113 protein-coding genes (2 of these 113 running past the window's edge) are annotated in these 115,343 nt (G+C 39.2%); 63 read left to right on the forward strand and 50 right to left on the reverse strand.

Going from position 1 to position 115,343, the window contains the following annotated elements; genetic code table 11:
* The 3 genes from HDE70_RS01360 to HDE70_RS01370 form a co-directional block, all read right to left on the reverse strand.
* Positions 1–515: the 5' portion of a hypothetical protein gene (locus HDE70_RS01360; RefSeq protein ID WP_183887575.1), read on the reverse strand. The gene continues 334 nt to the left of window position 1, outside the view; the window shows 515 of its 849 coding nt (coding positions 1–515); its start codon is at positions 513–515; the stop codon falls past the left edge of the window.
* A gap of 139 nt (positions 516–654) precedes the next feature.
* Positions 655–1,827: a M12 family metallopeptidase gene (locus tag HDE70_RS01365; protein WP_183887576.1), complete on the reverse strand. Its 1,173-nt coding sequence runs from the start codon at positions 1,825–1,827 to the stop codon at positions 655–657.
* Between the two features lie 30 nt (positions 1,828–1,857).
* Complete coding sequence (locus HDE70_RS01370) at positions 1,858–2,229, reverse strand: DUF4377 domain-containing protein (RefSeq protein WP_183887578.1); 372 nt, start codon at positions 2,227–2,229, stop codon at positions 1,858–1,860.
* 181 nt (positions 2,230–2,410) lie between these two features.
* On the opposite strand from HDE70_RS01370, the gene HDE70_RS01375 reads away from it, so the two are divergent.
* The gene (locus HDE70_RS01375; protein WP_183887580.1) at positions 2,411–2,722 is read left to right on the forward strand and encodes a hypothetical protein; all 312 of its coding nucleotides are present in this window, start codon (positions 2,411–2,413) and stop codon (positions 2,720–2,722) included.
* Between the two features lie 223 nt (positions 2,723–2,945).
* Here HDE70_RS01375 and HDE70_RS01380 read toward each other — a convergent pair whose 3' ends face one another.
* Both HDE70_RS01380 and HDE70_RS01385 read right to left on the reverse strand, forming a co-directional pair.
* Entirely contained in the window at positions 2,946–3,095 is a 150-nt protein-coding gene (locus HDE70_RS01380) for a hypothetical protein (protein ID WP_183887582.1), read from the reverse strand.
* 55 nt (positions 3,096–3,150) lie between these two features.
* Positions 3,151–4,044, reverse strand: a complete 894-nt coding sequence (locus HDE70_RS01385) for a helix-turn-helix domain-containing protein (protein WP_183867837.1) — start codon at positions 4,042–4,044, stop codon at positions 3,151–3,153.
* A gap of 162 nt (positions 4,045–4,206) precedes the next feature.
* Between HDE70_RS01385 and HDE70_RS01390 the strand changes: the two genes are divergently transcribed.
* From HDE70_RS01390 to HDE70_RS01400, 3 genes are read left to right on the forward strand one after another with little or no spacing between them, the layout of a single operon-like run.
* Positions 4,207–5,559, forward strand: coding sequence for a TolC family protein (locus HDE70_RS01390; protein WP_183887584.1), 1,353 nt, complete (start codon positions 4,207–4,209; stop codon positions 5,557–5,559).
* A gap of 41 nt (positions 5,560–5,600) precedes the next feature.
* Entirely contained in the window at positions 5,601–6,644 is a 1,044-nt protein-coding gene (locus HDE70_RS01395; protein WP_221301991.1) for an HlyD family secretion protein, read from the forward strand.
* Entirely contained in the window at positions 6,641–8,245 is a 1,605-nt protein-coding gene (locus HDE70_RS01400; RefSeq protein ID WP_183887586.1) for an MFS transporter, read from the forward strand. The genes HDE70_RS01395 and HDE70_RS01400 overlap by 4 nt, the downstream gene beginning before the upstream one ends.
* Before the next feature lie 687 nt (positions 8,246–8,932).
* Here HDE70_RS01400 and HDE70_RS01405 read toward each other — a convergent pair.
* Positions 8,933–9,310 (reverse strand): winged helix-turn-helix transcriptional regulator, encoded by a 378-nt coding sequence (locus HDE70_RS01405; protein WP_183867833.1) that lies wholly within the window; start codon positions 9,308–9,310, stop codon positions 8,933–8,935.
* Between the two features lie 111 nt (positions 9,311–9,421).
* On the opposite strand from HDE70_RS01405, the gene HDE70_RS01410 reads away from it, so the two are divergent.
* Positions 9,422–10,399: an NmrA/HSCARG family protein gene (locus HDE70_RS01410; RefSeq protein ID WP_221301992.1), complete on the forward strand. Its 978-nt coding sequence runs from the start codon at positions 9,422–9,424 to the stop codon at positions 10,397–10,399.
* Between the two features lie 30 nt (positions 10,400–10,429).
* Here the strand turns inward: HDE70_RS01410 and HDE70_RS01415 are convergent, their stop codons facing one another.
* The 9 genes from HDE70_RS01415 to HDE70_RS01455 all read right to left on the reverse strand — a co-directional run bounded on the left by HDE70_RS01415 (position 10,430) and on the right by HDE70_RS01455 (position 20,197).
* Positions 10,430–11,272 carry a hypothetical protein gene (locus HDE70_RS01415; protein ID WP_183887588.1) on the reverse strand — a complete coding sequence of 281 codons (843 nt, stop codon included), beginning with the start codon at positions 11,270–11,272 and terminating at the stop codon, positions 10,430–10,432.
* Positions 11,273–11,415: 143 nt separating this feature from the next.
* A complete protein-coding gene (locus tag HDE70_RS01420) occupies positions 11,416–12,189 on the reverse strand; it encodes a LytR/AlgR family response regulator transcription factor (RefSeq protein ID WP_183887590.1) in 774 nt (257 codons plus the stop codon).
* A 1-nt stretch (position 12,190) separates the two neighbouring features.
* The gene (locus HDE70_RS01425; protein ID WP_183887592.1) at positions 12,191–13,924 is read right to left on the reverse strand and encodes a tetratricopeptide repeat protein; all 1,734 of its coding nucleotides are present in this window, start codon (positions 13,922–13,924) and stop codon (positions 12,191–12,193) included.
* A 121-nt stretch (positions 13,925–14,045) separates the two neighbouring features.
* Complete coding sequence (locus tag HDE70_RS01430; RefSeq protein WP_183887594.1) at positions 14,046–14,444, reverse strand: hypothetical protein; 399 nt, start codon at positions 14,442–14,444, stop codon at positions 14,046–14,048.
* A gap of 202 nt (positions 14,445–14,646) precedes the next feature.
* The gene (locus HDE70_RS01435; RefSeq protein WP_183887596.1) at positions 14,647–15,591 is read right to left on the reverse strand and encodes a RagB/SusD family nutrient uptake outer membrane protein; all 945 of its coding nucleotides are present in this window, start codon (positions 15,589–15,591) and stop codon (positions 14,647–14,649) included.
* Positions 15,592–15,758: 167 nt separating this feature from the next.
* A complete protein-coding gene (locus HDE70_RS01440; protein ID WP_183887598.1) occupies positions 15,759–16,634 on the reverse strand; it encodes a sugar phosphate isomerase/epimerase family protein in 876 nt (291 codons plus the stop codon).
* 9 nt (positions 16,635–16,643) lie between these two features.
* Positions 16,644–18,344, reverse strand: a complete 1,701-nt coding sequence (locus HDE70_RS01445; protein ID WP_183887600.1) for a GMC oxidoreductase — start codon at positions 18,342–18,344, stop codon at positions 16,644–16,646.
* 22 nt (positions 18,345–18,366) lie between these two features.
* Positions 18,367–18,951 carry a gluconate 2-dehydrogenase subunit 3 family protein gene (locus tag HDE70_RS01450; protein WP_183867802.1) on the reverse strand — a complete coding sequence of 195 codons (585 nt, stop codon included), beginning with the start codon at positions 18,949–18,951 and terminating at the stop codon, positions 18,367–18,369.
* 70 nt (positions 18,952–19,021) lie between these two features.
* Positions 19,022–20,197, reverse strand: a complete 1,176-nt coding sequence (locus HDE70_RS01455; protein WP_183867801.1) for an MFS transporter — start codon at positions 20,195–20,197, stop codon at positions 19,022–19,024.
* A gap of 122 nt (positions 20,198–20,319) precedes the next feature.
* Between HDE70_RS01455 and HDE70_RS01460 the strand changes: the two genes are divergently transcribed.
* Positions 20,320–21,069 (forward strand): DeoR/GlpR family DNA-binding transcription regulator, encoded by a 750-nt coding sequence (locus HDE70_RS01460; protein ID WP_183867800.1) that lies wholly within the window; start codon positions 20,320–20,322, stop codon positions 21,067–21,069.
* Between the two features lie 14 nt (positions 21,070–21,083).
* Here the strand turns inward: HDE70_RS01460 and HDE70_RS01465 are convergent, their stop codons facing one another.
* The 3 genes from HDE70_RS01465 to HDE70_RS01475 all read right to left on the reverse strand — a co-directional run bounded on the left by HDE70_RS01465 (position 21,084) and on the right by HDE70_RS01475 (position 23,132).
* On the reverse strand, positions 21,084–21,812 hold the full coding sequence (locus HDE70_RS01465) for a DUF1080 domain-containing protein (protein WP_183887602.1): 729 nt from the start codon (positions 21,810–21,812) through the stop codon (positions 21,084–21,086).
* Between the two features lie 228 nt (positions 21,813–22,040).
* The gene (locus HDE70_RS01470) at positions 22,041–22,391 is read right to left on the reverse strand and encodes a nuclear transport factor 2 family protein (RefSeq protein WP_183867798.1); all 351 of its coding nucleotides are present in this window, start codon (positions 22,389–22,391) and stop codon (positions 22,041–22,043) included.
* 18 nt (positions 22,392–22,409) lie between these two features.
* A complete protein-coding gene (locus tag HDE70_RS01475; protein WP_183867797.1) occupies positions 22,410–23,132 on the reverse strand; it encodes an SDR family oxidoreductase in 723 nt (240 codons plus the stop codon).
* Positions 23,133–23,368: 236 nt separating this feature from the next.
* Between HDE70_RS01475 and HDE70_RS01480 the strand changes: the two genes are divergently transcribed.
* Positions 23,369–23,707: a gamma-glutamylcyclotransferase family protein gene (locus HDE70_RS01480; RefSeq protein ID WP_183867796.1), complete on the forward strand. Its 339-nt coding sequence runs from the start codon at positions 23,369–23,371 to the stop codon at positions 23,705–23,707.
* Positions 23,708–23,793: 86 nt separating this feature from the next.
* A complete protein-coding gene (locus HDE70_RS01485; RefSeq protein ID WP_183887604.1) occupies positions 23,794–25,935 on the forward strand; it encodes a glycoside hydrolase family 97 protein in 2,142 nt (713 codons plus the stop codon).
* A 15-nt stretch (positions 25,936–25,950) separates the two neighbouring features.
* Here the strand turns inward: HDE70_RS01485 and HDE70_RS01490 are convergent, their stop codons facing one another.
* A complete protein-coding gene (locus HDE70_RS01490; protein WP_183887606.1) occupies positions 25,951–27,234 on the reverse strand; it encodes a serine hydrolase domain-containing protein in 1,284 nt (427 codons plus the stop codon).
* Between the two features lie 58 nt (positions 27,235–27,292).
* Here HDE70_RS01490 and HDE70_RS01495 point away from each other — a divergent pair, with 58 nt between their 5' ends.
* Entirely contained in the window at positions 27,293–27,754 is a 462-nt protein-coding gene (locus HDE70_RS01495) for a DinB family protein (RefSeq protein WP_183867793.1), read from the forward strand.
* Between the two features lie 31 nt (positions 27,755–27,785).
* Here the strand turns inward: HDE70_RS01495 and HDE70_RS01500 are convergent, their stop codons facing one another.
* From HDE70_RS01500 to HDE70_RS01515, 4 genes are all read right to left on the reverse strand, one after another.
* Positions 27,786–28,871, reverse strand: a complete 1,086-nt coding sequence (locus HDE70_RS01500) for an NADH:flavin oxidoreductase (RefSeq protein WP_183887608.1) — start codon at positions 28,869–28,871, stop codon at positions 27,786–27,788.
* Entirely contained in the window at positions 28,861–30,114 is a 1,254-nt protein-coding gene (locus HDE70_RS01505) for an RNA polymerase sigma factor (protein ID WP_183887610.1), read from the reverse strand. Before HDE70_RS01505 ends, HDE70_RS01500 begins: the two co-directional genes overlap by 11 nt.
* Positions 30,115–30,119: 5 nt before the next feature.
* On the reverse strand, positions 30,120–30,446 hold the full coding sequence (locus tag HDE70_RS01510) for a YciI family protein (RefSeq protein WP_183867790.1): 327 nt from the start codon (positions 30,444–30,446) through the stop codon (positions 30,120–30,122).
* 92 nt (positions 30,447–30,538) lie between these two features.
* Positions 30,539–31,342 carry an alpha/beta hydrolase gene (locus tag HDE70_RS01515; protein WP_183887613.1) on the reverse strand — a complete coding sequence of 268 codons (804 nt, stop codon included), beginning with the start codon at positions 31,340–31,342 and terminating at the stop codon, positions 30,539–30,541.
* Positions 31,343–31,430: 88 nt separating this feature from the next.
* Between HDE70_RS01515 and HDE70_RS01520 the strand changes: the two genes are divergently transcribed.
* The gene (locus tag HDE70_RS01520) at positions 31,431–31,781 is read left to right on the forward strand and encodes a winged helix-turn-helix transcriptional regulator (protein ID WP_183887615.1); all 351 of its coding nucleotides are present in this window, start codon (positions 31,431–31,433) and stop codon (positions 31,779–31,781) included.
* 10 nt (positions 31,782–31,791) lie between these two features.
* Here the strand turns inward: HDE70_RS01520 and HDE70_RS01525 are convergent, their stop codons facing one another.
* Positions 31,792–32,760: an AraC family transcriptional regulator gene (locus HDE70_RS01525; RefSeq protein WP_183887617.1), complete on the reverse strand. Its 969-nt coding sequence runs from the start codon at positions 32,758–32,760 to the stop codon at positions 31,792–31,794.
* Between the two features lie 91 nt (positions 32,761–32,851).
* Between HDE70_RS01525 and HDE70_RS01530 the strand changes: the two genes are divergently transcribed.
* The 5 genes from HDE70_RS01530 to HDE70_RS01550 all read left to right on the forward strand — a co-directional run bounded on the left by HDE70_RS01530 (position 32,852) and on the right by HDE70_RS01550 (position 37,783).
* Positions 32,852–34,423 carry an FAD-dependent oxidoreductase gene (locus HDE70_RS01530; RefSeq protein ID WP_183887620.1) on the forward strand — a complete coding sequence of 524 codons (1,572 nt, stop codon included), beginning with the start codon at positions 32,852–32,854 and terminating at the stop codon, positions 34,421–34,423.
* A gap of 98 nt (positions 34,424–34,521) precedes the next feature.
* Entirely contained in the window at positions 34,522–35,028 is a 507-nt protein-coding gene (locus HDE70_RS01535; protein WP_183887622.1) for a GNAT family N-acetyltransferase, read from the forward strand.
* A gap of 19 nt (positions 35,029–35,047) precedes the next feature.
* Positions 35,048–36,103 (forward strand): sensor histidine kinase, encoded by a 1,056-nt coding sequence (locus HDE70_RS01540; RefSeq protein WP_183887624.1) that lies wholly within the window; start codon positions 35,048–35,050, stop codon positions 36,101–36,103.
* Positions 36,100–36,864: a LytR/AlgR family response regulator transcription factor gene (locus HDE70_RS01545; RefSeq protein ID WP_183887626.1), complete on the forward strand. Its 765-nt coding sequence runs from the start codon at positions 36,100–36,102 to the stop codon at positions 36,862–36,864. Before HDE70_RS01540 ends, HDE70_RS01545 begins: the two co-directional genes overlap by 4 nt.
* A gap of 133 nt (positions 36,865–36,997) precedes the next feature.
* Complete coding sequence (locus tag HDE70_RS01550; protein WP_183887628.1) at positions 36,998–37,783, forward strand: hypothetical protein; 786 nt, start codon at positions 36,998–37,000, stop codon at positions 37,781–37,783.
* Positions 37,784–37,866: 83 nt separating this feature from the next.
* Here the strand turns inward: HDE70_RS01550 and HDE70_RS01555 are convergent, their stop codons facing one another.
* Positions 37,867–38,205 carry a winged helix-turn-helix transcriptional regulator gene (locus tag HDE70_RS01555; protein WP_183887630.1) on the reverse strand — a complete coding sequence of 113 codons (339 nt, stop codon included), beginning with the start codon at positions 38,203–38,205 and terminating at the stop codon, positions 37,867–37,869.
* 91 nt (positions 38,206–38,296) lie between these two features.
* Here HDE70_RS01555 and HDE70_RS01560 point away from each other — a divergent pair, with 91 nt between their 5' ends.
* Together HDE70_RS01560 and HDE70_RS01565 are read left to right on the forward strand one after the other, a co-directional pair.
* Positions 38,297–39,823, forward strand: coding sequence for an MFS transporter (locus HDE70_RS01560; RefSeq protein WP_221301993.1), 1,527 nt, complete (start codon positions 38,297–38,299; stop codon positions 39,821–39,823).
* 41 nt (positions 39,824–39,864) lie between these two features.
* Positions 39,865–40,743, forward strand: coding sequence for a class I SAM-dependent methyltransferase (locus HDE70_RS01565; RefSeq protein ID WP_260159856.1), 879 nt, complete (start codon positions 39,865–39,867; stop codon positions 40,741–40,743).
* A gap of 15 nt (positions 40,744–40,758) precedes the next feature.
* Here HDE70_RS01565 and HDE70_RS01570 read toward each other — a convergent pair whose 3' ends face one another.
* Complete coding sequence (locus HDE70_RS01570) at positions 40,759–41,160, reverse strand: VOC family protein (protein WP_183867779.1); 402 nt, start codon at positions 41,158–41,160, stop codon at positions 40,759–40,761.
* Between the two features lie 74 nt (positions 41,161–41,234).
* Positions 41,235–41,432, reverse strand: coding sequence for a hypothetical protein (locus tag HDE70_RS01575; RefSeq protein WP_183867778.1), 198 nt, complete (start codon positions 41,430–41,432; stop codon positions 41,235–41,237).
* 340 nt (positions 41,433–41,772) lie between these two features.
* On the opposite strand from HDE70_RS01575, the gene HDE70_RS27460 reads away from it, so the two are divergent.
* A complete protein-coding gene (locus HDE70_RS27460; RefSeq protein WP_411268044.1) occupies positions 41,773–42,024 on the forward strand; it encodes a YcxB family protein in 252 nt (83 codons plus the stop codon).
* Between the two features lie 19 nt (positions 42,025–42,043).
* On the opposite strand, the gene HDE70_RS01585 is transcribed toward HDE70_RS27460, so the two are convergent.
* Complete coding sequence (locus tag HDE70_RS01585; RefSeq protein WP_183887634.1) at positions 42,044–42,742, reverse strand: energy transducer TonB; 699 nt, start codon at positions 42,740–42,742, stop codon at positions 42,044–42,046.
* A 124-nt stretch (positions 42,743–42,866) separates the two neighbouring features.
* Between HDE70_RS01585 and HDE70_RS01590 the strand changes: the two genes are divergently transcribed.
* Entirely contained in the window at positions 42,867–43,730 is an 864-nt protein-coding gene (locus HDE70_RS01590; protein ID WP_183887636.1) for a DUF808 domain-containing protein, read from the forward strand.
* A gap of 83 nt (positions 43,731–43,813) precedes the next feature.
* Entirely contained in the window at positions 43,814–44,743 is a 930-nt protein-coding gene (locus tag HDE70_RS01595; protein WP_183887638.1) for an NAD-dependent epimerase/dehydratase family protein, read from the forward strand.
* A gap of 14 nt (positions 44,744–44,757) precedes the next feature.
* On the opposite strand, the gene HDE70_RS01600 is transcribed toward HDE70_RS01595, so the two are convergent.
* Positions 44,758–45,705 (reverse strand): Dyp-type peroxidase, encoded by a 948-nt coding sequence (locus tag HDE70_RS01600; RefSeq protein ID WP_221301994.1) that lies wholly within the window; start codon positions 45,703–45,705, stop codon positions 44,758–44,760.
* Positions 45,706–45,851: 146 nt separating this feature from the next.
* Here HDE70_RS01600 and HDE70_RS01605 point away from each other — a divergent pair, with 146 nt between their 5' ends.
* Positions 45,852–46,436 carry a YdeI/OmpD-associated family protein gene (locus HDE70_RS01605; RefSeq protein WP_183867773.1) on the forward strand — a complete coding sequence of 195 codons (585 nt, stop codon included), beginning with the start codon at positions 45,852–45,854 and terminating at the stop codon, positions 46,434–46,436.
* A gap of 43 nt (positions 46,437–46,479) precedes the next feature.
* Here HDE70_RS01605 and HDE70_RS01610 read toward each other — a convergent pair whose 3' ends face one another.
* The 3 genes from HDE70_RS01610 to HDE70_RS01620 all read right to left on the reverse strand — a co-directional run bounded on the left by HDE70_RS01610 (position 46,480) and on the right by HDE70_RS01620 (position 48,910).
* Positions 46,480–47,712: a PQQ-dependent sugar dehydrogenase gene (locus HDE70_RS01610; protein WP_260159857.1), complete on the reverse strand. Its 1,233-nt coding sequence runs from the start codon at positions 47,710–47,712 to the stop codon at positions 46,480–46,482.
* A 47-nt stretch (positions 47,713–47,759) separates the two neighbouring features.
* Entirely contained in the window at positions 47,760–48,305 is a 546-nt protein-coding gene (locus HDE70_RS01615) for a hypothetical protein (protein ID WP_183867772.1), read from the reverse strand.
* Between the two features lie 74 nt (positions 48,306–48,379).
* Positions 48,380–48,910, reverse strand: a complete 531-nt coding sequence (locus HDE70_RS01620; RefSeq protein ID WP_183887640.1) for an NAD(P)H-dependent oxidoreductase — start codon at positions 48,908–48,910, stop codon at positions 48,380–48,382.
* 163 nt (positions 48,911–49,073) lie between these two features.
* Here HDE70_RS01620 and HDE70_RS01625 point away from each other — a divergent pair, with 163 nt between their 5' ends.
* Both HDE70_RS01625 and HDE70_RS01630 read left to right on the forward strand, forming a co-directional pair.
* Positions 49,074–49,436 carry a winged helix-turn-helix transcriptional regulator gene (locus HDE70_RS01625; protein ID WP_183867770.1) on the forward strand — a complete coding sequence of 121 codons (363 nt, stop codon included), beginning with the start codon at positions 49,074–49,076 and terminating at the stop codon, positions 49,434–49,436.
* 94 nt (positions 49,437–49,530) lie between these two features.
* On the forward strand, positions 49,531–49,926 hold the full coding sequence (locus HDE70_RS01630; RefSeq protein ID WP_183867769.1) for a cupin domain-containing protein: 396 nt from the start codon (positions 49,531–49,533) through the stop codon (positions 49,924–49,926).
* 85 nt (positions 49,927–50,011) lie between these two features.
* Here the strand turns inward: HDE70_RS01630 and HDE70_RS01635 are convergent, their stop codons facing one another.
* The 5 genes from HDE70_RS01635 to HDE70_RS01655 form a co-directional block, all read right to left on the reverse strand.
* Complete coding sequence (locus HDE70_RS01635; RefSeq protein ID WP_183887642.1) at positions 50,012–50,476, reverse strand: ferritin-like domain-containing protein; 465 nt, start codon at positions 50,474–50,476, stop codon at positions 50,012–50,014.
* Between the two features lie 103 nt (positions 50,477–50,579).
* Positions 50,580–50,741 (reverse strand): lmo0937 family membrane protein, encoded by a 162-nt coding sequence (locus tag HDE70_RS01640; RefSeq protein ID WP_183867767.1) that lies wholly within the window; start codon positions 50,739–50,741, stop codon positions 50,580–50,582.
* A 367-nt stretch (positions 50,742–51,108) separates the two neighbouring features.
* Complete coding sequence (locus tag HDE70_RS01645) at positions 51,109–52,632, reverse strand: ATP-binding protein (RefSeq protein WP_183867766.1); 1,524 nt, start codon at positions 52,630–52,632, stop codon at positions 51,109–51,111.
* 48 nt (positions 52,633–52,680) lie between these two features.
* The gene (locus tag HDE70_RS01650) at positions 52,681–53,121 is read right to left on the reverse strand and encodes a response regulator (RefSeq protein WP_183867765.1); all 441 of its coding nucleotides are present in this window, start codon (positions 53,119–53,121) and stop codon (positions 52,681–52,683) included.
* Positions 53,122–53,139: 18 nt separating this feature from the next.
* Entirely contained in the window at positions 53,140–54,255 is a 1,116-nt protein-coding gene (locus HDE70_RS01655; protein ID WP_183867764.1) for a sensor histidine kinase, read from the reverse strand.
* 248 nt (positions 54,256–54,503) lie between these two features.
* Between HDE70_RS01655 and HDE70_RS01660 the strand changes: the two genes are divergently transcribed.
* Entirely contained in the window at positions 54,504–54,869 is a 366-nt protein-coding gene (locus HDE70_RS01660) for a winged helix-turn-helix transcriptional regulator (RefSeq protein ID WP_183887644.1), read from the forward strand.
* Between the two features lie 3 nt (positions 54,870–54,872).
* On the opposite strand, the gene HDE70_RS01665 is transcribed toward HDE70_RS01660, so the two are convergent.
* Positions 54,873–55,634, reverse strand: a complete 762-nt coding sequence (locus HDE70_RS01665) for a LytR/AlgR family response regulator transcription factor (protein ID WP_183887646.1) — start codon at positions 55,632–55,634, stop codon at positions 54,873–54,875.
* Positions 55,615–56,634 (reverse strand): sensor histidine kinase, encoded by a 1,020-nt coding sequence (locus HDE70_RS01670; RefSeq protein ID WP_183887648.1) that lies wholly within the window; start codon positions 56,632–56,634, stop codon positions 55,615–55,617. Before HDE70_RS01670 ends, HDE70_RS01665 begins: the two co-directional genes overlap by 20 nt.
* A gap of 267 nt (positions 56,635–56,901) precedes the next feature.
* On the opposite strand from HDE70_RS01670, the gene HDE70_RS01675 reads away from it, so the two are divergent.
* The 14 genes from HDE70_RS01675 (at position 56,902) to HDE70_RS01740 (ending at position 69,987) form a co-directional block, all read left to right on the forward strand.
* Positions 56,902–57,852 (forward strand): heme-binding domain-containing protein, encoded by a 951-nt coding sequence (locus HDE70_RS01675; RefSeq protein WP_183887650.1) that lies wholly within the window; start codon positions 56,902–56,904, stop codon positions 57,850–57,852.
* Positions 57,853–57,887: 35 nt separating this feature from the next.
* Positions 57,888–58,343: a hypothetical protein gene (locus HDE70_RS01680; protein WP_183887652.1), complete on the forward strand. Its 456-nt coding sequence runs from the start codon at positions 57,888–57,890 to the stop codon at positions 58,341–58,343.
* Positions 58,344–58,549: 206 nt separating this feature from the next.
* A complete protein-coding gene (locus HDE70_RS01685) occupies positions 58,550–58,717 on the forward strand; it encodes a class I lanthipeptide (RefSeq protein ID WP_183867758.1) in 168 nt (55 codons plus the stop codon).
* Between the two features lie 73 nt (positions 58,718–58,790).
* The gene (locus HDE70_RS01690; RefSeq protein ID WP_183867757.1) at positions 58,791–58,961 is read left to right on the forward strand and encodes a class I lanthipeptide; all 171 of its coding nucleotides are present in this window, start codon (positions 58,791–58,793) and stop codon (positions 58,959–58,961) included.
* Positions 58,962–59,035: 74 nt separating this feature from the next.
* Positions 59,036–59,203 carry a class I lanthipeptide gene (locus tag HDE70_RS01695; protein ID WP_157287913.1) on the forward strand — a complete coding sequence of 56 codons (168 nt, stop codon included), beginning with the start codon at positions 59,036–59,038 and terminating at the stop codon, positions 59,201–59,203.
* 72 nt (positions 59,204–59,275) lie between these two features.
* Positions 59,276–59,446, forward strand: a complete 171-nt coding sequence (locus HDE70_RS01700) for a class I lanthipeptide (RefSeq protein ID WP_183867756.1) — start codon at positions 59,276–59,278, stop codon at positions 59,444–59,446.
* Between the two features lie 75 nt (positions 59,447–59,521).
* Positions 59,522–59,707 (forward strand): class I lanthipeptide, encoded by a 186-nt coding sequence (locus tag HDE70_RS01705; RefSeq protein ID WP_183867755.1) that lies wholly within the window; start codon positions 59,522–59,524, stop codon positions 59,705–59,707.
* Between the two features lie 83 nt (positions 59,708–59,790).
* Positions 59,791–60,987 carry a lanthionine synthetase LanC family protein gene (locus tag HDE70_RS01710; RefSeq protein ID WP_183887654.1) on the forward strand — a complete coding sequence of 399 codons (1,197 nt, stop codon included), beginning with the start codon at positions 59,791–59,793 and terminating at the stop codon, positions 60,985–60,987.
* 4 nt (positions 60,988–60,991) lie between these two features.
* On the forward strand, positions 60,992–64,120 hold the full coding sequence (locus tag HDE70_RS01715; RefSeq protein ID WP_183887656.1) for a lantibiotic dehydratase: 3,129 nt from the start codon (positions 60,992–60,994) through the stop codon (positions 64,118–64,120).
* 17 nt (positions 64,121–64,137) lie between these two features.
* Positions 64,138–66,312 (forward strand): peptidase domain-containing ABC transporter, encoded by a 2,175-nt coding sequence (locus HDE70_RS01720; protein ID WP_183867752.1) that lies wholly within the window; start codon positions 64,138–64,140, stop codon positions 66,310–66,312.
* Positions 66,313–66,324: 12 nt separating this feature from the next.
* Entirely contained in the window at positions 66,325–66,843 is a 519-nt protein-coding gene (locus HDE70_RS01725; protein WP_183887658.1) for an HlyD family efflux transporter periplasmic adaptor subunit, read from the forward strand.
* 24 nt (positions 66,844–66,867) lie between these two features.
* Complete coding sequence (locus tag HDE70_RS01730) at positions 66,868–67,497, forward strand: DNA-3-methyladenine glycosylase family protein (protein ID WP_183887660.1); 630 nt, start codon at positions 66,868–66,870, stop codon at positions 67,495–67,497.
* A 30-nt stretch (positions 67,498–67,527) separates the two neighbouring features.
* Positions 67,528–67,902, forward strand: a complete 375-nt coding sequence (locus HDE70_RS01735; protein WP_183887662.1) for a hypothetical protein — start codon at positions 67,528–67,530, stop codon at positions 67,900–67,902.
* A 129-nt stretch (positions 67,903–68,031) separates the two neighbouring features.
* The gene (locus tag HDE70_RS01740; RefSeq protein ID WP_183887664.1) at positions 68,032–69,987 is read left to right on the forward strand and encodes an ATP-binding protein; all 1,956 of its coding nucleotides are present in this window, start codon (positions 68,032–68,034) and stop codon (positions 69,985–69,987) included.
* Positions 69,988–70,050: 63 nt separating this feature from the next.
* Here HDE70_RS01740 and HDE70_RS01745 read toward each other — a convergent pair whose 3' ends face one another.
* Together HDE70_RS01745 and HDE70_RS01750 are read right to left on the reverse strand one after the other, a co-directional pair.
* Entirely contained in the window at positions 70,051–70,308 is a 258-nt protein-coding gene (locus tag HDE70_RS01745) for a hypothetical protein (protein ID WP_183867747.1), read from the reverse strand.
* Between the two features lie 4 nt (positions 70,309–70,312).
* Positions 70,313–71,056 (reverse strand): ParA family protein, encoded by a 744-nt coding sequence (locus HDE70_RS01750; protein WP_183867746.1) that lies wholly within the window; start codon positions 71,054–71,056, stop codon positions 70,313–70,315.
* A 287-nt stretch (positions 71,057–71,343) separates the two neighbouring features.
* On the opposite strand from HDE70_RS01750, the gene HDE70_RS01755 reads away from it, so the two are divergent.
* The 4 genes from HDE70_RS01755 (at position 71,344) to HDE70_RS01770 (ending at position 78,222) form a co-directional block, all read left to right on the forward strand.
* Positions 71,344–74,067 (forward strand): TonB-dependent receptor domain-containing protein, encoded by a 2,724-nt coding sequence (locus tag HDE70_RS01755; protein ID WP_183887666.1) that lies wholly within the window; start codon positions 71,344–71,346, stop codon positions 74,065–74,067.
* 108 nt (positions 74,068–74,175) lie between these two features.
* Positions 74,176–75,531 (forward strand): DUF4876 domain-containing protein, encoded by a 1,356-nt coding sequence (locus HDE70_RS01760; RefSeq protein ID WP_183887668.1) that lies wholly within the window; start codon positions 74,176–74,178, stop codon positions 75,529–75,531.
* 3 nt (positions 75,532–75,534) lie between these two features.
* On the forward strand, positions 75,535–77,079 hold the full coding sequence (locus tag HDE70_RS01765; protein ID WP_183887670.1) for a DUF6850 family outer membrane beta-barrel protein: 1,545 nt from the start codon (positions 75,535–75,537) through the stop codon (positions 77,077–77,079).
* 6 nt (positions 77,080–77,085) lie between these two features.
* Positions 77,086–78,222, forward strand: coding sequence for a cytochrome-c peroxidase (locus HDE70_RS01770; RefSeq protein ID WP_183887672.1), 1,137 nt, complete (start codon positions 77,086–77,088; stop codon positions 78,220–78,222).
* A gap of 3 nt (positions 78,223–78,225) precedes the next feature.
* Here HDE70_RS01770 and HDE70_RS01775 read toward each other — a convergent pair whose 3' ends face one another.
* Positions 78,226–79,128, reverse strand: a complete 903-nt coding sequence (locus tag HDE70_RS01775) for a DMT family transporter (RefSeq protein ID WP_183867741.1) — start codon at positions 79,126–79,128, stop codon at positions 78,226–78,228.
* Between the two features lie 161 nt (positions 79,129–79,289).
* Between HDE70_RS01775 and HDE70_RS01780 the strand changes: the two genes are divergently transcribed.
* From HDE70_RS01780 to HDE70_RS01790, 3 genes are all read left to right on the forward strand, one after another.
* Positions 79,290–79,865, forward strand: a complete 576-nt coding sequence (locus HDE70_RS01780) for a TetR/AcrR family transcriptional regulator (RefSeq protein ID WP_183887674.1) — start codon at positions 79,290–79,292, stop codon at positions 79,863–79,865.
* Between the two features lie 67 nt (positions 79,866–79,932).
* A complete protein-coding gene (locus tag HDE70_RS01785) occupies positions 79,933–80,988 on the forward strand; it encodes an LLM class flavin-dependent oxidoreductase (protein WP_183887676.1) in 1,056 nt (351 codons plus the stop codon).
* 138 nt (positions 80,989–81,126) lie between these two features.
* Positions 81,127–82,563 (forward strand): amino acid permease, encoded by a 1,437-nt coding sequence (locus tag HDE70_RS01790; protein WP_183887678.1) that lies wholly within the window; start codon positions 81,127–81,129, stop codon positions 82,561–82,563.
* A 66-nt stretch (positions 82,564–82,629) separates the two neighbouring features.
* Here the strand turns inward: HDE70_RS01790 and HDE70_RS01795 are convergent, their stop codons facing one another.
* Positions 82,630–83,025, reverse strand: coding sequence for a hypothetical protein (locus HDE70_RS01795; RefSeq protein WP_183887680.1), 396 nt, complete (start codon positions 83,023–83,025; stop codon positions 82,630–82,632).
* Between the two features lie 154 nt (positions 83,026–83,179).
* Here HDE70_RS01795 and HDE70_RS01800 point away from each other — a divergent pair, with 154 nt between their 5' ends.
* The 3 genes from HDE70_RS01800 to HDE70_RS01810 are packed head-to-tail and all read left to right on the forward strand — an operon-like array spanning position 83,180 to position 86,138.
* Positions 83,180–83,782: a TetR/AcrR family transcriptional regulator gene (locus HDE70_RS01800; protein WP_183887682.1), complete on the forward strand. Its 603-nt coding sequence runs from the start codon at positions 83,180–83,182 to the stop codon at positions 83,780–83,782.
* 35 nt (positions 83,783–83,817) lie between these two features.
* On the forward strand, positions 83,818–85,368 hold the full coding sequence (locus HDE70_RS01805; protein ID WP_183887684.1) for a DHA2 family efflux MFS transporter permease subunit: 1,551 nt from the start codon (positions 83,818–83,820) through the stop codon (positions 85,366–85,368).
* Positions 85,369–85,391: 23 nt separating this feature from the next.
* The gene (locus tag HDE70_RS01810; RefSeq protein WP_183887686.1) at positions 85,392–86,138 is read left to right on the forward strand and encodes an SDR family oxidoreductase; all 747 of its coding nucleotides are present in this window, start codon (positions 85,392–85,394) and stop codon (positions 86,136–86,138) included.
* 70 nt (positions 86,139–86,208) lie between these two features.
* Here the strand turns inward: HDE70_RS01810 and HDE70_RS01815 are convergent, their stop codons facing one another.
* Positions 86,209–87,144, reverse strand: a complete 936-nt coding sequence (locus tag HDE70_RS01815) for a DUF6268 family outer membrane beta-barrel protein (protein WP_183867733.1) — start codon at positions 87,142–87,144, stop codon at positions 86,209–86,211.
* A gap of 300 nt (positions 87,145–87,444) precedes the next feature.
* Here HDE70_RS01815 and HDE70_RS01820 point away from each other — a divergent pair, with 300 nt between their 5' ends.
* The 3 genes from HDE70_RS01820 to HDE70_RS01830 all read left to right on the forward strand — a co-directional run bounded on the left by HDE70_RS01820 (position 87,445) and on the right by HDE70_RS01830 (position 92,664).
* Complete coding sequence (locus tag HDE70_RS01820; RefSeq protein ID WP_183887688.1) at positions 87,445–90,804, forward strand: SusC/RagA family TonB-linked outer membrane protein; 3,360 nt, start codon at positions 87,445–87,447, stop codon at positions 90,802–90,804.
* A 21-nt stretch (positions 90,805–90,825) separates the two neighbouring features.
* Positions 90,826–92,196: a RagB/SusD family nutrient uptake outer membrane protein gene (locus HDE70_RS01825; RefSeq protein ID WP_183887690.1), complete on the forward strand. Its 1,371-nt coding sequence runs from the start codon at positions 90,826–90,828 to the stop codon at positions 92,194–92,196.
* 201 nt (positions 92,197–92,397) lie between these two features.
* Positions 92,398–92,664 (forward strand): hypothetical protein, encoded by a 267-nt coding sequence (locus HDE70_RS01830; protein ID WP_111631991.1) that lies wholly within the window; start codon positions 92,398–92,400, stop codon positions 92,662–92,664.
* Here HDE70_RS01830 and HDE70_RS27215 read toward each other — a convergent pair.
* Entirely contained in the window at positions 92,661–92,783 is a 123-nt protein-coding gene (locus tag HDE70_RS27215) for a hypothetical protein (RefSeq protein WP_260159859.1), read from the reverse strand. The two genes, HDE70_RS01830 and HDE70_RS27215, sit on opposite strands and share 4 nt — an antisense overlap.
* Before the next feature lie 714 nt (positions 92,784–93,497).
* Positions 93,498–94,274, reverse strand: a complete 777-nt coding sequence (locus tag HDE70_RS01835) for an SDR family oxidoreductase (RefSeq protein ID WP_317617396.1) — start codon at positions 94,272–94,274, stop codon at positions 93,498–93,500.
* 134 nt (positions 94,275–94,408) lie between these two features.
* Between HDE70_RS01835 and HDE70_RS01840 the strand changes: the two genes are divergently transcribed.
* Positions 94,409–94,759 (forward strand): winged helix-turn-helix transcriptional regulator, encoded by a 351-nt coding sequence (locus HDE70_RS01840; RefSeq protein WP_183887694.1) that lies wholly within the window; start codon positions 94,409–94,411, stop codon positions 94,757–94,759.
* 72 nt (positions 94,760–94,831) lie between these two features.
* Here the strand turns inward: HDE70_RS01840 and HDE70_RS01845 are convergent, their stop codons facing one another.
* Positions 94,832–96,067 (reverse strand): glycosyltransferase, encoded by a 1,236-nt coding sequence (locus HDE70_RS01845; RefSeq protein WP_183887696.1) that lies wholly within the window; start codon positions 96,065–96,067, stop codon positions 94,832–94,834.
* 112 nt (positions 96,068–96,179) lie between these two features.
* Here HDE70_RS01845 and HDE70_RS01850 point away from each other — a divergent pair, with 112 nt between their 5' ends.
* Positions 96,180–96,761 (forward strand): tRNA-(ms[2]io[6]A)-hydroxylase, encoded by a 582-nt coding sequence (locus tag HDE70_RS01850; protein ID WP_111631988.1) that lies wholly within the window; start codon positions 96,180–96,182, stop codon positions 96,759–96,761.
* A gap of 165 nt (positions 96,762–96,926) precedes the next feature.
* Positions 96,927–98,252 carry a glycosyltransferase gene (locus tag HDE70_RS01855; RefSeq protein ID WP_183887698.1) on the forward strand — a complete coding sequence of 442 codons (1,326 nt, stop codon included), beginning with the start codon at positions 96,927–96,929 and terminating at the stop codon, positions 98,250–98,252.
* Positions 98,253–98,306: 54 nt separating this feature from the next.
* Here the strand turns inward: HDE70_RS01855 and HDE70_RS01860 are convergent, their stop codons facing one another.
* Positions 98,307–98,729, reverse strand: coding sequence for a hypothetical protein (locus tag HDE70_RS01860; protein WP_183867723.1), 423 nt, complete (start codon positions 98,727–98,729; stop codon positions 98,307–98,309).
* Between the two features lie 129 nt (positions 98,730–98,858).
* Between HDE70_RS01860 and HDE70_RS01865 the strand changes: the two genes are divergently transcribed.
* Positions 98,859–99,305, forward strand: coding sequence for a nuclear transport factor 2 family protein (locus tag HDE70_RS01865; RefSeq protein ID WP_183887700.1), 447 nt, complete (start codon positions 98,859–98,861; stop codon positions 99,303–99,305).
* Here the strand turns inward: HDE70_RS01865 and HDE70_RS01870 are convergent, their stop codons facing one another.
* Entirely contained in the window at positions 99,306–100,322 is a 1,017-nt protein-coding gene (locus HDE70_RS01870; RefSeq protein WP_183887702.1) for a LacI family DNA-binding transcriptional regulator, read from the reverse strand.
* A gap of 157 nt (positions 100,323–100,479) precedes the next feature.
* Here HDE70_RS01870 and HDE70_RS01875 point away from each other — a divergent pair, with 157 nt between their 5' ends.
* The 6 genes from HDE70_RS01875 (at position 100,480) to HDE70_RS01900 (ending at position 106,098) form a co-directional block, all read left to right on the forward strand.
* On the forward strand, positions 100,480–101,283 hold the full coding sequence (locus HDE70_RS01875; RefSeq protein WP_183887704.1) for a DUF4350 domain-containing protein: 804 nt from the start codon (positions 100,480–100,482) through the stop codon (positions 101,281–101,283).
* A 42-nt stretch (positions 101,284–101,325) separates the two neighbouring features.
* Positions 101,326–102,165 carry a 5-dehydro-4-deoxy-D-glucuronate isomerase gene (gene kduI / locus HDE70_RS01880; protein WP_317617397.1) on the forward strand — a complete coding sequence of 280 codons (840 nt, stop codon included), beginning with the start codon at positions 101,326–101,328 and terminating at the stop codon, positions 102,163–102,165.
* Positions 102,165–102,980, forward strand: a complete 816-nt coding sequence (locus HDE70_RS01885; RefSeq protein WP_183887705.1) for an SDR family oxidoreductase — start codon at positions 102,165–102,167, stop codon at positions 102,978–102,980. The genes kduI and HDE70_RS01885 overlap by 1 nt, the downstream gene beginning before the upstream one ends.
* A gap of 3 nt (positions 102,981–102,983) precedes the next feature.
* Positions 102,984–104,003 (forward strand): sugar kinase, encoded by a 1,020-nt coding sequence (locus tag HDE70_RS01890; protein WP_183887707.1) that lies wholly within the window; start codon positions 102,984–102,986, stop codon positions 104,001–104,003.
* Positions 103,993–104,652 carry a bifunctional 4-hydroxy-2-oxoglutarate aldolase/2-dehydro-3-deoxy-phosphogluconate aldolase gene (locus HDE70_RS01895; protein ID WP_183887708.1) on the forward strand — a complete coding sequence of 220 codons (660 nt, stop codon included), beginning with the start codon at positions 103,993–103,995 and terminating at the stop codon, positions 104,650–104,652. The genes HDE70_RS01890 and HDE70_RS01895 overlap by 11 nt, the downstream gene beginning before the upstream one ends.
* Before the next feature lie 72 nt (positions 104,653–104,724).
* Positions 104,725–106,098, forward strand: a complete 1,374-nt coding sequence (locus HDE70_RS01900; protein WP_183867716.1) for an MFS transporter — start codon at positions 104,725–104,727, stop codon at positions 106,096–106,098.
* 4 nt (positions 106,099–106,102) lie between these two features.
* Here HDE70_RS01900 and HDE70_RS01905 read toward each other — a convergent pair whose 3' ends face one another.
* Positions 106,103–110,218 (reverse strand): hybrid sensor histidine kinase/response regulator transcription factor, encoded by a 4,116-nt coding sequence (locus tag HDE70_RS01905; protein ID WP_183887709.1) that lies wholly within the window; start codon positions 110,216–110,218, stop codon positions 106,103–106,105.
* 196 nt (positions 110,219–110,414) lie between these two features.
* On the opposite strand from HDE70_RS01905, the gene HDE70_RS01910 reads away from it, so the two are divergent.
* Positions 110,415–113,732, forward strand: coding sequence for a SusC/RagA family TonB-linked outer membrane protein (locus tag HDE70_RS01910; RefSeq protein ID WP_260159868.1), 3,318 nt, complete (start codon positions 110,415–110,417; stop codon positions 113,730–113,732).
* A gap of 11 nt (positions 113,733–113,743) precedes the next feature.
* Positions 113,744–115,343, forward strand: partial view of a RagB/SusD family nutrient uptake outer membrane protein gene (locus HDE70_RS01915; protein WP_183887712.1) — the 5' portion only. The gene runs 161 nt beyond the window's last position; the window shows 1,600 of its 1,761 coding nt (coding positions 1–1,600); its start codon is at positions 113,744–113,746; its stop codon lies beyond the right edge, outside the window.

The following is a 115,343-nucleotide window of genomic DNA, read 5'->3' on the forward strand; positions in this document are numbered from 1 at the left end:
TAAGAACCGCTTACGCCGATATCAGCACTTTTCCAATTCGCTCTATAAGTACTGTTCAAATCCTGGTAATTTAAGTCAAGGATGTTAAAATTTTGTAGTGAGCTGGCAAAAAACAGTTCGGTGTTCAATTTAAACCTTGCCCTTGCTATGATATTATAAGCGCAACCGATCCGAAAATTATCCATAACACCTTTATTGCTATTAAACGATACTTGATATGTAGCGTCCATCCGGTTGTTTTCTTTATAATCGGCATCAGTGCCGTTTCCGCTGATAACAGTGTTTTTTTGGAAGCTGACAGTTAATGTCAAATGTTCTGCAAGATTATAGCTGGCAGTCAAATAACCGCCTGTAGCTATTATTTTTTCAAAAGTAAGTTCTGATAATATGTTAGGCGATTGTCCTTGTAAATTTCCTGCGATAGACCACTGGAAATTTGTAATATCTAAACTCCCGCCCACTTCAATGCTAAACGGTTTGTTTTGCCCTTTCATTATCATCACATTACAAAACATGATCAGCAAAATAAATAATACTCTTCTGATAATAATATCCGATGCTCTTATTATTCTCACTGATCTCATTTAAATTTCTGTATAAAAGAAAAGTAGCGAGAATTTCCGCTACTTTTCTTTGTTATGTGGTTTATTAAAATTAAAAATTATTAGGGATCTGTCCACCTGGTGGCGGGTTGGGATTTCCGTTATTTAATGATGCTTGAAATTGTAATCTTTCTTGAGGTGTTGCAATGGTATTATCAGTTTTATAAACTGTAGCATCTAATTCTCTATATACATCTGAACGAGCGATATATGGGATATGATATTGGTTTAACCAAAGTCTATCCAAATCAGAAAGGGTAGTTCCTTGATTAATATTAGTACCGTCTTTTTTGGTGTACATTGGTTGATTTACATCATAAACTATAGATGAAGAGCTCGTCAGAGACGAGTAACCCATAACAGAATTAAAATCGTAACTACCAAAATAAGAATAATTGCTAGTGATTGGCTGGAATTGACTGGTACCTGCAGGATTTTTTAAGTTAGAAGTGTTGATATTAACATAATTATCTCTATCAGGCCTTTTCTGCTCATGCATCATGCCAACAGCGTGACAAAGTTCATGAATTATTGTTGCATAATCGCTTCGTTCATATGTTTCGCGGGGATCAAAACTATAAAATACAGCGAAATCAGCCAGATTGATTGTTTGTTTCCCGCCAGCTGGATTACGACCTATTATAGACGACTCACTTACATCAGAACTTGTGCCTACATAGTTAATCTCTATATACGGGTATGCAAATCCGTACGTTGGATCTACGGTTGGTTGACCGGTAGCATTATAAAATCTAACGTTGGATTTAGATTGAATTTCTAACAATGCTTGTTTTATGTGTGCTCTAATGATTGCAGACTTAGGATTGTTTGTAACACTACTACCATAAGTAAACCGAACCATTGCCCAAAGTCTATAGGGGTCACCGTTAATGCCTAAATTTCTTGGTACTGTACCATCAGCCAGATTAATCGGAAGATTTGTTATCGGATTAAGTGACATTTCGGGACCGGTAATCTTCTTACCACCTTCCGTTTCAAAACTGCCTTTTTCATCCAAATATTTTAGCTGCGCTGGCGTGAGTTGAATGTCTCCATCCAGAAAATAATCATTCCCGCGCTTTTCAACAATAATTCCAGACTTTAAAGTCACGAAATTAGAATTACTTTTTGCATTATCTGAGGCACCCTCACTGCTACGGTTCTTTTTACAAGAGATTGCTGCAATGCAAAAAATAGTTAATAAAATAAAAATGTACTTTTTCATGAGAGAGAATTTAAGAGTATGGATGAAAAATTAATTGCTTTTTTCTTTAGACAGAATTTCTATTAGTTGATAATTTTCGGAATGACCATCTGCTGGTGGAGATACTAAATGTGTGACTTGAACCTTTAAAGAATATTTATAACCCTCTTCATAAGTAAATCCCGCTATCCTTTCCTTATAAATTAGAACGGTATCCGCAGTACCTTTTTCAGTCACCTTCAACATAGGCAACGCTCCTTCAGTTGGGGAAGCCGGAGGAGGGGGGCCGGAGTATGCTAATGTCGGCGCAACATTAAAAATCGCAATTCTTGTTGTATCAGTATCTTTTTTGCAGCTAATTAAACCTGTGAAGAAGATTGAAATTAGAAACATCAGATAGTATTTCTGTAAATTTTTTTTCATTTTGGGAGTTTTTAGTAAATGATATAATAAAGTTATTAATATTCCCAATAATTGTAATACTATAATTGTAACTATTATGTTACATTATAGCGGCAATTGCCAACTTACTCATTGCAATTTGCATATTTCTCACAATTTCGTGAAAAATGTATAACTTTAAGGTAACTTAATCCAGGTACCTATGCCGATCGAGCATAATATTGATTTTTCAAAAGCCAGCTTTAAAGATTTTGAAGTAATATCAAATTTAAATGCTTTTGAAAGAGCCGGGGTTTTTCGTGATTTTACGGACTACATGAAAGAACATGGTCAGATGAATTACCGATTTGTAACCTCGGGAGGTTGTGGCCCTGAAATATGGGTACAATCACCATTTAATGAAAAACCCCAACGTTGTGTGAGTCTGGTGAGTAATGATTATGACATCAATGGTCAGATTCGCGAAATAGGCGATTTAGGTGATAACCTTTTACTCCTTTACAAAACAATTTAAAGTTTTAACAATAAGAATGCTCATTAGTTTTAATATTTGAGCAACTTGTTTTCTTCTTTTGTTGCGCAGCTTAAGGCCATTCTACTGGTTTATAGGTTTAGAGACACGACTGTTCTCTATGGAATCGGGTTACGTTGAAGCAAGTATTGATGTTATGCTACAATTCGGTGATGAGACAATCCGGAGTGAGCGTTGCAAGGATCGCATTCGTGTCGTGCATGCGCTATCCGGCGATATACTGCTCTAGTAATGTAATCGGTATAGGAGCCTTCCTGTTGATCTCGTCGCCGGCTATTCCTTTCGAATTGAATATTGGCGCCGGCTGTTCAATAATAATCTGTTTAGTTCTTTCCGCTTTTCCTTTAATATTCATTGCTGATTCAAATATAGATCTTATTTATACAATGGATTGTAATTTAAGCGCCCTGCTATAAATCGTTTAGTATTTGTTTTTTATAATCTGATGGTGAAATACCTGTTACTTTTTTAAATATTCTGGTAAAGTATGCCGGATCGTCAAAATTAAGTTCATTTGCAATTTCAGCAACATGCTTTCCCATATCCTGAAGTAAAATCCTGCTTTGTAAAACTGTGACTTCAATGATGAATTTTTTTGCTGATTTGTTTAAAATCTGGTTAGAACATCTATTCAGGTAGTTTTCAGTAATGGCCATTTCCCTGGCGTAGTAGGAAACACTTTTTTCCTGTACAAAATTTCTATAGACCAGCTCCTTAAAACGAAGGGCAATTAAATGGCTCTGTGAAAGAACAAAATGCCGGTCAGATAAGCTTAACAGCTTTTGGAACATCGCTTGCAGTAAAGGGGTAATGACCTGCATGTCCATTTTATTTTCCTGATATTCATGTAATAGAAGATCACTTAATGCTCCAATATATAAACTTGTCTTTTCATTCAGTTTGATAATAGGATTGATATCGAACAATTTAAGCAGATCTTGTCTGGAAAGGATTTCATTTAATATATCGTTCTCAAAGACTACAATTGTTCCCTCCGGATCAGCAGATACTTCATTCATTCCAACTACATGGCCCGCACCAACAAAAACAACTGCCGGAGCTTCAATACATTGCATCTCTGTACCCAGTTGTTTTTTAATGAAACCACTTTTAAGATAAATAACATAGTTATAATCCGGCCGGAAGAGTGTGGTTGGTGTTTTTAAGAATTTAGAATGGTTTTGATAATCGTATACCTGTACCATTGCGTTCTTAAACTGCACAGTAGAATAGGTATTTACAAAACGGCTGATATATTCAGAGGATGATATGTGTTTAATTCCTTTAGTCTTTGGGGCATCCATTGGCAACAGCTCTAGAAGTATAAGACAAAAGTAGACAATTGGAAACTACAAACCGGTTTGGATGGGTATTGAATGCACGAAAAGTACCAGTATTTTTCGGGTTTGCTCATCAGGCGCGATTGTAATGAGGGTAGTTTTGCACGGACGAAAAATTAATCCGCAATGAAATTTAAAACCCAGCTTATTCTAATACCAATTTTATGTATATCAACTTTATTGTTTGGCGTTTTTACCAGTAACGGACAAAGTTACACCCAGAATGAAAACGTAAAACAACTTTCTTTAGAAGAAGCACTTACACTTGCCGGAGCAAAGAATAAATGGATAGACATTGATAAAACGGAAGAATTAGCTGCCCAAGCCGATAAAAAAGATGCCAGACTAATGGCGCTCCCGCAGTTTGAAGCAAAAGCATCCTATCTTCGCTATTCAAATCTATCTGTATATGAAGATGGTTTAAGTGAACGCAATTCTGCTCCAAGGTATCCAACACCAAACGAGGCCAGCTTAGGATTGGAAGGCATTTTTAATGTATATAGTGGGGGGAGAATCAAAGCCATACAAGAGCAGCAATCTGTTAAAACTAATATAGCTTCTTTGAATATAAAAGAACGATCTGGCAGTATTAAATTACAGGCAACTTCTTATTATCTGGGACTAATCAGGTTATATGACCTTAAAAGGTTTACTACCGATCAGCTTAAGCGGGCAGAGCTTCGCCTGAAGAATATTAAAACACTTTACAAAAATCAAAAAGTAACGAAAAGTGATGTATTAAGAGCAGAGGTGATGCTGTCAAATGTTCAGCTTGATTTAGCTTCAACGGAAAATGATATCAGGATCTCGGGTCAAAAGCTGGCCGTTCTGCTGAATCTGCCGCAATCTACCCTTATCCTTCCCAAAGATTCTGCCGCCATGATTAAACCGTCTGCCGATGAATTAGAAGCTTTAGTAAAAACCAAAGGTGAGGGGGCATTTAATATATTAAGATCGGATCAATCGATAGCGTTAAATCAATCTATCCTCAAACTAACCAGGAGCTATAATATGCCAACTTTAAACCTTGTGACGGCCTATGGTTTCAACTATCCGAATTTTCTTTTTAAACCGGCAGTGGATCAAATGTATGCTATCGGTTTCGTTGGAATAAAAGCGCAGTACAGTATTTCTTCTTTGTACCAGAATAAGCACAAAGTTGCAGCAGTAAAATGGCGTTTAAATAGGGCCGAAAAAGAAAAAGAAGCTCAGCTGGACGATAAACTTCAGGAAATTGAAAGTTATTATATTAAATATAGCGAAGCTCTAAACCGGATCGGGGTGAATCAAAAGTCTATTCAGCAGGCTAAATCCAACTATGAAATCATGAGCACCAAATACTTTAACCAGCTGGCACTGCTGACTGACTTGCTGGATGCTGATAACCTGTTTCAGGGTTCAAGGTTCAATTTGGTCAATTCACAGGTAGAAGCGATGATGATCTATTACCGGATGCTTTATTCCACAGGAAGACTTTAAAACAGAAGGACAAAATTTAAGAACTATTAGTGATTATAAAAATGGAAAGAAAAAGACCTCATGCAGGTAATATCGCACTCTCAATTGTGGCAGTACTGGTCGTTGTGATGGGTATATTTTACGCAGCCAGTTATTTATTGCGAATGCAAAAATATGAAGAAACCAATGATGCACAGGTGGAAGCAAATATCAATCCGGTTTCCGCAAGGGCGGGAGGGTATATTAAAAAAGTTTGGTTTAATGAACATCTCCCTGTTCAAGCCGGGGATACATTAATCACAATTGAGGATAGTGAATATAAAGCCAGGTTACAAGAGGCGCAGGCCGCAGTTGATGATGCCCATGCACAGCTTAAAATGTTGGATGCCAGTGTGTATGCAGCAGAAGTAGCTACAACAGTCAATAAAGACCAGATTGAAGGTGCTAAAGCCCGGCAATGGCAAAGTCAGCAGGACATCAACAGATATAAGAACCTGGTAAAAGCCGAAGCCGTAACGGGCGCTGAATTCGAGCAGGTAAAAGCTCATTATGATGTAGCTGTAAGTGATTTTAACGCTTCAAAAAGTAGCTTGACAACGAGCAAAGCCAGAATTCTGGAACTTAAATCGAAGACAGATCTGCTATTGGCTGATTTAAAGAAAAAAGAAGCTCAGCTGAAACTGGCCCGCATTAACCTTTCTTATACCGTAATCACAGCTCCGTATAGTGGGAGATTGGGAAGAAAAACTGTATTGACCGGCCAGCAGATACAACCAGGACAACCTCTGGTCTATATTATCAATGAAAAAGAAAAATGGGTTACTGCTAACTTTCTGGAAACCCAGGTTGGGGGAATGCACATCGGCCAGGCGGTAGATATCAGTGTAGATGCGCTCGATGGCACACACTACAGCGGGACTATTGAGGCGATATCGGGATCTACCGGCTCTAAATTTTCCTTGCTTCCTCCAGATAACTCAAGCGGGAACTTTGTAAAGATCGTTCAACGCATTCCAGTTAAAATTAAGCTCAACCAAGGCGATATTGATGCCGTTAAAGTGGGGATGAATGTAATCGTATCTATTCAGAAACAAAGAAAATCATGAGGGGGCCTCAATACTTCAAGAGCTGGATCAACGATTGGAACTGGGGTGTCCGTATCGCCCTGTTCCTGATCCTGATGTCTTCGCTGGTTCAATTCGGGGTATTTGCGATGACCCAGAATTACCTGATCTCTTTGCTGGGATTTCAAAGTGAAGATTTGTCGTTTGGCATGCAGATATGTTATGTTGGTATATTGGGCATACTCCCTATACAGTTCCGATTTTTGCGCTATTTCGAAACGAGAAATTACCTGATCGTAAACATAACAGCAGGAATCCTGCTCAGTCTGGCTTGTCTGTTCATCAGGGACGTTAATGTGTTTTTCGTTGTCCGGTTCTTACAAGGTATTGTAGTTTGTAACATCGCAGGCTGTATGGTCGTGTTGATTTATTCCAGACTTAAAACAGAACATATGCAGGCCATTGGATCCTCAGTATTTTACGGGTCTATTTTCAGCAATGGGGTAATTATAGGTATCGCGGCTGCCATGGTAGTAAATAGTTCAGACTGGACCCAGGTGTATGTTTATTCCATCATTTTTCAGCTGGCCACCCTGGTTATTGTATTGCTTGCATTAAAATCAACCTCAGGTCATAAAAAATATCCGCTCTACCAAATAGACTGGATTGGCTTTGTGCTGCTCATTGCTGCAGCAGGTTCCCTGACTTATACCATGGTTTATGGCTCAAAATATTATTGGTTTGAGGACAGAAGAATTGTAATTTCTTCTCTGGCTGCGGCTTCTGGCACAGTGTGCTTTCTTTTCAGACAATATCTGATCAGAAGACCCTTAATTGATTTGAGTATTTTTAAATCGCGCAATTTTGTAATTGGGTTGGTGATACTCGCTATTTATTATGGTTTCAAGGATTCTATCAATCTCATATACAGTTATACAGGCGGTGTTCTTGGTTGGAGCCCTTATCGATTAATGATCTTAGGGCTTTGTAATGTAAGTGGTATTATCCTGTTTATGATTTTTTCAGGGCAGTTGATCATCAGGAACCGCCATTCTACTAAAGGGTTTTTAATTGCGGGGTTTAGCATCATGATCATATATCACCTATGGATGTATTTTGTATTCACTCCGGACCTTTCTTTTCCAGATTTAATTATCCCAGTGTTCCTTCAGGGAGCATCGGCAGGATTGATTTTCGTTCCGGTAGTTATTTTCATCCTGTCTTCTGCACCGAAACATACGGGGACTACTGGCATTTTTGTTGCCGCATGTACCCGCTTCAATGCCACCCTTCAATCTATTGCAGGATTTTACAACTTGCAGCTTTTTTTTAATAAAAATTATAAAACGGGCATTCTAAACCGCGTGAGTTTTCTTGATTTTGCAACCAGTGAACGACTAAACAGTTATGTACAAATGTTCAGTTCCAAAGGTTATACCACGGAGCAGGCAACTTCCCTTGCTTACAGTTCTTTGGGACGGGCAGTAGACCTTCAGGCACAGATATTAGGTTATCGGGCCATATTTTTGACTATTGCTATCGTGCTGTCCATTGTCTTGTTTTTAATTGCTGTGACACCTTCACTCAATAAAACGGTGCTGCATTATAGTAAGCGTATGTTTATCTGGGTGTTTCACAAATAGTGGCCGGTTAGCCACAGATTAAATCCAAAGGCAATAGCGTTATTTCTTGAACTTTTCATTCAACAAGCTATCGTTTAAAACTATATTTTTTGAAGGATCACCTTTGTGTAATTTGAAATCACCGTCCATTATTTATAGTTCTTTGATTTTGCGTAATTGGTTTGCTGTATTGCTTGAATATCTTTTGCTGCATCTTTATTGAAAATAAGCATTTTCAAATTAAAAGTCTGCTTAGTTTCTGTGTCTTTACCTGACATAGCCAAAATCGATATGCCTTTAGAATAATCAATTTGAATATATCGGTCTTTAGTGGTCCGTTCATAAAAAACATCTTCAGTAGTTGCTGGCCTAAAACCAGGCGTGGAAATCAATTTTTTCTAAATCTAAGCCCGCTTTATTTTGAATAATAGCTGAACGCACTTTCTTTTGAGAACAAGAAAATATAAATATACTCAGCAACACAAAGCAATAATTTTTCATAGTATTTACGTTTAAAACCTATCTCCATAGGGCGACACAATAATGAGATAGCTTAAACTCTGTTAATTTATATTAACAGAAAACATTTATTTAAAGAGATTGAATATCCAAACCTCTGCCTTCCCGGTAATCTGCTTAAAAATCCGGCTGTTATCTTTGTTGTTGGCTTAATAGCCTATCAAAATATGCTCTGTACACATGCTATATTTAAAAAGAGTTGCTGACAAATTCACCTTTTTCTAAAACTATCTGGTTTCCCCAGCTGGTAATTATTTCCAGCACTGGTATAAATGTTTTTCCAAAATCTGTCAGGCTGTAAATAACTTTAATAGGAGGTTTTTTGCCAAATACTTTCCTTAATACTAAGCCGTCCTTTTCTAATTGTTTCAACTGTAAACTCAAGGTCATTTCGGTAACATTTGGTACTTCTTTGCGAAGCTCGCTATAACGCTTTTCAGCATCTTTTAAATGATACAGAATTACCGCTTTCCATTTACCACCTATCAAATCCATCGCAAGACTTATTGTGCATGGATAAACTTTCCCCTTTAGTTTTACATAATCACCAATACATTCTGTTTTCATTTGTCATTTTTTAACCTATCTGTTTGGATAGTTATTGCAAATGTAGTGTGCTAAAAATAATTTTGCAACTATAATTTTTATAGTATAAGATTTCACTTAAATAATAAAAAAATGGTATCGAATTTAAAAGCTAATGAAGCACTGAAACAAGAAGATAAACCGCTTATCACAATAGTTGGTGTTTTGGGCAAACAGGGACGTAGTGCTGCACATACGCTGTTACAGAGTGGGCGTTACCGGGTACGCGGAATTACCCGGCGCGTTGATTCACCAGAGGCAATTTGTTTGGCCGAACAGGGAGCTGAACTTGTGAATTTACCACTTGACCTGGGATATAAAAAAGAATTTGTTGAAGCATTTCGTGGTTCGGATGGTATTTTCATGATGACGCCAAGTATTGTCCCTCCGCAAACTCACGAGATGGAGTTGGGTAAACAGTTAGCAGACGCAGCGGTTGAAGCAGGGGTTCAGCATATTGTCTTTAGCAGTTTGGAAAATATAGACAAGATTACACAAGGGAAAAAGTTTGCTCCTCATTTTACAGATAAGGCTATGATTGAAGAATATATTCGCACGCTTCCAATCACAAGCTCGTTTATCTACATGGCTTTTTTTTATACTAATTTTATGGAGTTTTATACTCCTATAATAGAAGGGGATACACTTGTATTTCCGATTTATTTACCAAAGGATTTCCGTGCGCCATTTGTTGACCCCCTTACCTCCACAGGGCCAGCCATTTTGGAGATTTTTTCTAATCCAGGTCAATATGCCGGTAAGTCCCTGCCAGTAATTGGCGATATTATTTCACCTCAGGAAATAGTAGATACTTTTGTTCGGGTCACAGGCAAGAAAGCTATTTACAGTTCTGCATTCACACGGGATAATCTGCTTCATTATTTCCCGGATTTTGGCTCAAATGAGCTTTTAGTGAAGGAGATTCTGGGTATGGTAGAGTACGCAGTTGACTATGGTTATTTCGGCGAAGATCGTGATTTGTTATGGAGCCGTAAAATAAACCAGAATAGCCTTAATTGGGAACAGTTTCTTCGAAGTACTGGTTGGGAAGGTGAGCAGATTTCTTATTAAAACCAATTAATGGGATAATTTTCAGAAAACTTAAATAGGCTTGGCCATTACCAGATTTCCAAAGTAAACCATTGCATCCGAGCTGTAATCGAAAGGTGCACTCAGGTAAAAATACTTAATAGTCCCCTTTTTAAACATACCAGTGTCCACTACTTTTGATTTATTGATATAGACCCGCATGTTTTCACCTTCTACGGCTATTGCAACATGGATCAGTCCGTTGGCATAATTGTTTAAAGGAAAGCTAAGCGGACTCGAAATTTTGGTGTCGCTGCTGGAATTATTGACTTCCCCATTCCAGAAATGAAGTTGCGATGCGGTAATGGCGTTGCTGTTGTAAGCATCTGAAATATACTCTCTGTTGGAGTTATCCCTCGCAAAGCCAAACTGCATAGCGCCAATATCCTTTGCTGCGGTACTTCTGGTAATCAGGTCAAACTCGATTGTGAAATTACCCGGCATAGCAAGCAAGCTTTCTAAGCGATAAGTTGTTCTTGGAGAAAGGGCAAGCCATTTTCCAGGAACACCTGAAATAGTGGTTACGCTGCCTGTTCCACTTGTTTTCCAGTGTTTGGCCATCCGTCCTGTAGCATCTGCTGAAAAGTTATCAACAAAAAACACGGAGCTTGCGGGAGTAAATGAATAGACTTCTTCGATATTGGGTAAGTTACTTCCTGAATTACCTGTCTGAGAATTACCGGTGCTGGAGGTTTTTGTATTTGCACCTGTATTGCCATTGATCACATCGTCCACTTTTTTATCTACTTTATCCTGAATCTTCTGCTGTATCTTTTTAAAAAACTGGGCATGTGATTGCTGTGTAATTAACGTAGAGGCGATCAGTACGCTATATATTAATATTTTATGTTTCATATCTTATTGGTAAACCTGGTAAGTGATTACTCAAATTTACGTGGTACGGAACTATAAAGATAGCAGCATACCAAACCGATTTGTATCCGGGCCGATCTGCTTTGAATTTAATAAAGCTGGTTTTGTAATTAACTTTCCGGGTATTATAAATTATTTAAGTAACTCATTAAACTTATCTTTTTGTGTTGAGACACCGGAATTTCTAAATCGCCTTCCAGCACCAGGAAGTTGTTCTTCTTTTTGAAAGTCCTTATGTATTGGAGATTGATCAGATAAGACTGGTGCACGCGCATAAATCCTAGCGGAGTAAGCTGATTATCGTATTCCTTGATGGGCTGTGAAACCAGGATGCAAGTTCCGTTATGCAATCTGAAGCGGGTATAACTATTGTCTGCCTCCAGAACCAGAATATCTGCAATCTGGATTACGAAGATCTCTTCAAGGGTTTTCAAAACAATTTTCTTTGCTTGTTTTACTTGCTGATTGTGGTTATAGAAAAAGGTTTCCAACTGTTTATGGTACTGGCTGTCATTAATGTTTCTGAGCGCTTTATCTACTGCAACTATCAGATCGGCTGGCAGGTAGGGTTTTAATAGAAAATCTATCGCACTGAACCGGAAAGCCTGTACAGCATACCCTGCAAAGGCGGTAATAAAAATTACGCTGAATTTCACAGTTGTTTCTTCTGTGGTTGCCTTCAGCCAGTCAAAACAATTTCCATCGGGTAAGTTTACATCGAGAATAAATAGTGTTTGCTGCTGTTGTTTAAAGGACAGATCAGCCTCCGCAAGATTTTTGCATGGATATATATCCAGGTCAGGATAGTTTATTTTCAGGGTTTGCTTTATGAAATCAAGTGCAGCAGGATCATCTTCCAGTAACAGGCAGGAAATTCCCCTATTTTGTATAACGCTCATTTTAGTTATTGAATTTGAAATGTACTGACGTGCCCGGATAATCTATAGCTGTCGAATCTGGGTGTTCTATGGATAACTGAATATATTGCCGCCGCTCTTTATTGAGTTCCGCTATACGCTGTTCCAAAATTGTCATGCCCATTGAGCGGTGAAGGGAATTATTGCTGTAGTCAGGTGTTTTTTGAAAATCGTTTCCGTTATCCCTGATCCAGATATGCAGGCTCCGCAGTTTCAATTCAAAACGTATCAGAATTTTCCCTTGTGGATGATTTTTAACGCCATGTACTACTGCATTTTCTACAAAAGGCTGCAATAGCATGACCGGAATCTCCATCATTTCGGGTTCAACACCTGGCCCTGTTTCTATCCGGTAGCTGAAGGATGAACCATTTGCCAGCTGCTGAAGATGCAGGTAATGTTCCAGTATTTCAATTTCCTGAGCTAAAGGAATAAGATCCCTGTCAGAATTTTCAAGGATTAACCTGATCAGCCTGCTAAAACTTTCCAGGTATTCCATAGAATGTTGCTGGTCTTTGCTGCGGATAAAATGTTGTACAGACTGAAGCGCATTGAAAATAAAATGAGGATTAAGTTGTAGCAAGAGCATTTGCCGTTTAAGCTGTGATTTTTCGAGTGCTTCTTTTACATTGTGATTTTTTATCCGCATATAAAGCAGTATCGAAATGAGCAGCACAATGAGTACTGCCGCCAGAATAAGGTAAGTTTGCTCACGCAACTGTAGTTTCTGTAATAGATTTTCCTTTTGAAGTGCATTGATTTTCCCTTCTTTTTGGGCGGATTCATAAGATGCAGTCAGCTCGGCCACCTTATTATCATAATTTAACCGGGTAAGAGAATCGCTGATACTGTTATACTGCTCCATATACTGCAAAGCTGCGGGAAGCTCATGCATTGTTTTAGACGCATTGTAAAGGTTAAAATAGAGCTGCTTCTTTTCCAGTGGATTAGCTATGGGTAATGCAGTCTTATAGTAACTGATCGCTGCTGAATTTTTACCGGTTTGCGCCAATGCATATCCCAGGTTGTTCAGGGTAATAACCGAAACAGGTTGTTTGAGCTGGGTTCTTATAAGAATGCTTCTTTTACTGGCATTTATAGCTTTTGTCCACTGCTTTTTTTTAAGGAAGTAATTACCCAGATTAGTTTGTAATACAGCCTCCATCGGTAGATCAGTTAATTTTTCGGCAAGCTTAATAGCCGCGCTGAAGCTTTGCAGAGCATTGTTATCTTCGGCTAATTCTACATACACACCGGCAATATTTGATAATGTTTTTAAATGATCCGAATTGCCTTCTTTGTTAATTGACAGAGACTTGAGGTAATACTCCTTTCCTTTAGGCAGATTCTTTAAAATAGCATATAGAGTTCCTATATTAGTATAAACTTTACTGACCGCTAATGGATTTTGCGTGGAATCAAGATAGTTCAGGCTTAAGAAATATGCTTGCAGTGCTTTATCAATATTTCGCTGGCTCAGATTTAAATTACCAGAGGTAGAATAAAGTTTGGCTATAAATTCCTTGTTTTTAGTTTTTCTGTTTTTAGAAATGAGCTGATCAAGCAGGATAGTGGCAGCCTTAAAGTTTTTCTCAGCGACCAGTTTATTTACCGCATTAATCTCTGGATACTCCTGAGGAACATTTGCTTTTGAAAGTATGGGCTCAGAAAAAAGCAAAAGTAATGTAAAGCAAAATTGTAAAGTCCTGGATGACATAGCAGTTTTTTATAATTCAAACCTAATCTAAAAAAACTGATAGCCAAAATTGAAAAGCTGCAAGGGAATTTCAGCGAACAACAAAGCCGCCTTTGAAAACAGCCTTGTTGTGGGAAAGAAGTTATTTGTATTTAATAAATGTTGCCCGGATTTTCTTTTCTTTGATATCGGTGGTAGTGTTAGATGAGAAACCTGTTGCTTTGTTCTCCTTTTTTGTACTTACAGTCCCGCTACCAGAACTGGTTGTAGCCACAACCTCCTCATCCATCGTAAAGATTACGCCATCAGCACCTTTCTGTTTTGCCAGTTCGATGATTTTTGCCTGGGTCTTTTCCAATGAACGAAAACCTTTATCGAGTTCAGTTTTTCCCATAACGGTATATCCCTTTGTGACGTCAGCAATAGCATAGAACTCCTCTACAGTTTGTGTGGGTGTATACGTTTTTCCAAAATATTTCTGCGCGTAGGTATTACTTAAAAAGAGTATTCCAAATAGTAAGATTAAAATTGACTTTTTCATATTTCTAAGGTTATATTTTTAATTATAGTGCAAAGGTGCATTGTTCCTTAATTGGGGAAAGTCAGTTTTCAATTGAAGCGAATAAATTTGAGGGTGAAGTGTTTAATTGCCAGGTTAAACTGATTAATGGGAAAGGATTGACTTTGATTTTTCACAAACAAGATCGGGAATTTGGAACACAAAGGTGTTTGATTATTCATATTTAATGTCCCCAGTTTTGCTCCGCCAGCGGTCTTGGCATAGCGTCAAAAATGGTTTGGCCGGGTTGGTCAATTGGTAATTGATTCAGGCGGCCATAGCGGCGCATATCAATCCAGCGGTGTCCTTCGTAAAATAAAGAATATCTCCGCTGTTTTAAAAGCTCATCAATCAAATCAGCTTTAGTTAAAGCACCGGAGTATGCCGGAAGATTTCCAGCTTTGGTCCGTATGATGTTAAGTGCTTGAACAGCATTTTGGAACTGACCCAGCTGTATCATACATTCTGCATAAATTAACACTAATTCTTCATTGCGGATGATTGATACCGGTGTTAAGTTGGAAGGATATAGGTTTACGTCATATGAACCTGTGATGCCAACCAGGTTAAGTGCAGAACTACGCTGAGCCACTTTACTCAGACGTGTATCACCGGGTTCAGCATCTGTGATGAAAGAATTGTTTGCAACTACAGACACAGCATTGTTCAGGGACTGGTAAAGCGGGTTTAATGCATCGGGAGGTATGCTCCAGTTAAATACTGGCCCGGTTGACAAAGGCCCGTCAATTTTGAAATAAGAAGCATTTAAATTATCCAGGGCACCTTGCCAGTCTTGCTGATAAATAGCGACACGGGTAGCAATGGCACGGTTGAACTGAAGAAATGTCAGGGGCGTATCAAAACCTGTAAAACCTGGAGGCACATTAAACATAAATGTGTTTCCAGCTTGTTTCAGCTGTGTACCCGCGCTATCTAATAATGCTTTTATGGTCGTCAATCCTGCTTCATACGATACAAAAGGGCCTGGCTTTAAGTAATTCGTAAGGTCTGTACGGATTCCGTTTTTTCCTTGCATATTTAAAATATGGAGCATTTCGAAAGCGATAACCGTATTGGAAAAGCCCTGAATGCCCAGTTTTTCCTGGCTGGTAATAGAATTAGTGTTCATTGCTGCCTGTTGTAATATAGCTGCGGTTTTTAACTTAAGTTAAAATCGCTGATTATAATGTTCAAATAATTTTTAAAGGCCAGCGGTAATAAAACAGGGACCTGAATTTTAAATTCAGGTCCCTGTTTTATTCTATATTAATGACTAGCTGAACAGGTTTTTTTCATTTACCTTAGAATCTGATCCTTAATAAAAGTACAGCTCTGGGTGATTGAACCAATCATATCCGGCTTATAGTTCGTCTCGTGTTCCACAAAGAAGTATTTCATTCCAGAAAGCTTAGCCTGTTTAAAAATGTCCTTATAATTGATAGTGCCAGAACCAACTTCTGCATTCAAGGTCGGATCTGACTTATCCATGTCCTTGATATGCCACATTACAAATCTCCCGGGATTGGCCTTAAATAATGCGTATGGCTGAAGACCTGAACGGATAACCCAGTAGATATCCATTTCAAAATTGACTAATTTTTTATCCGTGTTCTTTAGCAGGATGTCCATTCCCGTTTCATTGCCATATTTGATAAACTCAAAATCATGATTATGGTAAGCCAATTTCAGTCCTGCATTTTTGCAGAGCTGACCTGCATAATTGAGCCTTTTAGCCATGGTCCTGTAATCTCCGGCACTGGTTCTGACATCTGGGTTTAGCCACGGAATGGTAACATATTTTAATCCTAAAATTTTAGCCGCATCGATTGCAGCCTTAAGCTCAGCCTGTTCACCTGTCTTAAAATAAGGAGTCATATTAAAGTGACCGCTGATTGGCTTAAGATGATTCTCTTCAAGGATCTTTTTGAGTTCCACTGGTGTCAAGCCCCAAAATTGATCCTTGATACTAAAGCCGTAAAGTTCGACCTGAGTATAACCTGCCAGGGAAACTTTTTGCAAAGTTCCCTTAACATCTTTGGGCAATAGTTCACGAAGAGAATAAAGTTGCAGACCAACGTCTTTTCTTTTTTGGGCATTTGATGCTGATATTCCTGTGAAGAACAGGATTGCAACAAGCAGTAGTCCTGATAGATTTTTCTGTGATTTAAACATATGGTTTTTTTATAAATTATTTTTTTTCAATTCCTTTACTGCATAATCACATGCCCTGGCGGTCAAAGCCATAAATGTCAATGAAGGGTTCTGGCAAGCGATTGAGGGCATACATGAACCATCGGTTACGAATACATTGCTTACTTCATGCATCTGGTTCCATTTGTTCAGCACAGAAGTCTTAGGGTCTTTACCCATTCTTGCTGTTCCCATTTCGTGGATGGCCATTCCCGGAAAACATTCATCATCAAAGGTTTTTACGTTTCTGATTCCTGCCGATTCCAGCATTTCTGCTGCGTCATTGATCATATCTAAACGCATCTTTTTCTCATTTTCCTTGTATTCGCAATCTATTGCCAGCACGGGCTGCCCCCATTTATCTTTTTTAGAATGATCGATGTAAACCTTATTCTCATAGTAGGGTAACATCTCTCCAAAGCCACCCAAACCAATTGTCCATTTGCCGGGACTGGTCATTTTTTTCTTAAAATCTGCACCAAAAGATAGTTCTGCGACATCACTTTGCCAGTTCTCCCGGCTTGCGCCCCCCTGATAACCAAAGCCACGCAGATAATCTCTTTTGTCATTGCCAATATTCTGGTACCGGGGAATGTAAATTCCATTTGCCCTGCGCCCATAAGTGTATTTATCTTCAAAGCCAGTTGCATCACCCGATGCACCACACCTGAAATGATGATCCATCAAGTTATGACCAAGCTGTCCGCTGGCATTTCCCAGGCCGTTTGGATGAGCCTCAGAAGTTGAGTTGAGGAGGATGAAAGTTGAGCCAAGCGTAGAGCCATTCACAAAAACGATCCGTGCATAAAACTCCATCGTTTCTTGTGTCTGTGCATCAATGACCATTACTCCCTTTGCCTTTTTGGTATCCTTATCATAAATAATGTGGTTTACGATCGAATAAGGCCTTAAGGTCAGTTTATTAGTTGCCACCGCAGCAGGCAGGGTAGACGACTGGGTACTGAAATATGCACTAAATGGACAACCGCGGCTGCAAAGATCACGATACTGACAATTGCCTCTGCCATTGTGCGGCACGGTCAGGTTCGCTACACGGCCTATCATCATAATCCGTTCCCTGTTATATTTCTCCTCAATTCTTTTTTTTACCGATTTTTCCACGATGTTCAAATCCATTGGCGGTAAAAAACTTCCATCGGGACATAAGGGCCAGTTTTCTTTTGACCCGCTGATCCCTGCAAATTTTTCAGCATAATCATACCATGGAGCCAGGTCATCATACCGGATAGGCCAGTCTGCCCCATGTCCGTCCTTAGCATTATCCTCGAAGTTCGCCTGGCCAAACCGGTAACTTTGTCTGCCCCACATCAGGGATTTACCTCCAACATGAAAGCCCCTGTACCAGTCGAACCTCTTATCTTCTGTATAAGGGCACTCCAGGTCGTTTACCCACCACTTCGCATTGGCTTCCTGAAAAGGATAGTCTCTTTTCTGAACAGGATGAGTTCTTTTTTGTTCTTCGGTCAGCCTGCCTGCATGTGTAAATTCCCATGGATTTTTCATGGCAGTATCGTAATCTTTGATGTGCTCTATGTTTTCTCCGCGTTCTAACATAAGTACACGAAGCCCCTTTTCGGTTAATTCTTTTGCAGCCCATCCGCCACTTATCCCTGAGCCCACAACAATTGCATCGTAAGTATTTTCAGCCTTTAAATTTGTATTTATATTCATGATGTGTTGTTTATAATTAACTTTAAGTTGCCCAGGATTTCTGACCGGGTTTCAGTACGGCAGAACCATCATACCTCCCTGGCACCTGCACATACGCCCTCGCTTGTGTACAACCTATTTCTGAAGAAAAATAGCCAAGGAGCGTAAGATCCCGTCCAAGTATAAAAAAGGTTTTCAGCGGGCTTAAACCCTCTGTACTATTGGTACTTTGTTTAATCACCATATCCCTGATTTCTCCAACATAGTGGTTTTTCTCTGTAACGGTCATTGCACTAAAATCCTTTTTATAATCACTTAATGCTTTTTTACGGAACTCCAATAGCCCCTTATAAAAGGCTGACCTTTCCTTTTCCGGGTAACAATCTGTTATCATCATCGGAATAAACCGGCCAAGTCCTGCCAGCTTTGCACCCGCAGAATCCTGTGTGGCAGGGATGACGATATCGGCAAAATCTGCCAGCAATTTCCTGTCTTCAGGTGAAAAACTAACCTGCTCACCCAACTCTGGTTTAACATTACAACTCTCGAACAGAACTCCCATAGTGGTCGCTGAAAGCGCTCCACCCAGCAGGAGCGCAACGTTTTTTAATGCGTCTCTTCTTTTCATTTTATTTAGGTAAGTAATTATCTTTTTGCGGAAAATTCCGTTTGCTCATCCTGGTTGCGGATGGGTCCAATTAAACATTGGGTTTCCTGAATGCATAAGTCACGGCAACACTTAAAAGCAATATCCCTGTAAAGGTCAGTGCTGCGGTAAGGGAAAAGTGGTAGGCGATAAATCCAAGCATTGCGGGGCCAGCAAGCTGTCCTGCATAGCCCATAGTGCTTATCGCAGGAATGGCGGCCGAAGCGGGTATCCCTTTAAGCCTGCCGCCCTCACTAAAAAAGACAGGTACTATGTTTGCTGCACCTGCCCCCAAAAGTACAAAGCCCAGAAGTGTTGTTGGGATCCAGGGGGTGGATACCGCAATAAAAATCCCTAAGGCAGCGATGAGGCCACCACCAACTACTACTGTTTTACCACTAAACCGCTCCACTATGCGATCTCCCAGAAGGCGCATGGCTGCCATTGCAATTGAAAAGGTTGCATAACCAATTCCTGCAAACTCTGCATCTATTCCTCTGCTCTCCTTTAGAAAAAGGGCACTCCAATCGAGCATAGCACCTTCGGACAGAAATACGGCAAAACAAGCTGCGCCAAGAAAAATTACGCTGGAACTGAGCCATCCCGATTTTGTTTTTATTTTACTTTCCTTGTGTGTATTATTTTCTGGTATATCACCCTCCTGTTGTTTGGAAAACAGCAACTGGTATTTCCATAGCAGGATAACTATAAGCAGTATCGAAATCGAAATGGCAGCAGTTAATGGGTTGAGCCCTGCTCTCATCAATAATCCCAGCCCCAGAGAGCCACATAAGCCACCTACACTAAAAAGACCATGAAGGGATGACATTATAGGACGCCCATACCGGTTTTGAACGTGGATACCATGTGAATTCATTGCCACATCAATGACACCGATCCCCCCTCCAAAAACAAAAAGAGCAGCTCCCATTGTCCATGGACTTGGCATCAATAATAATATCGGAAGGAAAATAGCAGCAACCAGTCCTGAAATCAATATAACGATTCGTGTACCATAAAGCTTAGAGAGGTACCCACTCAGGGGCATCATTGAAATTGCACCAGTTCCAAAAAGCAATAAAAGCAGTCCAAGGTTACCATCGTTCAAGTGTAGCCTTTCCTTAGCGAAAGGCACCATAGGTGCCCAGCTTGAGAGTGCAAACCCACACACCAGGAATATATATTGTGTTGCTTTTTTTGCTTTTGTTGTGATCTGGTTATTATCCATGCGGCAAATTAATGCAAATAATTGCAAATTTGCAAATGTTTGCTATTTTTGAGAATTATAACTGGTCTTTAAGAAGACAAGTATTTTATGCAATGGGCTGAAAGAATTATATTTGTTGTGAAATGATCAAAGAAAAACGGTTCGAGCATATAATCTCCAGTTTGAAGAACACAGGTACTGTTAGTTATAGTCAAATGTCTGAGGATCTGTTGGTTTCTGAAGACACTATCCGCAGGGATATTGACTACCTGCACGAAAATGGTCTTTTATCAAAAGTCAGAGGAGGAGCGATACCACGGGATAAGAATCCGCTTTCATTTCAAGACCGTACTGATTTTCAATCTACGGAGAAGGAGATAATCGGCTTGAAGGTTCAGCCTTTACTAAAGGCCGGAATGACTGTGTTTATGGATGGTGGAACCACGGTATGCGCAGTTGCGGAATGTTTACCAGCTAATGCCTCATTAAGAGTTGTAACAAATAATATAGCCCTGGTTCCTTTATTAACGCGATTTCGGAACATAGAGGTCATTGTACTTGGCGGGAACTATGACAGGGATACGCAAACCAATACAGGTGCCAGAACATGTGATGAAGCTGCTGAATTTGTCGTTGATCTTTATCTTATGGGCACCTGCGCAATCTCAAAAGATTTCGGCATAACTTCGGCAAAAAGAGAGGACGGAGCTGTAAAGAAGGCCATGCTGAAAGGTTCAAAAACAGTTGTGGTACTCAGTAATAGCAGAAAAATAGGTACAAACGAATCTTTTGTAGTTTGTGGCTTGCAAGCAATTAATGTGTTAGTAACTGAACTTCCAAGTGATGATCCCAAACTGGATGAATTGCGTTTTAAGAACCTTAAGATTATCTGATTTCAGACTCAGCGTTACCCATTTATCTTTCTTATCTTGATGTTTTTAAAAGATATTCCCTTGTTCCAATCCTGTAGGGCAATACGTCCTTTCAGATGCTTTCCGAATTCCGGAAAATTCTTGAAATTAGTATTAGCAACCGCTTGTCTCCATTTAGTGGAGTTAAAGTCCTCTTTAGCAGTTATTATGCCATTGAGCAAAAATTCAATCTTCCCATTCTGTTGTCTGATTACCGAATGATTCCATTCATTTGGGGGGTTGACCTCGGCAGGATTTAACTGGGGGGAGAAATTATAGAGACAACCAGCACGTTTCATTTCCTTGTCGTAATCATGATGCCCCTTTTCAAGTAGTTGATATTCCGGGCCTGAAGCCCAGGCAGTCGGGATATCGGCACGTTCGACTACGTTGATAAATACCCCGCTATTTCCTTCTTTGGATATCTTCCAGTCAAAGCTGAGTTCATAATTTTCAAAATCCTGATCGGTTACCAGGTCTCCGTGCCTGGCAGCTGTACCAGGAAGACATTTGAGTTCCCCATCCTGAGCTATCCAGCCTGATGAAATATTACCCTGATTATAGAGGTGCCAGCCATTTAAAGTTTTGCCATCGAACAATAATTGATAGCCTTGCTCTTCCTCTTGCTTAGAAAGCTCGTTTTCCTTAGTTTTTGGAGAACTGCATGAAGTAATGATAGCTGCTGTTAATACTGCGACTGTGAATAATGCGGTAATTTTTTTCATAAAAAATACGGTATGACAATTATTTAAATGGACACTCTATTTGCGAATATAAGCAATTTTGCATTTATTTGCAATAAGTTGAAATGTATGAAAATTAAAAATATAATATTCGATTTAGGAGATGTCCTGCTCGACTGGAATCCCAGGTAGCAGCAAAGGAAGTGGGTATTTATGCAATACAGTTCTCAGCTCCACAATCCTTAAAAGGAGCGCTCAGGAACTTTGATATTATTCTGCCTGGATAACGAAAGCTTTTAATTTGTCCATCTTACCCTCACGAAATTGCCAGACGTCGCAATAGGAATAATGCGTAATTTTTCCATCTTTATCTTTCATGCTGATTTTCCCGACTGCGGTAACAAAATCACTTTCTCCAATGATGTGGTCGACTTCGAACTTTGGAGGTTCTGTATATGCTTTTGACATATATTGCCGAACAGCTTCTTTCCCTTTTAAAGTTTCCTCGCCAACAAATGTCCATACTGTATCTTCAGTACAATAAGAAAGAAATCCTTCATAGTCACCTTCAGTAATAGCTGCGTTTGCTTTGATTAAAATATCTTTATTATTTTCAATCATTGATTAATTGTTTTTTAATTATGGGTTCATTTTATTAAAATAGTCATTGATCACTTCATTGTTCGCATTTGCCCTTGTTTCACTCGTTCCAAATGTTAATTCTGTTTTTCCTTGTTTAAGCTGCTCAAATACAGATTCTACAAAATCGCTTACAGCAGGGTGACCATCGTGTATGCCCTTTGCACCCAGATCTGTATTCAGTGCTGGTGGAATCATTTCAATCACTTCAATAGAAGACGGTTTAAGGAGATGGCGCAAGGAAAGAGTGAATGAACGCATAAATGCTTTTGTTGCACAATAAATGGGGATTTTTGAAAGTGGTATGAAGGCTAATCCTGAGGTAACATTAATTATGGTATTCAGAGATTTTAAGTTGATGAACAGGTTTGCTAAATGAACGGGGGCTACAATATTTGTTGTGATTTCATGAGTAGCCTTTTGGTAAAAGTCAGGGTCTGAAATATCCATCCAGTTTTGTACACCAGCATTGTTAACCAGTACATTCAGATCATGATGATTTTCTGCAATCCAATTGTACAGGTCTATGCGATTTGCTTCAATATCCAGATCGCAGACTTTAGTAATTATAGAAGGAAATCTGTCCGCAATTTCTTTTAATGTTGCTTCGCGCCTGCCACAAATAATAACGGTATTGTTTTCTTTAATGAATCGCTCTGCAAGCCCCAGGCCAATACCACTGGCGCCGCCAGTAATTAAGATTTTATTGTTTGATATTTTCATCTTTATTATAGCTTATAAATGATGTACAGTAGACCATTACTAAATATAATAGAATAAATATTCAAATCTTGAAATTTAATTCATATAAACCAAATTTGGTTTATAGCTAAAAGGTAACCTTGATAAATTTTGCGGGGAAAATGGTTTTGGTAACTATATTCGCAATCTTCTTGATCCGGGATCTTTATATTCCTTTTGGAGAAGATATAGTACAGTTAAAAAATTGAGTAAAAAACATGAATACTGAAAATTTATTTTCCTACGGAACTCTACAGCACAAAAGTGTACAGATAGAAAACTACGGCAGAACGCTGGAAGGGCAATTGGATAAGCTAACTGGATATACCCTGTCTATGATTGAAATTACTGATGCAGCAGTAATAGCCTTAAGTGGGGCTGCACATCATCCTATGGTCAAACATACAGGTATTGTAACCGATGTAGTTGATGGGATGGTTTTTGAAATTTCAGCTGATGAACTTAAACGAACAGATGAATATGAAGTTGACGATTATAAAAGGGTACAGGTAATACTGGAATCAGGAAAAAAGGCCTGGGTATATATAAATGCATAGATTACCAGTACTTCAGCTATTTTTGTAAAAATTGATAACCAGGATAATAAGGTTCAGAAAATCTAGTAATAACAACAATATATAATATGAAGAAGCTAATTTTAATAGCGTGTTTATGGGGCAGTTTAACTATTGCCAAAGCCCAGCAACTGAAGTCTCCGGATGGAAAACTGACGATGACTTTTGTACTGGAAAGCGGTGGTAAGCCGAGTTACAGCCTGATTTATAAAAATAAAGATGTAATTAAGCCAAGTAAACTCGGACTGGAACTTAAAGATGATAAAAACTCTTTGCTTTCAGACTTTACTGTAGCCGATACTAAAACTTCCTCTTTTGATGAAAGCTGGAAACCAGTTTGGGGGGAAGTGAAAACTATCCGTAACCACTATAATGAATTAGCAGTTACTTTGAATCAGAAAGAAACTAACAGAGTCATGATTATCCGTTTCAGAATGTTTGATGAAGGTTTGGGATTCCGTTATGAATTTCCGGCACAGAAAAACCTGACTTATTTTGTAATCAAAGAAGAGAAAACCCAGTTTGCAATGGCAGGTGATCATACTGCATTCTGGATCGCTGGAGATTATGATACCCAAGAATATGATTATACGACTTCAAAACTTTCTGAAATAAGAGAACTGGCTGCAAAAAACAGAACAGAAAATCTTTCTCAGACTTCTTTTTCTCCAACTGGTGTTCAGACTTCTTTAATGATGAAAACCAGCAATGGATTATATATCAATTTACATGAAGCTGCGTTGATCAATTATGCGTGTATGCACCTGAATCTGGATGATAAAAACATGATTTTTGAATCGTGGCTTACACCAGATGTTAAAGGAGATAAAGGATATATGCAGGCACCAGCTAATTCGCCATGGCGGACAGTTATGGTAAGTGATGATGCCCGTGATATTCTGGCTTCAAAAATGACTTATAACCTGAATGATCCGGATAAGATAGAAGATACTTCATGGATTAAACCAATCAAATATGTTGGTGTATGGTGGGAAATGATTACCGGAAAGTCTACATGGGCTTATACAGATGAGTATCCTTCAGTACAACTTGGCATTACTGATTATTCAAAAGCTAAACCAAATGGCAAACATGGTGCAAACACGGCTAATGTAAAAAGATACATTGATTTTGCTGCTAAAAATGGTTTTGGTGGTATACTGGTTGAAGGCTGGAATGAAGGTTGGGAAGACTGGTACGGTCACTCAAAGGATTATGTATTTGACTTTGTTACCCCTTATCCTGACTTTAATGTTTCTGAAATAAGAGACTACGCGAAATCTAAAGGTGTAAAAATGATTATGCATCATGAAACTTCAGGTTCAGTGCGCAATTATGAACGTCACATTGATACGGCTTATAAATATATGAAAGCCAATGGTTACGACGCAGTTAAAAGTGGTTATGTAGGTAATATCCTGCCAAGAGGCGAAAATCATTATAGCCAGTGGATTGTAAACCATTATCAATATGCAGTGGAAAAAGCTGCTCAATATAAGATCATGGTTAATGCGCACGAAGCGGTACGCCCAACAGGTATTGCACGTACTTATCCTAACCTGATTGGCAATGAATCTGCAAGAGGTACAGAATACCAGGCTTTTGGAGGATCTAAACCAAATCATGTTACTGTACTTCCATTTACACGTTTAATTGGTGGGCCAATGGATTATACACCAGGGATTTTTGAGATGGACATCAGCAAACTTAACCCAGGTAATCATTCTCATGTAAACAGTACGATTGCGAATCAGCTTGCACTTTATTTAACCATGTACAGTCCGTTGCAGATGGCAGCTGATTTACCTGAGAATTATGAAAGGTTTCCCGATGCTTTTCAGTTTATTAAGGATGTAGCAGTGGATTGGGACGATAGTAAATATCTGGAAGCAGAACCCGGCCAGTATGTAACTGTTGCACGTATGGCAAAGGGAACAGGGCAATGGTTTGCAGGAAGTGTAAATGGTGATAATCCACGTGTATCCAACATCTCTTTCAGCTTCTTGGCACCCGGTAAAACATATGAGGCTACTATTTATGCTGATGCAAAAGACGCACACTATAAGACGAATCCTCAGGCTTATACTATCCGTAAGGTCTTGGTAACCAATAAATCAAAGCTGGCTCAGTTTTGTGCTCCGGGTGGTGGTTATGCGATCAGCTTTAAAATAGCGGATCAGACAACCACTAAAGGATTGAAAAAACTATAGTTTATAACCATCGCTTTACTTGTAAATATCATTAGTATACTTTGCAAGTAAAGCGATGATTTCTGATTTATCAGCTAAATACCGGTCACACAAAAATACGCCGCCCTGGCGTGTTGCAGGATTGAAGAAAAGGAAAGAACTTACTCCAGGATCATCTCCATCATGGCCAATAGTACCGTTCGTATAAAGGTTCCAGAATATACCTTTATTCCGGTTAGCCAAACTAATTCCTTTAGGCGGGTTGTCTTTTGAAAATTGTGGTGTGAACATCGTTTGGTATGACTCTTTGCTTAAAAGGCTTTGATTGCCATGATAATCATTAATCAGGGCTATCAGATATTTGCTCAGGTCGGTTGTGTTTGTTCTGAGCCCACCATCGGGATAGGTGATACATTCATAAAATGGGAATGACGTTTCCAGATCATAATAGTGTCTGGCATATTGAGCTAACTTCTGAGTATTTAAAAACCAACTGGAATTTTGCATTTTAAGTGGTTTTAAGATATATTTTTCTGTAAACTCAGCGTAAGTCATGCCTGATTTGACTTCAATAAGGTAAGCCGCCAGGGCAGATCCAATATTGCTGTAATGAGACGAACTACCCGGTTCGCTGTCAGCAAAGTTGCCCGTGTTATAATATTTTCCATCACCCGAAAGGTAGTCCTGTAAAAATGCTTTGAGTGACGAGCTGTTAACCTTTTTGTGATAGCCCATATCTTGTAATACTTTATATGCCGAAACATCATATGCAGCAAATCCTTCATCAAATTGGTAGGTATCAGGGAAAATTGCAGGATTATCAAGGATGCTGGAACTATGGTTACTCAATTCTCTTACCGTAATACCGGCCGTTGGATAACTGGGGTTTATTACTTTGAAAGGGAGTATGTCGTTGATCTTGGTTTCTAAGTTGAAATAGCCTGACTCCACTGCTTTCATTAAGGCAATCGCAAGAAAAGTTTTACTTACAGAGCCAATAACCTGTATAGTTTGCGCTGAGTATTTGGTTTTTTTTGCCACATCAGCATAGCCAAAATTCTGTTCGTATATGATTTTCTTTGAATCAACCAATACAACAGACATACCAGTTAAACTTTCTTTTTTAACTATTTGAGCTAGTGATGTGGTAAGCGAATCAAATCTGGACTGCCCATGAGCAATCTGTGTGCAAACGCAAAGCAATGTGCTTCCAATAATCAACTGTTTCCATTTTTTCATCCTGATCAATCTTAGCAGGCTCATAGAATTGGCCAGCAGGAAGATACTACAATCCATAATGACTAAAGAAACTTTATTCATTATGGATTGTAGTATTAATATTGATTTATAAATTATTACGAATATTTAACTTCATCAAATGGAACTCTTAACTGAAGAACTAAAAAAACTATTAATCAGCGGCGGTGCCCATGTGAGTGTAAAAGATGCTATAGCAGATATTCCTTTTGAACTGCTTGGCGAAAGGCCATATGGTTTACCTTATAGTATCTGGCAGCTTGTTGAACATATCAGAATTGCCCAGTGGGATATGCTGGAATTTAGTAAAGACGGCAACCATAAATCGCCAAAGTGGCCCGATGAATATTGGCCAAAAGAAAATGCTCCGGCAGATAAAAATAGTTGGGATAAAACTGTGAAACAGATTGATGATGATTTAAAAGCATTTATTGAATTGGTTGAGCAGCGGGATCTATATGAACCTATTCCGCATGGAAGTGGACAAAACATTTTGAGGGAAGCGCTTCAAATTGCCGATCATAATGCCTATCATACTGCTGAAATTATAGTCATCAGGCGTTTATTGGGTATCTGGAAATAAGCTATTAATGATAAAAAATAAGCAGCCTGGTTTATACCAGGCTGTTCAACGCTTCTTTATTAAATCCCTGGAATTCATTCATCCGGTCTTCCTTCACTTTTTGGACCCAGTAAGGGTCTGCTAAGATAGATCTGCCAACTGCTACCAGATCAAATTCATTAGTATCCATTCTTCGGATGAGTTCATCAATAGAGGTTGGCGATGAATTTTCGCCTGTAAAGATTGTTGTAACGTCATTATCCAAACCCACCGAACCAACTGTAATTGTGGCTTTTCCAGTTAGTTTTTTTGCCCATCCTGCCAGGTTGAGATTTGATCCCGCAAACTCAGGCTCCCAAAACCGGCGGGTCGAACAATGGAAAATATCGATGCCTGCATCTGCCAGTGGGGTTAACCAGGAGGCTAACTCCTGCGGATTTTTAGCCAGCTTGCTGTGGAAATCACTGAACCGCCATTGTGATAAGCGGATCATCAGTGCAAAATCTTCTCCAACCTTTTGACGAACTTCTTTTGTTACTTCTATGGCAAAACGACTTCGCTCTGCTAAAGTTTTTCCGCCAAAAAAATCACTTCTTTTATTGGTGTTTTCCCAAAAAAACTGATCTATCAAATAGCCATGCGCTCCCTGGATCTCCACGCTATTAAACCCCATTCTTTTTGCATGCGCTGCGGCACACCCAAAAGCAGTAATCGTATCTGCAATGTCACTATCGGTCATTGCTTTTCCATTGCCTCGTGTTGAAGGCCCTTCAAATGGGGCGGGAGGCAGCCATCCGGAATGATGATTTTCCTGGATTCCTATGTGCCATAGTTGCGGTGCCATTTGTCCGCCGGCCTGGAGTACTCCGTCAATAACCTGCTGCCATCCTGCCAGTGAATCATCCTTATAAAAATCAGGCACATCAGGTTCATTTCCGGCAGATGGACGGTCAATTATCGTTCCTTCAGAGATAATTAAGCCTACTTCTCCTTCAGCTCTTTTTTTATAATAATTTGCAACATCGGCTGTTGGAATCCCGGCAGGAGAAAATGACCTTGTCATTGGTGACATTACAAAACGGTTTCTTGTATTTAATGATTTCAGGCGGAAAGGCCTGAATAAACTTTCAGTGTTCATTTTCGTCTGATTTTTTCTTATTAAGTTTTTCCATCTCTCTATTTAGGGTTTCTTTTTCAGGGAGAGATTTTGTTAGGGTAATCGCCTTTTGATAGTAATCAATTGCCTTAGCTGCTGCGGTATCTTTATGCAAGTAGGCGAGTAAAGCATAATATTCACTATGGCCTGTAAGTTTTAACTTTTCAACTTCTTGTATACCTCTTTCATTTCCATAAACTCTGGCGAGTGCAAAGGTTCTGTTCAGTGCGGTTACCGGAGAATATTCTATCAGGATAAGCTGATTGTATAATTGTAAAATGTGTTCCCATTTATGCTGATCTGTAGGGCTGGTATGCCAATAAGCGATGCCGGCCTCTAAATGGTATTTTGAGATTTCCGTTCCTGAACAAGCATTCACCAGGTAATAATTCCCTTTGTCAATCAGCTCCTGGCTCCATAAACTTTTATCCTGATGCTCATACAAAATAGTCTCTCCTGAATCATTGGCTCTTGCTGCTAACCTGGAACTCTGAAAACACATTAATGCAAGTAACGCATTAGTCTGAGGGGTATTTGTCCATTCGTTTTCTGTCAAAAAGAGGGTAAGTCTGATCGCTTCTGAACAAAGCTCTTTTCTAATGGGCTGGTTGTTGGACTTAGAGAAATAACCTTCATTAAACAAAAGATACAAGGTTCTTAAAACAGTATCAAGTCTGGAAGAAATACTATCTTGTTTTAATGTTCTGATTTGAAAATTATCCTGGCGAAGTACATTTTTTGCTCTGAGTAACCGTTTCTTGATCGTTTCTTTTTTGCTGAGAAAGGCATCTGCAATTTCCTCTATACTGAATCCGCAAAGAATTTGAAGCGCCAGGCAGATTTGTGCTTCGGTAGAATTTCCCGGATTGCAAACTGCGAAAATCATCGCTAGCTGGCTGTCCGAAATACTTTCTTCATTAAAGTCCGGATCGGCCTCCAACTCTTCATGCTTAATTTCTCTTTTTACCTGCGCTTCAAAGATCGCATGTCTTTTCAGGTAATCCTTAGTTTTGTTTTTAGCAACAGCATAGAGCCAGGCTACTGGATTTTCGGGCAGACCATTCAAATCCCAGACCTCAGTTGCTTTTAGAAATGTTTCACTCACAATGTCTTCCGCAACCACTATGTTTCCCAATCCAAAATGGCGGCATAATACTGCTGTCATCCTGGTATATTCTAACCTGAATAGCTGAGGAATAAGCGCTTGATTTCTAGTTACTGACATTAGCTTTACAGTACTTCTCTTACTTCTATACTACCACCCGTTTTGAAGATGGGATTACCTTTTGCAAACTCCACTGCTTCATCAATAGTCTCTGTTTTTACGATGATATAACCACTGATAAATTCTTTGATTTCCGCATAGGGGCCATCGGTTACTACGTTGCCGGGCTTCACTGTTCTGGCATTTACCGTAGATAAGGTATTGCCTTTGTCAGCCAGTTTGTTTTGAGCAGCAATACCAGCCAGCCAGTTCATTCTTTCCTGGATTTGTTCAGGTGATGGCTTTACATTAGAAGCATTATTCAGCCTGAAGATTAATAAGAATTCTTTCATCGTTTGTAAATTTTAAATGTTTTGCAGCTATGACGATTGAATCTTAAAGATGGGGACAAAAAATATTTATTTTTTAAGAATTACGATAGAAGCTATTTCAACGATTCCAACATTCGGGCAAGTTCAGCCGGCATAGTGATCATAGCATCGTGTCCTGTTTTCAGCTCCAGGTACTTCCAATCCTTACTGGTTTTTGTCTCTTCTGCAAATGGCTTGATAGCGCGGAGTTCAGGATTTGTACAGGCAATATAAGTAAGTGGCAGCTGATTTCCATAAGGATGTTTGAGTACTAAGGGCTGCGTGAAAGTTCTAAAAGGTTGATTTGTTAGGCGTTCATTTACCCATGTAACATCATGTGCATCGGTTATTCCAAAAAACTCAGCCGACAAAAATGGAAGACTTAACCCTTTGTCAAATTGCATAGCGGACTTTATAAAGTTCTCCCGGATATCTTTCGGGCTCACGTCCAGTGCGCTTTGTCCATTTTTCATGAGCATGGCATCAAGAAACACTAGTTTTGACAATCTTTCCGGAATAAGATCTGCGACACCTGCAATAACAGCGCCGGCATAACTATGACCTACCAGAATGACATTGTGGAGGTCTTCTGCCAGGATCAGATTGACAATATCTGTAATATGGGTATTCAGATCAACCTTGCTATTCAAAGTATTTTGATGTTCTCCAAGTCCGCTCAATGTTGGGGTATAAACAAGATCTCCATCAGCGCGTAGTTGTTTACTCACTTTTTGCCAGCACCAGCTTCCATGAAATGCACCGTGTACCAGTACAAAAGCGGGTGGATCTTTCATCGGTTGGGCACTGGTCTGGAAAGCGAAAATGACGGAAATTAGCAGGAGGTAAAATGACTTAAGATGAATTAATTTTATTTTCATAATGATTTATTTTGTGAATGTAAATGTCGCTGTGTGCATTTGTTCAGACAATAACTCACCCTAAAGTGAGTATCAATTCTAATTCATTATGTCAAGTAAACTAAAATCCGGAACATCGAATGCCAATAATCTGGTGGTATTAAGCTGTAAATGTGAAGTTAATGAGGTATTGCGAAGTATTAGTACAAGGTGGAAAATGCAGATTTTGCATAGTATTGCCAGAGATACACGCCAGTTTAGCCTGCTCAAAAATGCTTTTCCTTCTTTATCAGATCAGATGTTGGGTAAGCGGCTTTCGGAGTTGGTTGCAGACCAGTTGATTGATAAAGTTGTTGTAGAGGAAAAAGCACCTATGAAGATTATATATACTCCAACCGTAAAGGGCATGGAGCTATTGCAGATAATTGATGATTTACACCATTGGGGGCTTAAATGGTAACCGTAATTTTTTATTTACTGGAAGAATACTTCTTCGGTTTTACGCCCATATGCGCTTCAAACAATCTTGTGAAGTGGCTAAGGTTTGAAAAACCTAAACGATAACCAACCTCCGAAACGGACAAATTTTCTTCTTTAATCAGATAGGCTGCCTTTTTCATTCTGAAACTTTGGTAATAGCTGTAAATACTATTTCCGAAAATCTGTTTAAAAAGCCGCTTTAATTTAGATTCACTCATGCCTGAAAGTCTGACAAGTTCAGCAAGTACAGGAGGGGTATCAATATCCAAAAGAATGCTATCCTTGATCTGGTATACCCTTTTGACATCGGCGGCATTTAGAGTTTGCAGCGTAGTGTCTTGTCTTTTCAATAACTCTGCAAACAATAAATAAATAAGTTCTTCAGCTTTTATTTTGTAATAAAGATCCTGTAATTCTGTTGCAGGATTTGCGGTGACAATATCAGCCCCAACTTCTTGTATTTGTGGTGAAATTATTTCCTCAAATAAAAAAGGCTGATTACCTGAGGTGATGAGCTGCAAAAGTGTATTTCCCATTTTTGGTTTCAGTAATTCTTTTAAATAAGCTGTACTTATTGTGATAATTATTGAATTGATTTTTTTGTTAGCGGGGAGATTTTCAATATTAAAATCGGTAGTTGCAACTTGTACCGAGGGTAATGATTTTGTGCCTGAAGATGGTTGTAACAACCATTTTTTCAACTCTTCTTTTGACTGATAAATATGGTGAAAAGCAATCACCACAAATTTGTTTTCTTCATTACCGATTCCTCTGTCCAGTACCCATTCTTCTTTTAACTCGTATTGCCGTACCAGAATCCGTAATTCAGGATTGATGATAAAGCCCTTAATATACCCGGTGCCCATATTTGGAGGAATATAAGTCACCCCATTTTCCAGTTTATCTCCGATTTCCTTTGTCGGATCTTTTAAAATTCCACCTTTTACAATTGACTTCATAATTGACCGTTTAGAGCTATTATTTGGACAAAAATAGCTATTTTATTTTATCACGGTCAGGTAAATTTGTGTTGTTAACTAAAAAAGACATATGGAACGATTAAAGAAAACGCAGGTATTAATTTTAGGTGGTGGGATTACCGGACTTGCTGCTGCACTCTATTTAGCGCAACAGGGGGTTGATTTTATCCTGATAGAAAAACACAAAGGTACTTCGATCTATCCAAGAGCGAGAACTATTGATGTGAGGACGATGGAGTTATTCAGAGGACTGGGCATCAATGAAGACCTGCGTGAAGGCGGAAAAGCATTGGCGCCGGCCTGGGGCATTATCCGCGGTAACAACCTGGTGGAGGCACTGGAAAATCCGGTGGGAAAAATTACGCCGCAACAGCTAATGGAAGCTCAAAAAGAGATAAAATCCTTCGCAGAAAACTCCCCTGAAACTGTGTGTCGCTGTACACAGGATATTAGCGAAGCTATCCTGTGTGAAACTGCAAAAGAGCAAGGCTTAGCACTTTGTTTTTATCACGAGATGCTATCTTTCGAACCACATGAAAATGAAGTAGCAGTTTTAGTGAAAGACAGAATAACTGGAGAAGAATATACAATTTTGGCAGATTATATGATTGCAGCAGATGGCGCGAACAGTATAGTAAGAAAACAACTGGGTATCCAGGTATCCGGCAATGGTTCCTGGACGGATTTGCTGAATATCTATTTTGAAGCTGATTTAGAGCATTTAGTGAAAGGGCGGGAGTTTAGCCAGTTTCTGATCAATACACCAGAAATAACGGGTTTTCTTCTGACCATTAACAATAAAGATAAGTGGGCATTTCATTTACGTTTCCATCCTGAAAATGGAGAGACCATAGCTGATTATCCAGAAGAAAAACTGATTGCAATTCTTCAGGATATCCTGGGTATTCCGGATCTGAAGATTTCTATACTTAAAGCTTTGCCATGGCAGCTTACTGTAACAATTGCTGACCAGATGCGTGTCAATAGAGTTTTTCTTGCAGGAGATGCTGCACATACTATGACGCCTTATGCAGGCAAAGGTGCAAATGCAGGTATTCAGGATGTGCAGAATCTGGCCTGGAAACTGGCAGCAGTTTTGAGTCATGAGGCAGATGACGCTTTATTGGGTACTTACGATAAGGAACGTCAGCCTGTAGGGGCTTATTATGCGACGCTTTCGGGTGAGCTGGCGGATAAAAATGGGTTGATAAATGATCAGCTGATGGTTACCAAAGCTAAAGATCTGATGGGTTTACCAGATTACGGATATGAGTCGGCAGCCGTTAAAAGAGCAGCTAATTTACCTTTTACCTATTTTATTGGAGAACCAGGAACGCGGATCCCGCACTTATGGCTCAATGAATTACATACCATATCGTCACTTGACTGGGTAAAAGGGCAGTTTGTTGTCATAGCTAATAGCGGCGAAGGCTGGCAAGCTGAATTTGATCAGCTACACCAGCAGTTCAACATCAATATTGAATTAGTTACATTGAACGACGAAACCATATTGGAAAAATGGAAGCAACTTACCCATACAAAGTACGATGAGGCATTATTAATCAGACCTGATGATTTTGTCGCGGCAAAATTAACAGCAGGTAATTTGCTGAGTGTGATGCAGTCAATTTTAAATAAATAGTGCTAAAGGTCAATGCCAGCCAAATAATACTTGTCTTATGATGGTGAAATGGTAATTTTGCCCCGGATATTAATTACGGACCTTACTCAAAAATTATTATGGAAATTATTGCCGCCCAACTAGAAGATATTGATCAGATTATGCACGTTATTGAACAGGCAAAACATATTATGAGGGCAAATGGTAATCACACACAATGGATCAACGGATATCCGTCAAAAGAAATCATAACAGCTGATATTCGTAATCAGCATGCTTTTGTGTGTCTGATCAATATGGAAATAGTGGGTTATTTCTGTTTGATCACAGGCAATGATCCTGATCCGAATTATAAAGTAATTGAGCAGGGTGCCTGGCTCAACAATGCTCCTTATGGGGTAATACATCGATTGGCCTCTTCAGGAACAGCAAAAGGGATTGCAAGAAAAGCCTTTGATTTTGCATTTAGCCGCATCAATAATGTTAGAGTAGATACGAACCATGACAATCTTCCAATGCAGAATTTTTTGAAGAACAGCGGTTTTACCTATTGTGGAATTATTTATGTAAGTGATGGAACTCCAAGAGATGCTTTTCAGAAAACAATAGCTACCGACCAGGCTTAAACCAATGAAAAGGAGTAGAATGAAGAGATTATTGATGATTGCATTCACTTGTATATTTTCTTATGCAACAGGATTCGTCATATTTCCCTATTCCTATTGGATAGATTATTTTGGTATGCCAACTTCCAGGATAATCATGGACATCCTGGTCAACCTGTTATTTTATGCGGCCATAGTGGAGTTGAGTCTCTTTGCCGATAAGAGATTGAATAAGAGGATTTCGTGGATGGTGCGTCCCTTAAAACGTTTACTCGTCCAGGCACTTTATCAAATTCTGGGGGTGTTGCTTATTGTCATTTGTATGGCCTCCATTTATCTGATATTTGCAGATTTTGTAGGTAAGCCTTCGCCTTATATTGGTCTGAGAGAAGCATTTTACACGCTTATTTTAGTGATGTTCTGGGGCTTGATGATCAGTGCGGTGAATACTGGTGATTTTCTGCTGAAAAATTGGAAAGCTGAAGCTTTAAAGGTAGCTGAATTTGAGATCAAGGAAGCCCAAAATAAGCAATTGGCAGCCGAAATAGAGTTACAGGCACTAAAGTTACAACTTGATCCGCATTTTGTTTTCAATAACCTAAGTGTGCTTTCAGAATTGATATTGAAGGATCAGCAGTTAGGACATGAATACACGGAGAATTTTGCGAAAGTTTACCGGTACCTGTTAATCAATTCAAAAAAGAAACTGATCACATTGCGTGAAGAACTCAAATTTCTTGATGCCTATCTTTTTTTGATCAGGAACCGGATGGGAGAGGGATGTGTTTTTCAGTTAAACATTGATGAGTCAAGGCTTAATATGCTGATCCCACCAGTTACGTTGCAACTTTTCATTGAAAATGCCATAAAGTATAACCGTACAGAAGAAGAAAATCCTTTGGTTGTCCGCATTTATTCAAATGATAATGATGAACTTGTCGTATCAAATACATTATTGCCTTTGATAAAAATGCCGGATTCTACAGGACTGGGCTTGAAAAATATCAGGAGCCGTTACGCTTTATTAGGTGAGAGAAAGCCTGTTATAGAAAAAGATACTCAGAATTTTACCATAAAAGTACCTTTGATCAAATGAATGTAATAAAGAATATTCTGATTTTGGAAGATGAGAAGCCCAATTCAGATCGAATACAAAGGCTGATGCTCAAAATAAGACCTGATATTAAAATTCTTGGTGTTTTACCCAGTGTTAAAAAGACGGTAGAATGGTTTTTAGCAAATGAAGGCCCTGATCTGGTACTGATGGATATACAATTAGCAGACGGGGTAAGTTTTGATATCTTCAGCCTGGCAGATATAAAATGCCCGGTAATCTTTACAACAGCCTATGACGAATATGCTGTAAAGGCGTTTAAATACAATAGCATAGACTACCTGCTTAAGCCAATTGAAAAGGATGAACTGGAAGCCGCCTTTATAAAATTTGAAACTTCAATACACCAGTCGTACCAGCAATATCCTTCGATCGAAGAATTGCTCAGTCAGATCCGGCCGAAAGAATACAGGACACGTTTCTTTCTTCCCTACCGTGACGGTTACAGAAAAATCAATGTGGAAGACATTGCTTTTTTTTATTCCCAGCTGAACATTAGTTATGCAAATTTATTTAGCGGAGAGCAAGTTGTAGTACCACAGACCCTGGAAATGCTGGAACAGGAATTGGAACCCAAAAATTTCTTCAGAGTAAACCGTCAGTATATTGTACATGTTAACGCTATTGAAAAGGTGCATAATTTTTTCAATGGTAAGTTAAAGCTTATAGTGAAAAACCATGAACAGGATGTCATTGTGAGCAGAACAAAAGCACCTTTATTCAAAACCTGGTTAGACTATTAATTCCAAAATCATTTCAATATATCCTATCTGCAATTCACCGGACCTTTTCGCTGTTTCACTCAGAAAGTCAAATTAAGGAGCTTGTGTTCATTCTAATTTTGTGTTATTAAGTCATAATAAATAACATAAAAAAATGAAAAACACAAACGCAATGACATTGGCGAACTCAGAGGTTGGAACAATCGGAGTTGCTGATTATAAGCAAAAGAAGTTTGAAGTAGAAGGTCGTATGATAAAGACGCTGTTGATTCTTTTTATTCTGGTAGTATCCACACTACATGTTTCAGCCCAAAAAACAGTAGTACTGGATGCCTTTTCCAAACATGGTATTGATGCTGGTATCCTCAGCCCGGCTAATTTACAGGAGCCAGATGATTACGCCTTCGACTTCAGGCAAACTACGATAGCTGCCAACAAAACAACTGTTACGATAGCCAAATTTGACCCATCCGGTCCAAAAGAGGAACAATGGACTGTAATTTCTGTAAATGGAAAATCTCCATCGAAGGGAGATATCAGTTCCTTTCGGAAAAATAAAGTTAAAGAGGGGGCTTCGGGACAGGCCGATGACGCAAGCTACAAGATTGAAAAAGAATCAGCAGACTATCTGGTGGTTAGTTATAAGCCTAATGCCACAACTGTTTCAAAGGATGCTGCTTTTATGAAAGACTGTAGATTGTACATGACCATTAACCTCAAAAGCTGTAAGCTGGAGCAAGTACAGGCCTTGAATGAAAAGCCGCTGAAAATTAAAATCCTGAATGCTGAAAAGCTTGACCTGATTACAAAATATAGCCATAATGACCAGGCGAAGCGTTATTTTCCGATAAATGAAGATCTTAATATACAAGCTAAATTTATGGGACAGGCAGTAAATGTACAGACAGTCACAGAACGTTCAAACTTTACTAAGAAATAAGGATAGGGTATTTAGTTGAACATGAACTTTGATCCTAAATTCTCCTGAGTTTTTTATAAGCTCAGGAGAATTTTTGTTTATGATCATGTTCCAATGACTTCTTTGCGATGCGCGAGACCCCAGGTCCAGAGTTCGTATAAAACTTTCTTAAGTGACATACCGTGGGTAGTCATCGTATATTCCACCGTTGGAGGGAAAGTATTATGCACATCTCTTTGAATCAATTTGTTCGCTTGTAAACTTTTTAATTCCTTAGATAAGGTTTTATCTGTTATTCCATTTACCTCTCTTGAAATTTCTTTGAATCGTTTAGGCCCGCCGCACAGCGAATACAGGATAAGCAATTTCCATCTGCCATCAACAGCTTCCAGGGCGTCTTTGATAGAAAGCATTGCTTTTGAACAATCATTTTCTAATAACATGGTATTAATTTTAAAGTTACTTCCCCTTTGGATAGCACTATCCAAAGGGGAAGCGCTATCGTTTGGATAGTAAAGGTAGCTACTTTTGTGATTGAAAGAAAATGACATGATAAAGAAAACACCTTTTGATCAGCACAAGCGCCAGAGGCGCATAATTTTAATAACCGTGTGTATCGCTCTCATGGCGGTCATCGCTTCAGTGAGTGGTTTAAATGTTGCTCAGCCCAAGCTCGCAGCAGAGTTCAATGCCTCACAGCATACCATCCTATGGATGATCAATATATATACTATAAGTTTGGCAGCACTGCTGCTGCCCCTGGGAGCGGTTGGAGATCGGATGGGTCGCAAACCCATGTTGCTTGCAGGCCTGGTTATTTTCGGCGCAGCAAGTGTAATGTCCGGCTTAGCCACTTCTTCTATTATTATGCTTGCGGCACGGCTTTTAAGTGGCATTGGTGCTGCAATGATTATGCCGGTCACTCTAGCTGTTATTACTTCGACTTTTCCGAATGAAGAACGTTCAAAGGCTATTGGTGTGTGGACTGGCGTGGCGGGGGGCGGGGGGATTCTGGGGATGTACCTCTCTGCCGTGCTGGTTGACCTGGCCAACTGGCGCTGGCTCTTTGCGCTCCCGATACTATTGGCCATTGTGGCTATTGCGCTGACATTGCGCTTTATTCCTGACTCACGAGAAAAGACGGTGCACAGGTTCGATATTGTTGGTTCACTGTTATCAATAATTGCAATGATCGGAATTGTTTTTACACTCCATGAGGCGCCCGGTCAGGGCTGGGATAATCCGATGACGCTTATAAGCTTAATCATTGGTATAGCAGCTGTCTTTGGTTTTGTGCTATGGGAATTGCGTCAGCAGGAACCCCTTCTTGATATACGCCTTTTTCGCAAACGGGGTCTTTCCAGCGGGTCTGTTTCTTTGCTAACCATCTTTGGAGTGCAGGCCGGAATATTTGTAGTTCTCTTTCCTTATTTTCAAGGAGTTCTAGGTTGGTCCGGTCTTCGCTCCACACTCGCAATGATGCCAATGGCGCTGCTAATGATGCTCGCTTCAGGCTTGGCGCCAGTAGCGGCCGCCCGTATTGGAAGCCGTTCTACTATGGCTGTGGGAGTAATATTTGGCGGTGTGGGGGCAGCTCTTATGGCAACGCTTGTTTCTGTTGACGGTGGCTACCTGTCAGTTCTTCCTGGCATGCTCGCTATGGGATTTGGCATGGGATTAACAATGACCCCTTCTACCGAGGCCATTACTTTAGCGTTGCCTATTGAACGTCAGGGTGTTGCCTCTGCGCTCAATGATGTGACCCGTGAACTGGGCACGGCTCTTGGTGTTGCGCTGCTTGGCGCCCTTGTTACTGCCGGTTATAGTAACGCTATTGATTGCCGGTTGGATCAGATTCCCACTGGCACGGCGGCTTTAGCCCGTGAAGGTATTGCGAATGCTTTGATAGCAGCAGAAGGCACCGGTTCTCAATCTGCAATTCTGATCCGTATTGCCCGGGAGTCTTTTGTTTATGGCTGGCAGCAGGCCATGTGGGCCGGTGCAGGTGTGATGGCAATCTTGTTTGTTTATATTCTTGCACGTGGCCCGCGCGGACAGTAAAATTGGAAAAAGATAAGCATACAATTTAATAGACAGGAAAAATGAATAAGATAGAGATTTTTAAAACAAATATTCAAGAGCAAAGTCAGGCTGAGCAAGTACGCAGTACACTGCTAAACATTTTGCCGGATGCCAGGATTAATTTTGACCTCGATGATTGCGATAAAATACTTCGGATCGAAAATTTAAACTTTGATCCAGGTATCGTCGTATCAGTTGTCGAAGACCTTGGTTTTTTATGTAAAGTGATGCCCGACCGGGTCTGTAAAGCTGCAGCCAATCCGGCAGAGGAGATGAAAGGATTCTGGGATTCCAGTTTTATTGAACATAAAGCAATGTGGGGTTTTGAACCGACCAATTCTGCGGTCATTGCTAAAGATATGTTTATAGCACAAGGGATTAAAGATGTGCTTATACCAGGTATTGGTTATGGTAGAAATGCACGCGTTTTTATGGAGAACGATATCAAAGTAACAGGGATTGAAATATCTCCCACAGCAATCGAAATGGCAAAAGAATATTATAGTTCCGATATGGAAATCTTCCAGGGATCGGTTACTGATATGCCATTTGATACCCATTTATATGAAGGGATTTTTTGTTACGGACTTGTTTATTTATTGAATCCTGGGCAAAGAAAGAAAATGATCAGTGATTCTTATAATCAATTGAAGCCCGGAGGCTGGATGATCTTTTCTGTAGTTTCTAAAAGTTCCCCGAACTATGGAAAAGGTAAAGAGGTTGGAAAGGATACATTTGAGATTGGGAAAGGTGGGCAGATTTTCTTCTATGATATGGATACAGCCAGGCAGGATTTTGAAAAATACGGGTTAACAGATCTTTTCGAAATTGACGAACCAAACAACACTTCAACAAATAAATCATCCTTTAAGTTTATACTTATTAAGTGTAAAAAATAATCCAGGCGCTGAGGATTAAAAACCCTTCATATAAAAAACATTGAACCGGTGGCCATCCGGGTCTGCAAAGATAAAACCGTAATACTCTTTGCCGAATTCTTCTGGACTGGAAATAATTTCCCCGCCTGCTTTTTTAACCTCTTCTGCCCAACTGTTTACCTGATCTTTACTTTTAGCAGAAAGCGTGAACACAACTTCGTTTCCTTTGTGTGCGTCTGCTATTTTACCTTTTATATTGGTTTCGAGGATCTCTTTTAAAAAAAAGTGAATAACGAAGTCACGTTCCCCAACAAGGAAGCTTGTCAATTCTTTAGAGGGGTGTGAGTTGTTGGATTTAAATCCCAACTCGGTATAGAATTTCGTTGTTCGCTCTAAATCACTTACGGCCAGATTTGACCAGATCATTTTTGGATTCATAATGCTTATCTTTTAATAAACTGTCTTACTAAAGTATAACTTAATATACGAGTTTTCTAGTTCAAAAACGCCAATTAATGGGTGTGTTTGAGACAATTAAAGATAGCTAACGGTTTAACCACTGTTTTAATAAATACTTCAGACAGATCAAATTTAGCCTCAGCTGGAAGTTTGGCAAAAGCAGGAAAAACGAAAATTGCCGGAGTAATCCTCAGAAGATGATCACCTGTCTTCAGGTAAAAGCAAGCAGGCTCCGGAAATACTAAAACCATAATGCTGGAAATTTTAAAATAGAGTTTGACATTTTAAATATTACTTTTAAATAAATTCAATTTATATGTTCAAGTACACGCTCTCAGAAAAAGATATAATAACCTATATGTTATACTATTTATCATCAAATAGAAAAACAAGAAACATGAGTAAAAAAACATTATGGATTTATAGTGGGTGTTTAATAATGATGGCAATTATATGTTATGCAATAGGGGATATAATTGCAAGTATTGTTATTTCCTGGTTGACTATCTTTTTAGTCATTTATACTTTGTTCTTAAGAAATTATCTGATGACTAAGGCCATGAAAGAATTGCAGTAAGAGATATGAAAGACATGATCGGATCTAATATTCAATTAGAAATTAACGAAGACCATTTACACTTTACAGATCAGGCCGGCGAGTATAAATATCTATATTCTGGCTTTATTTTAATTAGTGAATCGAGTTCATATTACTTTATTAAACTGAATAATTCACAGTGTATAATCATACCAAAAATAAATAATGAAATGGAACAAAGTATGAAATCTATGATTGCCAGGTATAGTTTAGCTCATAAATTACAATTAGACATTAAAGTTTAAATATACAAGATGAAGAAATTTAATCAATACGAATAGGTACATTCATATTTACCCTTACATTCTTCCCATTCTGAATACCGGGTTCCCATTTTGGAAGAGATTTAACTACGCGCAATGCTTCCTTGTCAATGGAAGGGTGAACGCTTTGCGCTATTTGAACATCTACAATACTACCATCCCGATCTACAATAAATTTAATGACAACTTTTCCCGGTGAATACTGTACATTTTCAGGCATTATAAATTTTGCAGAAATGAACTTATAAAGCTCTGACATTCCCCCGGGATATTTTGGGAATTTATCCATGGTCACATATTCATAGGTTTCCTTTCCATCTTTTATAAGGTTAAGTTTCTGATACTCCTTCTGTAAAGTTTGCTTACCATTGGCATCCCAACTCATCTCAGATTGCAATTCATCACGCTTATAAAAGTTCTTAGCTTTTTGTTTGCCATTTTTATAATACCAGTTGAATTCTCCGTCCCATACATTGGGATTAAGTGATGAATAGTTCCCTGTCATTTGAAGTTCACCAGTTTTGTAGTAATCAGAGATTTCATATTTCTTTCCTTCCTCAATGGTCTTTGTAACCCGGAAATAGGAACTCAGTTGTTTAGTAGATGGTTTCCAGTCTGAACCCAGATAGGTAGTGTCTGTCTTTTGCCCGAAAGCATTGATACCAATCATTAAGAGTAGAAAGAGAAAGATTTTGAGCATTTTCATGATTTAATAATGGCCAGGCCGAATGTACATTTTTAAATTTTATTGAAAGATATGCAGCTGTTGTTATGGTAATGCAAAACAGTATTTATATTATTGCACTCCTATAAATAAAATAAATATGGCTTCAGGTATTTTTGCGATTTTAGATGATATTGCTTCTTTAATGGACGATGTTGCAGTAACAGCTAAAATAGCTGCCAGAAAAACTGCTGGTATTTTGGGTGATGATTTAGCGGTGAATGCAGAAAAAGCCACTGGTTTTATGGCTTCCCGTGAATTACCTGTCCTTTGGGCAATCACCAAAGGATCATTAGTTAACAAGCTTATAATTGTCCCTATTGCACTAATACTAAATGCGTTTTTTCCTGTTGCTATTAAAGTCATCCTGGTTTTAGGAGGATTTTATCTGGCTTATGAAGGAGTTGAAAAAATAATCGAATACCTTTTCCATCGCTCAAAAGAAGGACATGAAGCACCAGTTACAAGTAAACAAGAAGATAGCGATCCGGAAAAAACAAAGATCAGATCTGCGGTAACAACCGATTTTATTCTATCTGTAGAGATCGTCATTATTGCATTAGGAACTGTTTTACAAGAAAATATAACGGTACAGATTCTGACAGTTTCAATTGTTGCATTATTGGCAACAATTGGTGTCTATGGCATAGTTGCGCTCATTGTAAGAATGGATGATGCTGGTTACAAACTGATCCGGAGTTCCAATGAAAAAGGTTTTCTTGCAAGTCTGGGTCTTTTGCTGGTTAAATCTCTTCCTGTGATTATCAGAATTCTGGCTGTAGTTGGAACCATTGCTTTAATCTTGGTTTCGGGTGGTATTTTTGTTCATAACATTGATTATTTACATCATTTACTTCCAGAAACAGCATCGATAATTAAGGAGTTAGTTATTGGCTTAATGGCAGGAATAATTGCAGTTGCAATTATTACAGGTAGTAAAAAGGTAATTTCATTATTCAGGTAATTCCTCTCGTTTTCTTACAATTTTTACCGGCTGGACTATTTTAATTTTGGTTAACAAATCAGAGGTAATAAAAAAAGAAAGCCATGAAATTACATACCATTTTAGGTGCCACCGGTACCATCGCTACAGAATTAATACCAGTTTTAAAATCACACCAATTGAATATCAGGTTGGTATCCAGGACCCCGCAGCAAATTGAAGGTACGGAATCGATAGCGGCAAACATGCTTAACTATGATCAGGTACTGAAAGCTGTAACTGGCTCAGAAGTCGTTTACCTTATTATCGGTATCACCTACAATGCTGTGATATGGAAAAAGGAATGGCCGGTGATTATGCGCAACGTTATTGATGCGTGTATAGCTACAGGAGCTAAACTGATCTTTTTTGATAATGTATACATGTATGGCAGGGTAAACGGAGCCATGACCGAAAATACACCTTACTTTCCTTCTAGCAAAAAAGGAAGGGTACGTATCGAAATTGCCCGTATGTTATTACAGGAAATGGCTGCCGGAACAATTAAGGCTACCATAGCCAGAGCTGTGGATTTTTACGGCCCCGGGGTTACGGACAAAAGTGCTGCCGGTACACTGGTTTTTAACAATATGAAAAAAGGAAAAACCGCTCAATGGCCTATAAATGCAGACGTACCACGCTCGTATAATTATACTCCTGATGCCGCTGAAGCTCTTTATATCCTCGCAAGCCATGAAAAATCATTCGGACAGGTTTGGCATCTGCCTTCAGTAAGTCCGCTTACCGGAAGACAATTTATTAAACTTGCAGCGAAATACATGAATAGTTCTGATCAGGTGACTGTACTGCCTAAATGGTTGTTAAAAGTAATCGGCTTTTTCAATCCTTTTATGAAAGAAGCATATGAAATGAATTACCAGGACGAATTTCCATTTCAATTCAGCTCGGCCAAGTTTGAAAAAGCTTTCAACTTTACACCGACATCTTATGAAGATGCAGTAAAAGTGACTGCCGAATGGTTTCTGAAAAACTAAGTCCGGGATGCCAGCTAATCCGACGTACTATCAGCTGTATACGCTTTCAAAATTCGTAATGACGGGGCAAAGAACAGACTTCCTGTATGGGCGGTACTAAAATCCAGTATTCTGTCATAATTTCCTGATGGAACTCCTATAAACATGCGCTCTAACATTTTATGGGTGGTACTGAACGTGTTGGCATATGCAATAAAGTATGTGCCAACCTCGTTTTTAGAAGGATTTCCAAAAGGCATATTGTCCCTTACGATCTTCAGTTCGTTGCCTTTTTCATCTTCTATAGCAGCCAGAGCACTATGTGAATTATCGGGCTTTATAGCATCGGGTAACTCAATGTCACTTGTCTTATGCCGCCCGATTACTTTTTCCTGTGCTTCGACAGGCAGCTTTGTCCAGTCCTGCATATTGTGCAGATATTTTTGTATAAAAAGATAACTTCCTCCTTTAAAGGCCGCATCCTCATCACCGACAATGGCAAATAATTCGCGTTGGTCGCCTATAGGATTTTCTGTGCCATCTACAAAGCCCAGAATAGAACGTCCATCCCAATATCTGAAGCCATGTATTTCTTCCAGTGCATCGGCAACGGGGTATAATATTTCTGTTATAGCAGTGAGCATATCAAAGCAAACTGACATATCCGTACCACGTAAATGAAAATGCAGGTCTCCGGGAGTAGCTACGGCTGTATGTTTTGATCCGGTAATTGCTTCGAAAGTTTTCAATTCTTTAGGCAGTGGTGTGGGTAAGGAAAGTTGAATCCAGGCATCATGGCCAATACCCATTACACAGCTTATACGTCCGTCTGGAATTCGTACTGCATAAGAATGATTTAAATTAGCGACCAGCGCACAAAGGTTTTCGAAAGCGGGTTTGATTTCTATATTCGCTTTAAATTTCCAAACAGAGAAGATTGTATTTGTATTCGGGTAGTCAGTGACATTTTGTGATTCTTGCATTATTGCTCTTTTTGTATATTGCTCTGCAAAAATGAAAAAATTAAAGCCGTAAAATGAATAATAATTATTTAAATGCGTACTAATTGAAGGTATTTCCTAATTTAAATTAGCGTTTTAATTACGTCTGAAAAGAATATCATTTGATCATGGATAAAAAAGAGACAGAAACTTTTTGCCCGGCAAGTCAGCAAGACTGGAGAAATTGGTTAAACGAAAACCATAGCTCAAAACAAGCTGTCTGGCTTATTTATTATAAAAAGAAGGCGAATATTCCATCAATTACTTATAGCGATGCGGTTGATCAGGCACTTTGCTTTGGGTGGATCGACAGTACCAGGAAATCTCTTGGCGAGGAAACATTCATGCAGTTTTTTTGCAGGCGAAAACCAAATAGTGTCTGGTCAAAAGTTAATAAAGGAAAGGTGCAGCTATTAATTGATAGCGGATTGATGACTAAGGCGGGGTTTGACAGTATTGAAACTGCAAAACAGAATAATTCGTGGACAATTTTAGACGAGGTAGAAGAAGTTGTGATACCAATAGATCTGATCAGGGAGTTCGAAAGTAAATCAGGATCCGGTGAATATTTTTTGAGCTTAAGCAGGTCTGTAAGAAAAAGTATTTTACAATGGCTTGTTCTGGCCAGACGTCCGGAAACCAGGCAAAAAAGAATTACCGAAATAGCAGAGCTTGCAGCCCAAAAACTGAAACCCAAACAATTCAGGATTTAAATAAAATTAACCCCTCCCTACAAGCAGTAGAGAGGGGTTAATTTTATTTCTTAGCGACTCTGTAAAATCTGCCGCTGTCAGTTATTGCATATAATGCGCCATCTTTACCAACAGCAACCGCCCGAAAGCGTTCTCCTTCGCTCTTCAGTAGGCGCTCTTCACCAACTATCTTATTATTTTTAATGACTAATCTGGCAATATGCATACTGCTCAGACCGCTTACAAATAAGTTACCTTTCCATTCAGGGATCACATTGCTATTGTAAAAGGCAATTCCTGCGGGTGAAACTACAGGATCCCAGTAATAAATAGGTTGTTGAGTTCCGGCTTTTTGCTGAATACCAGCTCCTACTTTTTCACCACTGTATTCTATTCCGTAAGTAACTACAGGCCATCCGTAATTTTTCCCCGGACGAATAATGTTGATTTCATCACCACCTCTTGGCCCGAATTCTGATTCCCATAATTCGCCGGTTGCAGGGTTTATTGCTAAACCTTCAGGATTACGAAGACCATAGGCATAAATTTCAGGTCTCGCATTGGGTGTTTTTGCAAATGGGCCACCTGGAACGGCTTTTCCATTTTTAGTAATATGAATAATCTTTCCGATAGATGCATTCAGCGATTGTGCCTGCATACGGATGTCTGCTCCTGAACGCTCACCAGTACTTACAAATAAGTTTCCATTTTTATCAAATACGATACGGGAGCCGAATTGAAGACTTCCTTTATAGGCAGGTGTGGCACGGTATATGACTTCAATATTTTCTACCTTACTTTCATCTGCCGCTAATTTTCCTTTAGCAATAGCTAGTAAACTGCCTCCTGAAGCCTGTTCCGAATAAGCCCAGTAGATCATTTTATTGGTCGGAAACTGTGGATCAATATTTACATCCAGCAAGCCGCCCTGTCCGTCTGGAACCACTGCTGGTAAACCTGTGATTTTCTTCACTACTTTACCTGCTGTGTTTACGATAGCCATCGTGCCCATCTTTTCGGAAATTAAAAAACGTCCGTCAGGCAATAGGCAAATTCCCCAGGGATGTTCTAAAGTTTTAGTTAACAGGGTAACGGTAAAAGGTGTTTTGGTTTTTACACCAGCAATTCTTGTTTGTCCGGCAAAAGCAGGCTTGTATTTTGAATTGGCGGGCTGGGTTTCTACAGGTGGATTCAGACTACCGGCAGCTTTAGTTTGTGCATAACTGCTTGTACAGGCAAACAGCAGAGGCAGGAGAGTGGCATAAACAGCCGTGGTTCTTTTATAAGATCGCATCATGAGCTAATAAATATGGTTGGGTAAAACTACTTAAATCTACAATTTTTTTACTTCTCTCTCAATTCCTTCGCTACTCCTTTGATAAAAAGATAATTAACAGTTCCGCCAATCACACCACCAACTACCGGTATCAGCCGTCGGCTTGCTTTACTACCTAAGCCCATCAGGATTTTCTCTGCAACTTCTTCCATCACATTTTTGCTGATGGCTAGTTTAGTATCCGCTTTGACTGAGGAGGCAACAATCTTAAAAAAGTCATCAAAACTGATCTTATATTTGCCCGTACTGTGATAAGAAATGGCCAGTGTTACTCTGAACTGCTGAGCAATGATGTTGATCACATCCAGCGGAGTGCCGATTAACATCGTTCCAATACCACCTACACCGGTGATTAAACCAGAGCCGGCTGCCAGCAGTGCACATTGATTGATAAATTTGTCGACACCCATGGTATCCACGCCTTTCTTGATATTCAATTGATCAATCTGGTTGAAGATTTGTTTAAAACCACCTTCAGCAAGCTGCTTAAAGCCTTCCTTCGCGTCTTTCTTTACTTTTCCAAAACTTACATTCTTCAACGATGGTAATTTCATTATTTCTGATTTATAGCAATGTATACACCACTTTCATGCCAGAGCAGAGATTAGCAGATGATGACCTCGTTTTTTTACAAAGCTTCCAGGAATGAAATATAATCCAGCGTACTTTTCTCTATTCTTTCTGTACTAAGTTGATGCTCTGTTCCATAGAAAGCGAAGAGTGGTTTGTAATCAGCTTTCACATAGTCAAAAGTAAGCTCAAATGGAGCTGTCAATTGCTTTAAGGTGTATTTGTACCTACCCAATTCCTGGTAGTCTTCTTCGTTGATACCAACAGAAATGCTTAAGGCGATCTTTTTGTTGCTGAGTTTATAAGGACTTCCATTGCCATATGCCCACCCATGATTTAATACTACATCCAGCCATTTCTTGAAAAATGGTGGACAATTAAACCAATAGAATGGAAATTGAAATATAATTTTGTCATGCGCTTCTAACAGGAGCTGCTCTTGAATAATATCGATCTTTTCATCCGGATATAAATTATGCAGATCACGTACAGTATACTTTTCGGGATATTTATTTAATTCTTCCATCCAACGTTTGTTGACCACTGAATTTTCAGGATCCGGGTGAATGATAATAATCAGAGTTTTCATCTTACAGTTTTTAATGTACCTTATTTAATTTGTCGGGACAAAAGTGAATTTAAAAGAGGGGTTGGTCAATAAGTGGTTAATTAATCAGTTGGTGATCATTTAATCACCATGCATTAAACTGTCCGTTTGCTTACTTTTATGGCTTTAAAAATATAATTAGCTGATGTATCAACGAAAAATTCCAATTGATTATGAATGTGGCCTTAGTGTGGCTATGGAAGTAGTGGGCTCTAAATGGAAATTTTGTTTACTTGATGAAATTGCAAAAGGGACAACGCGTCCCAGGGATCTGGTTAATGCCATCAATGGAATTACCAAAAGGGTCTTGCAAAAACAATTGAGTGAATTGGAATTACATGGGCTCCTGGGAAAAACAATTTATGCAGAAGTTCCATTAAGAGTGGAATACTTTCTAACTGAATCAGGAAGATCTATATTACCTCTGGTTTCGGCTGTCGATAAATGGGGATTAAGTTTTGCACCGCAGCTAAAAAATATAATAGAAAAAGGACAGATAGAAATATAAATTTGAAATCAAATAGTGTCTATAATCTTATTTACACAGAACCAATAACAGTATTTGGTTATATTTATGAGTAACTATTCTAATTATAGAAATCATGGAAATTAAACGTAGTGGCTCGCAGCCTTCAGGTAAAGGTCCCGCAGAATATTTTACCGGATCAGTAAGGATCGATCCATTGATCAGTCCGCCGGAACCATCCCGTGTGGCAATGGCACTTGTAACTTTTGAACCTGGGGCACGCACCGCATGGCATACCCATCCTTTCGGACAAACGTTAATCGTGACTTCAGGATCAGGTTGGGTGCAACGTGAGGGCGGTACAAGAGAAGACATTCATCAAGGCGATGTGGTCTACTTTTTGCCTGCTGAAAAACATTGGCATGGAGCTACTAATACTACTGCGATGAGCCATATAGCCATTCAGGAAAAGCTGGACGGCTCACCAGTCGATTGGATGGAGCAGGTAACCGACGAACAGTACAATAATTAAAGATCAAAAAGAGGAGTTGGATTTCAGCTTATAAAAAAAGCCGCTTAACTAATTAAGCGGCTTTTTATGTTAAAATATGTTGAGCCTAGCTTACTGCTTTCGCTGCATCACGAAGGACTTTAATCGCATCATGTGCAGATTTAATATCTCCAGCTTGTCTGGTTACTGTTTCTAACGCGTCAGCGCTTAATTCTCCTTCTTCCAGAGCCAGTTTGTAAGCTGCTTTAATTGCATCTTCACCTCTTTCAGCTTCTGAAAGGATACTTGCACGGTCGCTGCCGCCAAATAAAGATTTAACATCGATCCAGGCACGGTGTAAAGTACCTGATACACTATTACCAGTTTCTACATCTTCTCCGTAACCTGCTACAATTGCAGTAAGTTCCTGGCTGAATTTGCGGCTTTGCTCACTGTATTTCAGAAATACTGCTTTCAAGTCGATATTTTCATCCTTGATGTCTGCAATTGCTTTTTCAAATCCCGCTACACGGTCATTGTTGATTTCTGTAAGATCGTTTAAAGTTGATATTGTTTTTTCTGATACGCTCATAGTAGTATTTGTTTTTGAATTAGAAGAACAACGTAATGCTGTGTTAGTTTTAAAAAAAATCGATTAACTGTTTTTATGGGTTGAAATAACCCCTGTAATCTTATTAAGATGCTCTATTAATTACTTTGAGTATAATTGCGATTACGGCAATCACTAAAAGCACATGTATTAAGCCACCGGCACCTGGTCCGAAGCCGTTAAAAAAGAATCCGAAAATCCATAATAAGATTAATATTACGGCGACGATGTAAAGTAGATTTCCCATAAGTTTGATTTAATAAGTTTAACCCGTCATAGCGCATTCAGTTCTTTTATTTAGAGGAATAAAGCTGACGGATTGATTAAACATGGGGGCGCACTAAATGTTTTACATTTTTATTTTGAATCGGTTAATATCGATAAACAACTGGACGATATGAACCCAGAAAATGTCTGATTCAAGGTTAAAATAGGCTTATTAATACATTATTATCTGGCTTAATAATGCTTATTGAAATATCTTGGAGTCAATATTTCAATTAAAAGTTATGAAAAAGCAACTAGAGATTACTTTGAGAATTGTGATTATTTTATTAGTTATCTTACTAATTTATCTGGAGTTAGTTTCAGATGCAAAGTGCTGGGTGAGTTAGTTACTCAACAGGCAATGTAAACCAGAAAGTACTGCCCTTACCTAATTCACTTTCAGCTCCGATCTGGCCATTATGTTTTTTAATGATTTCTGAGCAAATATAAAGTCCAAGTCCCAAACCTGTATAGTGGCTTCCAGAACTTTCTGCACGGTAATAACGGTCAAAAACATACCGAAGTTTTTCTGGTGGAATACCCGGGCCTTTGTCAATCACTGATACTTTGACTACGGTATCAGCCTTATCTATTCGGATGCGTATTTCTTTTGATTCAGGAGCATATTTTATCGCATTATTAATAAAATTAGCAACTATCTGTTCTATTCGTACATGATCAGCATAGACCTCTATTTCCATGTCACCTTCAATACTGACTGTATATAGGCCATCTCTGATGATGTCCTGATAACAATCCTTAATCACTTCCGAAAGATTGAAATGCTGCTGACGGATATGAAGCTGACCCTGATTGGCCATGCTGGAATTCAGCAGATCTTCGATAAGCGTATTTACTTTTTCCAAGCCTCTGTTTGCCTGCCCGATCAATTTTGGCAAAGCACCCGCAGGAGGATTATCCTTAATTCTATCCAAAAGCTGAAGAGATCCTCTTAAACTGGTTATCGGTGTCTTAAGCTCGTGACTGGCAATAATGATAAAATCGTCTTTATACTGTTGCAGTAACCTGAGTTCCTGTATATCTGTCGCTGTACCTACCCAAAGCTGCATCAATCCTTGTTGATCCATAATCGGCATTAAGCGGATCAGGTGCCATCTGTAAAGCTCATCTGCCCGTTTTACACGGATTTGAAACTCACCACCATTACCAGTTTTAAGGATAGAACTGAACTGGTCAAAACCAATTTTCAGGTCATCAGGGTGGACTACTGCTTTAAAGCCCAGAGCTCTTGTCTGCTGATCGTTGAACCCGGTATAATCATACCATCGCTGATTATAGAAAACGACATCTCCTTTAATTGTATTTGTCCAGGCAATCTGTGGAATTGTTTCCATCATACTGCGGAACCGGCTTTCACTTTCAGCAAGGGCTTCAGTACGGCGCGTAACCCTTGCTTCCAGCTCCTGATTTAGTTCTAAAAGCTCCTGATTGATAACTTTTAACTTTTCATCAGTGATTAATTTTTCTTTTCGTGCCTGCGTATCATTTAGCGCTCTGTTAATCTTTGTGGATAATGTAAATAGCTTACTTTTAGAAACATAGTCGGTTACTCCAGCCTTAATCAGCTCCACAGCATTCTCCTCTCCAATTGTACCGGAAATAATGATAAATGGAATATGAGGATGTTTATTCTGTTTGATTTGGAATGCCTCAGCCGCATCAAAAGATGGGAGTGAGTAATCCGATAAGATAAGATCGGGATCGAAACTGTTCAGTACGTTTTCAAAAGTTGTACGTGTCTGGACAATTTCAGCCGTAAAGTTCAGTCCTGATTTTTTTAACTCACGTTTAAGCAGATCAGCATCACTTTCGTTATCTTCAAGAATAAGTATTTTAAGATTTAGTGCCATTATCAATACGACATGAAAATTAGAGTAGGGAAATCAGTGTAAATGATGTTAATGTGCTGGCTGGCTTAAAACCATCCAGTATAAACCGATCTCTTTTACCGCATTAAAAAAGTTATCACTGTCAACTGGTTTAACGATATAACTATTTGCACCCAGCGCGAAACATTTTTCAATATCCGGGCCTTCATTGGATGATGTTAACATTACAATAGGGATAGATTTAAGATGCTGATCCGCTTTTAATTTTTCCAGTACTTGTAAACCAGATACCTTAGGCATTTTTAAATCCAGTAAGATAAGTTTGGGAAATTCTTTATCGCTTCTATCTGCATAAGCTCCTTTGCAATAAATAAAATCCAATGCTTCTGCACCATTAATAACATGGTATAGCTTATGGGTAAAGCCACTTTTTTTAAGCGCACGAATAGTTAATGCAGCATCATCAGTACTGTCTTCAACAAATAAAATTTCAACGTTATGATAGCTCATTTCTCTTTTTTTTATGATTTATGCCAGCAGACTAAAATAGAAACACGACCCCTCATCTACTTTTGATTCGGCCCAGACTGTTCCATTATGGCGCTGCACTATTTTTTGCACTATGGCCAGACCTATGCCTGTGCCCTCAAACTCTTCCTGAGAATGCAATCTTTGAAAAACCCCGAAAAGCTTATCATAATATTGCATATCAAATCCAGCTCCGTAGTCTTTTACATAATATACAATGAGATTGTCTTTGGTATAAGCACCGATTTCAATCTTAGTTTGTGTTTTATTTCTGGAATATTTAACAGCATTGGAAATGAGGTTGATCCATACCTGTTTAATCAGAGATTTGTCCCCTTTAGCATTTGGAAGTGTGCCCATTTCAAATTCAGGTATATTTTCATCATCTTCGAACAATAATTCTTCCCGAACCATATTCACCAGACCGGTCATTTGAATATCAGATACAGTAACCTGTTTCCTTCCAAGTTTTGAAAATGCGAGTAAATCATCAATCAGTTCGCCCATCTTTTTTGAATTACTGATGATAGCCTGAAGGATTTTTACTCCATCTGCATCGAATGTTTCCGCATAATCTTCCTTCAGAATTTTCGTATAGCCATTGATCGCTCTGATCGGTGCGCGTAAATCGTGTGATACAGAATAAGAAAAAGATTCTAGTTCTTTGTTCACAGACTCCAATTGTGCCGTACGTTCAATTACTTTTTGCTCTAATTCGTCATTTAATTTACGAATATCATCCTGTGCATTTTTAAGTTCCCTGTTCGCTATACTGAGTTCTTCAGCTCTTTTTTCTTTCTCTTCATTCTGAAAAGCAAGTTCCTTATTGGCGATGATCAGTTCAGCTGCCCGGTTTTCTTTTTCTTCATTCTGAAAAGCAAGCTCCTTATTGGCGATGATCAGCTCTGCTGCCCGGTTTTCTTTTTCTTCGTTCTGAAAAGCAAGCTCTTTATTCGCAATAACCAATTCTGCTGCCCGGTTTTCCTTCTCTTCATTTTGAAAAAGCAACTCCTTGTTCGCAATGATCAGTTCCGCTGCCCGGCTTTCGATTTCCTTGTTTTGAAGGACGATCTCTCTGTTCGCAATGATTAATTCATCAGAATCGTTTTTTTTCATATGCATAACTTGCAAGGTCGTATTTAAAAATATGGTGGAAATAAAATGTAATGAAACCTATTAATTCGGGCAGGAAGGAAAAAACCTTTTATTAGTTTCTAAAGCTACCATAATATTAGCCGGTATTTGTTTAAAACAACATATATATGTTTTTAAGCTATCTCAGGGATTTGCTGCTGCGTAACCTGTTCATCCCTTATATTTTAATTTGATCACAAAGTGATATAACTTTGTAATCAGTTATACCAATGAAATCTGCTGAAAAAATTGAAAGAGATCAAAAACAAGAGGTGCAAGCACTAAAAGATACACTTTACGTACTCGGAGGGAAATGGAAACTCCCAATTATCAATTCCATATGTAATGGCAATAAACGCTTCAGGGAAATAGAAAGAAGTATTCCCGGCATTACGACAAGGATGTTGTCCAGGGAGCTGAAAAATATGGAGCTGAATAACCTGGTGAAAAGAACTGTTGACAGAGATGCAGATATCCAGGTGATTTATGAATCTACAGACTACTGTAAATCATTTGGCCCAATTATCCTGGAGATGATCAAATGGGGGACAGCACACAGGAAAATTATAGCAGGAAAAGATCCGGCCGGTAAATAAGTTTTATCTGTTTTCAAGCCAGCTTAAAAAACCACTCGTCTTTTCTTTACCGATCAGTAACTTATCAGGGCTGGGAATAACCAGGTTAACAAATAGTTTCCTGTCGAAATAATGCTCTACTTCTTTAATCGCACTAAAGTTGATCAGGTACTGTCTGTTTAACCTGAAAAATTGTTTGGATGAAAGTAAGCTCTGTACCTGATCCATAGACTGCGTGATTGCATATTCCTGACCTTGAAAAGTCATCAACGTAGCAGAATCGTTCCTGATATAAATAAAAGCAATAATTTCTGTTTGTATAGTCAGATACTTGTTGTTTTTAAAAACCAGGAAGCTTTTCTTTCCTTCATCCAGGCCAATCTTCTTTAGTAATCCATCTAAATCAGGCTGGGAATGCTGCTGAAAAAAGTTTTTGAAATTCTCTACTTTTTCAAAAGCCGCATTCAACTCTTCCTTAGAAAAAGGCTTCAGTAAATAATCAATTCCATTTGCTTTGATCGCGTCCATTGAATATTCACCATAGGCAGTACAGAAGATGACAGGGCACTGGATTTTAACCGATTTTAAGATTTCGAAAGAAAGACCATCAGAAAGCTGAATATCCATGAAAATAAGATCGGGCTGCTCATGCTCAGAAAAATAACTGACTGCACTCTCAATACTTTGCAGCTGCGCAATAATTGTAGCCGCAGGTCTTAATTTGGAAATCATATTAGCCAATGATTTTGCTGCTTTAAGCTCGTCTTCAATGATGATTATTTTCATAGATAATAGGGAGTTTGATACTGAATAAGGTTTCACTGACCTGTATTTCGATTGCCTTATTTAAAAGATGTGTATAGCGCTGATTAATGTTCTCTAATCCCAGTCCCGTGGAAATTTCGCGGGTAGTTTTCAGCTGAAGCCTGTTTTCAACAACCAGTATATCCTTTTCTGAGTATAATTTGATTTTAAGGGGCTTATCAAAAGATACAATGTTATGCTTGATACAATTTTCAACCAGAAGCTGAAGCGTAAAAGGAGGGATAAGAGACTGCTCATAATCCGGATTGATATCAATAGAAAGATCAATTCCCTCTTCAAAGCGCGCCTTCAACAGGAACACATAAGCATCCAGTATTTCCAGTTCTTCAGCAAGCCTGATCAGGTCAAGTTTACGGCTTTCCAGCGTAAACCGGTAAAAGTTAGAAAGTTTAAGGATAAAATCTACACTATGCTCATCCTCACTCTCCACCATATATTTTAAGGTGTTCAGGCTATTGAACAAGAAATGTGGATTTACCTGCTGTTTAAGCAGTTCATATTGTGCACCAAGATTATCTGCTTTAGTTCTTTCCAGCTCTATACCTACCTGTTGATTTTGATAACTCTGATGTAAAAGATGAAGAAACATATAAAAAGCAATATTGACCAGGATACCCCTCACTTCAAACATTAACATCACCGGGCCAAAATTCAGATGTGATAACAGATATTGCTGGATACAAGCCAGGATAAACATCACTGCGATCCCGAAAAATAAGCCCTTAACCAAACGCATAACAGAAAAACCATTACTTACATCCTTTGAAGAATAAACCGGAAGCGTAAGGATATTATAATACCAGATCAGCACTGCAAACAGAAAGGTTACAGTGGAATCGACCAGTGCTTCATAAGGGTTAAAATGATGTTCGGCAATTTTTGGAACAGACGTTAATATGCCTAATAGAAGAGAGCTAAGCCATATTATTTTATTCGAAATCTTAAATGTTTTCTTATTCATATCGCCACATCAAATATAGTATTTACAACGAAAGTATGATTTGGGAGGGAGATATAATTTATGGATCAAGCTGGAATAGACAATGTTGATCCTGTAATTGGCATAAGCCGGGTTCAAGCTCCAGTTCTAATTTATGCCTTGTTTATTCTGATTTCAAGGCTCATCATCAGCTTGTCCATTTCAACTCTCAATTCGCCGGATTCAACTGAATATTACAAACTGCGGGGGTTGCTGATAGGGTACTTTTATGGAAAAAAAACAAGCAAAATGAAACTTTCAAAACGACACAAAATCATAGCGGTAATGCTAACCATATGCTTAACTATTATCATAATTGTCTCCTTAACTAATGCGCGCGCCATATCTAATCCGCCCGTTACCGGTGAAATTCAGGTTCCACCGGGGGTTAAGCAGATCTTTGAGCGTGCCTGCTACAACTGTCATTCTAACGAAACTCAACTGCAATGGTATGATAAACTACCAATTATTTCTTCTGTAGTAGCCAGGGATGTTACAGAAGCCAGAAAGCATATTAATTTTTCCGAATGGGCCAGCTTATCTCCGGCCGATCAGAAGGTTACACTTTGGGAGATCTGTAATATGGTGAATGCCGGTAAAATGCCGTTAAAATCTTATACCACCTTCCACCCTTCAGCAAAAGTTTCTTCAGCAGAGCTTTCTGTTTTAAAAAGCTATCTCTATACTTTGAAAATCACGCCTGTAGAAGATACCAGCAGAATAAACAGCGCGATTATCCAGTATCGTCAATGGCAAAAGAAGCAAGTTGTTCAGCAGACGGTTCCGGTTTCTGTAAATGGAATCAAGCACATGCCTGAGTACAGAAACTGGCAGGTCATGAGTACGACCTCCCGTTTTGACAATGGAACAATGCGTGTGATGTATGCAAATCCGATCGCAGCTCAGGCCATCAGAGATAAAAATATCAATCCATGGCCGCAAGGCGCTGTGATTGTAAAAGTAGTCTGGGAAAAACTAGAAGATAAAGAAGGAAATATCCGTCCGGGAAAATTTATAAATATCCAATATATGGTTAGGGATAAAGAAAAATTCAGTGCTACAGAAGGGTGGGGCTTTGCAAGATTCGATACACCAGGATTAAAACCTTACGGTACACTGGCAAGCTTTAAAAAATGTATCGCTTGTCACCAGGCCGTAAAGCCAACAGGATTCGTGTTTGATTTATCCACTAAAAAATAACCTGTTAAAAATTAACCTTTTAAATATCAAAATATATGAAAACTTATCTGTTATACTTATTAACCGGATTCCTGCTGATCAGCAATGGTTGCGTACCAGCAGCAAATAAAAAGATTACGATCAGGGCGCTTGAATTCAACAGCGGCAAACTAAAAGTTGTGACCAGTTATGCCAATGAAAAATTAAATATCATGTCTATGCTATATGGTAATGAATCAGCATTAAAGTATAGTATCAAAGGGGATCATGGACATGTAGCTGGTGAAGTTTTTAAACTGGCCACGTTTGAGCAGCAGGATCATGAACTTTGGTATGGCAGTAAAATTAATGGGGCATTGCTCCGGGTTGAAACTATTCGTACCGTACAGCAGAAGGAGGGTATAACCCCTTTATATACCATTGAATATTACGGTACAGCCAAGCCTGATCAACCGGATAAGAATGCCAGGATTAAATTTATCCTTGAACAAAAAGCTTCTTTATTTCCATAAACAGGAATATTTTTTTTATTCGTCTGTTTTTTAGTTAGTTACTGGTATATGGCGTTTTCTTATTAAATAACGATATATGATGACAGATTTATCAATTAAATAATGCTGATACTTTTGTAACATAAAAATGACATGTTTTGATTTTAGAAAAAAATCAATATTTTAGATCAACATATTTATTTTATTTAACCTAAAATCATTACAAAATGAAAAAAATTAAATTAAATTCAGAAAGATTGCGCCTTAAAAAAGAAAAAGTTGCTTCTTTAACTACTGATCAAATGGGTAAAGTTTATGGTGGAATACCAGAAACAACTGCTACAAGAAGATTTTGCTGTGACTTTTCAGATGTGATCTGCCCTGAAGTGCCTTAGGATGTTGCGTTTAATACGTAGCATTAAAATTCTAACTAAACACAATTTTTATTTAACCTAAAATCATTGCCAAATGAAAAAAATTAAATTGAATTCAGAAAGACTTCGTTTGAAGAAAGAAAAAGTTGCTTCATTGACTACAGATCAAATGGGTAAAGTTTATGGTGGATTACCAGTGACAACGCTGACAAGACAATTCTGCTGCCACATCACAGATCCAGTAATCTGCTCTCTTGAACCTTAAACTTTATACTTCAACAAGTCACGTTAAAATTTTAATTAAACACAATTATTTATCTAACCTAAAATCATTGCCAAATGAAAAAAATTAAATTAAACTCAGAAAGACTACGTCTGAAAAAAGAAAAAGTTGCTTCATTGACCACGGAGCAAATGGGTAAAGTTTATGGTGGAATACCAGTTACGACTATTACCAGAAGATTCTGCTGCGACCTGTCAGATTCGATCTGTCCTGTTGAGCCTTAGTCTTAAATTTAAACACATCACGTTTAAATCTTCGCAAAACACAATTTTTATTTAACCTAAAATCATTATCAAATGAAAAAAATTAAATTGAATTCAGAAAGACTACGCCTGAAAAAGGAAAAAGTTGCTTCATTGACTACAGATCAAATGGGTAAAGTTTATGGTGGAATACCATTAACGACTATTACCAGGAAATTCTGCTGCGACTTTACAGATATTTTAATCTGTCCAGTTGAACCTTAGTCTTTTAGATTAAACTAACCATGTTTAAATCTTAACAAAACAGAACTAATTTATTTAACCTAAAATCATTACAAAATGAAAAAAATTAAATTGAATTCAGAAAGACTGCGCCTGAAAAAGGAAAAAGTTGCTTCATTGACAACAGGAGAAATGAGTAAAATTTATGGTGGAGTAATCCCACCAATTACACTTGTTACCAGGAGAATCTGTTGTGAATTTACAGATATAGCAATGTGCGGTGTTGAACCCGTAGGCAATTAAGTTTAAAAACTTAAGGATGAAGAATAGCCAGTTTATAAACTGGCTATTCTTCCGTACTAAACAGTTGACGGCTAATTTTTTTTATGAAAGACGAAATTCAAACTATACTTGATAAAATATATTTATCACTCAAAACCCATGATTATTATCAGCCATCGCTCCTTGACGGAGAAGCAGGATATTGTCTTTTCGACCAGTTTTATATCAGCTATACTGGTATCGATGCGGTAAACCACGCTGACAATGTAGAGGATTTCGAAAATAATCTCCAAACACTTTCTGAAGATTCAATTGGTTGTCCCAGTCCTTTCTTTTCCTCTGGTAAAGCAGGGGTTAACTGGTTTTTTTCCTATTTAAAAGCTAAGGATGTATTAGACGAAGAGAACTGGGAAATACTATGCGATGATGACCCTGAATTATTTGAGCAGGCTATTCTTTACCTGAAAGATGGAAATTATGACTTTCTTCATGGTTCCATCGGAATAGCTTACCATTCATTATATGCGCAAACAAATCAATACACTACATTTCAGGAAACATTTTTTCAGCTGCTGTATAAGCTTGCCTATCAGTCACCAGATAAAATGTTTATTGCCCATTTTGATCTGACCAATCTAGTACCTGTACCCAATAAAATTAACCTGGGTATGGCACACGGTTTAATCAGTGTTTTAAAATTCTGTCTGCAATGTTATCAAAAGAATATCTGTTCTGTAGCTGCTAAAAAACTGGCACTGGATATCGCAGACCTGTTCAGGTCAACTATCAACAGAAATACCAATAACAGCCTGTTCCCTAATATATTGATGCTCGATGAGCCGGCAAAAGGATACAGTCGTGTGGGATGGTGTTATGGAGACTTAAGCATAGGTTTTGTACTCTACCAGGCCGGGGTGGTTTTTGAAGACACTGCCCTGAAAGATTTGGGTACAGAAATACTTATACATACCTCCAAAAGAAGAAGTGAAGAACAAACTATGGTCAGGGACGCCGGGATTTGTCATGGCAGTGCAGGTATAGCTCATGTTTACAATAAAATGTGGCATTACACTAAAAACCCTGTTTTCAAAGAAGCCTGCGACTTTTGGATACAGCAAACATTAGACTTTTCCATCCACCCGGATGGCTATGCAGGTTTCAAATCCTATTCACCAGATGCCAGTGGAAAATATACAAACTCTTATGGATTATTAAATGGAATAAGTGGAATTGGATTGGTACTTCTCAGCTACCTCACCGGAGATTTTAGCTGGGATTACTGCATCATGCTTAATGATTAAATATATGATTAAAAGTTATTCCTTTGTTTTACTGCGCGCTCCATTGCAGAGCCTGAACTTAGCCAATGACTTTTCGGCAAACAGACAAACCCTGCTTCAGGAAGGAATCTATTTATCCTCACCCGAATTCTGGAAAGAACTGTTAAAAGAGAATGATCTTAGCACAAAAGAAAAGGAAAAACTGGAGCTGTCCTTTGCCAAATACTGGCTGCGCAGTTGTAGCAGATGTACACCATATGGTACATTGGCGGGCGTTAAATTGGTAGACATCAAAGCAGAAGAAACTAACCTTCAGCTGGGTCATGCCGATCAGCATATCCGTAGTGTCCGTTTGGATATGAACTATCTTAACGAAATTATCACTTACCTGAACACTGTTCCTGAAATTGTCAGACAGCTTAAGTTCTTTACGAACAATAGCCTATACGAACTCCCGGACAGTTATCGCTATGCAACTTATTCTTTGATAGATACGCAGCGTGTTTACGAGCTCACCTCTATAGAAAAGACAAATTATATAACAGAAATTCTTCTGGCAGCCCAAAAAGGCGCTACACTGGAAAGTCTGGCACAAATACTTAAAAGTCATGAAAATATAAGTCTGGAAGAGGCTGCTGAATTTATTACCGATATGGTTGATTCGCAACTTATCTTATCAGACTTAGAACCCTGTGTTACCGGTAAAGATCCCCTGGATCTGTTAATTGAGCGCTTAGAAACGCTTCATCATGTCGATGAATTACTTGTGAAATTAAAGGAAGGTCAACAGCTGATCAAGAACCCGAAGGCAGGAGTGAGCTACTATAAAGAAATAGAAAATAGCTTAAAAGCACTCGATTTCCCGATAGAAATTCCACCAAATCTATTGCAAACTGATCTTTTCTTTGCTGCAAAAGGGCAGACAATCGATCAAAGTATTATTGACCGTATTCTTAAACAAACCGAAGACTTATACGCGCTGAGCTTGTCGGGCGAAGGCAGGGATCTGAATAACTTTAAAACTAAGTTTTCGGCGCGTTATGAATTTGAAGAAGTCCCGTTATCATTAGCATTAGATGCAGAGCTGGGCATAGGTTATGCCGGGAGTGACCAATCCTCAGCCGGCGAAAACAGGCTGGTTGAAAACCTCATTTTAAAAGGCCCTGTTGCCGGAAAAACTATAAATTTTGACTACATACAGGAATTTGTTCTGCATAAACATAACGACTATCTTCAACATCAAAAAAGCACTATTGAAATAACTGAGGAAGAATTAAAATCATTCAGGCCCAGGATTGCAAACTATAAATTTTCAAACAGCTTACACCTGATGGGAAGTTTGTTGAAATCTGACGGTAAGCTGGATGCAGAAAATTTCATTTTTGAGCTTTTCAGTTTTGGAGGGACTTCTTCAGGTAATCTCCTGTCCAGATTTGCTCATGGAGATCAGCAGCTCTGTGATTTTACAAAGGACATCCTTAAAGAAGAAGAGAAGGAATTCCCGGATCATATTTATGCAGATATTGTACACCTTCCGCAAGCCAGGGTCGGTAATGTATTGCTCAGACCTCTATTGCGTAACTATGAAATACCTTATATCGGGAAATCTGGTTTAACACCAGAAAATCAAATACCTATAGAAGATATCATGGTTTGCGTTAAAAACAATAAAGTACTTTTGAGGAGTAAAAAACATAATAAATATATCCTTCCCAAGCTTACTTCTGCTCATAATTTCTCCACCCGGAGTTTACCCGTTTATAAGTTCTTATGTGACTTGCAAACGCAGGGACAAGCACAACCTGATGCCTGGAACTGGGGCGTATTATCTTCGCTGACTTATCTGCCAAGGGTTGTTTACAAAAATTTAATCGTCAGAAAAGCACGATGGATCCTTAAAAAAGAAGAGTTGCCAGCTATTCCAAAAGAGAGGAATGACTATTTGAGCTATTGCCAGGCACTGAGAACTCAATACCAGATCCCGCAGAAAGTTGCTTATGTGGAACACGACAATAAGCTTTTACTTGACCTGGAACAACAAGCAGGTGCTGACTTGTTTATTCATTATCTGAAACGTTATGAAAGTGTGCAGCTTGAAGAATTCCTGTTTACCAATGAAAACTGTATCGTTTACGACGCAAATGGAAATCCGCATACCAATGAATTGATCATCCCCTTAAAAAGGGAACAAGGCGTTTCAGATCATAGTGTGGTAAAACGTACCGTGAAAATTGACCTGGCCTCTCCAAAGAATGAGATCCAGGTTAAAAGAAAGTTTTCTCCATTTAGTGAGTGGTTGTTTTTCAAAATTTATTGCGGGCCGACAGCAGGTGAAAAAATACTGAAAAACGAACTGCTGGAATTTGTGGAAGACGGTATCGATCAAAACTTATTTGAGAAATTTCATTTCATCCGGTACATCGATGAATCTTTTCACATCCGGGTCAGATTTTACAACTCAGACTTAGCAAAGCAATTGAAAGTTCAGCAACAATTCATGGAAAAACTGGAACCGTTGCTTGCCAATAACCTGATCAGTAAAGTAGTGCTGGATACTTATTCAAGAGAGCTGGAACGTTATGGCGCGCCCATTATAACAGAAGTAGAATCTCTGTTTTTCAATGATAGCCTGGCAGTACTCAAATTTGCCAGACTGCTGGACAGTCCTGAATTAGAAGAATACCGGTTTTTATTTGCACTTAGAGGAGCAGATATGCTTTTAACCGATTTTGGTTATACAACTCTTGAGAAAAAAGAGCTGTTAAAAAGGCTCCAGATGGGGTTTTTCAGAGAATTTGGCAGTGATCCAGGATTACAAAAACAACTGAATGAGAAATATCGCCAAAAACAGAAAAGTATCTTTTTGCATATGAATGCTGATCTGGATGAATTAAATGAGATTGAAGAAGCGGTGGCCGTTTATCAAAAAAGGTCGGCCATGAACAGCGTGGTTTATCAAACTATTCTGCTTAAACAAGGTAACCATACACCTCCCGACGACCTTATGGAAAGCCTCTTGCATATGTATCTGAATCGTTTGCTGGTCAATAATCCGCGGAAACATGAATTGGTTATATATCATTTTCTGGAAAAATATTACAGCTCACAACTGGCTATCTCAACCCATGTACCTAAATTAGCTATTACTCAATAATAAATACAAAGCGCTTCATGAGTTTTCCCTTTTACAAACAATTCGATCTGATGGACTGCGGTCCCACCTGTCTTCGCATGGTAGCTAAACATTACGGGCGCAGTTTTAAAGTGCAAACATTGAGGCAATACTGCGAAATCAACAGAGAAGGAGTATCCCTGTTAGGTATTCATAATGCTGCGGAAAAGATTGGATTTGAGTCCGATGCGATTATAACCAGTTTGAAGGGATTGGGAGAAACCCAATTGCCGGTAATTTTGCACTGGAGACAGAATCACTTTGTGGTACTTCATAAAATAAAGAACGATAAATACTTCATTGTTGACCCTGGAAATGGACATGTCAAACTTAACGCAGAAGACTTTTCCCGGAATTGGATAGATAAGGAAAGTACTGAAGGTATAGCCCTCACCTTAACTCCAACTCCTGAATTTTATGCACATGAAAATGAAGCAGGCAGTGAAGTTCGCTGGTCATTTTTATTTGGCTATTTCAAAACTTACCGCAAGCTGGTTATTCAACTGGTTTTTGGTCTGGCTGCGGGAAGTATATTACAATTGATTGCTCCATTTTTAACGCAATCCATTGTGGATGTCGGAATTAATACCCGTAACCTTAATTTTATCTATATCATTCTTATCGCACAAGGAGCATTGATTATTGGACGTATCAGTGTAGACTTTATCCGGTCATGGATATTATTGCATATCAGTATCCGGGTTAATATTTCTATCCTGACCGACTTCATTATCAAGCTGATGAAGCTCCCAATGGTCTTTTTTGATACCAAGATGACTGGTGATATTATGCAGCGGATGAATGATCAGAAGAAGATAGAAACCTTTTTGACAGGAACGGCATTAACTACCCTGTTTTCTATCTTTAACTTATTGATTTTCTCCGTAGTGATTGCTTATTATAATCTCACTATCTTTTTTGTCTTTCTGATCAGCAGTTCATTATACATGGGCTGGATTGTCCTGTTTCTTAATCGCCGGAAGATACTTAACTATAAAAGTTTTGAAATATCAGCAAAAAACCAGAGCAATGTAGTACAGCTGGTTACCGGGATGCAGGAAATCAAACTCAACAACTGCGAACAGCAGAAACGGTGGGAATGGGAAGATATTCAAGCAAGTCTGTTTAATGTTAATGTAAAAAACCTGGCTTTGAGCCAGTATCAGCAAGGCGGATCAACACTAATTAACGAAGGAAAAAATCTGCTGATCGCATTTTTAAGCGCTAAAGCAGTGATAGACGGAGATATGACGCTGGGTGCTATGGTCGCAGTACAATATATTATTGGACAACTGAACGGGCCCATAGAACAAATGCTTGGTTTCATACAAGGCTTTCAGGATGCGAGGATCAGTTTGGAACGGCTAAATGAAATTTATCAGATGGATGATGAAGAGCAGCCGGATAAAGAATGGAACGACACCCTTCCAGCTCAGAAAGATATCAGTATTGAGCAGTTATCATTTCGTTATCCCGGTACAGGAAATCTGCCCGTACTCCGGAACATTGATCTGAAAATCCCACAAGGCAAAACAACTGCAATTGTAGGGATGAGCGGTAGTGGAAAAACTACAATCCTGAAGTTATTGTTAAGGTTTTATCAACCCGATCATGGTGAAATCAACATTGGAACTGAATCATTGAACAGTATCAGCTATAAAGCATGGCGTGAGGAATGCGGCGTAGTGATGCAGGACGGCTTTATATTTTCTGATACGATTGAACGTAATATTGCTGTAGGTGAAATCCCTGCTGATCCGGTGAAATTGAACCACGCCATCAGAGTAGCTAACATCCAGGATTTTATTGATGGTTTGCCGCGTGGCTTAAATACAATGATCGGTGCCGAAGGTAATGGCGTAAGTCAGGGACAGCTACAGCGGATGTTAATAGCCCGTGCCGTATACAAAGATCCCGAGTATATCTTTTTTGATGAAGCTACTAATTCACTGGACGCTAATAACGAGTGGACGATCATGAATAATCTCAAAGAATTTTTTACGGGAAGAACTGTAATTATCGTAGCCCACCGGTTGAGTACAGTCAGGGATGCTGATAATATCATTGTACTGGATAAGGGGCGTATCATTGAACAAGGGACACACCAGGAATTGAGCCAGTTAAAAGGGGCTTATTATCTGCTTGTCAAAAATCAGCTGGAGTTAGGAACATAATCAACATTTAAAATGCCATCAGTAAAAAAACAAAATAGTCAGCAGGTAGTTCATAGCCCTGCAATTCAAGCAATTATTACCTCAGTTCCTTCGTGGTTACTGCGCTGGGGGATCTTTATGTTTTTTGTGCTCCTGATTTTAATCACAGGACTTTCTGCTTTTATTAAATATCCTGACCTTGTGATCACTACATTGAAAATTGATACTTCAGCCGATCAGAAATTTTATGGACAAATGGCTGTTCCGCAAAATATGCTGACCAAAGTTAAAGAAGGGCAGGAAGTACTGATTAAGTTAAGAAGATATCCTTATCAAACTTATGGTACTATCAGAGGTACTATTAAATACATAGATCCGATTCCTCAGCGGGATAGTATTTTCATTTCAAAGGTTGATTTTAACAATGATTTATCCGCATTGCCGGGACATATATTATTAAAAGATAAAATGATGGCTGATGCAGAAATCATTACGCAAGATGTTACTATCTTGCAGCGACTGAGCAGGAGTATATTTAAAAGCGATAATTAAGGAAATGTGCCAGTAAAACAGAAGATGTCCGGACAAATTACAACGTTAAATCATTACCATTCCATTTGCGATCAACTGGCAAAAGCGGACGAAGACCTTGGCAATATTATCATTGCTTATGGCTATCCACCACTGTGGACCAGGCCGAATACATTTGAAAGCTTGGTCCATATTATCCTGGAGCAGCAAGTTTCTCTGGCATCCGCTTTAGCTGCCTTAAACAAGTTGAAAGAGCGGTTACCAGAACTTACACCTGCAAATATATTGTCCCTGACCAATGAAGAGTTGAAAGCGTGTTACTTTAGCCGGCAAAAAATATTGTATACCAGGTCTTTAGCTGAAGCCCTGTTAAATGGACAAATTGATCTTGAAGAATTAAATCAGCTGGACAATGAAGCAGTGCGTGATGCTTTAACCAAACTAAAAGGCATTGGTAACTGGACCGTAGATGTTTACCTGATGTTTGTACTCGGCCGTGCAGATATTTTTCCTGTTGGAGATCTGGCAGCTGTAAATGCACTGAAAAGGATTAAATTACTTCCACTAAGTACGACTAAGGACGAAATTCTGGACATTTCTGTAAAATGGAAGCCCTACAGGACAGTTGCTAGCATGATGCTCTGGCATTACTACTTAAGTCACAAAGTGTTATAAACGATGAAGAGGGGAAATTGAGAATTTCCTATGAAATATGTTTTGCCTCTTTGTTCTTATCGGGGGGCCAGTGTGATCACAACTGTAGTCAGAATTGTTGTTGAAACCGTATATAATTTGGTTAAGATACATCCAGCCAAGATAATCCAGGAATTATTAAAAGCAGTTGCTTCCATCCTGGGATTAGCATTCCTATGGTTTCTGATCTGGTATTTTATAGTTAAGTTTTTAACCACGATGCTCCTCAAAAACCGGAACGAAGAACAGGAGATGAGTAGCAATGGAACTGCTTATTTCATACTAAAAGGAAGTATTCTTCTCGGAACAACGCGGAGTCTTACCGCTGTATTAAAACTGATACTTCGCATATTTATCCCTAATGCAGAAGTCCATTTTTATCATTAGCTCAGCTCATAGCTGATTCAAAATTGTTCCGTTTATCTGATTTAATATCCTGATATTATGTAGATAACGACTCTTTGGCTGATTAATTGTTATATCAGGTTGTTGACAACGCAAATCTAATCAGGGAAAATGGAGTATTTACAAGGAATTAGTGAGACGGGTACTTATGCCGGCCAACCAACCAGGGCAAAACTTTTAGAAAAAATTACTATTCTTCAATCTGTTCTGGAAAGTACTAGTGCCAGTATTTTCGCTTTCGATAAAAACTTTAATTATACAGCCTTTAATAAATCACATCAGCAGACGGTGAAGACAGGAAGAGGTATTGATCTCAAAATTGGAGATAACTACCTGGATCTGGCCAGGATGAATGGCGGTACAGATGGAGACAAAACCCTGAAAATATTCAAGCGGGTGATGGCAGGTGAAACAGTCGAAGTTGTCGAAGAATTTGGTAATCCGGAATTACACAGGGCATCTTTCAGCATGATCTGTAACCCAATGTATAACGAGCAAGGTCAGGTAAACGGTATGACTGTATTCTGTCAGGATGTTTCAGAACAAGTAGCCTTGCAAAAAGAAGTGGAAGAGAAAAGCCACCTGTTAAATGGAGTACTGGATAACCTGCCAGTTATTATTTATGAAGTTGATTCACAGGGGATATTTACGAGGTCTATCGGTTCGGGATTACAAGCTGTAGGTTTGGAGAACAATGAACTTGTTGGCAAAAATGCTTTTGAATCTTTTCCTGCGGCAGCTGGTGAATTGCAAAAAGCATTAGCCGGTATGCCTGGCCAGTTTATAAGCAAAATTAATTGTGATGGTAAAGAATTCGTTTATCAAAACAATGTTTTCCCGAGTCCTGATCAGCAAGGGGCTATAACTGGCTTTGCTTTAGACATTACCCAGCAATATCATGCCGAAATAGCGCTGTTGCAAGCCAAAGAGAAAGCAGAACAAGCTATGTTAGCTAAACAACAATTTCTTACCAACATGAGTCACGAAATTCGTACACCCATGAATGCAGTAATTGGCATGACTCATTTGCTTTTACAGGAAGACCCGAGGCCCGATCAGCTTGAAAATCTGAATATACTAAAGTTTTCAAGTGAGAGTTTATTAAGTCTTATCAATGATATATTAGATTATAGCAAAATTGAACTCGGTAAAGTTACCCTTGAAAAGATAGATTTCAATTTAGTCGAACTGATCAACAGTATCAGGCAAGCCCATAATCTGCATGCACAGGGGAAAGAAATCTTTTTTAATATCAACATAGATTCAAATCTGCCTGAAATTTTGATCGGAGATCCGGTCAGGTTAACTCAGATATTAAATAATCTGATCAGTAATGCACTGAAATTTACCAATGAAGGTTATGTAATTGTAGACCTTGCACTAAAGAAATTAACGGGCGATCTGGTTGATATCAGTTTTACAATTACCGATACAGGAATTGGTATTGAGCCTGCCCTGAAAGATTATATTTTCGAAAGCTTTACACAAGCCAGTGCGGATATCTCCCGGCGTTTTGGTGGCACAGGACTTGGACTGGCCATTACCAAAAGGTTAATTGAACTAAAAGGCGGTGAAATTTCTGTAGACAGTACTTTAGGTAAGGGATCAACTTTCTTTTTTGATTTGCAGTTTAAAAAAAGCAAGAAGAAATCAGGTTATACCATGCCAGCTTTAGTTTTTGAAAGTCTTGCCGGTTTTAAGGTGTTGCTTGTGGAAGACAATGAGATCAATACCATAGTAGCAGGTAAATTTATGAAGAAATGGGATCTGGAGATCGATTATGCAATTCATGGAGTTGAAGCATTGGAAAAGGTAAAAGAAAATGAGTATGATGTGGTATTGATGGATTTGCAAATGCCAAAAATGGATGGTTATGAAGCCAGTACGGCCATCAGAAATTTACCTGGCAAACGATTTAAAGAATTACCAATTATCGCCTTAACAGCATCTGTTTTGGCCGAAATCAATAAACAGGTAGTGGACGCAGGGATGAATGATTATATCTCTAAACCCTTTAACCCGATGGAACTATATTCAAAAATTGCTAAATATGTCCATAAAAGATAATACAATTGAATAGCTGCATACTGATCAGCAAACAGCTATTCAATTCTCTGTAAGGCTATCAATTTATACCTCGTATTCCTTCTCTACCAGCGACAGGATCAATTCTCTTACAGTTACTCCCCGCTGTGCACCTAATATTTTTAATGCCTTTAAAGAGCTCTTTTTAAGTCTTAAAGGGTAAGTTACTATTTCTTCATCAGGTTGAACAACCTGCTTCTCCTCTTTAGTATTGTTATCTTTTAATGGAGAATTGAATAAGGCAGATACACCTCCTAAGTTTTTGTTATTATCTTCTATATCCCCTAAGTTTTTCTTTGCCATGTGCTTATATTTTAGCTATAATTTCATCTGTCAGATTTGCATAATCTGTTGCAGCATTTGATGCCGGAGCATATTCGAAAATATCTATCCCTTTTAACTGCGCTTCTACCAAGGCTACATTTATACGGATAGAAGTATCAAATAATTTATCATTGAAATATTTTTTGATGCTCTCGGTAATTTGCTCGGTAATAATTCTTCTTGGATTGATTTTAGTGATAAACACACCGCCAATCGTCAGGTTTTCATTGTAATGTTTTCTGACATCAGAAATAATAGAAACCAGGCGGTCAATTCCTCTGTAAGCAAAATACTCAGCCTCTAATGGGATCATTACCGTGTCTGCCGCAACCAATGCATTAACCGTCAGCATACCTAAAGCAGGTGCACAATCGATCAGTATATAATCATACTTTCCTTCTACAGCTTTCAGCAATCTTTTCAGAATAGTTTCTCTTCCAAGCCTGGAAACCAGTTCAATTTCAGCTCCCAGTAAATCTAAAGAAGAGGGGATGATATCCAGGTATTCCGAGATTGATTCAATAGGTAATGCAGTATCATCTTTTATACTATCATAAATAGATACTTTAACATCCCTCAGGCCTAAACCCTCTGTTAAATTTGATTGAGGATCAATATCAATCAATAAAGTTTTCTTTTTTGCACGTGCTAAACCCGCACCAATATTCAGTGTAGAGGTCGTTTTTCCTGTACCACCTTTATGGTTTATAATCGCTATAATCTTCATGTGAATGTGTCTTTATACAATGAGACAATGATACAAAGATGTACTGATATCTAAATGTATTTATGGTTATTTTTTACAGATAAACATTCATTTATTGTTAATCATTTATAAATGAGACTAAAAGAAATTTGAATAGACATAAAGCAAAATTGATGCTAACAGAGAAAAAACAAAGCTGATTTTCATTTTGGTTAAATTTTAACCCGGATTTTTATACTAAAACGGTCTATGATTTTCTTGTTATAATTAGTTTCTTTGTCGTTTAATTGGAATTAGTCTAAATAAATTTGAGAAGATTATTATTTTTAATGTTGATCTCCACTACAAGTTATGCCCAGACCATATCAGGCAGCTTAAATGGAAAAGTGGTAGACACTAAGAACAGGCCGGTACAATATGCATCGGTTTATGTAAATGAAAGAGAAATAAATACCTATACAACTGAAACCGGTATATTCAGTCTGCGGCAAAGTCAATTGGGTGATGAACCAGTGACCCTGCGGATTTCCTTTGTTGGCAAACAAACCATCACTAAAACAATTCCAAAAGAAGCATGGAATACCCCGGAAATTTTCGTGCTGCAAGAACTGAGTTTGACCTTAGAAAATGTAAATGTTTCCTCAGAGCGTAAAAAGAGTGACATTTCGAACTCCGCTATAATTTTTGACCGGCAGGCTATCGAGCAGGTTCAAGCCTACAGTCTGGCTGATATCTTAAACAATCTGCCCGGTAAAAAGATGGCCGCACCCGACCTGCAATACCGTCAGAATATAACATTGCGCTCTGCTGTTTCCGGAGATCCTACACAAGAAGCGAATAACTCTTTGGGTGTAGCCATTTATGTAGATGGCTTCAGGCAAGCGAACGATGCAAATATGCAGACCCGGAATGTAGGTATGCGTGGTCTTACTGGAGGAGCCATTATCAACCATAAAGATCCGGGTACCGGTAATCCGGCCTATGATTCGCCATTTGGAGGCTTGGACATCAGAAATATTCCATCTGATAACATTGAAAGTATAGAAGTTATTTCTGGTGTAGCCTCAGCAAAATATGGTGAAATTACCGACGGTGCTATTATTATTCAGCGAAAAGCAGGTGAAACACCTTATGAATTTACGATGCGGATGAATGGCAGTTCAACCAATTATTCCTTATCCAAAGGATTGAACCTTGGTAAAAAAGCAGGGGCATTAAACATCAGTATGAATTACCTGAATAGTATACAAGACCCGCGTAACAGTGTGAAAAACTATAGAAGAATAAACGGAGGCCTGATGTGGAGCGTAAACATGTTATCAAATCTTCGTAATACACTCTCATTAGATTATTCCTATAAAAAAGATAACTCGAAGGTTGATCCCGATGACAATGAACAACGGGCAACGTTCTCTATGGATCGCAGGTTATCAGTAACTAACAGAACAAGTTTAAGCCTTCGAAGCCCTTATCTGAAAAATATTACCCTGGGAATGAGCTTTGATAAAGGATATAGCAATAGTTATACACAGTCTCAGTTGAACAAGGCTGTAGAGGGGGTGGCAGATAAAGACACAACTGGAACTTATGAAGGTTATTATATACCTGGAAATTATCTCGCTATAGATCATATTATAGGTGAACCTTATAATTTTAGTGCTAATCTGAGCTTGGACAACAACTTTAATACCGGAGCGGTTAAACATACCGTCTCTTTAGGTGGCAATTTTTATGTGGCAGGTAATAGTGGTCAGGGGGTAATTGCAGATCCTAAATTTCCTGGTGCAAACACTGACAGAACAAAAAGTGAACGTCCTTATAATTTCGATCTGCAAAACAATATTTTAAACGCTGGATTTTATTTACAAGATAAAGCGGACTATTTGTTATTCAATCATTTGCTGACAACCAATGCAGGGATCAGGTATGATCTGCAAAATGGTTCCGCAAGTGTTCAACCACGAATTAACCTTTCTTATCAACTGAGTAAAACCTGGTCTTTAAGAGCTGCCTATGGACTTTCTGCAAAGGCACCAGGGATGTCGCAACGTTATCCTGCGCCAACTTATTTTGATATTCCTTTGCTTAATGTATACAATGGTAATGTTAATCAAAGCCTGTACCTGGTTCACACAGAAAGAGTAACCCATGATAACAGTAAGCTGAAACCGTCCTTGTCGAAACAATTAGAACTGGGGGCATCTGCGAATTATTCGTTTTTCACGACTTCTGTATACGGCTATATCAAAAAAAACAGAGATGGATTTACGTCAGAGAAAAATTTTATACAGCTTGTACTTCCAGAATACAGTTATACTCCCGTTGAAGGAGGAAAACCTATTTATCAGGCTACCGGAAATTATAAAAGATATACTGGGTTAACTGATAACGCTATTACCAATAATTCGCAATCTGATAACTATGGTATAGAACTATTTTTCAGCACAAAGAAGATTGCGGCTATACAAACTTCCTTCAATATGAATACCTCCGTTGGTTATAGTTATTATAAGAATCAGGGGTATGAAATTAATGAGGCGGGTATTAGTTTTCAAGAGCAGGGGAGAAAAGCCTGGTATGGTATTTTCAAAGCGAGTGAATTCAGCCAATTAGACATTACCACCAAAATAAGTACAGACACACATATCCCTAAGTTAGGTTTTGTAGTCAGTGTACTCGCTGATATTTACTGGAAAAACAGGAGAAATTCGCTCGGCCGTACTGGTGAGCCCATCGCTTATCTTGATAAAGATGGAGGTTATCATGCTATTGAACAATTTAGTCCTGATAATTATGACTATGGCTTTCTTTCTCCATTTTCAGCAAAAGCCAATAGTTCCCAGTCTCCTCCCTTTGCCTATGTAAATATGAGCCTTCGTATTGCAAAAGAAGTGAAAAAGAAATTCAGGATTTCCGTATACGCCTATAACTTTTTAAACCTGATGCCAAAGTATTATAATCCTATAGCCAATTCTTTTACAACCTATAATAATCCGGTAAATGTTGGCGGAGAAATAGCTTTCAAATTTTAATTTAATATAAATACATACAATGAAACCAGCATGATTTTTCAAATCACATAACGAAGTGGATATAAAATCATGATAGCTTCATAACCATTAAAAAACAATTATATAAAAATGAAAAAAAACAGTTACTATCTGATCTTAATTCTTTTACTGAGTGTGACAGCCTGTAAAAAAGACAATTCCTCAACAAATTCGGATGTAAAGCCGGTTACTATAAATATCAAATTGAGTTATGAAACTGAGCAGACCGACCTTGGTTTGAGCCTGGAAAAGACACAGGTGAAAATAACCAATATTACGACCACACAAGCTTATACCGGGGTTACCGCAGCAGATGGAACCGTTGAATTTAAGAATGTGGCGCCTGGTAATTATGATATTGCCGCAGTGCAGACCATCGCTGCCGCTGATTACAATGCGAAAGCAGGTACTAACCTCACTGAAGCGATTGTTTTTAATGGGACCCTGAGCCGTCAGAGCCTGTCGCAGAATAGCAGCCTGTCTATCGTTTTAAAAACCGGACGTGTTGGTGATCTGGTGATTAAACAAATTTATTATGCTGGTTCACACGTTACTAACGGAGCCCTTTTCCGTGATCAATTCATCGAGATTTACAACAATTCAAATGTAACGCTCTATGCAGATAGCCTGTATTTTGGTCAGACAATCAACGTCAGTACCGCACTTAATAAAATAGACTTTAACAAAGGATATTATTTACCTACAGGACAATACGACTGGACTAAATCTATTCAGATGAATAACAGTAAAGCCAATTCAGATTACGTTTATATGTCTGCGTTATTTATGATTCCCGGAACAGGTAAACAATATCCGATTTTACCAGGAACGAGCATAATCATTGCAGCGAATGCACTCAACCATAAAGTACCCTATACCGGAGCTGACGGAAAAGCAATTGGTGTTAAAGATCCATCGCTGACTGTTGATTTAAGTAAAGCTGATTTTGAAGTATATCTTGGTGATCAGCCTGGCATCAACAGGCTGGCTTCAGATTTAGATAACCCGGCTGTACCTAATGTAACTGTAATAGATGCCGGAGCGAACCGGGATCTTGTATTAGATAACAATGGACGTGATGGAGTAGTTATCTTTAAAAGTGCCATTAGTCCTAAAATATGGGGCAGATTTCCAACTCCGGATGTAGTACAGATCATTGCATCTACAAAAACTTATATCCAGGTTCTGGTTAATGTATTGATTGATGGTGTAGGTTTAAACCAGACTACTGCAATTAACAGAGTACCAAAATATATGAATGATAGCGTTGATGCAGGTGAAACCTATGTCACAAAGGGAGCTTACTCTTCTCAATCAGTAGCCCGTAGAACAAATAAAACTATTAACGGTCGTGTAGTTTTAAAGGATACGAATAACTCTACCAATGATTTCGGTGTATTGAATATGGCAGATGCCTCTAAATCTGCCGCTTCATTTATCAATTAATTCATGAAAGGATTTTTTATAGGATGCTTTTTTATGACCCTGTCTGTTGGAGTTCTTGCACAAAAGCAAGAACCCGCAGACAGTATTTACCTGTTTAAGCAAAGCCTGCTTAAACTCAATGATAGTGAGCAGAACGCCGCATCATTGCTTGCCAATGATGAGCAGAATGTAAGTATAGTTTCTCTGAATTATAAAATGCAAAAAGGCCACTTTCGTACTGCGCAGACTGCCGAAAGCGGTCATGGCATTGCATTCCAATCCAGTGGGATCAAAACCCTGGGAAGGTTTAAAATGGCCGGATATTTTGATTTCGAAAGAACCTGGCAGGATAGCCTGGCCTGGACTATGCAAGGCGTACCCGATGAGGCTACCCCATATTATTTTGCTGCTGGTAAGGCAGGGAAATATGAACGGCTCCATTATAAATTTGGTGGACTGCTGACTTACAGATTAATAAAAGATAAACTTTTTTTAGCTGCGGGTGCAGACTATGATTACAATACAGCCTCACGTTCGGTTGACCCGCGTCCTTCGGTACAAACTTTCCAGTTACTTGTTAATCCGCAGCTTTTATATCAGCAGGGTAACCATGTGATCGGAGCAGAGCTTAACCTGGGTTATGGTAAAGAGAACAATTCTATTTCCTATATGAGTAAACAATATTCTGCTCAGAGTCCGGATTATCCTGACCGTATTAACTATCTGCTGATGGGCTATGGTTATCAAATTCCTTTTGGAGCTGGTAAAATAGAGCGTCAGAACAAGATCAGCGGATTTGGTATAAACTATGCTTATCATACCAATCAGGCCTATATCAATACAGGTATAAATTATACGAAACAAACACAGGATAACCTGAATGCAAAAGATCAATCTGCAAATAACAATAAATACGGAACTTTTATACTCAATAGTTATAACGCCAGATTATTAGCTGGATTGAATACATTCAATTATCAGCATCAACTGCAAGTAACACTGCAACTCCAGGATGGATATGACCATAATTATCTGGAATTATTTGGGTTAAGCAATTATAAATATAACCATCAAAAGATAGTTGTAGAATATACAATATTGAGGAACTCTAATGCAGCTAAAAAGATAGAATTAGGTTTTAACGTGCTTTATAACACCGTTAATAAAAAAGATATCGCATCTGATATTTCTACTGTATTTGGTTATATCCAACCAGGGCTGAGCGGGACTTTATATAATTCTTTCTCAGACAAAAGCAGGCTATCAATAACCCTTTCACCTGGCTTAAGGTTACCCGCAGGCAATGAAATCAATGTACCCGTTACCGATAATGTATTTGCAAATAATATCATTTATCCGGATTATACTTATTACACTTCAACCGCAGGAACCCTTGATTTCAAGGTGAAATATAGCAGTCCCCGTTTAATCAGGAATACTAAAAGCGGCTTAAGCCTGAATGTATTTTATATCAATTCATTATCCGATGGAAAAAGACCAATTACCACAGGTTTTAATCCATCAAAAAACAGATTAGATGTCTCTCTGGGCTTTAATCTTTACTTTTAAACACACATGAAGCGCGTATTATTAATTATAGGTCTTTTTCTGTTGATTTTAACCCAACTATCGTTTGATAGTTTTAACCAGAATGATGGTATCTCAGCAGATTCACTCCGAAACATATACAATCAATCACCTTCCAGCTGGCCAAAACCTTTAATTGATTCCGGTGTAAAATGGCAGGAACTAGGTGTTGTTCCTAATGCTCCAATCAGTGAAGGAAGTCCTTTAACCAAGAATCTGGTCGCATTGGGCAAAGTACTTTTTTATGACCCCAGACTATCAGGATCTAATCAGATCTCCTGTATCAGCTGCCATGCACCCGAAATGAACTGGTCTGATGGCAGACAAGTATCTTTAGGACACGATCAGGCTGCAAACTCCCGCAATGCACCCTCCCTTGAAAATATCTGGTATTTTAAAAACCTGTTCTGGGATGGAAGGGCTAACTCATTGGAAAAACAGTTAGAGGGGCCAATTGGATCAGACATTGAAATGCACCAGGATTTTAAACTGTTACCCGCTAAATTAAGAGCAATCAAAGGATATGCTGCGCTATTTTCTTCTGCTTATGGGGATGCAAAAATCACACAAGAGCGTATAGCCAAGGCGATTGCAGGTTATGAACTTACCTTTACCAGCCGTAAAAGCAGCTTCGATTACTTTTTGGAAGGCAATACCAAAAGAATGACTGATCAGCAAATTCAGGGTTTACACCTGTTTCGTACCAAAGCCCGTTGCATGAACTGTCACAGTGGCCCTTTATTTACGGACGATGATTTTCATAATCTAGGATTAACTTACTATAAACGGGCAAAATACGAAGACCTTGGCCGTTATAATGTGACTAAAAACCCTGAAGACGTTGGCAAGTTCAGGACACCGGGGTTACGTAACGTATTGCGGACGCGTCCATGGTTCCACAATGGCTTATTTGATAATATCGAGGGCGTAATGAATATGTACAATAATGGTATGCCTCAGCCAAAACAAAAACCAGAGGAATTGAATGATCCGCTTTTTCCAAAAACAGATGTACATATCAAAAGATTAAATCTGACAAAAACAGAAAGGGATGCTATTATTTCCTTTTTAGCTGCTATTACTACTGAGCCATGGAGAATAACAACACCCGAATTACCTAAATAGAATTTATACAACTCTTTGTGTTCTGAACTTCTTGTGCAGATAATCAGAAAGAATAATCATAATCACTGCGATCAGGATCAATAACATCCCTAGTACAAGATTTTGTGTAATAGCCTCTTGAAACGCGATTACACCAACTGCAACAGCAACCAAAGGCTCCAAAGCCCCCAATATTGCAGTTACCGTAGAACCCACATACTGCACGGCAAATATCATGGCAACGCATGATATTGCTGTGGTGGGTAAGGCCAGCATAACCAATTCGACAATTGATCTGGTGTCTGGTAATGGCTGTAAACCCACAGTCAATTGTGCTTTAAACAGAAAAAAAACAGCACTGGAAGCCATCACATATAAAGTGAGTTTATATCCCGACATGAATTGTATTCTTGATTTGTTCACTGCTACAATATAAACTGAATACGAAAGTGCTGCAATTAAGATTGCGCCAAGTCCTAATAAATTCAGTGTCATTCCATTATCGCCCTTATACAATAAGGAAACGCCCAAAAAGGCAATTACAATGGCTGCGATAGTGATCAGACTTATCTTTTCTTTAAAGAATACCGCCATTAAAATAGCGACAAAGACCGGATATATAAATAGGATAGTAGAAGCAGTACCTACGCCCAGATAATCATAACCTACCAGTAAATATTGTGCGGATAAAGCATACAATATCCCCAGAATAGCCATCGGGACAATTTCCCTTTTTGCAATTCTGAAGGACTCCTTTTTAAACAGCATAAAGAGCGCAAGCAACAAAGATGCGCAGGCAAAACGATAACACAAAAGGGAATCATGAGGAATCCCTTTGCGCATTAAAGGTAGGGCAAACAACGGTATCAGGCCAAAAGTTGCGGACGAAATACATCCCCAAAAATAGCCCTTGACTTTAGTATTCATTCAAATGTCAGGTTAGAATTTATTGGTGTCGGATTGACGACGAAAGATATAATAATTTTCTGATTATCTTTTCTTCATTGAGGCAATAAAACTTCCTTCGTTAAAACATTAAATAAAAAACTAATTGGAACAATCGTTCTGATTATGTACTTTTGCTCCTGATGGCACGTATTAAAGAATTCGATCCGACAGAGAAATTAGAAAAAGCCCGTGATTTATTCTGGGAAAAGGGTTATCACGCTACCTCTATGCAAGACCTGGTAGGGCAGATGGAGATTAACCGGGGGAGTATGTATGATACTTATGGAGATAAGCACAAGCTATTTATGGAAAGCCTTCAAAGTTATGCGCTGGAAACCTACAGCGAATATAAAAAAGCAGCTCTTGGACAAAAATCTCCATTTAAAGCTATCGGGCAAATTGTGAAAAAGGCATTGGAACGGTCTTTTGATGAAGGTAAAGTCTGTATGGTTGTTAAATCATCTTTTGAAATGGCCCGGCTGGATGCGGAGATCAGAGAACTTTTAAAACAGTTAACCAATGCACTAATTTCAATTTTTGAAGACTTAATCCTGAAAGCACAAAAAGCAGGGGAAATAGACGAGAAAAAGAATGCAAGGCAAGCCGCACAGTTTATTGCAGGCTCATTTGCAGGATTATGGCACATGCAGTCTTTATACGATGACAGAGCAATGATAGAACACATGGCAAAAAATATTATCGGTAGTTTAAGATAATATTTTTTTTTGACTTATAATAGAACGATCGTTCTATTAATACACTATAACAATTAAACAAACAAATATGGAATTAGGCATAAGTATGTTCGGCGATTTACATGTCGACCCGGCAACAGGTAAAATACAATCCACACAAAAACGACTGGCAGAACTGATGGAAGAAATCAAGCTTGCTGACGAAGTTGGCTTGGATATTTTGGGAGTAGGAGAGCATCATCGGCCGGAGTATGCCATACCAAGCCCTGAAATTATATTGGCTGCTGCTGCTGTGGTAACCAAAAATATCAAACTGACCAGTTCTGTAACTGTGCTCAGCTCTTCAGATCCAGTTAAACTTTATCAGAACTTTGCTATGGTAGACTTGCTTTCTGAAGGCCGGGCAGAAATTATGGCGGGAAGAGGAAGTTTCACTGAATCATTTCCATTATTTGGTTATGACTTACAAGATTATAGTGCATTATATGAGGAAAAATTAGACTTGCTACTCAAAATCAATGCAGTGCAAAAGATAAACTGGGAAGGTCGTTTTCGTCCGTCCCTGGTGAACCAGGAGGTATTCCCCAGAGCAACAAATAACAACCTCGCCGTTTGGGTTGCCGCTGGTGGTACACCTGAATCCGTGTTTCGTGCCGGGCGTTTAGGTTTGCCATTGATTTTTGCTATTGTCGCTGGTACACCGCTTGAAAGATTTAAACCCTTATTTGAACTCTATAAAAATACTTACCAGCAATTTGGACATGATATGGCCGAATTTAAAGTTGGTATGTTTTCACACGCTTTATTTGGCGAAGACTCTCAGGCGATCGGAGATTATTACTATCCGCTTTACGCCAGACAAATGGATAGAATCGGACTGAGCAGAGGCTGGTCACTTTTTCAAAGGCACCAATACGACTACGGGCGTACTAAAGCAGGGGCTATGTTTGTCGGAGATGCAGCAGAGACTATAGATAAAATCCTGTATGCGAAAGACCTGTATGGAATTACCCGTTTTATTGCACATCTGGACGTTGGTGCACCCTCTCATAGTCATCTGATGAAAGCTATCGAAATTTACGGAACCCAGATTGCACCTAAAGTACGTGAATTCTCTGGCAACTCCCAAAGTGATCACATTTAACCCATAATACGTAAAGAAACTATTTAAATTTATTTGACCTTTTAATAGCTCAAATGGATATAAGTTTACATTTTTGTTGGAATTTAGTATATAGTGCCTAATTAACTCTCATTTACAATCAGATTAATTCCATAAAAATTGAAACAACTCAACGAAAAACCTGACGATAATAAGCTTAAAAGAGGCTTACAGAACAGGCATATCCAATTAATAGCACTTGGTGGCGCGATAGGAACAGGCTTGTTTTTAGGGATAGGCCCTGCTGCGGTACTTGCGGGCCCTTCCGTGATTTTAGGTTATGCAGTAGCTGGTATCATCGCCTTTTTTATTATGCGCCAACTCGGCGAAATGGTCGTAGAAGAACCCGTATCAGGAAGTTTCAGTCACTTTGCCTATAAATATTGGGGTTCATTTGCGGGCTTTGCTTCCGGCTGGAATTACTGGGTACTCTATATCCTGGTAAGTATGTCCGAATTAACAGCGATCGGGATTTATGTCCATTTCTGGTGGCCATCCATTCCTTTATGGTCGTCAAGTCTTTTCTTTTTTCTAACCATTAATGCGCTTAACCTCACTTCAGTTAAAGTTTATGGCGAAGTAGAATTCTGGTTCTCCATTGTTAAAGTGGTAGCCATCATTGCTATGATCTTTTTTGGCTGTTACTTATTGGTTAGCGGATCTGGCGGAGAACAGGCCAGTATACAAAACCTCTGGAATGACGGCGGATTTTTTGCGAAAGGGCTGTTAAGCTCAGACGGAAAAGGCGGTTATCAAGGTTTGCTTTCTGCAATCGCATTGATTATGTTCTCATTTGGCGGATTAGAACTCATTGGAATTACAGCTGCTGAAGCTGAAAATCCTGAAAAAACTATCCCTAAAGCAACAAATCAGGTTATTTACCGTATCCTTATTTTCTATGTAGGTGCGCTGGTTATACTTTTCTCTTTATCCCCATGGAAAAACATTACCACAGACAGCAGTCCATTTGTAATGGTATTTGAAAGCTTGAAAGGTTTTCAATTCAGCCTGTTAGGAAAGACCTTCTTCTTTACCAGTATTATTGCCAATGTATTGAATATGATTGTTTTAACCGCAGCTTTGTCCGTGTATAACAGTTGTGTCTACAGTAACAGCCGGATGCTTTTTGGACTAGCAGAACAAGGAAATGCCCCTGCTTTTTTATCAAAGCTGAATAAAAATCATGTGCCCTTAAAAGCTATTCTGGTTTCGGGATTATTTGTAGCGATCAGTATTGTTATCAATAAACTGATGCCAGAAAAAGCGCTGGGTATTTTGATGTCGCTGGTCGTTTCCTCACTAATGATTAACTGGCTGATGATTAGTATCACGCACTTAAAATTCAGAAAACAAAAACAAGCTGAACAGGTAAAAACCAAGTTCCCTTCCTTTATCTATCCATTATCCAATTATATCTGCCTGATCTTTTTAGTTGGTATCCTGGTCATCATGTGGATTACAGGAATGAAACTTCCGGTGGAACTTATTCCGGGCTGGCTTATACTTTTATATCTTTGCTATCTGCTCGTTAAGCGTAAAAAACAACAACAAGCTTAAATATTAAAAAGGGGTTCTGAAAATATTCAGAACCCCTTTTTCAATTACATAAGAAACGAACAACTTTTAATTCGTTACAAATACATAAATGCTTTCCAATGTATTGCCATACTGATCTTCGATCCAGATGCGCTGAGAGCCTCTTAAATTGCTAAAACTAGACCCATAAACTTCAATATCGGCACTGCCACCCGCATCAGGAAAGACTATATACTGTTCTCCCTGTATTTTATCTCCACAAAACAGCGAATTCCCACTTTCTGAAACAGGAAGGCCGGTTACCTTAATCAGGTAAGGGCCACCATTTGCACTGATGATATTGGGGCCGCTCATTCCAAAAAAGCGGGCACTTAAGCTTTTCGAAATCACAGGCTTTAACAAACCATGCTTTGCAGGGCTGAAACTTGAAAGTAAAACGAATAACAGCAGGGACAAAATTGTAGTTGTACTTCTTCTCATCATAATTGGTTTAGGTTTTTAAGAATTAATAATTAACTACAAATTAGTTAATATTCGGATAATCCCATATTTTTCTATGTATTAATTAATTGCCATACAGAAGTAATAAAAATAGCTATACTTGTTTTTATAATACCAATCGGTATATATTTGTACTATGAATAAGTCATACACCAAAGCTGAACGTACCCGGAACTTTATCATTGAGAGTACTGCGGTGATATTTAATAAAAAAGGGTATGCCGGGACGTCCTTAACCGACCTGACCAACGCGACCGGCCTGACTAAAGGAAGTATTTATGGCAACTTTGAAAATAAAGAAGAAGTGGCAGTCGCAGTTTTTGATTATAACTGTTCAAGAATCGCCCGGCTAACAAGTCAGGAAGTTAACCAGGCAACCACCTGTTACGATAAACTGATGGCCTATGTCAGAGTTTATCAAACGATTATTAAAGAAACCATGAACAGGGGAGGTTGTCCAGTACTCAATACGGCAACGGAAGCCGATGATACCAACGGATTGTTAAGAAAACGAGCTGCGAACGCGGTGTTAACATGGGAAGGTGATCTGACGACAATTATAAAAAAAGGTATACTAAATGGTGAATTTAAAACAAATACAGATCCGCGTAAAACAGCCTTGTCCATCATTGCACTTATAGAAGGAGGAATTATGATTTCCAAAGTTACCGGTGATGCGACTGCAATGGATCATATACTCAGTACAGTAGAAACCCTTATTGATCAAATTGAGCGTTAATTTTTTTTATCCTAAAATATACCAATCAGTATAATATGAGCCCTTTAAAACGTCAGATTCTGTTAATCACTGTAATTGCAGCAGCAATAATGGAATTAATTGACACCTCGATTGTGAACGTTGCCCTGAATTATATGAGTGGGAATTTAGGGGCAACCTTAGAAGATATCTCCTGGGTAATCACGTCTTACGCAATCGCCAATGTGATTATTATTCCCATGACCAGTTTCTTAGTTAACAACCTGGGCAGGAGAAACTACTATATCGGCTCTATTATCCTGTTCACCTTCTGTTCTTTCATGTGCGGTAATGCCACCGGAATCTGGGAACTTGTTGCCTTCCGCTTTCTGCAAGGTTTAGGAGGAGGGGCTTTACTTTCTGTCTCAGCTGTGGTAGTTTACGAACTGTTTCCGAAAGAAAAACAAGCGACTGCAAGTGCACTATTTGGCATAGGCATTTTTATCGGGCCAACCATCGGTCCAACTTTAGGAGGCTTTATTACCGAAAACTATTCCTGGCCATGGATCTTTTACATTAATATTCCCATTGGTATCGCTGCTGCTATATCCTGTATGTTTCTTTTAGGAGAATCACCTATCAAACAGCAATTAAAAAGGATAGACTGGATCGGTATATTTCTACTGATAGCCGGCGTTGGATCACTGCAAACCGTATTAGAAAGAGGGGAGACCGATGACTGGTTTGCAGCAGGCTATATTATTGTCCTTTCCGTCATTGCCACACTCTCCATCATCGGATTTATAGTATGGGAATTAAGTATTGAAAACCCTATCGTTAACCTGAGGATCCTAAAATACAGATCTTTAAGTATAGCTGCCATTCTGACTTTTATTACAGGAATGGGCATGTATACCTCTATCTATTTAACCCCTGTAGTTGCCCAGCGTTTACTCGGATTTACCCCAACGCAGTCCGGTTTATTACTCCTGCCCGGATCAATCGTAGCTGTTCTGGCACTAATCATTACCGGTAAATTGCTGCAAAAAGGAGTGGCTCCCGCTTTCATGATCCTGTTAGGCTTTCTCTGCTTTATTTACTTCAACTGGTCGATGTCCAGGATCAACCTGGAAACCCCGGCTATTGATATCACCCTGAACTTGATATTCAGAGCTATAGGCATGGCACTGCTCACTGTCCCTTTATCTACACTTGCTGTGTCTTCACTGGAAGCCAAAGACATGCCTCAGGGTACATCTCTCAATAATATGATGCGTCAGCTGGGAGGGTCATTCGGCATCTCTATCATTAACACCTATGTGGCCAGGCGCGTTGCCTTACACCGGATGGATCTGATCACTCACATTAAAGTAGAGAACCCAGTAGCCGTAGAAAGAATTAATACCTATACCCACTTATTCCAGCAGAAAGGTTTCGGACTGCTTGACGCTAAACAAAAGGCCATGCAGCTGATTGAAAATGTAGTCGTCAAACAATCCTTCTTTTCCAGTTACCTCGATGCTTATTTATTAATCGGGCTGTTTTTTGCCATTGTATTGCCCCTGCTCATTTTTGTTGCCAAACGTGATAAAGCAAAACCGCTGGTTATCCCTTCCTCAGATCATTAACAAAAACATAAATAAATAAAAAGATGAAATCAACAAATAATACTATTCTGATTGCTGGCGGAACTGCTGGGATCGGATTTGAAATCGCTAAACTATTAACAGAAAAAGGTAATCATGTGATCATTACCGGCCGCGATCAGAAACGCCTTGACGCAGCAGTAGCTAAACTCGATAATGTGACAGGTATTGTTTTCGATACCACACAAGAAGCAGAAGTTGATCTTTTAGTGGATAGGATTGCCACTGATTTTCCTACCCTGAACGTGGTGATCAATAATGCAGGACTTGCTTATACCTATGACGTATTTGCCGGAAATAAATCATGGGAAAAAGCAGCAGAGGAAATGAATACCAATTATGTTTCCCTGATCCGTCTCACAGAAAAACTATTGCCTCAACTGCTCAAACAAGAAGCTTCCGCACTGGTTAATGTGAGCTCCATTGTGGCTATCGCGCCAGGAATTCGCGTACTGACTTACAGTTCAAGTAAAGCAGCAGTTCATTCCTATACACAAGGATTACGTCTGACTTTAAAAGACACCAGTGTTAAAGTATTCGAATTGATGCCGCCATTAGTAAATACTGAATTCTCTAAAGAAATTGGCGGAGCAGAAAATGGTATCCCACCTTTACAAGTGGCTACAGAATTTGCTGAAGCTTTTGAAAATGATACCTATGAAATACACGTAGGTGCAACGGCGCAGGTTTATGAACTGGCGCGCACTTCGCCTCTGGTTGCTTTAAATGCTGTAAACGGAGTAGAAGCATAATAGAAATATAACAAACAAAGGCCGTTTCTATCCAAATAGAACGGCCTTTGTTTGTTATAAAAAAAGATGTTTATTTACCCTCCTTATTAAATTTAAGCCTGATTCCGGCATTGACATAAAAGTTTCCACCTAATTTATTGATCTGTCCATTGGTAAATAAATTCTTGATGCCACCTTCTTTAAGATCGTAATTTCTTAAAATCATGTAACCACCACCCAGTACAAAATCAAAATGTTTACTCTTCCACTTGGTTTCCAGGCCAGCAGGTAATTCCATATAGTTTAGATAACGTCTGCCAGGCTCAACCGTATTCTCAGTGTCAAAGCTTGTATTTTTAAACCTCACCGCTAACTTTACTTCCATCTTTTTGGTGACATCACGTGCAACGCTGACCTCAGTAGGTATATCAATATTGAATTTAAATCTGCCTTCTGTTTCTAAATGTAACATCAAACCGGGTAAAACTATAGGTGCATTCAGTGCATTCACTACAAAAGCTCCAAATCCATAAGAGAATCCCGGCCGGGGAGTTTTGATAAAAAGTACACCTCCACTGATAAATATATCATGATAATCTACTGCTTTAAGATCCGTATTCACACCGGCAGTTAATAGGCTGACCATCGCCCAGTTATTTCGCATAGAGCGTAAATAAGTTACCCCAAGCATAGTATTGAGTAGTTTCTCCGGCATCAAATCCTGGCTATTGTCTTTACCAGACATTTCGGTATAACCTCCACTCACAATACCCGTCCATTTTTCCAGTTTTTTTGTAGCAGGATCGAATTTAGTAGAAATTGGAAAACTATAATTCAGATCAATCCTTTTTTGAGTTTTCTCGGCATTTTCTACCTGCCCGTTTTTCTGCGTGTATTTACTTTGGGGGACATAGATCGCATTAACATCCAGCGTATTCTCCGGGCCGAATTGGGCCATTGCATTTGTGCCTGTTAAAAGCAGAAGAATGAGAAGTAATCTCTGGAAGAAGTTATTTTTCTTAAACATAAATTTAAACGAATGAGGTATTGAATATTTGTTGAACATTTTTTTCCTGTTTAGTCATAGGACAACCTCTTTGTATTCTACCCTTACGTCTGGATTAAAATTAATTTTCCGCCTTTAAATCAGGCCGGAATGATGCTGCTTCTTCCTACAAGCTGTAGAGAATGTCTACAATTGAAAACAAAGGATCATTTCTAAAGCACTTTAAACAAGGATTTTAATCCCATTTTAATCTGTGGAGCGAAAATTGCTATTGTGCATCTTTAATAACTTGCTCATTACTTAAAGATTAGTGTATTTCAGATGAAAAGAAACCCTTTACCGTACCTCGTATGCTTACTCGCCATGGTATTCAGCACCCACTTTGCACAGGGAGCTGCCCATAGAAAAGACCTGTCAAGTTTCAGGACAGTATTATTCCAAACCGACACCGTTCCTAAGGATTCTGTGAAAAAAGATTCCATCAAAAAGGATACTGCAAAACGTGCCGTAATCCCGATAATTAAAGTTGCTCAGGATACTACACGTAAAAAAGTAATTCAGGACACGACAGTTAAAAAACCTGCTCAGGATACTACCGTTAAAAAGGTAGCTCAGGATACAACTGTTAAACCGATTATTCAGGATACCACTGCTAAAAAAGCAGTTCAGGATACGACCGTTAAACCAGCGGCCCAAGATACAGCCGGCAGCAAATCCGTTCAGGACTCTATCAGTGGTAAAGTTTCTGACAGTGGTGGTCCGCTGATCGGTGTAGTCATTACCGTGAAAGGCGGAAAAGATAAATCCCTTACCGATAGCAAAGGGCAATTTAAGATTGCCGCCGGTGATAATGCAATTCTCTTATTCGCCTATATGGGTTATAAGACCAAACAAGAACCCGTCAATAAACGAAAGACCATCAATGTGGTCATGGCAACAGAATCAAAAGTACTGAGTGAAGTACAAGTTGTTGCGACCGGATATGGAACCGTTAACCGTTCCAAACTGACCAGTTCTGTTTCCAGTATCCAGTCTGACCAGATTAAAAATGATGTAATGCCGACTATTACCCAGGCTATTCAGGGTAAAGCAGGAGGAGTACAGGTTACACAGAAATCAGGCTCACCAGGTGGTGGTTTAAATATCCGGATCAGGGGTACAACATCGATCAACGCTGGTTCTGATCCATTATACGTAGTAGATGGTATCCCGGTGAACAGTACAACGAATTTTACAGGTGGAAGTAACTTCAACTTCGGTGGTGGAACGCAGGGGATCAATATCCTGGCTTCTATAAACCCATCCGATGTACAGTCTGTAGAGATCTTAAAAGATGCAGCCTCTTCTTCTATCTACGGAGCCAGAGCAGCAAACGGTGTTGTTTTGATTACGACTAAAAAAGGTCAGCCGGGTACAAGTACCTTCAGCTTTAACGCTTACGAAGGATTCTCTGAAGTTCCAAACGAGAGAAAATATAAAATGATGAATACTGGTGAATACCAGGATTACATGAAAGACTATTACAAATACCTGCTGGATGCCAATGGCAATCCTACCCCGGTTCCAGCACAAGTATTAGCTAATCCAAATATCAATACAGACTGGCAGAAACAGATTTTCAGAACAGCGCCAACACGTAATTATGAATTATCTGCGCGCGGAGGATCTGAAAAAACACAATACTATACATCCATTGGTTATATGCGCCAGGGAGGTGTGATTCAAAACTCTAACTTCAGCCGTTTAAGTGCAAGGATCAACCTGGATCACCAGCATAGTGATAAATTAAAATTCTCTGCCCGTGTGAATTTAACCAGAGCATTGAATGACCGTGTTCAGGAAGAAAACTCCAAAGAAGGATCTACAAAAACCGGTATTTTTGCACCGCCAAACCTTCCGGTTTACAACCCTGATGGAAGTTACGCTTATGACCAGGTTAACACCAGCCGTGAGAATCCAGTAGCCATGTTGTTGCTGCCAGTTAACAACTCAGAAACATTCAGAGTATTGGCAAGTGGTTCAGCAGAATATAAATTTATGCCTGAACTGACTTTAAAAACCAGTTTTGGTGCAGATTTAAGTTATATCGATGAAACCTTCTTTATGCCGCCAAACGGTATCCGTTCTTTTGCGGCACAAGGCGGAATTGGTGCACAAAGAAATACAAGAGATCAATTGTGGATCAATGAAACTACATTGAGCTATCAGAAATCATTCGGTGAACATCATATTGATGCCCTTGCCGGAGCCTCAGTTCAACAATCGCGCGTACAATTTGTAGACGCAAGCCGTTCAAATTTTCCATCTAACGATATCGAGTATATCTCTGCCGGTGGTTTAGTAACAGGTGCAAACTCTTTCCCTGAAGAATGGAGTATCGCTTCTGGTTTTTCAAGAGTGAACTATGATTACAAAGGAAAATATCTTTTAACAGCAAACTTCAGAGTTGATGGATCTTCACGTTTCGGTACAAACAGCCGTTACGCTACTTTCCCATCTTTCGGTGCTGCATGGCGTGCATCAGATGAAGACTTCCTGAAGTCTAACAAAGTAATCAGCAATCTGAAAGTAAGAGCATCCTGGGGTATCACAGGAAACCAGAACATTCCTAACTATGCGAGTTATTCTTTATATAGCGGAAGTAATAACTATATGGGCAATCCTGGTTATTTACCAAATGTATTAGGTGATAAAGACCTGAAATGGGAAACGACCAAACAATTGGATTTTGGAGTAGATGTAGGCTTGTTTAACAACCGTATCTCAATACTTGCAGATTATTACATTAAAAATACTTCTGACCTTTTGGTTGGTGTTGTTGTGCCGACAAGTTCAGGCTTTGCCAACCGTTTTACCAATGTAGGTAAGATTCAGAATAAAGGATTTGAATTTGAATTAACTACACAGAATCTGGTTGGTGCGTTTAAATGGAGTACCTCTTTAAACATGTCCTTTAACAGGAACAAAGTTGTTTCCTTACCAGGCGGAGAGTTAAGCGGTGGTGTTGGTGGATTAAATATTGCCAGAGAAGGATTACCACTTGGTTCATTCTACGGATGGAAAATGTCTGGTGTAAACCCTCAGACTGGTATGATTGATTATATCAAACAAGATGGTAGCCTTGGTGCACCGAATGATCCGAAAGATCGCGGAATCATTGGTAATCCAAATCCTGATTTCTATGGAGGTATCACCAATACATTTACCTATAAAAACTTTGACCTGAGCATTATGGGGCAGTTTTCTTATGGAAATGATGTCTTCAATTATAACCTGGCTTCAGGACTGGATGGAAGTAATAAAACAAGTAACGGTTTCGCAGACTGGAACAGACGCTGGAGAAATCCGGGAGATATTACAGATATCCCAAGACCAACACCTGGAAACTTTGATAACACAGCTATATCTGACCGTTTTGTACAGGATGGATCTTTCTTCAGATTTAGAAATATTACGTTTGGTTATACCTTAAGTGATAAAGTTTCAGAGAAATTGAAGATCAAAAGCTTACGTGTTTACACTACCGTACAAAATGCTTTCGTATTTACTAAATACAAAGGTTACGACCCGGAAGTAAGCTCTAGTCATGGTGGCGCGAATGCTGGTTTGACTTATGGTTATGATTACGGTAGTTATCCGCAGCCAAGAATCTTTACTGCTGGTATCAATTTAACTTTCTAAGAACAACTCTATAAACAGAACATGAAAACGATTTCAAAATATATTTTACTAGCAGCCGTGTCCTTAAGCTTTACGTCCTGTAAAAAATTCCTGGACAGGGAACCTATTGCACAGATTACACCTGATAATATTTTCAATTCACAACAAGGTGCCCAATCGGCAGTAATGGGAATGTACAGAACACAATTGGGAGCGAACTCTTACGGACAATCCCTGATTATTGTTCCTGAATTCTCGGCCAGACACGTGAATCACGTATCCAGCTTTCCTGAATATGTAGACTTTAAAACCAATACGATCCGTATTGATAATCCATGGGTACAGAATATCTGGACAGCAGGTTATGCTGCCATTAATGCGGCAAATAACATTGTGGTGAAAGTAGCTGCAATGCCTGAAGCTGCAATTGCAACTGATAAAAGACAACAATTCATCAGAGAAGCACAATTTATCAGAGCTTTGACTTATTTTAATTTAGTCAGAGCATTTGGAGAGGTTCCTTTAATTGTAACGCCGACCGGAGAAAACGATAACCTGAAAGTACCACGTAATACCGTAGCTGAAGTTTATGCGAAAATCATTGCAGACCTGATAGAAGCTTCTAATTTGCCGAATGTTTATGCGAATATTGCAGAAACTAAAGGCAGAGTAACTGGTAACGCAGCTAAAGCTTTGCTGGCTAAAGTTTATCTATATAATGGTGCTGTAACAAATACTTACGCAGAAGCAGCAAGATTAGCGAAGGATGTGATCGCAACAAGCGGTGCGTCAATGCCAGTTGACTTCGGGTCAGTCTGGACTACAAAAAACACTTCAGAATCAATTTTTGAATTGCAGTTTGATGCACAGGCGACCAACCCGCTGGCCACGGTAAGTAATCCGAATGCTTCTGCTTTATTTTATGCAGAAGGAAAATCGATTGCTGATTTATATGAAGCAGGAGATAAAAGAAGAGACTTTACCATTTACCAGAATACCCCGGCAGATCCGAGGTTTTATATCGGTAAATACAGAATCTTTAACCCGGCTATTCAAAACGTACCGGTGATCCGTATTGCTGAAATCTATCTGATCCACGCAGAGGCCCAGGCCCGCTTAGATGGGGGAGTAAGTGCCGCAAGCTACGATTCTTATAAAAAGGTGCGTGACAGGGCTGGAATCACTACTCCTGACATTTCTACCTTTACTACGCTTGCAGCATTTATAACCGCTGTGCAGAAAGAAAAGAGAAAGGAAATGATGTTTGAAGGAGAAGCGTGGTTTGATTACTGCCGTACTGGTTTAGCATTGACCGATATGATGACTAAAGCAGATCCTAATTACTATTTATACCCTGTTCCTGATGCAGAACGCAGAAATAATCCAACTTTAACCCAAAATAAAGGGTATTAGATTGGTTCACAGGTCAATAAAATGAAAAGAGAGGTTTTTACCTCTCTTTTCATTTGAAAGGGAAATTACTATCGGGCTGAAAACTATGTCATTATATTTTCATACCAGACAGCTAAACTCATAGAATTGTAACTCTTTTAGGAGGTTATTGCTGTTTAAATAGATTTAATGCATATTTAAGAAAGAATTAGCCATTATACTATGTTAGGAGAATTAATCGAAAAGGAGTCAATAGACGTAAGTGAAATTATAGCCGCAGATCAGAACCATATCGAGGAATTAAAAGATAAGCTCAGTGGTGCTCAGCGTTTAGGTAATGAATTCAAATCAAAAGCAGACATTACTTTTAATACAAAATTCGGCCCAAAGACTGTGAATACGACAGTGTGGTCAGTTACAGAGAAATATATTCAGCTGAAAAATGGAATTCATATTCCTTTGACCAGCCTGATTGATATAGATTTTTAAGCGATGACCTGAGTGAGTACACTTCCGCAGTGAACACTTTTGGAAACAGCATCACTCAGGACATCTTTAAATACCAGGAATACTTCGTAAGTTCGATTCTTTCCATGCGCAGGATGCATTGGAAAAGTGTCTTTTAATTCACTTCTGCGTGCGCCACTGTAGCAGGCAAGGAAAAGTCTTCCTTCTTTATTTTAAAGCAGGATCATGATTCTGTCGTTTGGAGAACCTATGCCCGTCATATCTTCGCCCCATTCAAAATTAAGGGCGTTTTTATACAGAGTTACCTTCACATTTTCAGGTTTGACCAGTACTCCAAATTGCTGCTTTAAAAATGAAACCGCCCAGGATTCCCTTTGAAAATTTACCCGTTAAACTTCCCATAATAAATAAATGCTTTTCCATCAATGTAAGCTATTCGCGTTAAAGATTATCCTGATGCGTAAAAAATGTCCGCAATTGTCCGCAGCTGTCTGCAATTGTCCGCAGTTGTCCGTGGGTTAGTCAAAGGGAAAATTATAATTTCATTAATTTTCAACTAGTTAAGGTTTGGTTGTGCCTGAATAGAGATCGGGGTAACACCAGGTTGTAAACGGCCTTTAAGCATACGTACTCTAAGTCATTTCAACTAGTTGTTTTGACTTGGACTTGCCATGCTCTCACGTTACTTTAGCATTGCTCTTACCCTAACGAGTACCCGGGCAGTACTCAGGCAGTACCCGGCCGGTATAGATTTATTATTTAGCTATTTTGAATTTATTTGTCAGTAAGTTAGGTAGGTATTTTTATGCTGTTTTTATGGGGGTTTATAGGGTGTTTTTACGATGTTTCAGCTGTTAAATAGTTGGAATAGTTCCTCCGTCAATTACATATTCAGTTCCTGATAAATAGTTTGCACGTGGAGAGACAAGGAATCCTACAAGCTCAGCAATTTCTTCTGGTTTGGCTGGCCTGCCCATCGGGATACCTCCCAATGAATTCATCACTTGTTGAGTTGCATTTTCTATGGTATCTCCTGAACTTTCCGCTAAGCGCTCCATCATCCTTATAGCCGCTTCTGTCTGTATCCAGCCCGGTGATACGGTTAATACGCGTATACCTTTTGGAGTAACCTCTTTTGATAACCCTTTGCTGTAATTGATCAGTCCGGCTTTAGCGGCTGCATAAGGTAAAGTAGAATCAGGTAATGGTAGTCTTCCCTGTATCGAGGCGATATGTATAATGACTCCTGAGCCCTTTGCTAACATGGAAGGTAACAAACCTCTATCGAGCCTTACAGGAGCCAGTAGATTAGTTTGAAGTGTTTCTAACCAATGCGCGTCTGATAGTGCTGCAAATCCACCGCCAGGGGTTTCTGAGCCACCGAGATTGTTAATCAGGATATCTATTCCACCATATTCCGCTAAGATTGCTGCGGTTACTTTTTTAGTGCCTTCTGACATACTTAAATCCGCGGAGATAAAGTGGAAATCAGGATTGACATCTTCCGGTTTATTTCTTGCAGTGATGATTACTTTCGCTCCTGCAAGAGCTAGTCTTTCTGCAATTGCCTTTCCTGTTCCTTTTGTCCCGCCTGTTACCAGTGCTATCTGACCAGATAATTCGTTGTACATATCCATAATTAATATTTGTTGATGTTATCAAAGGTCGGGTGTCTGATCAGTTGGTACAATTACGGATAAACGAATCGGATAGGGTTAAATTTGTCCGTATTGACAGATTTTGGGCAATACGCTATCTTTAGCGCATGTATCAGAAAAAGATAGCGCAGCACTTTGATTGCGGACTGGATTTAGTAGGGGAGGTCTTATATGGAAAATGGAAAATAAGATTACTTTATTTTATCAATGAAGGACATATCAGGCCCAGTCAGCTGCAAAGAAAAATTCCGGGGGCTTCACGCCGGGTTTTGAATGTTCAGTTAAACGAGCTGGAAAAACACGAGCTGGTTTCGAAGGTTATTTTTCCAGTACTTCCACCGAAAGTTGAGTACAGCTTAACGGCGTTTGGTCAGAGTTTAATTCCTTTAATTCATTCCATAGGGCTATGGGGAGATGAACATGAAGAGAAATTAAGGGGAATACTAACAAAAAGTTAAATACAATTAGTTCAGCTTCTTTCTTTTATCAAAGAGAAACCGGTCATATTGGATAACTGCTTAAATCTTGCTTTAGACCTTTTGTGTATTCTTCTCTTCAATCCACAGTGACATATATTTCGTGCTATTTGCGGTATGGTGCTGTAAAATCTGTCCGAAGAAATTGCGCTTGCGATGAGCCGTTAAATTCAGTGATAAAGTTTGGAGGGATTCAATAAATGCCTGAGTAAAAGTTGATTTTCCATAACGTTCATTAATAATCCTTACCCCGTTTTGTTGTGCCCGGAACCACCAGACCTTGTCCTGATATAACTGAACAGCCCGGTTGATAAAAAGGAAGGGATCATCTGCGATCACTCCGTTCCATTCCAGGTTTCCTTTCATAGCTTCAGCACCTACAGAGGTAGTCACAGCAGGAGTTCCCACCTGCATGGCATCGATAAATTTTCCTTTAACACCTGCGCCAAACTGGATAGGTGCCAGTAATATTTTATGCTTTGCAATTGCTTTCCGGGCATCTTTTGCACGGCCGTGAACATAGAATTTTTCTTTCTCGTTGTGCAATTGCATCACTTTTTGAGAAGCATAAGCACCGTAGATATGAAGTTTAGCTTGTGGTAGCTTTTTCCTAAGCTCAGGCCAAACTTTAGTCTTTAATATCTGAACAGTATTCCAGTTGGGTTCATGAAGAAAATTGCCAATAAACATAAATCCTTCGCGTTCTTCAAATGGTTTCCATTCCTGAATATCTTTTGCAGTCAGTTCTTCTTCTAAAAATGGTAAATAATAAAGTAATGACGGATCTATACGGAACTGCTCTTGCAGAACCTCTATCTCCAGTTCCGAAATCATTAAAGACAGATCACAGCGTAATATCGCGGCGATCTCTCTTTTAGCCAGATCAGTAAACAGTTCCAGCGGACTGTGTGTTTTCATAGCCTGCTGACGGGCATGACGTAAACAATGCAGATCTTCTGTATCCAGTATTCTGATGGCATCAGGACATTCCTGCTGTACTCTCCATCCGTATTGTTCTTCGACCATGAAGCGGTCAAAAAGTACGATGTCAGGACTGGTTTCCTGTAGAAAAGTATTAAAGCTGCTATCATTTAATTTGATTTCCCGCTCGGTTACGCCAATGGCTGGTAAGTCAAAACTAAATTCACTTTTAGAAGCACCAGAAGCAAATATGGCCTCATAGCCCTGAGAAAGAAATAGATTGATTAACTGAATTATTCTTGTACCCGCTGCTGATGAAGTAGGTTCAGGCCATACCAATCCAATAATCAATACACTCTTTTTAGACATTCCTTTAAAATTTATGCAAAAATAGAGGTTTTTAACGCAGATTCTCTAAACAGTCCATTAAACAATATGATTATTCGTAATTTTGTGAACGAAGAATTTTATTAATAACCTCATGCTTGGATTAAAATTATTAACAGACCCGCGTTGGGCTAATATTGCTGAATCAAATTTAGAAGAGATATTGACTGATCATGCCTGGTGTGAGCAGAAAGCAGCAACAAATGCCATTACGCTGATCGCTAATAATTCTGAGCATATGGATTTGGTAGAAGAATTAACAGCTATCGCTATCGAAGAAATGCAGCATTTCCAGATGGTAGTAGAAATTATCAAACAGCGCGGTTATACTTTAGGCCGTGAACGTAAAGATGATTATGTTGGCCGTTTAGTGAAATTCAGCCGCAGAGACGGGAGCCGGAACAATGCTTTTATTGACAGGCTGTTATTTGCCGCAATGATTGAAGCCAGAAGCTGTGAACGTTTCCGGGTGTTATCATTGAATATTAAAGACCAGGAGTTAGCGAAGTTTTACCATGATTTAATGATTTCTGAAGCTGGTCATTATACCACGTTTTTAAACTTTGCCAGAAAATATACGATTGATGTGGATGTCGATAAACGATGGAAAGAGTGGCTGGAATTTGAAGGTGAACTGATTCAGAGTTTTGGGAACAAAGAGGCTATCCACGGCTAAGAAACACCATACGGCTTTTCGTTTATATCTACCTGAATATTAGAAAATTTCATGACCGGTTAAACAGAGATGTTTAACCATTTAAATAAAAATCGTCTTCTTTGGGAAGCTAAAAATATAACCTCAATATGTGCGTTTAAACTGCTTTAAACACAAAACGCACCAATGAATCAATCGATCAAAGACCAACTTAAAGGCAAAAAAATCCTATTTGCAACTGTTCCGGCAGACGGGCATTTTAATCCGCTTACCGGATTAGCAAAATACTTTCAGCAGGCCGGAGCTGACGTACGCTGGTACGCATCAGACACATTCACTAAAAAACTACAACAATTAGCTATTCCGCAATTTCCGTATGTCAAAGCTATAGACACGAATGCTGCCGGTATAGATAATCTGTTTCCGGAAAGAAAGCTGATTGATGATCCTATTAAGAAAGCAAACCTTGATATTATTCATGGCCTGGTTTACCGTTCATCAGAATTTTATGAAGATCTTCAGCAAATACGTGAATCATTCCCTTTTGATTTACTAGTTTCAGATTCTGTGTTTCCAGTGGCTCCCTTAGTTAAACACCTGATGGATATACCCGTTGTCGCAATTGGTATCATGCCTTTAGGGGAAATTTCAGTAGATCTGGCACCCTATGGTATGGGTTTATTACCTCCGCAAAATGAAGAAGAGCAAAAGAAATATGAAGAATTACGCGAACTGGCCAGTAATGTACTTTTCAAAGAATCAATTGATAGCTATGATGCGCTGCTAAAGAGTTATAATATCTCCATCCCTCCGTCAATGCTGGTTAATTTATTGATCAAAACAGCTGATCTGTATTTACAGATTGGTACGCCAGATTTTGAATATATCCGGAGCGATCTCGGAGAAAACATCCATTTTATCGGTGCTTTATTTCCATACACCCAAAAAGACCAGCACGAACCCTGGTTTGACAAACGCTTAAATGAATACAAAAAAGTGGTTCTGGTTACTCAGGGTACTGTCGAAAAGGACGTTGAGAAGCTAATAGTCCCAACACTGGAAGCATTCAAGGATACTGATGTACTTGTGATTGCCACCACAGGTGGAAGTGAAACTGCTAACCTGAGAGAAAAATATCCTCAACACAATTTTATCATCGAAGATTATCTTCCGTTTAATGAAGTTCTTCCTTATACGCATGCCTTTATCACAAATGGAGGATACGGCGGCTCTTTACTTAGCATCAAACATGGAACACCCCTGATCGCGGCGGGTGTACATGAAGCTAAAAATGAAATTTGTGCACGTATAGGTTATTTCAATTACGGTATCAATCTCAACACTGAAAATCCAACTCCGGAACAACTCCGGGCTGCTGTAGAGGAAATTATAATTAATGACCTTTACACAAATAATGTAACTAAGCTGGCCGGAGAGCTCAATAGTTTGAATTCCAATGAGCTGTGTGCTCAGCATGTAGTCAGGTTACTTGATAAAATAGCTGTACTGTAATTTATTAAAATACCCCTCCGTAAATCCAGTGACTTTTCGGAGAGGTATTTTAATTTATGCTTTTGGCTTGGCACCGCCTTGTGCATTCAATGCTTTTAATTTGCTCAGCTGATCTGGTGTAAGAATAGTTTTGTATTGTTCCTGACGATACTGTGCAATTTCTTTAGCCCCACCAGCTTTTTTCTGGTCAGCACCTTTTAATGCATCTTTCCTGGTAATACACTCTGTATTGACCACTAAGATTTTCGCATACTGATCAGCATTCAAACCTAGTTTCGTTTGTAATTCTTTGGAATATGGAATTGCACGCTGTGCTGCGGGAATTGTTGACTTTGCTTTTTGAACTTTAACTGCTGCTTGTGGTTTAACTACAGCCTGTGATTTTGCTGCTGCAACTGGTGTAGCCTGGCTGGCTGTTTGTGCTGAAGCAGTCAATCCTGCGGCAGCAAAGGCAAATGCTAAAAGTAACTTTTTCATAGGTTTTTATTTTTTATATAACAATAATCATTATTAACGATTAATTTAAGCCGATCAATATATGCTGTAATCAATTTGATCTGACCAGCAAAATATCAAACCTGTTAAAAACCTAACCAACTCTACAACATGAAAAAAATAATCTTATCCTTACTTTTAATTACCTCCTGCGTGTTTGCAAAAGCTCAGGAAACAACTGGTGCTGCCTCTAAAGAAGAAACTGAAGTTGCAGCTGTTGTAGAGAAATTAAGAGCAGCTATGATCAGCGGTAACAAAGCCGACCTGGAAAGTGTAGTCTCAGCTGATTTAACCTATGGCCACTCCGGTGGGAAAATTCAGAACAAAGCAGCCTTTGTAGATGACATTACTTCGAAAAGATCAGACTTTAAAACGATTGAATTGACCAAACAATCGATTACTATTCAGAATAATGTAGCCATTGTGCGCCATGTTTTAATCGCGGATACCAATGATGGAGGTAAACCTGCACACATTAGCCTGGGTATAGTTTTAGTGCTGAAGAAAGAGAAAAAAGACTGGAAAATTATCGCAAGACGCGCATTTCACGTGGACTAACTAACTATTGCGAACATGTAAGCTTGTATCCAGTATCTTCTTTTCGAAGTCATGAACCGGATACTTGCTTTCTATTAAATTCAGCAGCATATCAGTTGCAATCTGCCCCATCTCAAAAGCGGGCTGCCGAACTGAAGTCAGCGTTGGGCACATCAGATCAAGCACATCAGAATTACAAAATCCGGCAATAACCATCTCTTGCGGGACTTTAATTTTCAACTCCTTGAATACCACTAGTGCGCCAATACTCAACCGGTCACTGGCTACGAAAATACCATCAGGCTTTTCCTTCAGGTTCATCAATTCTCTGATCGCCGTATCGGTTTCGTCCTGAAACATCCCTCCATGTTCACAATACTTGATATAAGCTTCATTGAAAGGAAGGTTATGCTTCGCTAAAGCTTGTTTATACCCATTTAAGCGCTCTACGCTAATAGACAAATGATCTGAACTTGTTAAATGAGCAATACGCCTGCAACCCTGATTAATCAGATATTCGGTCGCTTCAAATGAACCTTTCTCATTGTTTGCAATGAGCTGATGCGTATTGATCTGATCAGTTACCCGGTCAAAAAATACCATAGGTAAGCCCCGCTGATGTAAATTCTGAAGATAAGAAGTATCTGTAGTTTCAGCAGATAAAGAAACTAGCAAACCATCAACCGATCTGGAAGCTAAATGCTGGATATTCACCTTTTCACGCTCATAAAATTCATGTGTCTGCGTAATGATAACATGATAACCACGGTCATAAGCAATAGACTCAATACCATTGACCACCTGGGCAAAATACTGATTTGCAACTTCACTTAAAGAAACCCCGATAGATTTACTTCTGCGCTCTTTTAAACTTAAGGCAATAGGATTTGGACGGTAATTGATTTTTTGTGCATAATCCAGCACAAGTTTTTTAGTCTCCGGACTGATTTCATGCGTGTCACGCAGTGCTCTGGAAACAGTAGAGGTAGAAAGGCCTAATGCCTTGGCGATATCTTTTAAAGTAAAGGGCTCAAACATGATTCCGTCTCACAGCTGGTAAATCATACAAGTCTACAAATAATTTCTGGTTGTGCCGGGAACGATTGCACAATAATTTATGGCTTTTTGTTTCATTCTGCGCCTAAATCTATGTAGACTTGTTAGTTGTTGCAAACGAAATATAAACCAGATATTTATGAACAAATTCCATTTGATAGTTTCCAGTGTCCTCGTTTTTACCGCTTTAAACGGTCATGCTCAAAGTAAGAAAACTGTAATGCTTGATTCTTACTTCAACAACGAAACTAAAAAAGACAAAGATGGAAAACTCGTTTCCTGGCATTATAAGTGGGACGAGCAAACCAATGGCGGTTTCTCTCTGTGGGGGGCCGAATTCAACAAAGCCGGATTTAAAACTTCCACACTCTATGCAGCACCGACTGCACAAAATCTAAAAGGTTCTGCTGTTTATATTATTGTAGACCCGGATACGGAAAAAGAAAGCAGTGATCCGAAATTTGTTCAGGCAGCGGATGTTAAAACGATTAGTGAATGGGTGAAAAAAGGAGGTGTTCTGGTATTGATGGGGAATGACATCGGCAATGCTGAATTAGATCATTTCAATACACTGGCTAAAGTATTTGGCGTGCAGTTTAATCCTGATAGCCAGGGAAAAGTGACCGGGGAACAGTTTGATATGGGAAAGATCATGGTGCCTGCCGGAGATCCAGTATTCAAAACAGCGAAACAACTGTTTATCAAAGAATTCAGCAGTTTGGCGATAAGCGCTCCTGCAAAATCTATACTGAAAGATAAAGATGGTTATGATGTGGCTGCCTTATCAAAATATGGTAAAGGATCGGTGATTATCATTGGCGACCCATGGTTGTACAATGAATATGTAGATGGAAAAAAACTTCCCGCTGCCTATGATAACCTCAAAGCCGGTACTGATTTAATTCACTGGATTTCGGGCTTGATTCCAGCAGATAATAAATAAACGGGTCTTAAAAAAACTCCTTACAAAGATTAAAATATTACAATGAAAGATATGAAAGTGTTACATGCGGTACATCCGGATGATTTTAAAACATACGATACGGAGAAAATCAGATCAAGATTTTTACTGACTGATTTGAAAGAAGAGAATAAGGCGAATTTCGCCTATACACATTACGACAGAATGATTGTAGGCCTGGTACATCCGGTCGCTGAAACAGTTGTTTTAGGAAACTATTCAAATCTGCGTGCTGATTATTTTCTGGAAAGAAGAGAAATCGGAATCATCAATGTTGGCGGTCCTGGTTCAATTGAAGCGGACGGGAAAACATTTGAAGTGAATAAACTTGATGCTTTATACCTTGGAAAAGGGGTGAAGGAAGTGAAATTCAAAAGTGAAGATGCTGCAAATCCAGCAGTATTTTATTGCTTGTCTACGCCAGCACATCAGGCTTATCCTGTAACATTATTAGTTCACGCAGATGCGGTTTCTACAGAATTGGGTAGCTTAAACACGGCAAATGAACGCAGGATCATTAAATATATTCACAGAGATGGAATTCAAAGCAGTCAATTGGTGATGGGCTTGACTATTCTGGCTAATGGAAGTGTTTGGAATACCATGCCGGCACATACACATGACAGAAGGATGGAAGCTTATTTCTATTTTGATGTAGCCGCAGACCAGCGTGTTTTCCATTTAATGGGTCAGCCGCAAGAAACCCGTCATGTATTAATGGGTAATCATGATGCTATTGTTTCCCCTCCATGGAGTATCCATTCGGGAAGTGGTACACAAAATTATAGTTTTATCTGGGGCATGGGAGGTGAAAACCTTGATTATGCAGATATGGACCCGGTAGCAATTCAAGATATACGTTAATGGAAAATACATTCTCTTTAAAAGGAAAGGTCATCATTGTAACCGGAGGTACCGGGATATTAGGCGGTGCATTTGTAGATGCAGTAGTTGAGGCAGGTGCTTCGGTAGGTATTTTAGGCAGAAATGCTAAAGTTGCTAACGAACGTGCAGATGCAATTAACAAGGGTGGTGGCCAGGCCATAGCTTTAGTAGCCGATGTAATGGACGAAAGTCAGTTATTGGAATGCAGGGCACAGGTACTGGAGAAATTCGGCCGGATCGATGGTTTAGTAAATGCTGCGGGTGGAAATCAGCCTGAAGGTGTTTTACAGCCCGAAGAAGATATCTTTAAGATGAACCTGGATGGAATGAAAAAGGTAATGGACTTAAATTTATGGGGAACAGTTATTCCTACACAGGTTTTCGGAGAATCCATTGCTGCCAGTGGTAAAGGGAGCATTGTAAATATCTCTTCCATGAACTCTAAAAGAGTAATCACTAAAGTTTTAGGTTATAATTTAGGGAAAGCTGGTGTTGATTATTATAACCAGTGGTTTGCCGTTGAACTGGCCAACCGTTATGGCGGGGCAATCCGGATGAATGCGATTGCACCAGGATTTTTCCTGACTGAACAAAACCGCACATTATTAACCAATCCGGATGGCAGTTATACTGACCGCGGCGGGTTAGCGATCAGGCAAACACCATTTAAACGTTTTGGACATCCGGATGAGTTAAAAGGAGCTTTAGTTTGGTTATTAAGTGATGCTTCTCAATTTGTAACCGGAGCTATGATTTGTGTAGATGGCGGTTTCTCTGTATTTGGAGGCGTTTAAAGCATGGGAAAGGTACTGAACTTCGGAGAGTTGTTATTGCGGATTTGTCCGGACGTGGAAGGGGGCTGGTTAAAAGAAAATAACCTGCCTTTTTTTGTGGGTGGTGCAGAGCTGAATGTCGCTACGGCTTTGGCTTTGTGGAAGATACCTTCTGCTTATCTGACGGCGTTACCTGATAATTCCTTAACGGAACAATTGGTAGACTATGTGAAGGGATTAAATATTGATACGTCTGCGATTCAATATACTGGTGAACGGGTAGGTTTATACTATTTGCACCAGGGTAAAGATCTTAAAAATGCAGGGGTGATTTATGACCGCAGTGGTTCTTCTTTCGCAACTTTACAAACAGGGACGATCAACTGGGATGTTGTTTTGAAAGATGTTTCCTGGTTTCATTTTAGTGCCATCTGTCCTGCGGTAAGTTTAGCAGCGGCTGAGGTTTGTCTGGAGGCTTTAAAAGAAGCATCAGCCAGGAATATCACGATTTCAGTTGACCTTAATTACAGAGCTAAACTCTGGAAGTATGGCAAAGAACCTATTGATATTTTACCTGGTTTAGTACAGTATTGCGATGTGGTGATGGGTAATTTATGGGCTGCCGAAAAGATGCTGGGCATTCCTGTTCCTGAAGGCCTGGTTGAAGCAGATCAAAAAGAACTTTATTTAGAACAGTCGGCAGTGAGCTCGAGAGAACTGATTGCCAGATTTCCTGAGTGTAAGGTCGTTGCCAATACTTTCCGCTTTGATGAACAGGAAGGGGTAAGGTATTATTCTACTTTGTTCTCGGAGGATGAATTATTGGTATCAAAGCAATATTCAGCAAAAAATATTATCAATAAGGTAGGCAGTGGTGACTGTTATATGGCAGGTTTGATCTATGGTTTTTACCAGGATCAGCCGGCAGAAGAAATAATTGAGTTTGCAACGGCTGCTGCATTCTCCAAGCTCTTTGTAGCAGGAGATGCGACTACGGTTGAAGCCAATCAGATTAAAGAAAAAGTAAGAAATTATGAAGACTAGAGAACGTTCTTTAAAAGCGATAACTGACCAGGGTTTATTGCCTTTGTTTTTTTACGAAGATGCAGAGGTGAGTTTAGAAATCATCAGAACTTTGTATAAATCCGGAATACGGGTATTGGAATATACAAACAGGGGATTTGCTGCATTGGCGAATTTCCGTTTCCTGATTGATGCGATCGGGATTGAAATGAAAGATCTGCATCTGGGTATTGGAACGATTAAAAATACAGAAGAAGCCAGCGCTTTTATTCAAGCGGGTGCACATTTTATTGTTTGCCCGGTTGTAGATGCTGAAGTGGGTAAATTGGTACATGATGCCGGTTTGTTGTGGATTCCGGGCTGTTTTACGCCAACGGAAATTAATATCGCGCATCAGTTAAATGCAGGGATTATTAAACTTTTCCCGGCAAATGTATTGGGGCCTGTTTATGTATCTTCTGTTAAAGAGGTATTTCCGGGACAGCTTTTTATTCCAACAGGCGGTGTTGAAATTGAAGAAGAAAATATGACTAAATGGTTTAAATCCGGTGTCTGTGCGGTAGGAATGGGAAGCAAACTGATCAGTAAAGAGATCCTGGAAACCAGAGATTATAATGAATTAGCTTCACGTACCAAAAAGACTATTGAAATGGTGAAAGCCACGCGATAAATGGTGAAGCCACCTGATCAGGGTGGTGAAACCAACCGATAAAATCAACCAAACCAACCAAAACCAAATATAATGAAAGAAGCCCGAATGAGCAATTACCGTTGGACGGTCTGTGCCCTGTTGTTTTTTGCTACGACAGTGAATTATCTTGACCGTCAGGTGCTTAGTCTGCTGCATTCGCGGTTAGAGGCAGAGTTTAACTGGACAAACAGTGACTATGCAAATATTACTTCGGCTTTTCAACTGGTGTATGCGATCTCTATGCTTTTTGCAGGCAGGATCGTAGACCGGCTGGGTACTAAATGGGGATATGCGGTTGCTTTGATTGTCTGGTCTTTAGGAGCTATTCTGCATGCTAAAGCTATTCCCGTTGGTCATGGACTGGCCACGATGTTAGGTTTCATCGGGATTACAGGTGTTTCGGTTTCTGTACTGGGCTTTATCTTTTCCAGAGCAGTTTTAGGCTTTGGTGAATCGGGTAATTTTCCTGCTGCCATTAAAGCTACGGCAGAATACTTCCCTAAAAAAGAACGTTCTCTGGCAACGGGGATCTTTAATTCAGGAGCTAATGTAGGCGCGGTATTAGCACCACTTACGGTTCCATGGATTGCGCATACCTGGGGCTGGGAATCTGCATTTTTAATTATTGGTGCGGTAGGGTTTTTATGGCTGATCTTCTGGTTTATTTTTTATGAGAAGCCAGAAAAGCAAAAGCGTTTATCGAAGGCTGAGCTGGATTATATTTTATGTGACCCTGATCAGCAGGCTATTGTCCCATCTCCAACAACCGAGGCAGCTGAGAAAGTATCATGGGTTAAGTTGTTAAAGTACAGACAAACCTGGGCTTTCAGCTTGGGTAAGTTTATGACTGATGGGGTATGGTGGTTCTTTCTGTTCTGGTTGCCGTCTTATTTAAAGGTTCAGTATGGTATGGATGATACGGCAATTATGATTCCTTTAGCGGTGTTATACAGTATGACCATGATCGGAAGTGTTGGTGGAGGATGGTTCCCGATGTACTTTATGAAAAAAGGATATGCACCTTATGATGGCAGGATGAAAGCGATGTTGATCATTGCATTATTTCCTTTAGTTGTATTAGCTGCTCAGCCTTTAGGGCATATCAGTGTATGGATTCCTGTGATTTTGATTGGAATAGGGGCTTCTGCGCATCAGGCATGGTCAGCGAATATCTTTACTACAGTTTCAGACATGTTCCCTAAAAAAGCCATTGGTTCAGTAATTGGGATTGGTGGGATGGCGGGAGGTTTAGGTGGTGTGTTTATGTCTAAGCTGGGCGGTTCACTTTTTGACCATTACAAGGCTTTAGGACACACACAAACTGGTTATACGATTATGTTCACGATTTGTGCGGTTGCTTATATTGTGGCGTGGACAGTGATGAAAATCTTAGTGCCTAAATACAGGCCAATTAATGATTTGTAACGGATTATTCTTTTAAGCCGTTCTGGATATACTCAGTCGGGCTGATCCCAAATTGCTTTTTAAATTCCAGACTAAAGTATTTCCGGTCATTAAAGCCGACGCTGTAAGCGATCTCAGAGATAGATAAACCTCCGGCTTTAAGTAACCTTGCGGCTTGCTTTAACCGGAAAGACTTGATAAAGTCATTGACAGACTGATCGGTTAACGATCTTATTTTCTTGTATAATACAGGCTGGCTCATGCCTATTTCGGTGGCAAGGGCAGGCACACCAAAGTCAGTATCGCTGATATGTTTTTCAATAATCTTAATCAGGTTCGCAAGGAATTGCTGTTCAGTAGTGTTGATAATCAGGTTTTTGGGCTCAAGGGTAATGGTCTGTCCGTATTTTAATTTTAATTTCTCCCGCGCATTTAACAGGTTTTCTAATGTTAATTGCAGCAGCTTGATATTAAAAGGCTTGATGATATAAGCATCTGCTCCGGTTTCCAGCCCGTTGATCTGATGGATATAAGCGGATCTTGCAGTTAACAGGATTACCGGGATGTGGCTGGTTCTTTCATCTGTTTTAACTCTTCTGCAAAATTCAAGGCCATCCATATTTGGCATCATGACATCACTGATAATCAAATCAGGAATTAAATCCGGTGCAGTTTCCCATCCAGCGAGTCCGTCTTCACATTCATGAACCTGGTAAGCCGCGGAGAGCGCATCGCTGAGAAACCTTCTGATTTCTGCATTGTCTTCCGCTAATAGGATTGTGTATTTATTTGTGTGCTGAAGAAAGTCCTCAGCAGGAATACTGTTTGCTTCAGGAACTATAACATGGTTGTTTTTGAGAGATTCGTCATTTGAACTATCATTAAAATCTGCTGCTTTATTGTAATTTACAGCATCGTCATAATAGATATAATCTGAAATCAGGTCTGCTGGTTTAAAGTGATCTTTACCCGTTGGCAGCGCTACAGTAAAACAAGTACGTCCATTTACCCCATTAATATCCGGTGTACTCTCGAAATAGATTTTTCCATGATGCAGCTCTGTAATGCTTTTTGAAAAGGAAAGCCCTAAACCTGTACCCATATTTCCGGCTGGGGCTACCTGGTAAAAGCTGTTAAACAGATCTGCCTGGTTTTCAGGCAGAATGCCTTTTCCACTATTTGTGATTTCAATTTGAACAAGGCCAGTTTCAGTTTTAAGGTGAAGACTGATCTGTCCGTTTGCTGGTGTAAATTTAAAAGCATTGGAAAGCAGGTTAAACAGTACTTTTTCTAATTGTACTTTATCAAAGTATAACTCAATTTCTTTCTGCGTTGCAGAGAAATTATAATTGAGCTGCTGGCTGATTGCCAGGTTTTGGAAGACCAGGAATATTTCATGGCAAAATTTAACCACATTACCCGGACTGACCTGCAATACCATTTTTCCGCTTTCTGCTTTTCTAAAATCAAGTAATTCGGTGGTCAGGCGCATCAAACGGTCTGCATTGTTTTTAATTAAGGAAAGCTCCTGGTGCAATTCTGGCTGCGCGATGGTCTGATCTATGATCTTTTCTAAAGGGCCTACAATTAATGTTAATGGTGTTCTTATCTCATGAGAAATATTCGTAAAGAATTCGAGTTTATGGGCATTGGTCTCTTTTTCATTTTTAAGTACTGCCCTGATTAATAAATAACGCAGCAACAAAACAATGATCCCTGTGGCCAGGGCACCATAAAATAAATAAGCCCACCAGGTTAAATAAAAAGGAGGAAGGACACTGATTTTTAGTGTCTTGGTATTCAGGCTTGGTATGCCGTCATTGTTTGTCCCTTTCACCTGAAAAACATAATCGCCGGGTGGCAGATTGGTATAGGTAGCTGTAGGCGTATTTACAGCGTTCCAGTTCTTTTCAAAACCTTCCAGTTTATAACTGTACTTGTTTTTCTCAGGTTTAACGTAGTTGAGCAAAGCGAAATTGAGTGTAATGGTGTTCTGGTTATGGTGCAATATCAATTCATCAGTCTGGCAGATATTTTGTTTTAACAGCCCGTCTGCTCCATTAATTTCTACGGATTGATTGTCCAGTTTCAAGTCTGTCAGGACAATTGCTGAAGGCTTGGTATTGGTTTGTATCTTATTGGTCAAAAAGCCGGTAAAGCCATTGTAACCACCAAAAAATAATTCTCCATCCGGGCTTTTCAGATAAGCATTTTTATTAAACTCATTTCCAGGTAATCCGTCGCTCGAATTATAGTTTTTAAAGGTTTTAAGTACCGGATTAAACATGGATACCCCGTTACTGGTACTTACCCATAAATTGCCTGCATCATCTTCCATGATGCCGAATACATTGTTATTCGGTAAGCCGTTTTCCTGGGTATAATTGACAAAGCGGTTCCGCTTCTGGTCATAATAACTCAATCCTCCATAATAAGTACCGATCCATATTTCACCATTTTTACGCTGGGTGATGCAATTGATATTACTGGATTTTAAACTTTGTGGCAAGCCCATTTTGAAAGTGACCAGCAGGTTCCGGGCTTTGTTTAACAGGAACAAACCATCTGATGTTCCAATCCAGGTATCCTGGTGCTGATCCCTATACAATACATAAATTGATCTGTCTTTTAGTTTCTGATTGACTAAAGGGAGATTGAGCGGTTTAAATGCAGTTTTTTCAGGATTGGAATAAAGTATACCATTTTTCTGTGTCCCGACCCATAACCTTTGCTGCTGATCTTCGGTAAAGGTATTCATCTCATCTATCAGCGGATCTTTCGGGTTATATAAAAAGCGTTTGAAAGTTTGTGTTTCCGGGTTGAAACGGTTTAATCCACCGCCATGTGTACCTGTCCAGATTGTCCCTTTTTTATCTTCATAGATAGATTTAACCAGGTTTGAGCCTAAGCTGGAAGGGGAGGAAGTATTCAGGTAAGCGGTATACTGACCTGTTTTCCGGTTAAAATAGTTTAATCCCCCACCTTCAGTGCCTATCCACAAGTTTTTCTGCCTGTCTTCTACCAGGGAACTCACTACATTATTACTGATACTGGATTCGTATTTGTTTTTCTGATAACCGATGAAATGCGTAATGTATGGATAGGCAATATTGACCCCGCCAAAGTAAGTCCCGATCCAGATGGATTCATTTTTATCTTTAAACAGACTGTAAACTGAGTTCTGGCTCAAACTCTTTTTATTCTCAGAAGCATTTTGATAGGAAACGCAGGCGTATGTTTTTGGATTCATAATACTGATCCCTTCCAGGCTGCCAATCCATAGGTTTCCAGACTGGTCTGTGATGATTTTGCGCACCACGTTACTAATTAAGCTTCCGGGATCACTGGTATGCTTAAAAGCGACGAATTTGTTAGCAGAGCGATCATAGCGGTTTATGCCACCATTCTGCGTTCCGATCCAGAGGTTTTTATCTTTGTCTTCAACGATGCTGGTGATAAAGTTATCGCTGATCTCACCGGGTTGCCCAGTGTTCTTAAAGTTTTCAAAGTGATAACCGTTTTTTTTAAGGGTAAGCCGGCATAAACCATTTGAGGTTCCGATCCATATAGCGTCCAGATAATCCTGGTAAATAGTTTTAATATTATTTGAAGGAAGCTGGTTTTTAGCAGCATAAAAGGAGCGTGTATAGACCTGCTTGTTTTTACTGTTAAGTAATTTCAAGCCGTATTCTGTTCCTACCCATAAATTTCCCGATTTGTCTTCTGTTATACAGGTTACTTTTTTTCCTTCAGGATTGGTCATCTTGCCGGGGTCACGTACCAATTCAAAAGACTCTTTTTGACTGTTATATTTTTGAAGGCCTGCATCTGAGCCTACCCATAGCGCACCTTTTTGATCCCGGTACAAAGCATTGATGTAATCATTTTTCAGAGAGTTACTGTCTGCGGGGTTATTCAGATATATTTTAAACCGGTAACCATCATAACGGTTTAAACCGCGCCGTGTACCCAGCCAGATAAAGCCATTCTGATCTTGTGCGATGGAAAGTACGGCATTCTGAGAAAGGCCTTTTTCAATATTTAAATGGTCAAATAAAATAGGCTGCTGTGCGCTGAGCTGGCTGCAAACGAAACAAAAAAACAACACTGGGAATAGGAAGTAATTTGGTTTGAAGCGCATGTTTTGGTTTTTTCAGTAAAATAGGTGACAAACAGCCTGATTACGCAATTATAAGCTAAATTATTAGAAATTCACCCCTATAAATTTATAAAATTACCCCCTCCGCATCCCCCTTTGCCTATAAGTTTGCTATAGGATGTTACCACCTTGAATGGCCGGAACGCTCCTGAAAAACCTAACCAAATAAAAATCAATTATGAAGAAATTATACCTTAATTTAAGAAGGTGTAGCTTAATGTTTACTGTGCTTTTATGCGGCGCATTAACTTTGGTCTCACCTTTATCTTTATTTGCGCAAAGCAAAGTAATTTCAGGAACTGTTACTGATGAACAGCGGTTACCTGTGCCGGGTGTTTCTATCCAGGTCAAAGGCACCTCAAAGTCTACACAATCGGATTCCAATGGAAAATATAAAATCCAGGCAGACGGGAATGCTGAAATTGTATTTACAGCAATCGGTTTTACGACACAAACTTTATCGGCTGGCGGTAATGCCATTTTAAATGTAAATCTGCATGGCACAAGCACAGGTTTGAATGAAGTGGTTGTAGTGGGATATGGTACACAAAAGAAAGTTAATGTGATCGGCTCGATTGCAACCATCAGTGCAAAATCATTAGAGAACCGGCCGATTACTAATCTTTCTTCTGGCCTTGCGGGCTTAAGCGCTGGTATTGCAGTGAACCAGAGTTCTGGTAAACCGGGCAGCGATGGGGCGACAATACGGATCAGGGGAGCAGGTACTTTAAACAATAATAATCCTTTAGTGATTATCGACGGAATTGCGGGTACGATGGATGCGGTTAACCTGAATGACGTGGAAAGTATGTCTTTATTAAAAGATGCTGCGGCAGCCTCAATTTATGGTTCACTGGCGGCAAACGGCGTAATCCTGATTACCACCAAAAAAGGGACAAAGAATAAACTCAGTGTCAATTATACCAGCATGTTCTCGGTCGCGACACCTGCCAGCATGCCAAAATTTGTAACTGATTATATTACCCATATGAACCTGGTAAATGAAGGTTATCGCAACCTTGGCCAGACTCCGGTTTATACGGATGCAACTAAAGCGTTATGGGCAGCTGCAAATGCTGATCCGGATGGATTGACTGCACAGGGAATCCCAAATAGAGTTGCTTATCCAAATACAGATTGGGCAAAAGCTATTTTTGAGCATAACCTGGTCCAGCAGCATAATATTTCACTGAATGGTGGAACAGAAAACACACAGTACCTTCTTTCTGCGGGTTATTTAAATAATCCCGGAACGATGGCCAATACCGGAACTGATCGTTTTCAGTTAAGGATTAATTTGCAAACTAAAGTCAATAAGTTCCTGACTTTAGGTACACAGACTTTTGCTTCTTTGCAAAATTTTGGAATGGCCAGTACGGTAAATGCTTTTAATTTTCTTCGTCAGACTACGCCGGGTGTATATCCGGTATACAACGGATTATATGGGTTTCCGGCAGCTGCTGAAGAGTCTGCTACGGCAAATAACATTTCTACTTATTTATATAGCACAGGCGGTAAGGATCAGGAATCCAGGTTTAATACTACTGTATTCGCAAACTTTGACATTTACAAAGGACTGAGTTTCGAAACCCGTTTCAATTACCAGACGCGTTTTGAAGAGAAAAATTCTTTTAGCAACACTTTCGAAAAATGGAATTTTGCGACTAATACCTTAAAGGTTGCGGCCACAACTCCCGATCAGCTGAGTACCTCTTATTATTTCAATAAGAACTATAGCACCACTATTGATAACGTTTTAAGGTATAATACGACGGTTGCTGAAAAGCATGATATTGGAGTTTTATTAGGGTACAACCAGAATTACTTCAATTATTACAATTGGGATGCGACCAAGACTGGTTTGATCGATGCCTCTATTACTACATTGGGTTCCGCGACTACAATGACCTCTATCAATGGGGATGCTTATGATTATTCAATCAGGTCATTCTTTGGCCGTTTGAACTATGCTTACCAGAGCAAGTATTTGCTGGAAGGTGTTTTTCGTTATGATGGATCTTCCAAATTTGCTCCCGATAACAGGTGGGGTTTCTTTCCTGCTTTCTCTGCGGGATGGCGTATTTCTCAGGAGCCGTTCATGAAAAATATGAATGACTATGTAAGTAATCTGAAGCTACGTGCATCATGGGGCAAAACAGGTAACAATGTGATGAATGCTGATGCGTCACTCGGAAATTACGATTATAAAGCTGTTTATGGTTCTACTCCTTATTCTTTTAATGGGTTGCCGGTTAACGGGCTGATCCAGTCAAAGTTTGCCAATGGGGATTTGAGATGGGAAACTACTACGGTAACAAACTTAGGGTTGGACGGATCGCTTTTTAAAGGGGCGGTTAATTTTGAAGTGGATTTATACAACAAGTTTACGGAAGGGATTTTATATGTGCCAACAATCCCGTTAACGGTGGGTACTGCAACTGCGGCGACTAAAAATATAGCAGAGATTTCTAATAAAGGGGTAGAGCTCACTTTGGGTTATAATGGTAAATCCGGTGATTTTAAATATGGGGTGTCTGGAAACTTCGCTTATAACTTTAACCGGGTTAAGAAATATAAAGGTGCTTTACAACAAGGCTATACTACTGATGCAAATGGTAATCAGGTGTATACGTCAAATTTGGGCAGTGTCTCGAATGGTACAATAACGCGTATCCTTGAAGGACAGCAGGCCAATCAGTACTATCTGTATAACGTTTATAAAGGAAATGGTTCTTATAAAAATGCGGACGGAAGTCTGAACATCAACGGAGGGCCTAAGGATGGAATGATCCGCACACCTCAGGATCTTGCCTGGTTGCAAAGTATGGTATCTGCTGGTTATACTTTTCAGCCAACAGGCGGAGCAGCTGGCAAAACTAATATTACTTATGGGGATTTGATTTATGCGGATAACAACGGAGATGGTATTTATGGAAATACTTATGATCAGACTTTCTCTAATGTGTCGGCAACACCAAAATATAACTTCGGTCTGCAACTTAATTTTGCTTACAAAGGTTTTGATTTGTCGATGTTATGGGCAGGTAGTGCAGGTATGAAATACTACTGGAATGCTGCTGGTTACAACAGTTCAATTGTATCGCTTGGTAATGCAGTGAGTACATTAATTGCCAATGACCACTATTATTATAATGCAGCAAATCCGTCAGATCCGGCAAATAACATCAATGCACATTATCCAAGGCTTAAAAATACGACCGATGTTCAGAATTCTGGTGTAGCCAGTGATTTCTATCTGTATAATGCTTCTTATGTGAAGTTGAAAAACTTACAGCTCGGTTATACGCTGTCTTCAAATATTTCAAAAAAGGCAGGGATGAACAGGGTAAGGTTATATGTTTCGGGAGAGAACTTGTTTACAATCACCAAATTCCCGGGGCTTGATCCTGAGCTTGGTGTTTCTGGTGGACAGTATGCAGGCGTAGCTTACCCAACGATGCGTCAGTACACATTAGGTTTAAATGTTACTTTTTAAGGGAGAAAGAAATGAGAAAGATTTTATCAATTATACTAACCCTGGTGGTTTTATCGGGATGTAAAAAAAACTTATTGGAAACCGCGCCTTATTCTGCGGTGGATGCGGAGAAAATGTGGACGACTGATAACCTTACAGATTTGGGGATTACAGGTGTTTACAATGCCTTGCGTTTGGGGATTAATACTTCGGGTGCATCGGGGCTGGAACTTTATCAATTGGATCGTTTTGGGTTTACAGGACAGACCAGTGGTTCGGAAGTACTGATGGCAGGAACAATTACCACAGGTAATTCTATGTTTAGTGATACCTGGAAAAATATGTATGAGGGGATTCAGCGTGCTAATGATGCGATTAAAAATATTCCGTTGAAGTCTCCATCCGCAGATGCGAAAAAGAGCAGGTATATAGCAGAAGCTAAATTTTTAAGAGCTTATTATTATTTCAGGTTAAATCAATTGTACAAAGGTGTACCTATTTATCTGGAGCCATTTTTGGCGGATGAAGCGGTTAAAGGGCGTTCCACTGAAGACGAGGTCTGGACTCAGGTTATCGCCGATTTGACGGCTTGTATTGCCGAGACGAATCTTCCGGACAGGTATACTGCGGGTAATGCTTCTTATGGCCATATTACCAAAGGGGCAGCTTATGCATTACGCGGTAAAGCGTATTTATATCAGCAGAAATGGGCATTGGCTGCTGCTGATTTCAGTAAGGTTAAAGATGCGGGGTATGGTTTATTTAATAATTACACCACCTTATTCAAAACAGCTAATGAACAAAGTAATGAGATGATTTTCTCTATTCAGAATATCGGGCAGGCGAATGCAGGTTCTACGACGCAGTTTTTTTGTGGGACAAGATCTTCTTTTGGGTCTTGCTGGAATACTTACCATGTTTCGCCAAACCTGGTTGATTTATATGAAAATGCGGATGGTTCAAAGTTTAACTGGGAGGCTGTGTTGCCGGGGTATTCTGCCTTGACTGTGGCGCAGCGGGAAGTTTACTTTTTGAGGAATAATTTGACAGCGGCCGAAATTGCCGCGGCAACAACCAGAGGTGCCAAAATGAGCCTTTATTTACCAACTGGTAATGAGGCACGTATTTTACAGGTTTATGCGAATCGTGATCCAAGGTTAGCGGCAAACGTAATTACCCCTTATTCTACTTATGTAGGTGTGTATAGCGGGATCAATGCGACGGTAACTTCGAGATGGCCATACCGTTCAGAGGCTGCTTTAAATGGTGATTTGAGAACCGATACACAGAGCTATTTCTACTATCTGTACCGCAAATTCGTTTATGAAGGAGCTTCGGAGACACTAAACAGGTCTTATGGGCCTACAGATTTTCCCATTTTAAGGTACGCAGATGTACTGCTGATGTGGGCAGAAGCATTAAATCAACTGGGGTCTACGGGTGATGCGATTGCAAAAGTGAATGAGGTGAGAGCAAGAGCGGGCGCGGCTTTACTGCAAATGGGAAATAGCGGATTGCCAACTTACGTAAGTGGTCAGAGTGATTTAACAGAGCGTATCCGTAATGAACGCCGGGTAGAATTCCCGAATGAAGGGATTAATTACTTTGATGAGTTACGCTGGAAGAGCTGGA

The sequence above is a fragment of the Pedobacter cryoconitis genome, assembly GCF_014200595.1.
Classification (GTDB): domain Bacteria; phylum Bacteroidota; class Bacteroidia; order Sphingobacteriales; family Sphingobacteriaceae; genus Pedobacter; species Pedobacter cryoconitis_C.

Excerpts from the sequence above, each read along its gene's own strand:
- HDE70_RS01890 (WP_183887707.1), top strand. The coding sequence starts at position 102,984 with ATGGGAAAGGTACTGAACTTCGGAGAGTTGTTATTGCGGATTTGTCCG.
- HDE70_RS01435 (WP_183887596.1), bottom strand. The coding sequence starts at position 15,591 with ATGAACACTAATTCTATTACCAGCCAGGAAAAACTGGGCATTCAGGGC.
- HDE70_RS01625 (WP_183867770.1), top strand. The coding sequence starts at position 49,074 with ATGTATCAACGAAAAATTCCAATTGATTATGAATGTGGCCTTAGTGTG.
- HDE70_RS01495 (WP_183867793.1), top strand. The coding sequence starts at position 27,293 with ATGGAACTCTTAACTGAAGAACTAAAAAAACTATTAATCAGCGGCGGT.
- HDE70_RS01645 (WP_183867766.1), bottom strand. The coding sequence starts at position 52,632 with ATGGCACTAAATCTTAAAATACTTATTCTTGAAGATAACGAAAGTGAT.
- HDE70_RS01395 (WP_221301991.1), top strand. The coding sequence starts at position 5,601 with ATGGAAAGAAAAAGACCTCATGCAGGTAATATCGCACTCTCAATTGTG.
- HDE70_RS01735 (WP_183887662.1), top strand. The coding sequence starts at position 67,528 with ATGAAATATGTTTTGCCTCTTTGTTCTTATCGGGGGGCCAGTGTGATC.
- HDE70_RS01375 (WP_183887580.1), top strand. The coding sequence starts at position 2,411 with ATGCCGATCGAGCATAATATTGATTTTTCAAAAGCCAGCTTTAAAGAT.
- HDE70_RS01515 (WP_183887613.1), bottom strand. The coding sequence starts at position 31,342 with ATGAAAATAAAATTAATTCATCTTAAGTCATTTTACCTCCTGCTAATT.
- HDE70_RS01620 (WP_183887640.1), bottom strand. The coding sequence starts at position 48,910 with ATGAAAACTCTGATTATTATCATTCACCCGGATCCTGAAAATTCAGTG.
- HDE70_RS01910 (WP_260159868.1), top strand. The coding sequence starts at position 110,415 with ATGAAGAAATTATACCTTAATTTAAGAAGGTGTAGCTTAATGTTTACT.
- HDE70_RS01690 (WP_183867757.1), top strand. The coding sequence starts at position 58,791 with ATGAAAAAAATTAAATTGAATTCAGAAAGACTTCGTTTGAAGAAAGAA.
- HDE70_RS01525 (WP_183887617.1), bottom strand. The coding sequence starts at position 32,760 with ATGAAGTCAATTGTAAAAGGTGGAATTTTAAAAGATCCGACAAAGGAA.
- HDE70_RS01750 (WP_183867746.1), bottom strand. The coding sequence starts at position 71,056 with ATGAAGATTATAGCGATTATAAACCATAAAGGTGGTACAGGAAAAACG.
- HDE70_RS01465 (WP_183887602.1), bottom strand. The coding sequence starts at position 21,812 with ATGAAAAAAATTACCGCATTATTCACAGTCGCAGTATTAACAGCAGCT.
- HDE70_RS01810 (WP_183887686.1), top strand. The coding sequence starts at position 85,392 with ATGAAATCAACAAATAATACTATTCTGATTGCTGGCGGAACTGCTGGG.
- HDE70_RS01385 (WP_183867837.1), bottom strand. The coding sequence starts at position 4,044 with ATGGATGCCCCAAAGACTAAAGGAATTAAACACATATCATCCTCTGAA.
- HDE70_RS01450 (WP_183867802.1), bottom strand. The coding sequence starts at position 18,951 with ATGAAAAGAAGAGACGCATTAAAAAACGTTGCGCTCCTGCTGGGTGGA.
- HDE70_RS01420 (WP_183887590.1), bottom strand. The coding sequence starts at position 12,189 with ATGAGCGTTATACAAAATAGGGGAATTTCCTGCCTGTTACTGGAAGAT.
- HDE70_RS01680 (WP_183887652.1), top strand. The coding sequence starts at position 57,888 with ATGAAAACTTATCTGTTATACTTATTAACCGGATTCCTGCTGATCAGC.
- HDE70_RS01510 (WP_183867790.1), bottom strand. The coding sequence starts at position 30,446 with ATGAAAGAATTCTTATTAATCTTCAGGCTGAATAATGCTTCTAATGTA.
- HDE70_RS01460 (WP_183867800.1), top strand. The coding sequence starts at position 20,320 with ATGATCAAAGAAAAACGGTTCGAGCATATAATCTCCAGTTTGAAGAAC.
- HDE70_RS01875 (WP_183887704.1), top strand. The coding sequence starts at position 100,480 with ATGAACAAATTCCATTTGATAGTTTCCAGTGTCCTCGTTTTTACCGCT.
- HDE70_RS01455 (WP_183867801.1), bottom strand. The coding sequence starts at position 20,197 with ATGGATAATAACCAGATCACAACAAAAGCAAAAAAAGCAACACAATAT.
- HDE70_RS01390 (WP_183887584.1), top strand. The coding sequence starts at position 4,207 with ATGAAATTTAAAACCCAGCTTATTCTAATACCAATTTTATGTATATCA.
- HDE70_RS01445 (WP_183887600.1), bottom strand. The coding sequence starts at position 18,344 with ATGAATATAAATACAAATTTAAAGGCTGAAAATACTTACGATGCAATT.
- HDE70_RS01775 (WP_183867741.1), bottom strand. The coding sequence starts at position 79,128 with ATGAATACTAAAGTCAAGGGCTATTTTTGGGGATGTATTTCGTCCGCA.
- HDE70_RS01710 (WP_183887654.1), top strand. The coding sequence starts at position 59,791 with ATGAAAGACGAAATTCAAACTATACTTGATAAAATATATTTATCACTC.
- HDE70_RS01905 (WP_183887709.1), bottom strand. The coding sequence starts at position 110,218 with ATGCGCTTCAAACCAAATTACTTCCTATTCCCAGTGTTGTTTTTTTGT.
- HDE70_RS01845 (WP_183887696.1), bottom strand. The coding sequence starts at position 96,067 with ATGTCTAAAAAGAGTGTATTGATTATTGGATTGGTATGGCCTGAACCT.
- HDE70_RS01885 (WP_183887705.1), top strand. The coding sequence starts at position 102,165 with ATGGAAAATACATTCTCTTTAAAAGGAAAGGTCATCATTGTAACCGGA.
- HDE70_RS01550 (WP_183887628.1), top strand. The coding sequence starts at position 36,998 with ATGAAAAACACAAACGCAATGACATTGGCGAACTCAGAGGTTGGAACA.
- HDE70_RS01600 (WP_221301994.1), bottom strand. The coding sequence starts at position 45,705 with ATGCAAGAATCACAAAATGTCACTGACTACCCGAATACAAATACAATC.
- HDE70_RS01540 (WP_183887624.1), top strand. The coding sequence starts at position 35,048 with ATGAAGAGATTATTGATGATTGCATTCACTTGTATATTTTCTTATGCA.
- HDE70_RS01500 (WP_183887608.1), bottom strand. The coding sequence starts at position 28,871 with ATGAACACTGAAAGTTTATTCAGGCCTTTCCGCCTGAAATCATTAAAT.
- HDE70_RS01720 (WP_183867752.1), top strand. The coding sequence starts at position 64,138 with ATGAGTTTTCCCTTTTACAAACAATTCGATCTGATGGACTGCGGTCCC.
- HDE70_RS01610 (WP_260159857.1), bottom strand. The coding sequence starts at position 47,712 with ATGATGCGATCTTATAAAAGAACCACGGCTGTTTATGCCACTCTCCTG.
- HDE70_RS01850 (WP_111631988.1), top strand. The coding sequence starts at position 96,180 with ATGCTTGGATTAAAATTATTAACAGACCCGCGTTGGGCTAATATTGCT.
- HDE70_RS01405 (WP_183867833.1), bottom strand. The coding sequence starts at position 9,310 with ATGAAAACAGAATGTATTGGTGATTATGTAAAACTAAAGGGGAAAGTT.
- HDE70_RS01365 (WP_183887576.1), bottom strand. The coding sequence starts at position 1,827 with ATGAAAAAGTACATTTTTATTTTATTAACTATTTTTTGCATTGCAGCA.
- HDE70_RS01650 (WP_183867765.1), bottom strand. The coding sequence starts at position 53,121 with ATGAGCTATCATAACGTTGAAATTTTATTTGTTGAAGACAGTACTGAT.
- HDE70_RS01535 (WP_183887622.1), top strand. The coding sequence starts at position 34,522 with ATGGAAATTATTGCCGCCCAACTAGAAGATATTGATCAGATTATGCAC.
- HDE70_RS01665 (WP_183887646.1), bottom strand. The coding sequence starts at position 55,634 with ATGAAAATAATCATCATTGAAGACGAGCTTAAAGCAGCAAAATCATTG.
- HDE70_RS01685 (WP_183867758.1), top strand. The coding sequence starts at position 58,550 with ATGAAAAAAATTAAATTAAATTCAGAAAGATTGCGCCTTAAAAAAGAA.
- HDE70_RS01630 (WP_183867769.1), top strand. The coding sequence starts at position 49,531 with ATGGAAATTAAACGTAGTGGCTCGCAGCCTTCAGGTAAAGGTCCCGCA.
- HDE70_RS01605 (WP_183867773.1), top strand. The coding sequence starts at position 45,852 with ATGGATAAAAAAGAGACAGAAACTTTTTGCCCGGCAAGTCAGCAAGAC.
- HDE70_RS01570 (WP_183867779.1), bottom strand. The coding sequence starts at position 41,160 with ATGAATCCAAAAATGATCTGGTCAAATCTGGCCGTAAGTGATTTAGAG.
- HDE70_RS01695 (WP_157287913.1), top strand. The coding sequence starts at position 59,036 with ATGAAAAAAATTAAATTAAACTCAGAAAGACTACGTCTGAAAAAAGAA.
- HDE70_RS01590 (WP_183887636.1), top strand. The coding sequence starts at position 42,867 with ATGGCTTCAGGTATTTTTGCGATTTTAGATGATATTGCTTCTTTAATG.
- HDE70_RS01485 (WP_183887604.1), top strand. The coding sequence starts at position 23,794 with ATGAAGAAGCTAATTTTAATAGCGTGTTTATGGGGCAGTTTAACTATT.
- HDE70_RS01725 (WP_183887658.1), top strand. The coding sequence starts at position 66,325 with ATGCCATCAGTAAAAAAACAAAATAGTCAGCAGGTAGTTCATAGCCCT.
- HDE70_RS01770 (WP_183887672.1), top strand. The coding sequence starts at position 77,086 with ATGAAGCGCGTATTATTAATTATAGGTCTTTTTCTGTTGATTTTAACC.
- HDE70_RS01655 (WP_183867764.1), bottom strand. The coding sequence starts at position 54,255 with ATGAAAAAAAACGATTCTGATGAATTAATCATTGCGAACAGAGAGATC.
- HDE70_RS01660 (WP_183887644.1), top strand. The coding sequence starts at position 54,504 with ATGAAATCTGCTGAAAAAATTGAAAGAGATCAAAAACAAGAGGTGCAA.
- HDE70_RS01865 (WP_183887700.1), top strand. The coding sequence starts at position 98,859 with ATGAAAAAAATAATCTTATCCTTACTTTTAATTACCTCCTGCGTGTTT.
- HDE70_RS01745 (WP_183867747.1), bottom strand. The coding sequence starts at position 70,308 with ATGGCAAAGAAAAACTTAGGGGATATAGAAGATAATAACAAAAACTTA.
- HDE70_RS01820 (WP_183887688.1), top strand. The coding sequence starts at position 87,445 with ATGAAAAGAAACCCTTTACCGTACCTCGTATGCTTACTCGCCATGGTA.
- HDE70_RS01860 (WP_183867723.1), bottom strand. The coding sequence starts at position 98,729 with ATGAAAAAGTTACTTTTAGCATTTGCCTTTGCTGCCGCAGGATTGACT.
- HDE70_RS01595 (WP_183887638.1), top strand. The coding sequence starts at position 43,814 with ATGAAATTACATACCATTTTAGGTGCCACCGGTACCATCGCTACAGAA.
- HDE70_RS01410 (WP_221301992.1), top strand. The coding sequence starts at position 9,422 with ATGGTATCGAATTTAAAAGCTAATGAAGCACTGAAACAAGAAGATAAA.
- HDE70_RS01730 (WP_183887660.1), top strand. The coding sequence starts at position 66,868 with ATGTCCGGACAAATTACAACGTTAAATCATTACCATTCCATTTGCGAT.
- HDE70_RS01785 (WP_183887676.1), top strand. The coding sequence starts at position 79,933 with ATGGAATTAGGCATAAGTATGTTCGGCGATTTACATGTCGACCCGGCA.
- HDE70_RS01870 (WP_183887702.1), bottom strand. The coding sequence starts at position 100,322 with ATGTTTGAGCCCTTTACTTTAAAAGATATCGCCAAGGCATTAGGCCTT.
- HDE70_RS01765 (WP_183887670.1), top strand. The coding sequence starts at position 75,535 with ATGAAAGGATTTTTTATAGGATGCTTTTTTATGACCCTGTCTGTTGGA.
- HDE70_RS01505 (WP_183887610.1), bottom strand. The coding sequence starts at position 30,114 with ATGTCAGTAACTAGAAATCAAGCGCTTATTCCTCAGCTATTCAGGTTA.
- HDE70_RS01480 (WP_183867796.1), top strand. The coding sequence starts at position 23,369 with ATGAATACTGAAAATTTATTTTCCTACGGAACTCTACAGCACAAAAGT.
- HDE70_RS01825 (WP_183887690.1), top strand. The coding sequence starts at position 90,826 with ATGAAAACGATTTCAAAATATATTTTACTAGCAGCCGTGTCCTTAAGC.
- HDE70_RS01530 (WP_183887620.1), top strand. The coding sequence starts at position 32,852 with ATGGAACGATTAAAGAAAACGCAGGTATTAATTTTAGGTGGTGGGATT.
- HDE70_RS01675 (WP_183887650.1), top strand. The coding sequence starts at position 56,902 with ATGAAACTTTCAAAACGACACAAAATCATAGCGGTAATGCTAACCATA.
- HDE70_RS01430 (WP_183887594.1), bottom strand. The coding sequence starts at position 14,444 with ATGAAAAAGTCAATTTTAATCTTACTATTTGGAATACTCTTTTTAAGT.
- HDE70_RS01555 (WP_183887630.1), bottom strand. The coding sequence starts at position 38,205 with ATGTTATTAGAAAATGATTGTTCAAAAGCAATGCTTTCTATCAAAGAC.
- HDE70_RS01585 (WP_183887634.1), bottom strand. The coding sequence starts at position 42,742 with ATGCTCAAAATCTTTCTCTTTCTACTCTTAATGATTGGTATCAATGCT.
- HDE70_RS01575 (WP_183867778.1), bottom strand. The coding sequence starts at position 41,432 with ATGGTTTTAGTATTTCCGGAGCCTGCTTGCTTTTACCTGAAGACAGGT.
- HDE70_RS01715 (WP_183887656.1), top strand. The coding sequence starts at position 60,992 with ATGATTAAAAGTTATTCCTTTGTTTTACTGCGCGCTCCATTGCAGAGC.
- HDE70_RS01795 (WP_183887680.1), bottom strand. The coding sequence starts at position 83,025 with ATGATGAGAAGAAGTACAACTACAATTTTGTCCCTGCTGTTATTCGTT.
- HDE70_RS01520 (WP_183887615.1), top strand. The coding sequence starts at position 31,431 with ATGTCAAGTAAACTAAAATCCGGAACATCGAATGCCAATAATCTGGTG.
- HDE70_RS01800 (WP_183887682.1), top strand. The coding sequence starts at position 83,180 with ATGAATAAGTCATACACCAAAGCTGAACGTACCCGGAACTTTATCATT.
- HDE70_RS01835 (WP_317617396.1), bottom strand. The coding sequence starts at position 94,274 with ATGTACAACGAATTATCTGGTCAGATAGCACTGGTAACAGGCGGGACA.
- HDE70_RS01840 (WP_183887694.1), top strand. The coding sequence starts at position 94,409 with ATGTATCAGAAAAAGATAGCGCAGCACTTTGATTGCGGACTGGATTTA.
- HDE70_RS01545 (WP_183887626.1), top strand. The coding sequence starts at position 36,100 with ATGAATGTAATAAAGAATATTCTGATTTTGGAAGATGAGAAGCCCAAT.
- HDE70_RS01805 (WP_183887684.1), top strand. The coding sequence starts at position 83,818 with ATGAGCCCTTTAAAACGTCAGATTCTGTTAATCACTGTAATTGCAGCA.
- HDE70_RS01475 (WP_183867797.1), bottom strand. The coding sequence starts at position 23,132 with ATGAAAATATCAAACAATAAAATCTTAATTACTGGCGGCGCCAGTGGT.
- HDE70_RS01830 (WP_111631991.1), top strand. The coding sequence starts at position 92,398 with ATGTTAGGAGAATTAATCGAAAAGGAGTCAATAGACGTAAGTGAAATT.
- HDE70_RS01370 (WP_183887578.1), bottom strand. The coding sequence starts at position 2,229 with ATGAAAAAAAATTTACAGAAATACTATCTGATGTTTCTAATTTCAATC.
- HDE70_RS01425 (WP_183887592.1), bottom strand. The coding sequence starts at position 13,924 with ATGTCATCCAGGACTTTACAATTTTGCTTTACATTACTTTTGCTTTTT.
- HDE70_RS01640 (WP_183867767.1), bottom strand. The coding sequence starts at position 50,741 with ATGGGAAATCTACTTTACATCGTCGCCGTAATATTAATCTTATTATGG.
- HDE70_RS01490 (WP_183887606.1), bottom strand. The coding sequence starts at position 27,234 with ATGAATAAAGTTTCTTTAGTCATTATGGATTGTAGTATCTTCCTGCTG.
- HDE70_RS01380 (WP_183887582.1), bottom strand. The coding sequence starts at position 3,095 with ATGAATATTAAAGGAAAAGCGGAAAGAACTAAACAGATTATTATTGAA.
- HDE70_RS01440 (WP_183887598.1), bottom strand. The coding sequence starts at position 16,634 with ATGTTTAAATCACAGAAAAATCTATCAGGACTACTGCTTGTTGCAATC.
- HDE70_RS01900 (WP_183867716.1), top strand. The coding sequence starts at position 104,725 with ATGAAAGAAGCCCGAATGAGCAATTACCGTTGGACGGTCTGTGCCCTG.
- HDE70_RS01635 (WP_183887642.1), bottom strand. The coding sequence starts at position 50,476 with ATGAGCGTATCAGAAAAAACAATATCAACTTTAAACGATCTTACAGAA.
- HDE70_RS01470 (WP_183867798.1), bottom strand. The coding sequence starts at position 22,391 with ATGATTGAAAATAATAAAGATATTTTAATCAAAGCAAACGCAGCTATT.
- kduI (WP_317617397.1), top strand. The coding sequence starts at position 101,326 with ATGAAAGATATGAAAGTGTTACATGCGGTACATCCGGATGATTTTAAA.
- HDE70_RS01815 (WP_183867733.1), bottom strand. The coding sequence starts at position 87,144 with ATGTTTAAGAAAAATAACTTCTTCCAGAGATTACTTCTCATTCTTCTG.
- HDE70_RS01700 (WP_183867756.1), top strand. The coding sequence starts at position 59,276 with ATGAAAAAAATTAAATTGAATTCAGAAAGACTACGCCTGAAAAAGGAA.
- HDE70_RS27460 (WP_411268044.1), top strand. The coding sequence starts at position 41,773 with ATGATCGGATCTAATATTCAATTAGAAATTAACGAAGACCATTTACAC.
- HDE70_RS01895 (WP_183887708.1), top strand. The coding sequence starts at position 103,993 with ATGAAGACTAGAGAACGTTCTTTAAAAGCGATAACTGACCAGGGTTTA.
- HDE70_RS01615 (WP_183867772.1), bottom strand. The coding sequence starts at position 48,305 with ATGAAATTACCATCGTTGAAGAATGTAAGTTTTGGAAAAGTAAAGAAA.
- HDE70_RS01670 (WP_183887648.1), bottom strand. The coding sequence starts at position 56,634 with ATGAATAAGAAAACATTTAAGATTTCGAATAAAATAATATGGCTTAGC.
- HDE70_RS01740 (WP_183887664.1), top strand. The coding sequence starts at position 68,032 with ATGGAGTATTTACAAGGAATTAGTGAGACGGGTACTTATGCCGGCCAA.
- HDE70_RS27215 (WP_260159859.1), bottom strand. The coding sequence starts at position 92,783 with ATGCATCCTGCGCATGGAAAGAATCGAACTTACGAAGTATTCCTGGTA.
- HDE70_RS01705 (WP_183867755.1), top strand. The coding sequence starts at position 59,522 with ATGAAAAAAATTAAATTGAATTCAGAAAGACTGCGCCTGAAAAAGGAA.
- HDE70_RS01780 (WP_183887674.1), top strand. The coding sequence starts at position 79,290 with ATGGCACGTATTAAAGAATTCGATCCGACAGAGAAATTAGAAAAAGCC.
- HDE70_RS01855 (WP_183887698.1), top strand. The coding sequence starts at position 96,927 with ATGAATCAATCGATCAAAGACCAACTTAAAGGCAAAAAAATCCTATTT.
- HDE70_RS01565 (WP_260159856.1), top strand. The coding sequence starts at position 39,865 with ATGAATAAGATAGAGATTTTTAAAACAAATATTCAAGAGCAAAGTCAG.
- HDE70_RS01400 (WP_183887586.1), top strand. The coding sequence starts at position 6,641 with ATGAGGGGGCCTCAATACTTCAAGAGCTGGATCAACGATTGGAACTGG.
- HDE70_RS01760 (WP_183887668.1), top strand. The coding sequence starts at position 74,176 with ATGAAAAAAAACAGTTACTATCTGATCTTAATTCTTTTACTGAGTGTG.
- HDE70_RS01415 (WP_183887588.1), bottom strand. The coding sequence starts at position 11,272 with ATGAAACATAAAATATTAATATATAGCGTACTGATCGCCTCTACGTTA.